Annotated in this window: 115 protein-coding genes and 1 pseudogene (1 of these 116 only partly in view); 58 read left to right on the top strand and 58 right to left on the bottom strand. The window is 70.0% G+C overall.

Translation table 11 applies throughout. From position 1 onward, the window contains the following. The 3 genes from ACTWPP_RS28020 to ACTWPP_RS28010 all read left to right on the top strand — a co-directional run. Positions 1-444, top strand: the 3' portion of a protein-coding gene (locus tag ACTWPP_RS28020; RefSeq protein WP_443107375.1) for a hypothetical protein. It extends 60 nt beyond the left edge of the window; the window shows 444 of its 504 coding nt (coding positions 61-504); the start codon falls outside the window, past its left edge; its stop codon occupies positions 442-444. Between the two features lie 672 nt (positions 445-1,116). Continuing rightward, positions 1,117-1,323, top strand: coding sequence for a hypothetical protein (locus tag ACTWPP_RS28015; RefSeq protein ID WP_443107374.1), 207 nt, complete (start codon positions 1,117-1,119; stop codon positions 1,321-1,323). Next, the gene (locus ACTWPP_RS28010; RefSeq protein WP_443107373.1) at positions 1,320-2,459 is read left to right on the top strand and encodes a C40 family peptidase; all 1,140 of its coding nucleotides are present in this window, start codon (positions 1,320-1,322) and stop codon (positions 2,457-2,459) included. The genes ACTWPP_RS28015 and ACTWPP_RS28010 overlap by 4 nt, the downstream gene beginning before the upstream one ends. 172 nt (positions 2,460-2,631) lie before the next feature. On the opposite strand, the gene ACTWPP_RS28005 is transcribed toward ACTWPP_RS28010, so the two are convergent. From ACTWPP_RS28005 to ACTWPP_RS27980, 6 genes are all read right to left on the bottom strand, one after another. Continuing rightward, on the bottom strand, positions 2,632-3,027 hold the full coding sequence (locus ACTWPP_RS28005; RefSeq protein WP_443107372.1) for a hypothetical protein: 396 nt from the start codon (positions 3,025-3,027) through the stop codon (positions 2,632-2,634). Between the two features lie 438 nt (positions 3,028-3,465). Beyond that, on the bottom strand, positions 3,466-4,365 hold the full coding sequence (locus ACTWPP_RS28000) for a metal-dependent hydrolase (RefSeq protein WP_443107371.1): 900 nt from the start codon (positions 4,363-4,365) through the stop codon (positions 3,466-3,468). Further along, positions 4,365-4,865, bottom strand: a complete 501-nt coding sequence (locus ACTWPP_RS27995) for a hypothetical protein (protein ID WP_443107370.1) — start codon at positions 4,863-4,865, stop codon at positions 4,365-4,367. Before ACTWPP_RS27995 ends, ACTWPP_RS28000 begins: the two co-directional genes overlap by 1 nt. A gap of 78 nt (positions 4,866-4,943) precedes the next feature. Continuing rightward, positions 4,944-5,168 (bottom strand): DUF1707 SHOCT-like domain-containing protein, encoded by a 225-nt coding sequence (locus ACTWPP_RS27990; protein ID WP_443107553.1) that lies wholly within the window; start codon positions 5,166-5,168, stop codon positions 4,944-4,946. Positions 5,169-5,290: 122 nt separating this feature from the next. After that, the gene (locus ACTWPP_RS27985; protein ID WP_443107369.1) at positions 5,291-6,679 is read right to left on the bottom strand and encodes an Eco57I restriction-modification methylase domain-containing protein; all 1,389 of its coding nucleotides are present in this window, start codon (positions 6,677-6,679) and stop codon (positions 5,291-5,293) included. A gap of 324 nt (positions 6,680-7,003) precedes the next feature. Beyond that, complete coding sequence (locus tag ACTWPP_RS27980; protein WP_443107368.1) at positions 7,004-7,468, bottom strand: hypothetical protein; 465 nt, start codon at positions 7,466-7,468, stop codon at positions 7,004-7,006. Positions 7,469-8,033: 565 nt separating this feature from the next. Here ACTWPP_RS27980 and ACTWPP_RS27975 point away from each other — a divergent pair. The 15 genes from ACTWPP_RS27975 to ACTWPP_RS27905 all read left to right on the top strand — a co-directional run bounded on the left by ACTWPP_RS27975 (position 8,034) and on the right by ACTWPP_RS27905 (position 17,363). After that, the gene (locus tag ACTWPP_RS27975) at positions 8,034-10,184 is read left to right on the top strand and encodes a hypothetical protein (protein ID WP_443107367.1); all 2,151 of its coding nucleotides are present in this window, start codon (positions 8,034-8,036) and stop codon (positions 10,182-10,184) included. A gap of 18 nt (positions 10,185-10,202) precedes the next feature. Next, complete coding sequence (locus ACTWPP_RS27970; protein ID WP_443107366.1) at positions 10,203-10,409, top strand: hypothetical protein; 207 nt, start codon at positions 10,203-10,205, stop codon at positions 10,407-10,409. After that, positions 10,406-11,047 (top strand): hypothetical protein, encoded by a 642-nt coding sequence (locus ACTWPP_RS27965; protein WP_443107365.1) that lies wholly within the window; start codon positions 10,406-10,408, stop codon positions 11,045-11,047. Before ACTWPP_RS27970 ends, ACTWPP_RS27965 begins: the two co-directional genes overlap by 4 nt. Next, positions 11,044-11,649, top strand: a complete 606-nt coding sequence (locus ACTWPP_RS27960; RefSeq protein ID WP_443107364.1) for a hypothetical protein — start codon at positions 11,044-11,046, stop codon at positions 11,647-11,649. Before ACTWPP_RS27965 ends, ACTWPP_RS27960 begins: the two co-directional genes overlap by 4 nt. Before the next feature lie 264 nt (positions 11,650-11,913). Further along, complete coding sequence (locus ACTWPP_RS27955) at positions 11,914-12,279, top strand: hypothetical protein (RefSeq protein WP_443107363.1); 366 nt, start codon at positions 11,914-11,916, stop codon at positions 12,277-12,279. Positions 12,280-12,316: 37 nt separating this feature from the next. Further along, on the top strand, positions 12,317-12,826 hold the full coding sequence (locus ACTWPP_RS27950; RefSeq protein WP_443107362.1) for a hypothetical protein: 510 nt from the start codon (positions 12,317-12,319) through the stop codon (positions 12,824-12,826). 222 nt (positions 12,827-13,048) lie between these two features. Then, positions 13,049-13,237, top strand: coding sequence for a hypothetical protein (locus ACTWPP_RS27945; RefSeq protein ID WP_443107361.1), 189 nt, complete (start codon positions 13,049-13,051; stop codon positions 13,235-13,237). Between the two features lie 205 nt (positions 13,238-13,442). Further along, the gene (locus ACTWPP_RS27940) at positions 13,443-14,096 is read left to right on the top strand and encodes a hypothetical protein (RefSeq protein ID WP_443107360.1); all 654 of its coding nucleotides are present in this window, start codon (positions 13,443-13,445) and stop codon (positions 14,094-14,096) included. Between the two features lie 42 nt (positions 14,097-14,138). Continuing rightward, complete coding sequence (locus tag ACTWPP_RS27935; RefSeq protein ID WP_443107359.1) at positions 14,139-14,696, top strand: hypothetical protein; 558 nt, start codon at positions 14,139-14,141, stop codon at positions 14,694-14,696. A 12-nt stretch (positions 14,697-14,708) separates the two neighbouring features. Continuing rightward, complete coding sequence (locus ACTWPP_RS27930) at positions 14,709-15,050, top strand: hypothetical protein (protein ID WP_443107358.1); 342 nt, start codon at positions 14,709-14,711, stop codon at positions 15,048-15,050. 100 nt (positions 15,051-15,150) lie between these two features. After that, entirely contained in the window at positions 15,151-15,822 is a 672-nt protein-coding gene (locus ACTWPP_RS27925) for an HNH endonuclease family protein (RefSeq protein ID WP_443107357.1), read from the top strand. Positions 15,823-15,824: 2 nt separating this feature from the next. After that, positions 15,825-16,130: a hypothetical protein gene (locus ACTWPP_RS27920; protein ID WP_443107356.1), complete on the top strand. Its 306-nt coding sequence runs from the start codon at positions 15,825-15,827 to the stop codon at positions 16,128-16,130. Further along, positions 16,127-16,582 carry a transcriptional regulator gene (locus ACTWPP_RS27915; RefSeq protein WP_443107355.1) on the top strand — a complete coding sequence of 152 codons (456 nt, stop codon included), beginning with the start codon at positions 16,127-16,129 and terminating at the stop codon, positions 16,580-16,582. The genes ACTWPP_RS27920 and ACTWPP_RS27915 overlap by 4 nt, the downstream gene beginning before the upstream one ends. Before the next feature lie 6 nt (positions 16,583-16,588). Further along, entirely contained in the window at positions 16,589-16,849 is a 261-nt protein-coding gene (locus ACTWPP_RS27910) for a hypothetical protein (protein ID WP_443107354.1), read from the top strand. A 154-nt stretch (positions 16,850-17,003) separates the two neighbouring features. Then, entirely contained in the window at positions 17,004-17,363 is a 360-nt protein-coding gene (locus tag ACTWPP_RS27905; RefSeq protein ID WP_443107353.1) for a hypothetical protein, read from the top strand. A gap of 880 nt (positions 17,364-18,243) precedes the next feature. Here ACTWPP_RS27905 and ACTWPP_RS27900 read toward each other — a convergent pair. The 14 genes from ACTWPP_RS27900 to ACTWPP_RS27835 form a co-directional block, all read right to left on the bottom strand. Beyond that, a complete protein-coding gene (locus tag ACTWPP_RS27900) occupies positions 18,244-20,253 on the bottom strand; it encodes a hypothetical protein (protein ID WP_443107352.1) in 2,010 nt (669 codons plus the stop codon). Between the two features lie 360 nt (positions 20,254-20,613). After that, positions 20,614-22,374 (bottom strand): RapZ C-terminal domain-containing protein, encoded by a 1,761-nt coding sequence (locus tag ACTWPP_RS27895; RefSeq protein WP_443107351.1) that lies wholly within the window; start codon positions 22,372-22,374, stop codon positions 20,614-20,616. 57 nt (positions 22,375-22,431) lie between these two features. Continuing rightward, positions 22,432-23,187: a hypothetical protein gene (locus tag ACTWPP_RS27890; protein WP_443107350.1), complete on the bottom strand. Its 756-nt coding sequence runs from the start codon at positions 23,185-23,187 to the stop codon at positions 22,432-22,434. Then, positions 23,184-23,786, bottom strand: coding sequence for a hypothetical protein (locus tag ACTWPP_RS27885; RefSeq protein WP_443107349.1), 603 nt, complete (start codon positions 23,784-23,786; stop codon positions 23,184-23,186). Before ACTWPP_RS27885 ends, ACTWPP_RS27890 begins: the two co-directional genes overlap by 4 nt. After that, complete coding sequence (locus ACTWPP_RS27880) at positions 23,783-24,619, bottom strand: hypothetical protein (RefSeq protein ID WP_443107348.1); 837 nt, start codon at positions 24,617-24,619, stop codon at positions 23,783-23,785. Before ACTWPP_RS27880 ends, ACTWPP_RS27885 begins: the two co-directional genes overlap by 4 nt. Before the next feature lie 38 nt (positions 24,620-24,657). Beyond that, positions 24,658-26,316: a DNA cytosine methyltransferase gene (locus ACTWPP_RS27875; protein WP_443107347.1), complete on the bottom strand. Its 1,659-nt coding sequence runs from the start codon at positions 26,314-26,316 to the stop codon at positions 24,658-24,660. Beyond that, positions 26,313-29,093: a hypothetical protein gene (locus ACTWPP_RS27870; protein ID WP_443107346.1), complete on the bottom strand. Its 2,781-nt coding sequence runs from the start codon at positions 29,091-29,093 to the stop codon at positions 26,313-26,315. Before ACTWPP_RS27870 ends, ACTWPP_RS27875 begins: the two co-directional genes overlap by 4 nt. Further along, positions 29,086-30,135, bottom strand: a complete 1,050-nt coding sequence (locus ACTWPP_RS27865; protein WP_443107345.1) for a hypothetical protein — start codon at positions 30,133-30,135, stop codon at positions 29,086-29,088. The genes ACTWPP_RS27870 and ACTWPP_RS27865 overlap by 8 nt, the downstream gene beginning before the upstream one ends. Continuing rightward, positions 30,132-30,899, bottom strand: coding sequence for a hypothetical protein (locus ACTWPP_RS27860; RefSeq protein ID WP_443107344.1), 768 nt, complete (start codon positions 30,897-30,899; stop codon positions 30,132-30,134). Before ACTWPP_RS27860 ends, ACTWPP_RS27865 begins: the two co-directional genes overlap by 4 nt. A 258-nt stretch (positions 30,900-31,157) precedes the next feature. Beyond that, entirely contained in the window at positions 31,158-31,676 is a 519-nt protein-coding gene (locus tag ACTWPP_RS27855) for a hypothetical protein (protein ID WP_443107343.1), read from the bottom strand. Next, positions 31,669-32,292 (bottom strand): hypothetical protein, encoded by a 624-nt coding sequence (locus ACTWPP_RS27850; RefSeq protein ID WP_443107342.1) that lies wholly within the window; start codon positions 32,290-32,292, stop codon positions 31,669-31,671. The genes ACTWPP_RS27855 and ACTWPP_RS27850 overlap by 8 nt, the downstream gene beginning before the upstream one ends. Continuing rightward, the gene (locus ACTWPP_RS27845; RefSeq protein ID WP_443107341.1) at positions 32,289-32,768 is read right to left on the bottom strand and encodes a hypothetical protein; all 480 of its coding nucleotides are present in this window, start codon (positions 32,766-32,768) and stop codon (positions 32,289-32,291) included. Before ACTWPP_RS27845 ends, ACTWPP_RS27850 begins: the two co-directional genes overlap by 4 nt. Before the next feature lie 10 nt (positions 32,769-32,778). After that, a complete protein-coding gene (locus ACTWPP_RS27840; RefSeq protein ID WP_443107340.1) occupies positions 32,779-33,195 on the bottom strand; it encodes a hypothetical protein in 417 nt (138 codons plus the stop codon). A gap of 420 nt (positions 33,196-33,615) precedes the next feature. After that, positions 33,616-34,248: a hypothetical protein gene (locus tag ACTWPP_RS27835; protein WP_443107339.1), complete on the bottom strand. Its 633-nt coding sequence runs from the start codon at positions 34,246-34,248 to the stop codon at positions 33,616-33,618. A gap of 229 nt (positions 34,249-34,477) precedes the next feature. Here ACTWPP_RS27835 and ACTWPP_RS27830 point away from each other — a divergent pair, with 229 nt between their 5' ends. The 3 genes from ACTWPP_RS27830 (at position 34,478) to ACTWPP_RS27820 (ending at position 36,874) form a co-directional block, all read left to right on the top strand. Continuing rightward, positions 34,478-34,678 carry a hypothetical protein gene (locus tag ACTWPP_RS27830; RefSeq protein ID WP_443107338.1) on the top strand — a complete coding sequence of 67 codons (201 nt, stop codon included), beginning with the start codon at positions 34,478-34,480 and terminating at the stop codon, positions 34,676-34,678. A 916-nt stretch (positions 34,679-35,594) separates the two neighbouring features. Next, the gene (locus ACTWPP_RS27825) at positions 35,595-35,915 is read left to right on the top strand and encodes a hypothetical protein (protein WP_443107337.1); all 321 of its coding nucleotides are present in this window, start codon (positions 35,595-35,597) and stop codon (positions 35,913-35,915) included. 71 nt (positions 35,916-35,986) lie between these two features. Further along, complete coding sequence (locus ACTWPP_RS27820; protein WP_443107336.1) at positions 35,987-36,874, top strand: deazapurine DNA modification protein DpdA family protein; 888 nt, start codon at positions 35,987-35,989, stop codon at positions 36,872-36,874. 179 nt (positions 36,875-37,053) lie between these two features. On the opposite strand, the gene ACTWPP_RS27815 is transcribed toward ACTWPP_RS27820, so the two are convergent. Further along, positions 37,054-37,449, bottom strand: a complete 396-nt coding sequence (locus ACTWPP_RS27815; RefSeq protein ID WP_443107335.1) for an ATP-binding protein — start codon at positions 37,447-37,449, stop codon at positions 37,054-37,056. A gap of 17 nt (positions 37,450-37,466) precedes the next feature. Then, positions 37,467-37,904 (bottom strand): hypothetical protein, encoded by a 438-nt coding sequence (locus ACTWPP_RS27810; protein WP_443107334.1) that lies wholly within the window; start codon positions 37,902-37,904, stop codon positions 37,467-37,469. 242 nt (positions 37,905-38,146) lie between these two features. On the opposite strand from ACTWPP_RS27810, the gene ACTWPP_RS27805 reads away from it, so the two are divergent. The 3 genes from ACTWPP_RS27805 to ACTWPP_RS27795 all read left to right on the top strand — a co-directional run bounded on the left by ACTWPP_RS27805 (position 38,147) and on the right by ACTWPP_RS27795 (position 40,479). After that, positions 38,147-38,953, top strand: coding sequence for a GntR family transcriptional regulator (locus ACTWPP_RS27805; protein ID WP_443107333.1), 807 nt, complete (start codon positions 38,147-38,149; stop codon positions 38,951-38,953). 235 nt (positions 38,954-39,188) lie between these two features. Beyond that, positions 39,189-39,632 carry a hypothetical protein gene (locus ACTWPP_RS27800; RefSeq protein ID WP_443107332.1) on the top strand — a complete coding sequence of 148 codons (444 nt, stop codon included), beginning with the start codon at positions 39,189-39,191 and terminating at the stop codon, positions 39,630-39,632. Between the two features lie 82 nt (positions 39,633-39,714). Continuing rightward, positions 39,715-40,479 carry a hypothetical protein gene (locus ACTWPP_RS27795; RefSeq protein ID WP_443107331.1) on the top strand — a complete coding sequence of 255 codons (765 nt, stop codon included), beginning with the start codon at positions 39,715-39,717 and terminating at the stop codon, positions 40,477-40,479. Positions 40,480-40,564: 85 nt separating this feature from the next. Here ACTWPP_RS27795 and ACTWPP_RS27790 read toward each other — a convergent pair whose 3' ends face one another. The 4 genes from ACTWPP_RS27790 to ACTWPP_RS27775 all read right to left on the bottom strand — a co-directional run bounded on the left by ACTWPP_RS27790 (position 40,565) and on the right by ACTWPP_RS27775 (position 45,402). After that, a complete protein-coding gene (locus tag ACTWPP_RS27790; protein WP_443107330.1) occupies positions 40,565-41,179 on the bottom strand; it encodes a hypothetical protein in 615 nt (204 codons plus the stop codon). Between the two features lie 45 nt (positions 41,180-41,224). Further along, positions 41,225-43,258 carry a hypothetical protein gene (locus ACTWPP_RS27785; RefSeq protein WP_443107329.1) on the bottom strand — a complete coding sequence of 678 codons (2,034 nt, stop codon included), beginning with the start codon at positions 43,256-43,258 and terminating at the stop codon, positions 41,225-41,227. Continuing rightward, positions 43,258-43,827, bottom strand: coding sequence for a hypothetical protein (locus tag ACTWPP_RS27780; protein ID WP_443107328.1), 570 nt, complete (start codon positions 43,825-43,827; stop codon positions 43,258-43,260). The genes ACTWPP_RS27785 and ACTWPP_RS27780 overlap by 1 nt, the downstream gene beginning before the upstream one ends. Positions 43,828-44,157: 330 nt before the next feature. Next, a complete protein-coding gene (locus ACTWPP_RS27775; RefSeq protein WP_443107327.1) occupies positions 44,158-45,402 on the bottom strand; it encodes a hypothetical protein in 1,245 nt (414 codons plus the stop codon). A gap of 491 nt (positions 45,403-45,893) precedes the next feature. Between ACTWPP_RS27775 and ACTWPP_RS27770 the strand changes: the two genes are divergently transcribed. The 3 genes from ACTWPP_RS27770 (at position 45,894) to ACTWPP_RS27760 (ending at position 49,269) form a co-directional block, all read left to right on the top strand. Further along, the gene (locus ACTWPP_RS27770; protein ID WP_443107326.1) at positions 45,894-46,499 is read left to right on the top strand and encodes a hypothetical protein; all 606 of its coding nucleotides are present in this window, start codon (positions 45,894-45,896) and stop codon (positions 46,497-46,499) included. Between the two features lie 152 nt (positions 46,500-46,651). Further along, positions 46,652-46,909: a hypothetical protein gene (locus tag ACTWPP_RS27765; protein WP_443107325.1), complete on the top strand. Its 258-nt coding sequence runs from the start codon at positions 46,652-46,654 to the stop codon at positions 46,907-46,909. A 740-nt stretch (positions 46,910-47,649) separates the two neighbouring features. Beyond that, complete coding sequence (locus ACTWPP_RS27760; protein ID WP_443107324.1) at positions 47,650-49,269, top strand: DUF3560 domain-containing protein; 1,620 nt, start codon at positions 47,650-47,652, stop codon at positions 49,267-49,269. Positions 49,270-50,094: 825 nt separating this feature from the next. On the opposite strand, the gene ACTWPP_RS27755 is transcribed toward ACTWPP_RS27760, so the two are convergent. Continuing rightward, a complete protein-coding gene (locus ACTWPP_RS27755) occupies positions 50,095-50,514 on the bottom strand; it encodes a hypothetical protein (protein ID WP_443107323.1) in 420 nt (139 codons plus the stop codon). A gap of 373 nt (positions 50,515-50,887) precedes the next feature. On the opposite strand from ACTWPP_RS27755, the gene ACTWPP_RS27750 reads away from it, so the two are divergent. From ACTWPP_RS27750 to ACTWPP_RS27735, 4 genes are read left to right on the top strand one after another with little or no spacing between them, the layout of a single operon-like run. Next, complete coding sequence (locus ACTWPP_RS27750) at positions 50,888-51,313, top strand: hypothetical protein (RefSeq protein WP_443107322.1); 426 nt, start codon at positions 50,888-50,890, stop codon at positions 51,311-51,313. After that, the gene (locus ACTWPP_RS27745) at positions 51,310-51,717 is read left to right on the top strand and encodes a hypothetical protein (RefSeq protein ID WP_443107321.1); all 408 of its coding nucleotides are present in this window, start codon (positions 51,310-51,312) and stop codon (positions 51,715-51,717) included. Before ACTWPP_RS27750 ends, ACTWPP_RS27745 begins: the two co-directional genes overlap by 4 nt. Beyond that, the gene (locus ACTWPP_RS27740; RefSeq protein WP_443107320.1) at positions 51,714-52,508 is read left to right on the top strand and encodes a hypothetical protein; all 795 of its coding nucleotides are present in this window, start codon (positions 51,714-51,716) and stop codon (positions 52,506-52,508) included. The genes ACTWPP_RS27745 and ACTWPP_RS27740 overlap by 4 nt, the downstream gene beginning before the upstream one ends. Continuing rightward, positions 52,489-52,893 carry a hypothetical protein gene (locus ACTWPP_RS27735; protein ID WP_443107319.1) on the top strand — a complete coding sequence of 135 codons (405 nt, stop codon included), beginning with the start codon at positions 52,489-52,491 and terminating at the stop codon, positions 52,891-52,893. The genes ACTWPP_RS27740 and ACTWPP_RS27735 overlap by 20 nt, the downstream gene beginning before the upstream one ends. A gap of 471 nt (positions 52,894-53,364) precedes the next feature. Here the strand turns inward: ACTWPP_RS27735 and ACTWPP_RS27730 are convergent, their stop codons facing one another. After that, positions 53,365-54,090 (bottom strand): hypothetical protein, encoded by a 726-nt coding sequence (locus ACTWPP_RS27730; protein ID WP_443107318.1) that lies wholly within the window; start codon positions 54,088-54,090, stop codon positions 53,365-53,367. A gap of 73 nt (positions 54,091-54,163) precedes the next feature. Next, positions 54,164-54,862: a DUF6003 family protein gene (locus tag ACTWPP_RS27725; protein WP_443107317.1), complete on the bottom strand. Its 699-nt coding sequence runs from the start codon at positions 54,860-54,862 to the stop codon at positions 54,164-54,166. A gap of 347 nt (positions 54,863-55,209) precedes the next feature. On the opposite strand from ACTWPP_RS27725, the gene ACTWPP_RS27720 reads away from it, so the two are divergent. Genes ACTWPP_RS27720 through ACTWPP_RS27710 form a run of 3 tightly spaced genes read left to right on the top strand, consistent with a single transcriptional unit; the run spans position 55,210 to position 56,785 of the window. Next, a complete protein-coding gene (locus ACTWPP_RS27720) occupies positions 55,210-55,557 on the top strand; it encodes a DUF6197 family protein (protein ID WP_443107316.1) in 348 nt (115 codons plus the stop codon). Then, positions 55,554-56,570, top strand: coding sequence for a phosphoadenosine phosphosulfate reductase domain-containing protein (locus tag ACTWPP_RS27715; protein WP_443107315.1), 1,017 nt, complete (start codon positions 55,554-55,556; stop codon positions 56,568-56,570). Before ACTWPP_RS27720 ends, ACTWPP_RS27715 begins: the two co-directional genes overlap by 4 nt. Next, a complete protein-coding gene (locus ACTWPP_RS27710) occupies positions 56,567-56,785 on the top strand; it encodes a hypothetical protein (RefSeq protein ID WP_443107314.1) in 219 nt (72 codons plus the stop codon). Before ACTWPP_RS27715 ends, ACTWPP_RS27710 begins: the two co-directional genes overlap by 4 nt. 7 nt (positions 56,786-56,792) lie before the next feature. Here ACTWPP_RS27710 and ACTWPP_RS27705 read toward each other — a convergent pair whose 3' ends face one another. From ACTWPP_RS27705 to ACTWPP_RS27670, 8 genes are read right to left on the bottom strand one after another with little or no spacing between them, the layout of a single operon-like run. Beyond that, on the bottom strand, positions 56,793-57,968 hold the full coding sequence (locus ACTWPP_RS27705; RefSeq protein WP_443107313.1) for a tyrosine-type recombinase/integrase: 1,176 nt from the start codon (positions 57,966-57,968) through the stop codon (positions 56,793-56,795). A 38-nt stretch (positions 57,969-58,006) separates the two neighbouring features. After that, the gene (locus ACTWPP_RS27700; RefSeq protein ID WP_443107312.1) at positions 58,007-59,851 is read right to left on the bottom strand and encodes a 3'-5' exonuclease; all 1,845 of its coding nucleotides are present in this window, start codon (positions 59,849-59,851) and stop codon (positions 58,007-58,009) included. 34 nt (positions 59,852-59,885) lie between these two features. Next, positions 59,886-60,308 carry a hypothetical protein gene (locus ACTWPP_RS27695; protein ID WP_443107311.1) on the bottom strand — a complete coding sequence of 141 codons (423 nt, stop codon included), beginning with the start codon at positions 60,306-60,308 and terminating at the stop codon, positions 59,886-59,888. Next, the gene (locus ACTWPP_RS27690) at positions 60,305-60,934 is read right to left on the bottom strand and encodes a hypothetical protein (protein WP_443107310.1); all 630 of its coding nucleotides are present in this window, start codon (positions 60,932-60,934) and stop codon (positions 60,305-60,307) included. Before ACTWPP_RS27690 ends, ACTWPP_RS27695 begins: the two co-directional genes overlap by 4 nt. Next, positions 60,931-61,260 (bottom strand): DUF6225 family protein, encoded by a 330-nt coding sequence (locus tag ACTWPP_RS27685; protein WP_443107309.1) that lies wholly within the window; start codon positions 61,258-61,260, stop codon positions 60,931-60,933. The genes ACTWPP_RS27690 and ACTWPP_RS27685 overlap by 4 nt, the downstream gene beginning before the upstream one ends. Next, a complete protein-coding gene (locus ACTWPP_RS27680; protein WP_443107308.1) occupies positions 61,257-61,694 on the bottom strand; it encodes a hypothetical protein in 438 nt (145 codons plus the stop codon). The genes ACTWPP_RS27685 and ACTWPP_RS27680 overlap by 4 nt, the downstream gene beginning before the upstream one ends. Continuing rightward, positions 61,691-61,933 carry a hypothetical protein gene (locus ACTWPP_RS27675; RefSeq protein ID WP_443107307.1) on the bottom strand — a complete coding sequence of 81 codons (243 nt, stop codon included), beginning with the start codon at positions 61,931-61,933 and terminating at the stop codon, positions 61,691-61,693. Before ACTWPP_RS27675 ends, ACTWPP_RS27680 begins: the two co-directional genes overlap by 4 nt. 2 nt (positions 61,934-61,935) lie before the next feature. Next, positions 61,936-62,349 carry a hypothetical protein gene (locus ACTWPP_RS27670; RefSeq protein WP_443107306.1) on the bottom strand — a complete coding sequence of 138 codons (414 nt, stop codon included), beginning with the start codon at positions 62,347-62,349 and terminating at the stop codon, positions 61,936-61,938. Between the two features lie 268 nt (positions 62,350-62,617). On the opposite strand from ACTWPP_RS27670, the gene ACTWPP_RS27665 reads away from it, so the two are divergent. Continuing rightward, positions 62,618-63,844, top strand: coding sequence for an IS110 family transposase (locus ACTWPP_RS27665; RefSeq protein ID WP_443107305.1), 1,227 nt, complete (start codon positions 62,618-62,620; stop codon positions 63,842-63,844). Here ACTWPP_RS27665 and ACTWPP_RS27660 read toward each other — a convergent pair. The 3 genes from ACTWPP_RS27660 to ACTWPP_RS27650 form a co-directional block, all read right to left on the bottom strand. Beyond that, complete coding sequence (locus ACTWPP_RS27660) at positions 63,780-65,081, bottom strand: hypothetical protein (RefSeq protein ID WP_443107304.1); 1,302 nt, start codon at positions 65,079-65,081, stop codon at positions 63,780-63,782. The genes ACTWPP_RS27665 and ACTWPP_RS27660 overlap by 65 nt on opposite strands. A gap of 63 nt (positions 65,082-65,144) precedes the next feature. After that, positions 65,145-65,267 carry a hypothetical protein gene (locus ACTWPP_RS27655; protein WP_443107303.1) on the bottom strand — a complete coding sequence of 41 codons (123 nt, stop codon included), beginning with the start codon at positions 65,265-65,267 and terminating at the stop codon, positions 65,145-65,147. Between the two features lie 192 nt (positions 65,268-65,459). Next, positions 65,460-69,122 (bottom strand): nSTAND1 domain-containing NTPase, encoded by a 3,663-nt coding sequence (locus ACTWPP_RS27650; RefSeq protein ID WP_443107302.1) that lies wholly within the window; start codon positions 69,120-69,122, stop codon positions 65,460-65,462. 158 nt (positions 69,123-69,280) lie between these two features. On the opposite strand from ACTWPP_RS27650, the gene ACTWPP_RS27645 reads away from it, so the two are divergent. From ACTWPP_RS27645 to ACTWPP_RS27635, 3 genes are all read left to right on the top strand, one after another. Next, positions 69,281-70,090 (top strand): AfsR/SARP family transcriptional regulator, encoded by an 810-nt coding sequence (locus tag ACTWPP_RS27645; RefSeq protein ID WP_443107301.1) that lies wholly within the window; start codon positions 69,281-69,283, stop codon positions 70,088-70,090. Between the two features lie 168 nt (positions 70,091-70,258). Next, a complete protein-coding gene (locus ACTWPP_RS27640; RefSeq protein WP_443107300.1) occupies positions 70,259-70,771 on the top strand; it encodes a hypothetical protein in 513 nt (170 codons plus the stop codon). 56 nt (positions 70,772-70,827) lie between these two features. Beyond that, positions 70,828-71,295, top strand: a complete 468-nt coding sequence (locus tag ACTWPP_RS27635) for a hypothetical protein (RefSeq protein WP_443107299.1) — start codon at positions 70,828-70,830, stop codon at positions 71,293-71,295. 116 nt (positions 71,296-71,411) lie between these two features. On the opposite strand, the gene ACTWPP_RS27630 is transcribed toward ACTWPP_RS27635, so the two are convergent. Then, positions 71,412-72,488: an MFS transporter gene (locus tag ACTWPP_RS27630; RefSeq protein ID WP_443107298.1), complete on the bottom strand. Its 1,077-nt coding sequence runs from the start codon at positions 72,486-72,488 to the stop codon at positions 71,412-71,414. 254 nt (positions 72,489-72,742) lie between these two features. Between ACTWPP_RS27630 and ACTWPP_RS27625 the strand changes: the two genes are divergently transcribed. Beyond that, positions 72,743-73,162 carry a MerR family transcriptional regulator gene (locus tag ACTWPP_RS27625; protein WP_443107297.1) on the top strand — a complete coding sequence of 140 codons (420 nt, stop codon included), beginning with the start codon at positions 72,743-72,745 and terminating at the stop codon, positions 73,160-73,162. A 711-nt stretch (positions 73,163-73,873) separates the two neighbouring features. Next, on the top strand, positions 73,874-75,058 hold the full coding sequence (locus tag ACTWPP_RS27620; RefSeq protein WP_443107296.1) for a serine hydrolase domain-containing protein: 1,185 nt from the start codon (positions 73,874-73,876) through the stop codon (positions 75,056-75,058). A 286-nt stretch (positions 75,059-75,344) separates the two neighbouring features. On the opposite strand, the gene ACTWPP_RS27615 is transcribed toward ACTWPP_RS27620, so the two are convergent. Next, positions 75,345-75,716 carry a VOC family protein gene (locus ACTWPP_RS27615; RefSeq protein ID WP_443107295.1) on the bottom strand — a complete coding sequence of 124 codons (372 nt, stop codon included), beginning with the start codon at positions 75,714-75,716 and terminating at the stop codon, positions 75,345-75,347. Positions 75,717-76,391: 675 nt separating this feature from the next. Here ACTWPP_RS27615 and ACTWPP_RS27610 point away from each other — a divergent pair. The 7 genes from ACTWPP_RS27610 (at position 76,392) to ACTWPP_RS27580 (ending at position 81,772) form a co-directional block, all read left to right on the top strand. Next, the gene (locus ACTWPP_RS27610) at positions 76,392-76,952 is read left to right on the top strand and encodes an RNA polymerase sigma factor (RefSeq protein ID WP_443107294.1); all 561 of its coding nucleotides are present in this window, start codon (positions 76,392-76,394) and stop codon (positions 76,950-76,952) included. Then, positions 76,949-77,875 (top strand): zf-HC2 domain-containing protein, encoded by a 927-nt coding sequence (locus tag ACTWPP_RS27605; RefSeq protein WP_443107293.1) that lies wholly within the window; start codon positions 76,949-76,951, stop codon positions 77,873-77,875. Before ACTWPP_RS27610 ends, ACTWPP_RS27605 begins: the two co-directional genes overlap by 4 nt. Further along, a complete protein-coding gene (locus ACTWPP_RS27600; RefSeq protein ID WP_443107292.1) occupies positions 77,872-78,567 on the top strand; it encodes a hypothetical protein in 696 nt (231 codons plus the stop codon). Before ACTWPP_RS27605 ends, ACTWPP_RS27600 begins: the two co-directional genes overlap by 4 nt. After that, positions 78,564-79,391, top strand: coding sequence for an ABC transporter permease (locus tag ACTWPP_RS27595; RefSeq protein ID WP_443107291.1), 828 nt, complete (start codon positions 78,564-78,566; stop codon positions 79,389-79,391). The genes ACTWPP_RS27600 and ACTWPP_RS27595 overlap by 4 nt, the downstream gene beginning before the upstream one ends. A gap of 31 nt (positions 79,392-79,422) precedes the next feature. Continuing rightward, positions 79,423-80,283 (top strand): ABC transporter ATP-binding protein, encoded by an 861-nt coding sequence (locus tag ACTWPP_RS27590; protein WP_443107290.1) that lies wholly within the window; start codon positions 79,423-79,425, stop codon positions 80,281-80,283. 206 nt (positions 80,284-80,489) lie between these two features. Further along, positions 80,490-80,693 carry a DUF5999 family protein gene (locus ACTWPP_RS27585; protein ID WP_443107289.1) on the top strand — a complete coding sequence of 68 codons (204 nt, stop codon included), beginning with the start codon at positions 80,490-80,492 and terminating at the stop codon, positions 80,691-80,693. Positions 80,694-80,851: 158 nt separating this feature from the next. After that, positions 80,852-81,772 carry an FAD:protein FMN transferase gene (locus ACTWPP_RS27580; RefSeq protein ID WP_443107288.1) on the top strand — a complete coding sequence of 307 codons (921 nt, stop codon included), beginning with the start codon at positions 80,852-80,854 and terminating at the stop codon, positions 81,770-81,772. A gap of 31 nt (positions 81,773-81,803) precedes the next feature. Here ACTWPP_RS27580 and ACTWPP_RS27575 read toward each other — a convergent pair whose 3' ends face one another. From ACTWPP_RS27575 to ACTWPP_RS27565, 3 genes are all read right to left on the bottom strand, one after another. Then, on the bottom strand, positions 81,804-83,816 hold the full coding sequence (locus ACTWPP_RS27575; RefSeq protein ID WP_443107287.1) for an ATP-binding protein: 2,013 nt from the start codon (positions 83,814-83,816) through the stop codon (positions 81,804-81,806). 81 nt (positions 83,817-83,897) lie between these two features. Further along, a complete protein-coding gene (locus ACTWPP_RS27570; protein ID WP_443107286.1) occupies positions 83,898-86,129 on the bottom strand; it encodes a LuxR C-terminal-related transcriptional regulator in 2,232 nt (743 codons plus the stop codon). Positions 86,130-86,753: 624 nt separating this feature from the next. Continuing rightward, positions 86,754-87,983 carry a hypothetical protein gene (locus ACTWPP_RS27565; RefSeq protein WP_443107285.1) on the bottom strand — a complete coding sequence of 410 codons (1,230 nt, stop codon included), beginning with the start codon at positions 87,981-87,983 and terminating at the stop codon, positions 86,754-86,756. Between the two features lie 160 nt (positions 87,984-88,143). Here ACTWPP_RS27565 and ACTWPP_RS27560 point away from each other — a divergent pair, with 160 nt between their 5' ends. The 4 genes from ACTWPP_RS27560 to ACTWPP_RS27545 are packed head-to-tail and all read left to right on the top strand — an operon-like array spanning position 88,144 to position 91,697. Continuing rightward, on the top strand, positions 88,144-89,328 hold the full coding sequence (locus ACTWPP_RS27560) for a DegT/DnrJ/EryC1/StrS family aminotransferase (protein ID WP_443107284.1): 1,185 nt from the start codon (positions 88,144-88,146) through the stop codon (positions 89,326-89,328). Continuing rightward, positions 89,318-90,061, top strand: coding sequence for a hypothetical protein (locus ACTWPP_RS27555; RefSeq protein WP_443107283.1), 744 nt, complete (start codon positions 89,318-89,320; stop codon positions 90,059-90,061). Before ACTWPP_RS27560 ends, ACTWPP_RS27555 begins: the two co-directional genes overlap by 11 nt. After that, positions 90,061-90,807 carry an amidohydrolase family protein gene (locus tag ACTWPP_RS27550; protein WP_443107282.1) on the top strand — a complete coding sequence of 249 codons (747 nt, stop codon included), beginning with the start codon at positions 90,061-90,063 and terminating at the stop codon, positions 90,805-90,807. Before ACTWPP_RS27555 ends, ACTWPP_RS27550 begins: the two co-directional genes overlap by 1 nt. Then, positions 90,804-91,697: a Gfo/Idh/MocA family protein gene (locus ACTWPP_RS27545; protein ID WP_443107281.1), complete on the top strand. Its 894-nt coding sequence runs from the start codon at positions 90,804-90,806 to the stop codon at positions 91,695-91,697. The genes ACTWPP_RS27550 and ACTWPP_RS27545 overlap by 4 nt, the downstream gene beginning before the upstream one ends. Here ACTWPP_RS27545 and ACTWPP_RS27540 read toward each other — a convergent pair. Together ACTWPP_RS27540 and ACTWPP_RS27535 are read right to left on the bottom strand one after the other, a co-directional pair. Then, positions 91,663-92,637, bottom strand: a complete 975-nt coding sequence (locus ACTWPP_RS27540; RefSeq protein ID WP_443107280.1) for a dihydrodipicolinate synthase family protein — start codon at positions 92,635-92,637, stop codon at positions 91,663-91,665. The genes ACTWPP_RS27545 and ACTWPP_RS27540 overlap by 35 nt on opposite strands. Before the next feature lie 15 nt (positions 92,638-92,652). Beyond that, positions 92,653-93,771, bottom strand: coding sequence for a mandelate racemase/muconate lactonizing enzyme family protein (locus ACTWPP_RS27535; RefSeq protein ID WP_443107279.1), 1,119 nt, complete (start codon positions 93,769-93,771; stop codon positions 92,653-92,655). Between the two features lie 95 nt (positions 93,772-93,866). On the opposite strand from ACTWPP_RS27535, the gene ACTWPP_RS27530 reads away from it, so the two are divergent. Beyond that, the gene (locus ACTWPP_RS27530) at positions 93,867-94,841 is read left to right on the top strand and encodes an LLM class flavin-dependent oxidoreductase (protein WP_443107278.1); all 975 of its coding nucleotides are present in this window, start codon (positions 93,867-93,869) and stop codon (positions 94,839-94,841) included. Between the two features lie 14 nt (positions 94,842-94,855). Here ACTWPP_RS27530 and ACTWPP_RS27525 read toward each other — a convergent pair whose 3' ends face one another. From ACTWPP_RS27525 to ACTWPP_RS27495, 7 genes are all read right to left on the bottom strand, one after another. Next, entirely contained in the window at positions 94,856-96,031 is a 1,176-nt protein-coding gene (locus tag ACTWPP_RS27525; protein WP_443107277.1) for a DegT/DnrJ/EryC1/StrS family aminotransferase, read from the bottom strand. Beyond that, the gene (locus ACTWPP_RS27520; protein WP_443107276.1) at positions 96,028-96,798 is read right to left on the bottom strand and encodes an amidohydrolase family protein; all 771 of its coding nucleotides are present in this window, start codon (positions 96,796-96,798) and stop codon (positions 96,028-96,030) included. Before ACTWPP_RS27520 ends, ACTWPP_RS27525 begins: the two co-directional genes overlap by 4 nt. Position 96,799: 1 nt before the next feature. Next, positions 96,800-97,510 (bottom strand): amidohydrolase family protein, encoded by a 711-nt coding sequence (locus ACTWPP_RS27515; RefSeq protein WP_443107275.1) that lies wholly within the window; start codon positions 97,508-97,510, stop codon positions 96,800-96,802. Continuing rightward, entirely contained in the window at positions 97,507-98,370 is an 864-nt protein-coding gene (locus ACTWPP_RS27510; RefSeq protein WP_443107274.1) for a carbohydrate ABC transporter permease, read from the bottom strand. The genes ACTWPP_RS27515 and ACTWPP_RS27510 overlap by 4 nt, the downstream gene beginning before the upstream one ends. Next, a complete protein-coding gene (locus ACTWPP_RS27505; RefSeq protein ID WP_443107273.1) occupies positions 98,370-99,305 on the bottom strand; it encodes a carbohydrate ABC transporter permease in 936 nt (311 codons plus the stop codon). Before ACTWPP_RS27505 ends, ACTWPP_RS27510 begins: the two co-directional genes overlap by 1 nt. Positions 99,306-99,384: 79 nt before the next feature. Beyond that, positions 99,385-100,635 carry an extracellular solute-binding protein gene (locus ACTWPP_RS27500; protein ID WP_443107272.1) on the bottom strand — a complete coding sequence of 417 codons (1,251 nt, stop codon included), beginning with the start codon at positions 100,633-100,635 and terminating at the stop codon, positions 99,385-99,387. Between the two features lie 88 nt (positions 100,636-100,723). Beyond that, complete coding sequence (locus ACTWPP_RS27495; protein ID WP_443107271.1) at positions 100,724-102,754, bottom strand: hypothetical protein; 2,031 nt, start codon at positions 102,752-102,754, stop codon at positions 100,724-100,726. A gap of 189 nt (positions 102,755-102,943) precedes the next feature. On the opposite strand from ACTWPP_RS27495, the gene ACTWPP_RS27490 reads away from it, so the two are divergent. Next, entirely contained in the window at positions 102,944-104,905 is a 1,962-nt protein-coding gene (locus ACTWPP_RS27490) for a hypothetical protein (protein ID WP_443107270.1), read from the top strand. A gap of 363 nt (positions 104,906-105,268) precedes the next feature. Here the strand turns inward: ACTWPP_RS27490 and ACTWPP_RS27485 are convergent, their stop codons facing one another. Together ACTWPP_RS27485 and ACTWPP_RS27480 are read right to left on the bottom strand one after the other, a co-directional pair. Beyond that, entirely contained in the window at positions 105,269-105,484 is a 216-nt protein-coding gene (locus tag ACTWPP_RS27485) for a hypothetical protein (RefSeq protein ID WP_443107269.1), read from the bottom strand. Positions 105,485-105,527: 43 nt separating this feature from the next. Then, positions 105,528-105,695 (bottom strand): hypothetical protein, encoded by a 168-nt coding sequence (locus tag ACTWPP_RS27480; RefSeq protein ID WP_443107268.1) that lies wholly within the window; start codon positions 105,693-105,695, stop codon positions 105,528-105,530. A 26-nt stretch (positions 105,696-105,721) separates the two neighbouring features. On the opposite strand from ACTWPP_RS27480, the pseudogene ACTWPP_RS27475 reads away from it, so the two are divergent. Beyond that, a pseudogene (locus tag ACTWPP_RS27475) lies at positions 105,722-106,191 on the top strand (SAM-dependent methyltransferase). 188 nt (positions 106,192-106,379) lie between these two features. Here ACTWPP_RS27475 and ACTWPP_RS27470 read toward each other — a convergent pair. Then, positions 106,380-106,727 (bottom strand): hypothetical protein, encoded by a 348-nt coding sequence (locus ACTWPP_RS27470; RefSeq protein ID WP_443107267.1) that lies wholly within the window; start codon positions 106,725-106,727, stop codon positions 106,380-106,382. A gap of 143 nt (positions 106,728-106,870) precedes the next feature. Between ACTWPP_RS27470 and ACTWPP_RS27465 the strand changes: the two genes are divergently transcribed. Next, a complete protein-coding gene (locus ACTWPP_RS27465; protein ID WP_443107266.1) occupies positions 106,871-108,550 on the top strand; it encodes an alkaline phosphatase D family protein in 1,680 nt (559 codons plus the stop codon). Next, positions 108,547-109,416: a galactose-binding domain-containing protein gene (locus ACTWPP_RS27460; protein WP_443107265.1), complete on the top strand. Its 870-nt coding sequence runs from the start codon at positions 108,547-108,549 to the stop codon at positions 109,414-109,416. The genes ACTWPP_RS27465 and ACTWPP_RS27460 overlap by 4 nt, the downstream gene beginning before the upstream one ends. A gap of 134 nt (positions 109,417-109,550) precedes the next feature. Here ACTWPP_RS27460 and ACTWPP_RS27455 read toward each other — a convergent pair whose 3' ends face one another. After that, positions 109,551-110,135: a dihydrofolate reductase family protein gene (locus tag ACTWPP_RS27455; protein ID WP_443107264.1), complete on the bottom strand. Its 585-nt coding sequence runs from the start codon at positions 110,133-110,135 to the stop codon at positions 109,551-109,553. A gap of 415 nt (positions 110,136-110,550) precedes the next feature. Here ACTWPP_RS27455 and ACTWPP_RS27450 point away from each other — a divergent pair, with 415 nt between their 5' ends. Both ACTWPP_RS27450 and ACTWPP_RS27445 read left to right on the top strand, forming a co-directional pair. Then, on the top strand, positions 110,551-111,078 hold the full coding sequence (locus ACTWPP_RS27450; RefSeq protein ID WP_443107263.1) for a hypothetical protein: 528 nt from the start codon (positions 110,551-110,553) through the stop codon (positions 111,076-111,078). Between the two features lie 151 nt (positions 111,079-111,229). Beyond that, a complete protein-coding gene (locus tag ACTWPP_RS27445) occupies positions 111,230-111,667 on the top strand; it encodes a DUF6196 family protein (protein ID WP_443107262.1) in 438 nt (145 codons plus the stop codon). The last annotated feature ends 173 nt before the right edge of the window (positions 111,668-111,840 follow it).

Raw genomic sequence — 111,840 nt, 5'->3', positions numbered from 1 at the left:
TTCGCTCGCGATCTCTTCACCGTTTCCGACCCTGGCAGGCGCACCGAACTCCTCGAGCTGGCGGCGATGCTGCTGGATGAGATGGCCGATCTGCATCCGACCCTGTTCGGGCCGCTCGCAGTGCCCGACGAGCACGGGCGCCCGGTCGTCTCCGTGCTCCTGGCGCGTGCCGATCTCCTCTGGCTTCTCGCGGCAACCGAACTCACCGCGGTCAACGGCCTGTCTCCGCTCTGGACGGTGGCGACCCCTTCCCCCGAAATGCGCGGATGGACAGCGTTGGCAGCCACGCCCGACCGATTGAAGCGCGCCCTCACGTTGACGGTCCTGCGCCCGATCGTTGAACACAGGGTCGGCCGGTCCGCTGCAACGATCTTGTCCATCGTCGCCGGCAGCGAGCTCACCCTCGCTGGCGAACCCGATGGCAAGGTCGATCAAGGTAAATGATCACCGTAGTCGTGGCTGGTCACCAGCAGAAGTTGAGGGCGGCGGACCAACCACGACCTGAGCGCTGATGTCCGCTCAGGTCGTGGCTGCTGTCCCCAGTCGCCACCGGGGCTTGACCCTCAGATCGATCCAGCCCGTTTCACGTCGTCACCTTGCCCGGGGTTTCCCGCACCTCTGTCAAGTGAACCGGGCAGACCCGCCCCTCGGCCCTGCAGGAACCCAATGGGTGTAGAGGTGACAACGAAGGTGACCCTTCAGCGCAGTATCGTGATCGTTTGCATCGCGGTGTGCATCGCCGGAAGTACGGTCTGGCTTCTGCACCCTGCCGAATCCACCGAAACCCCGCGGCGGCCCGGAGCGCCGTCGCCCCCCGCCTCGGTGCCGGCCACCTCAGTACCGTCACCGCCACCCACGTCACGAGCGGCGTCACCGCATCCCCGGTCCAGTGACCCATACCGCCTGCTGCCCAACTCAGCACAGCAATTTCGGGATGCCATCAACACGGTCCAAAGATTCGCCAGCGCCTACGGGACGTACCGGTGGAATGAGGATCCGCGTGACCATGTGGCTCGGCTTCGGCAGTGGGCCAGCCCGGAACTCCTGCGTGATCTGAGTGGGCTCCTCACGGCCCCCGGGCTCATCGACGACCGCCGACGGGCGCGACGAGACGCGGTGGCCGACGCCTCGGCCACCAGCATTCGTGCCCTCACTCCTTCATCGATCGTCTTCGTTGTCACGGTTCGGCAACGCACCACCATGCAGCGGGCCCGAGCGGCGACCGACACCCAGTTTCTCGCCGTCGAGGTCCAGAAGGCCTCTGACCGCTGGCAAGTCCAAAGCGTGGAGCCGGCGACATTGACCGACAGGGATTTCCAATGAGACTGCCCCGCTGGCATCCGCCGCGTTCCATCCTCCAACAGGACGCGGGCGCCGTCGGCGCCATTGGCTGCGTAGTGGTCGCTACGCTCGCGCTCCTGGCGGTACTCGTCGCCGTGCTCATCCCGATGACGTTCATGTCGTTGTCCCCGCCATCGAGTTGCGACAACCCCGGACTGGTCGGAGGGCAGCCATCCCCGGGCGGAGACGCGCAAGCGATCCCCGCCACCTACCTTCAGCTCTATCAGAAGGCCGGTGAAGAGTACGGGTTGCCCTGGACTCTGCTCGCCGGCGTCGGCAAAGTGGAAAGCGGCCACGGAACCAGCAACGAGCCCGGCGTCCACAGCGGAGAAAACTACGCTGGTGCGGGCGGCCCAATGCAGTTCCTGGCCTCCACCTGGAACAGTTTCGGTGTCGATGGCAACCAGGACGGCCGCGCCGACCGCTACGACCCAGCCGACGCCATCCCCGGCGCCGCGCGCTACCTCCAGCACAGTGGCGCACCGGAACGAACTCGCACCGCGTTGTACGCCTACAACCACTCTTGGGGCTACGTCAACCTGGTCCTCGCCTGGGCCAAACGATACGGCGGCGCCCGTGCCCTCCCCACCGTCGATCCTGCCGGTGTTCCACAGGACAACTGCGGAGCGCCCGGCCTGGGCTCCATCCCCGCATCGGGATTGGTCGGACGGATCATCGCCTTCGCCATGGCGCAACGAGGAAAGCCGTACGTCTTCGGCGCCGCCGGGCCGGACGCCTGGGACTGCTCCAGCCTCATCCAAGCCGCCTATCGCAGCGTCGGAATCAGGATCCCCCGCACCACCTTCGAACAATGGCCCTTCGGGATTCGCATCCCCAAAGGTGCCGAACAAGCGGGAGACCTCGTCTTCTTCAACTCCGGACCGGGGACATCGACCGGCAACCCTGGCCACGTCGGCCTCGTGATCGACCCTCAGGCAGGCACGATGATCGTCGCACGGTGTTCGTCATGCATTCCAGCGATTGGCGTGCAGAACTACAAGACACGAAGCGACTGGATTGGCGCTACACGCCCCCTCGCCCGCCCGGACATTCGACAGAAGATCAACTCTGTCGACCGCGCCCCCGCGGCGCTTGCCGGCAGCCCCTCGGCCCGATGATCGCGCCCCGGCGAGGCAGGTCCGCAGATCGCCGACCCCACCCGCATGGTGCCGTCAACGCCTCCCCAAGGCCAACAGGTACGGTGCCCTGGCGAACACCACCGGCGAGACCACGGGCACCCGCGGGGACACGGCGCTGCCGGCGCCAGCCGCGTGGACGCGCATCCCGCGCTCACGCGGCGATCACCAGCTCCATCCGGGCCGCGTCGAGCGCGGCCCGGACCGTGGGACATCTATCGACGATCGCGTTCGCCGCATCGCTGAGCTCACAGAACTGGCCGATCCTCACCATCTGGGCCCCGGCCAGGCCCCCCAGTCCGCCGGCGCACAACAGCCGCGCACAGAATGCACCACCCCCGTCGCGGACCACCGACCCCAGAGCCGGCGGAACACCATCGAAGTCCGCCACCGCCTGCACGACGTCGTAGCGATCCGGCTGGCTGCCGAGCCTGAGCTCGACCGCGATCACGTGCGCCGAGACCACCCGCGTCCACAGGGCTGGCAGCACTCCTGTTGCATGCTCGCCGCAAACGGAGAACGCGCCGGTGAGGCCAGGGGCGAACTCCACGACCGCCTGATGGGTCGACGGCCGATCACACGAGATGCTATGGGCCGCAGTAATAGCGGCACACGCGAGTACGGTCACGGTTCTCCCCTCATCTCATCTCCTTGACTTCTGGATTGAGTTCGTTCGAGGCGGCGCTCTCACCTCGGCAGGCGTGGCGGTGCGGTACAACCGCGGAGTGCTTGGAGTACGAGTCCCACAGGGCAGCTGCGGAGGTCGTCGCCGACGTCGGTGACGTCCAGCGCCGATGGATGCGAAGTCGCGCTGCTCCTATTCCACCCAGAGGACAAAGGGCGCCGCCGGCGCCACCCCCAAGCGGGCGGCGTGGGCCTAACGATCAAGCCGGACCAGCGACGCCCGAGGCGGTGGAAGGCCAAATCAGGGAATACTGTACACCAGTATAGCATGGTGGCTTGATCTGGAATCGGGGTCGTCGCGAGGTCACCTCGTCAGAACGGCGACCAAACCCGAGTTCCAAGCGGCGGTGGCAGCAAAGACCAGCACACACCCCACCCAGACGGGGCCGTGCTCAGTCGACGAGTTGGTCCCGAACCACTGCGGGCCTCGCAACGCTCGAGACCATGGCCAGCCGAGCGGGCACCCACCATAGGTGATCATGTCGCCTGCGATGTGGGTGAGCACACCAAGGAGCAGGGCAGGCGCGACAACCCGCAGGTCGAGGTGCCAGTAGATCAGCGCGGCGGTGAGCGGAATCGGCAGGAGGTCGTCGAAGTTGCCCACGGCATACAGGGGCGACCGCCTCGCGAATCGAGTCAGGCGGGCCACCGCTGAGAGGGCGAGAACGATCACCACGGCGAGTGTGGCAGTGCCGAGCACCCGCCCCCAGCGAACGACCACCAGCCCTAGAACCGTGACCCCGACCAAACACACAGCAGTCACGGCGAGACGCCGGCCTCGGCGGTCGCCAGCGACAGGGCGCCTGCTACGGCGCCTCGGTTCAGTCGTGGCCACAGCCGCGCCGATCGCCATGAGCAGGGCGGCCGCGCCGAGGCCGGCTAGCAACCAGACACCGTTGCCGGCGTACAAGGCGGTACTGCCGAACACGAGCACCGCGAACGCGGCCGCGCCCAGGAGCGAATGGGTACCCCGGCGGTGGCCACCCGACAGTCGGCCGATCACGACAGCGAACCCGCGGGTGAGCGGACCGAACGTCCGACTCACCCCGGATCCGGGATGGTCGATGTCTGGAAGCACAGCCCCACCAGCGCACACGGCGGTGCCGAGCGCGAGTTCGGCGAGGGAAAGGGGTGTCACATAGGAGGCGACGGGAGCGGCAAGCCCGAACATCATCGCACCGCTCAGCGCGTGAGTCCTGCCCATCATCGCACCCCACCGCCCCGCCTATTGGTGGTGGAGACGGGCCGAGCGAGGTGCGCGCACTCCGGAGCGCAGCCGTTGCGGCACCAGCGGCAGCCGGCGTGGGATGGACACCGGCCATCCTCGCCGCGGGCGATCGGGCAGAGCAGAAACTCGCAGACGCAGCAGTCGGGGGCAGGACGGCCGCGCCGCTGCGGGCATCCCGGGTGGGGATAGACGCACCAGTGAGCGCGAGAGCTGCGGCCGAAGGTCACTCCGCCCGGCTGGAAGGCGGCCACCGCCATGCCGCGCGCCAGCGCGTTGAAGGCTTGCGCGGACTCACCGCGCTTCTTGGAACGAAACTGCAGGACGTCGCCTTGAGATGCCACGATGTCGACTACACGACGCGCTTCACCGATTCGCCGGTCCACGGACCAGTCCTTCATGCCCTCGATATGGAGGGGGACGGCAGCTTCCAACGCGATGATCAGGTGCGCCTCGGTGTCGTCGGTGCCTTTCAACATGAGTAGGTCCTCCTTTATCTGCTGAGGATGTGCTCCCGGGGCGAATGCATGGCCTCCGGCGGCTGTCTTCGGTTCCGGTTATCCGGTTCTGGATTCCGGTACTGGCAAGTCGGCTGTCACTGCAGCCAATTCGCTGCACGTAGAGGCGCGCAATGCTTGGCCGCTGCGCTCGGCGTGTTCGGCGATGGTGATGCGGCCGTCGACGCTGTGCTGAACGAGGTCCGCCAGGACTTGCTCCCGGTCGAGGCTGGTCACAGGGGTGCTGGAGTACGGTGCTGTACTCCTGCTGGGCCGAACCCACATCAGTGGCCTCGACCTCCGCCGCCGGATCCCCCACACGGCAGTTCCAAGGATGACGGGCACTCCGAGCGGGACCCGTGCACGCAGAATCCGGCCGGCGATTTTGGTGGCCCGTGCAATGGTCGTCACGATGGAGTCCTTGAATTCACCGACGATGTCGAGGTGCTGTGTGAGCCGTCGAGCAGCGCGTCCACCCGCGCGGCGACGTCGCGTTCACGAACCAGGTTCCGGATCTGCGAGATGACGATCCCCCGGGCGACATGCTCCGGCACCCTGGGTTCTCCCGCGATTCCTTGGATGGAGAACACTGGCTCGTCTTCGCGGGACGGCCGGTTGCGGGTGACGAGGATCACCGTGGGGGTGCCGTGGCCGGGGATATAAGCGCCCGAGGTGTCGATCACCCAGCGCAGGTCAAGGCCATGAAGGAACTTCTCGATATACGGCTTACCGAATTCGCGTTTCATGAAGGAGTTGGCGGTGAGCTGCGCGCACCATCCACCTGGGCGGAGCAGTTCGACCATCAGCTCGTGAAACGGGAGAGCCAGCGGGAACTTCTGATAGCACGTGTTCGGGTACTTGGAGCGGATCGCAGCCCGTGTCGTCGCGTCCTTGCAGGTGATGTAGGGGGGATTGGCGATCGCGACGTCGTAGGAGCTGCGTTTGAGCAGCGGTGATGAGTCGTCGAGCAGCGCGTCAGCCGCAACGACCTGGACCGGCAGGTCGTGAGGCAGATCGCAGAACCGGCCTCCGGTCATGGCGGCCGCCAAGGCGCACAGCCGATACCGGGCGATCAGCGCGGCGTAGGGATCGAGATCGACGCCGTGTACTTGGGTGAGTGCTGCGACAACCCGATCAAGGGAGTCCTGGCGACGTGGAGCCTTCGGGTGCAGCGAACGCCATGCCTCAATTCTGAGGAAGGCTTCGACCAGAATATGACCGGTCCCGCATGCCGGATCGATCATATTCAGAGTCGGCAGTTGGTCCCAGCCGGCCTCGTCAACCGCATGATCCAAGGACAACTGAAGGAGTAGATCCGTCACGCACTGCGGCGTCTGGCACAGGGCCCGGTTCTTGCGTGCGTCCACGGACAGCTGCTGGTAGAGGTTCCCGATCCGGTATCCATCCGGCACGGCGGGAAGATCAGCGACGGTGTGCGCGTCGAAGAGACGACCAATCATGGCGGCGTCGGCATCGTCCAGGCCAGCGGTCCACATGGAGTTGACGTCCGGGTCAGCGAAGCCGGCCAGCGCCGGATGGGTCGAGGAGAGAAGCTCGCACTGCTTGCGGATCGCAGCGGCATCGTCCAATGGGACGGACGGGATCAACCCGTACAGCCCCGCGTGGCTCAGGACCGCGCCAGTGTGGACCCATCCGACTGCGGCTTGCTCCCCCAGCTTGCGGGCCAGCTGCTTAACCAGCTGCTGGCCGGCCGCCCACAGCTCGCTCTCTCCGGGACGAGACTGGGCCACCGCGTCGCGCCAGGTGAGGCCAGAGAACCCGGTTATGCCGATCATTGGATTCCCCGGCCGCGGACGAAGCCGTGCGTGGCCGCGTTGCGGCCGCCGAGCAGGCCGATCCACATTCGGGGCGGCGCAGGAGCGCCACGTCCGGAGAGATCCCCGATTTCGGAGTAACAGGGCACACAGAGTCCTTCCCAAGGAGCCAGGCCGCTTACCTGACCTACTAAGTGTACATCGGTTTAGCTCCGACAGCGACAGTGATGTCGCGTACGTCGGCCCCGTACAGGTGTGCAGAGTCACGGAAGAGGCTGGTCCCTGGTGTCACTCAGCCAAGCACCAAGCCGCCTTTGGAATATAAACCGGTGTACAGTATTTGGGTTAAGGGCGTCTCTCCGTGCCGAGGTGAGGGCACGACAGCAGCGCCCGGCACCCGTCCACCGCACCGCCCCCGCACCTGCGGCATTCAGCTGCGGCACGCACTGCGGCGGCGGGCGCCGGCACCCATGCGAACGACGCCAACCACCGTTCCACGATCGGATCCGGCTCCCCATCCACCTTCATGCACGGCTCATCGGCCTCCAGCGTCGCCTCCCGCCGCAGCGCGGCCCGTACCCTCGCTGGGTCCGCGGCGATGATCCTGCGGCAACTCAGCAACTCCTCCAGGTGCGGGCGGAGCTCCGTCCACCGCACCCCGACCCGCGGCGCCGGCCCTGGTGTGTCGAGCAGTTCGTCCAGCAGGACGGTCCCGGTCATATCGAGCGCGGCGATCTCCTGGACGCGGCCCTCCCCGGTCGTGCGGACGTCCAGCACCACCCTGTCGTCGGCGGGTTCCAGGTGTCCCATCATCGGCTCCTCTCGGCCAAGCCGCCTGAGTTCACAGATGCGTGGAAAGCGCACACACTCCGAACGGTACGGGCATGCACCGACACCCCACGTCTCGTGGGCCATAGCAGTCCGGCAGAGAAGGCCCAGGTGGCAGGGATCAGCGACACTAAACTGGTCTACATCCTGCACCGCCTGTCCGGTGGGTGGGGGCCGGCGGCCCCAAGCAGTGAACGGGATCAGACGCGAGTCGGCCTGCCGCGCTGGAGTGCACGGCCCCCATCCATTGACCCACCGGCAGCCTCGCGGGCTTTCGGCTACGGTCCGGCGCCCCGCATCCTCGGCGAACATGCAATCCTACGCGGCCGTGCGGAGGTGCCGTATTCGGGAGTGGCCTCGCCTAAGTCCTCGGGGTGCGTGCCGCCTGAGGAGGGCATTCGCAGGCGTAGCCTGCGACGGCGCTTCAGCCGGGGGCGGCTGGTTGTGACGGTTGTGGTTCAGGAAACATCGGCGAACTCCCCAAGCATGGGTATACCGGTGTACAGTAGAGGGGTGGGTAAGCGACCCATTTCCTGGGAGGTAATCCATGATCGACTCTGCCGCGCCGGGCCGAGGGAAGACACCGGGCAGCCGCGCCGCTGCGCACATCGCCGACCTCCGCAGCCGAGCGCACCTCGTCTCCAACAGCGTCCTGGCCGAGCTGGCCGGAGTGAGCCCGGAGACCATTGGGACCATCGCGCGAGGGCAGCGCGACACCATCCCCACCACGACGCACAACCAGATCCTCGCGATCACGGTGGACCAGGCCGCGCGGGCCGCAGGGTACGTCCCCGCCGCCGCTGCCGCAGCGCACGTCCGCCGCCTCCTCCTAGCGGGGCCGCCCATCACCAGGCAGCGGATCGGGAAATCCGCAAAGGTCGGCACCGCCTTCGTGGATGCGCTGCTGGACACCTCACCCGCGTTCATCCCCGCCAAGCACGCGCGGCGGCTGGAGACCTTGCTGTTGCGCGGGGAAGGGGCCGACACGCGCCTCACCCTCCCCAACCCGTCCACACCGCGCCGCCGCGTCCCGGTGAAACCGTCACGCGACCACCTCACCCGGCTGCTCACCCAGGTATTTCAGACGTCCCGCCCGATGCTGGCCCGGCAACTGCAATCCCACGAGGCCACCATCACCGGGATCCTGCACTCCTGGGAGGCGGTATCGGCCGACCTGGAACAGCGCGTCCTGGCCATCACCCCCGAACATCTGGCCGCCGCCATGAACTACGTCGACGCCGACGCGGCCCTGACCAACCTCACCGAGCTCCTCGACAACGGCTCCGAGGACGCGGTCACCACCGCCACGATCGCAGCCGCAGCAGGCGTCAAAGAGAACCTCGTCATCAAGCTGCTGCACACCCGGCCCGACTACATCCCCATACCCCTGGCCGCCGCCCTCGCCGCCGTCACCATAGAACGGGCCCGCGGACGCCAAGCGCGAGTGCCTGCCGACACCACCATCGCTCACCTGCGAATGCTGTTGGACACCGTCCCCGGCGCATCCAAGATGATCATCGACCGTGCTGCCGGACTGGCGCCGTCCACCACCTGCAGCATCCTCACCCGCCAGCAGGCGGTAACCGCCCGCACCCGCGGTCGAGTCCTAGCGTTGACCGCCGACGACCTGGTCGCCTACATCGCCGGGCTCGCACCTGCCGAACCCGCGCTCAACGCAGTGAACCGGCTCCACCGGCGAGGCTGGTCCACCCACGACATCGCCCGCGCCGCCGACCTCAACCCCCGCACGCTACGCAGCGCCCTCACCAGCCACGACACCCCGACCTGGCTGCCGAAGACACTCGTCGATGCGGTCACCGACGCCGCAGCCCGCATCGGAGACCAACCCGGCCCCAGCACCCCCATCTCCGCCGCCGAACCCCGCCGCCTCGCCCGCAGCCTGGCCGCACAGCAGTGGAGCCCCGAACGGATCGGACGGCTCATCGACTACCCCGAAAGGGCCGTCAGGATCCTCATGACCTCCGACACCGACACCGTCGAACTCGGCCTCGCGGCTGGCATCGCCCGGCTCGCGCGATGCCTGGAAGGCGCCCACCTCACCCCAGACCAGTGCGCGACCAAGCACGGCTGGACACGCCTCGCCGAACGGTTCCGCCGCCACGCCCCCGGCGCCGGGCCCATCCAAGGCCCCGACCCCCAGGCAGCAGTGTGGGCACGCGGCAACGGCTGGCACGCCCTCGCCGCCTTCGACGACGACCAACTCGCCGCCGAAGCGGTTCACGCCGGGGCCGGTGAGCACAGCCCGGACGTGGAACAACGCGCCGCGCAGATCCTCACCGTGTTGCGGGCATCCCTGCCTCGCGCATCCGCGCTGGGCCTGCATCCCCCCACCTCCCACCAGGTCACCGACGACACCGGCGTCCCCGCCCATAGCGTGGGCCGGATCTGGCGTGACGCCCGCTACCACACCCGGCAGACCGGCGGACAGTACCTCGACGAGGGCATGCCCGCCCGCATCACCCAGATCAAGGAAGCGCTGGCCTGGTACGACTCCAGTCCCGCACCGACCGCCGCCGAAGTCGTGGCGTCCCTCGGCATCCCACAACAGGGCTACCCACCGGCCGCCAACAGCGACCGACCCGCCCGCCGCGAACACCAACACACGGTTGAACCCGACCCGACAGCCCGGTACGCGACCATGCCGGTCAGGGGCCCCGGCGTCCGCCCAGCGGCCTGAACCCCCGGACGTGGCCCGGTGGGCGGTGTCCAGCGGGTCGGCGACGCCGACCCGCTGAAGGCGGCGCGGGACCTGCTACCCGACCCCAACCGGCCGATCGAGTCGATCGCCCGGCTCCTGCACGTGCCGCCCGGCATCCTCTACAACCACATTCCCGACCTGAAGGAACTGCGCGCCGCCGGCCGCGCCCGGGCGGCCGACGAGACCACGGGAGGATCTCGATGAGCGTCCGACTCTCGGACCGGCAGCGGGAGGTGCTGCGCGCCATCGCTGACGGGAACGTCCGGGACCGCCGTCACCTGGCGTGCGGCTGGGCAACGCGGCGCGTCGACCAACGTTCCTCTGGCCGCGGCGGGGGCCTCGGCATGGACGTCGGCCGGACAGTGGAGGCATTGCGCCGACGTGGCCTGGCCGAACGTGGCGAAAGGATCGCCGAGGGCCCTGACATCGGCGAGTATCCATGGAAGGTCACCGACGCCGGCCGGGAAGCACTGAAGAACTCGCAGGGATCCGAAGCGATGACCGACGTTCCACCCCTGCCCATCCGGCCTGCGATGGGCAGCCCGGAATATCGCATCTGGAAAGGGTTTCGTGTCGCCACCATCCACCTCGACCGAGACCGAAAGGTGTCATCGATCGTGGCGGTCGCAGGCCGCGGTGCCTACGAAACCGCCGCCCGCATTCTCGACACAGTCCAGGTGGACGAGATCGCGATGGACCCGGCCGATGAGTATGCAACCGAGCTGACCATCACCCTGCCCTCCTCCGACGTGCACCGCCTGGCCTCGGACCTCTTTGCAACCGGCGCGGAGATTCACGAAGCCCTCACACAAACCATCGACCTCTTGGAAGGGGCCCAATGAAGATCCACACCGACGCTGACGCAGCGATCGCGCAGGCCGCGAAGCTCGATAGCGCCTACATCCTGCCCTCGCTGCTGGCCAAGGCGGCAGCCGCGCTGGCCGACGTCCGCGCCGTACTCGCCGACCGGCACGATGTCACCGGCGCCGACACCGCCCCCTACGGCGAAGACGCCCTCGCCGGGCGCATCCTGGAGGCGGTCGTCAGGTCCGCGCGGCGCGCATCGACCACCCGGCCCGTCGACCCCATCGAGCTGCTGGGCGCCGTGGCACGGGCCGCCGCCGAGCGGCTGGGCGTGCCGGTCGCGCCGGTCGAAGGACCGACCGGGGACAACCCCGCGCACGGGTACGTGATCCTGCCCCGTCAGTCGGAGACGCCGCCGTGGGGGCCGTCCGGCGAGGCGCCGCTGCTGGTCAAACTTTGCCGATACGACCACGGCAGGGGGCCGGAGCCCTGGGAGTGGACCATCGCGCCGGACGTGCCCGGTGGAACCATCGATGGGCTGGAAGTCGCCGGACCTCCGCCCTGCCTCGACGTCGCGGCCGAGGTCGGGGCGCTCGCCGCCGAGGCCCTCACCGGCACTGTGACGCTGAGGCGCCGTTAGTCCGTCAAGTCTTCGGTGCGAACAGAACGCGGTGTTCGAGGTCGAGCCGGGTGCCTGGGCCTGGTCGGGCGGTGTGGGTGATGTAGGGCGAGACGGTGGCCAGGTCGTCCAACGGGACGCTCTGGCCCTCGGCTGCGCCGTTGGCACCAACCATTACCAAGGCCGCACCCGATGGGAGGCCACAATCTCGACAAGGATGCTATACCGGTATACACTATGAGGGTTGGGTAAGCGGCCCAACCTGCCAGGAAGGTGAACCACGGCATGTCCTTGGTCGAGATCTACCCCGCCGCCCACGACGTTGTGGTGGTGAACATCCCGGCCGGAACCGCCCTGCGCATCCACCACCCCGCCGGAGCTCGCGACTACATCGCGGCCCCCAGCGACACACGTCTCGTTGCCGCAATACCCGGCGACAGGGACCACCTCGGATGGGGAGCCGGCATCGTCCGGTACGGCAGCGCCCACATGATCCGCAACGGGCATCACAAGCGCGACCGTCCCCTCTGGCACGAAGCCCACCGCGCCGTCCGTGAAGGCGGAACCGCCCTCATCCAGCATGTCCGCCGCGATGTTCACGGCCGTCCCCGGTGGGACGCCGTGAAGGTCCACAGTCAGGTCCGCCACTGAAGACCATCCGCACGACCCGCGAAGGAGCGCCCCCGGAATGGCTCTAACCGCCAAACAGGCCCGCGCCCACAACCACGGCGCACGGTTCCTGCCCGCCGACCCCGACAACCCCGAAACCCTGCCCTGCATTCAGCTGCCCGACGGTCGACAGTGCTACTTCTACTACGACGACAGCGGCATCCTGAACATCTCCGTCCATCTCGACGGTGACCTGGACGAGGACGTCTCCGTCCAGGTCACCGTCGGCCCCACGGTCGTCTTCCAGGACATCACCGACCTGCCCGCCTGGGGCGAGATGAGCGACCGGGACAAGGGCGCCGCGCTCATGCACGTCGCCAAGCGCAACGACGAAGGCGACACCTACGCCATCGAGAACTACCCGTGCGTCTACTTTGACGACTCGCGCCTCACTCGGCTGACCGCCGAGACCGCGAGCGGCCACGCCGCCAGAACCGTTGGCGACACCGACGAGATCGTCGAGACGATTGGGCAGGACGAATACGAACGGCTGTACGACATCGCCTACGACGCCGACAGGGCACGGTGACGCACATGACCGCCGCGCCGGGCAGACCCGCGACCGCGGGTCTGCCCCCGCAGGCCGTGTTCGACCGAGACCTCGAGCGGTCCAACGCCCAGTTCGGAGACGCCGGCGCCGTCGTCACTCACGACGATGGGACCCGCAATCGATCCGCCGGGTCCGGTATCCCCACCCCCGAGCGGCCGGTTCAGCCTCCGCGATTGTCGTCGCACGCCGCGAGCACGCCGAATGTTCACCGTCGGCTCCGACGGACTGACCGGCTTGGAGCGGCCGGCGCGGGCGCTCGAGCTGACCACGGAGGCCAACCGTGGCGACGGCACCCGCGAGCGGGAGATCACCGCCTGGTCCCCCATGACGGTGGCCACGGCACCCCAGGGTCGCCGGCAGCCCGGCGGCATGGTTGGGCTGCTCTACTAGTGCCCGCCGCCCCGGCTGCCTGTGCCCCCCGCCATGCAGAACGGGTCCCACATCAGGACCGAGCTCATCAGGGAGGGGCGCAGCCTCGTGCGCGTCATCGCCCAGTGGAAGGTGCCGGGACACGCATTGTCCTGGTCCAGTTCGTTGACGGCTCGACGGCCGTCACCCCCTCACGCCCGCTCCGCCGGGCAGACAAGGAGATGTCATGACCACCTACATCACTCTGGTCGAGGACGGCCCCAACGTCGGGATCGGCTCGGTCATCGAAGAAGATCCGATCGCCGTAACCGACCCGCGCATGTTGCCCTTCAGCGAGCTGCTCTTGGACGTGGAACCGCCCATGCTGGAGGAGACCATCACCGGCAAGACCGTGGTCAAGCTGGTCACGGTTGAGCCCCTCACCGGCCCCACCGAATGCGGAAACGGTGAGGCCGTATGGTTCGAGGCGCCGTCGTGGCGGGTGACCGGTGACGCGTCCTGGCAGGGTGTGTTCGGCCCGCAAGGCGAGCAGGTGATCGAGGCGACCACGCTGTGCGCCGAGAAGCTGCACGGCGAGTTCGATGCCGATGGCGACGACCCCGAGGACCGCTACTACAACCTCGTCGAAGACACCCTCGACGAGATGAACGACGCGCAGGAGCGCGCGTTCGACGCGCTGGCCAAGGAAGGCGCCGACCGGTTCTGGTGGTCGACGTACGCGTTCGCGTGCACCTTCGGCCACGAGATCGTGGCCATCGCCGCCCGCGACCTGATCGACACCGTCGACGGCTGGACCGCCGAGGCCCACGACCTCCTCACCGCCCCCTACCGGGCCGCGTTCGGCGACGCCGCGCCCGGCGCCAAGAAGATCTGCGCCTGACGCCCGGTCAGGCGGGGACCCAACACCACCGGAAAAGGACACATGGACACTTCCACCATGGACGACCTGGCCGACGACGCATCCCAGGTCGTCGAGCTGCTGGACCGCATCGACAAGCGCTGCGACGCCTCCGAACCGGTACTGCAGTGCCGGAGTGCCGCCGCAAGGCTGCTGCTGAAACTGATCGCCGATCACGACCAGGGCCAAGGCGTGGTGTTCGATGACGCGCCGCGCGGCCGGTGGGCGCACAAGCCCACCGGCAAGGTGTTCAACGCGGCCACGTTCCAGGAACTCGACCGGCACAAGCTGGTCGACACCGGGAACGGCTTCGCCGATCCGGTGAAGATGAAGTGGGCCGGGGCGAAGGTCCTCGGGCTGATGCCGTGGACCACCCTGGTCTGCGTGTCGACCGAATCCGCAGCGGCCGTCGTCGCCGAGATCGGTGACGCGGGCAGCGAGTCCAACACCGTCGATCACGACGACACCCGTGTGATCATCTACTACACCGACAAGCGGTACCCGCTGGACCTGGCGTCCTGGGCCGTAGAGAACGGGCACGCCACCGACGCCCACGCCGGCGCCGTCATCGCCGATCTGTAAAGGGGTGCGGTCATGAGGACGATCAATCTCGTGGAAGAGTCCACCGGCGTGAAGGTGGACGACCCGGCCGTGGTGCGGGCGATGGAGGTGTACAACCACCTCGACGACATCGAGCGCCGCGACTTCTACACCTGCACGATTCAGGCGATGGCCGCGTACCAGCGGACCGGTGAGGCGTCACACCTCACGGCCCTGACCAGAATGTATGAGGAGATGGTCCGCGTCGACGCGATCCCGGGTCTGCGGGAGAAGTTCCGCGCTACCCGGAACGGCCCGCCACCGAAGCCCGCCGAGGAGGCGGACATCGAGGCGCTGATCACACGGCTGGGCGGTGAGGACACGAGTGGGACGTGAACCCGGACCTGAGAAGACGCCGGCCAGCGCACCTAGCCATACGTCACACGTTGGCTGGTGTGCCATCGCCGCCGTGATGACTGCTGGACAAGGAGAGCCGATGAAGCAGGCCAAACGACTCGGCATCACAACGTGCCTGTTGACGATGGCGGTCGGCGCTGCGTCCTGCACCATGGATGTCGGACTGTCAGAGACCGGCGCCAACTCCGGGAACCCCGGCGATGCCTCGGCGGCCTCCAAGACCCTGTCCAGCCTGCAGGTTCAGGCAGAGGGCGCCGGCGACGACTACGAGCGGGCCGCGTTCGGGACGCGCTGGAAGGACACCGACCGCAACGGCTGCGACCAGCGCAACGACGTCCTCGCCCGGGACCTGGAGAACGTCGGCAAGGACGGCAGCTGCATCGTCATGACCGGCCGCCTCCACGACCCCTACAGCGGCAAGGACATCACCTTCGCCAAGAAGGACGCCGCCGAGGTGCAGATCGACCACCTCTACCCGCTCGCGCTCGCCTGGCGGATGGGCGCCTCACGCTGGAGCGAGGACAAGCGGGAGACGTTCGCCAACGACCACCGCAACCTCCTCGCCGTCTGGGGCGTGCCCAACCAGCAGAAGAGCGACTCCGGCCCCGGCGAATGGAAACCGCGGAAGAGCTTCCAGTGCACCTACGCGATCAAGTACATCGCCGTCGCCCACAAGTACACGCTGCCCGTAACTCACGCTGACCGCGAAGCTCTCCGCGGCTTTCTCACTCGCTGCCGAGGGAGCGAGTGATCATGCCCACAGCCCCACCCACGCCGGGTCAGCCCACATTCCCGCACCACCACGGCGTCCACGCCAGCGAGATCGGCGAGGATGCAGACTTCGCTATCACGCTCTTCACCGACGACCGCACCCTGATCACCTCAGCCACCGGGTCCGGCAAGCACTCCGCCGCAGACCTGATGCATTTCGAGATCGACGCCGTCGTTGGCTCCGCGATGAGCGGCATCCTCACCAAACTCCAGACCCGGTTCACCCCCCGGACCGCGCTCGCCGACCTGCATCGCCGCATCCAGCGCAACCAGGGCGGGAAAACATGAGCCTCGGCCGAATCGGCGGCGTGTACGCCGCTCTCAACTCCGCCAGCATCTGGGCCGACCACGTTGTCCAGTCCGGCGACGACGCCCAAGCCAAGGCTGGGCACGGCTGGCCCGCGCGGGCGGCGTGCGCCCGGCACGTCGCCGAACTCACTGCCGTACAGATTGTTGCGCTCGCCGGCGTGTCCGCTGTGGCGGGCGAGCGTCTCAAGGCGCGTCGCGTCGTGGCCGGGCTGGCGTTCAACGCGGCTACGCATTACCTGCTGGACCGCCGTCCGTTCGCGCAGCGGCTCGCTTACGCGCTCGGGAAGGGAGCCTTCTACGACGAGTTCCCGGTGCAGCGGGAGACCTGGCTCGACCGGCACGGCCCCGGGTCGGGGCCGAACGCTTTGGATCAGAGTTGGCACGTGGGCCTCCTCGCCATCACCGCTGCCATCATCGCCGGAAAGGACTGAACGACCATGACCCTCAACGAGCTCCGCAAGCAGCTCGACGCCCTCAACGTCCCCGGCCACACCCCGGTCATACTCGCCAAGGACACCGAGGGGAACGGGTTCTCGCCCGCTTCGAACACCGAGGTCGCCATGTACGCCGCCGAGACCACCTGGTACGGGGAGCGATACATGACCGAGGAGGATCGGCAAGCAACACGCAGGCCAGACGAGCACGCCGAGGCTCCAGAGGCCGCGGTCCGTGCCGTGTTCCTCTGGCCCACCAACTGATCAGGGAGTCACCGTGACTGGCTCCATAACCCAGCGGACCCTCGATCTGTTGGGCATGCCAGGACAGCACATCACCGTGAAGTTCAGGGGAGAGCCGGTGACGGTACTCGCGGAACTGGACCCGTCAGGGAGAGCGCGCCGGGACGAGCCACCGGTGACCGACCTGCTGCACCTCGAACTCCTCACCGGAATCGGGCCAGCGCCCTGGTGGCCCCGTCCCGTGCGGATGTACGCAACGATCACCTACCGCAAGGACCCCCTTCGCGCAGTGCAGCGTGCGTCCCGATGGGCCTCCTATAGCGCCCGCGTCGCCGTCACCCCACGGGCGCGCATCGGCGACCGCGCGCTCGTAGAGGCACACGCACGCGGCGTGTGGCTGATCGGACGCGAGGAAGACACCGAGATTCTGCGAGTGGTCTCGCCTGGGGAGCGCGGCGCAGCGCCCGGTTCGAAACACGGGCTCGCTCACCGCCTGCTCGACGAACTGATCTGGGAAGCGCTCAACACGACGTAGGGATTGGGAAATCTCAGGACGATCGGACTCAAGATCACCTAGGAAGGGCAACATACGTATGGCCTGCCACGCTTATCAGCCCGAGCGCGAGGACCATTGGGACACCCAGAAAGCCCTTGGTGAGCAGGAGATGCTGCAGATCCGCTGCCATGCAGGGCCCACGCCCAGATCTCACCGCTGATGGCGGCCGGCGCGCTCACCCGCGCCGACCACGCGAGGTATCGGCGTGGGCTGTACCGGCTGATCGAGAACGGTTGGCAGACGCATCGCTGGTACCCGCCGAAGACCGCCTAAGAAGCGCGTACATGGGGCTCAAACCATTGCCGGACATTGGCATCACTAGAAAACCGGTGTACTGTCTACGTCAGGCACCCCGGTTCCGTCCTCTCTGGGGCCTGGCGGTCCACTGACCTCGTGCTCCGGCGAGAACCCCCCGAGCCTCGCCGGAGCACGACTATGCCGCCACCGAAACGGTTCTGGCCCCGTTCACTGCATCGTCGTCGAATCCTCTTGTTCGGAGGGGGCAGACCTCAAGCGGCTGCTGGCCCCTTTCGGGATGATCGTGCAGCTTGACAAGAGCGCGGAACAGGACTACCAGGCGATGCAGATGGCGCACGGCTGGTCAGCTGCGTCCAGGCGCACGCGTCCCGGGCGGAGGACGCCTACCGGATCAGCTCGGCGGCCAACGGGGAGACCGACAAGGAGACGTGGGAGAACGTCACCCAGGCATCGTTGACGGCGGCCGCCAGGGACATCGAGCTGCACACCGCGACCGGCGAACTGATGTCCGAAAGCGACTGACCGGATCCTGGCCGGAAAGTGTTTCGGCCGAAACGCTATCCGGCACGCGCCTGACTTGGCTGACGGAACTCCAAGCCGCTCACAGCAAGAGACCTGCGGCGGCGCAGGGCGAAGTCAGGATCTCGACTGTGGCCGCCGACATCTGCTCGCCATACAACACCACCGCGCCGGCGGCCCATAGGGCGTCGGCCAGCAGCGGGTCAGTGGGGCGCTGCCAGGCGGCGAGTTCGGCCGCGGTCACGGCGTCCCAGAAAAGAAAGTGCGCGGCGTATACCTGGTCGTGCGGGCCGGCGACCGCGTCGACCGCCTCGCGGCGAGCGGATCTCCAGCGTTGGTCGTCAATGCTGATGCGCGTGGTGAGCACAGAGTCCAGGCGGGCGCGGGGCAACCGCGCCGCTGTGGTCAGCAGTCGTCGTGCGGCGGGAGTGCGCGGTCCGTACACGGTGTCCACAGTGACCGGTGTGGGGAGCAAGACCTGTTCCCACGGCCCGGTCAGCAGCGCCAGGTCGGCGGCCTCCTGCTCGTTCTGTTCCTTGGCGCTGGCGTGCAGGGCGTCGGAGCGGTGTTCGGGACGATGGTCTGGCACCGCGAAACCAGGTGCGGCGGCCAGGCCGAGGACGGCGTCGAACAGTGCGAGCGCGCTGGTGACGCGATCATCAGCGGTCGCCGCCCCGACGAACGGCGCGGCGAGCCTGCGCTCCAACCCGATCATGGAGTGTGCCGGCGCGGGGACCGCGAACACATCGCACCAACGTTCCCAGCGGTCGGCCACCCAGCGCGCTGCCCTGGAGGTTCCCAGGCGGGCGATCACGCGGGCGCGTGCTTCGGCGCGGGCCTCGGTAGTGGTGCGCGCCGCGATCGCCAGGTGGTGCTGCTGGGTAAGGTTGAGAGTGACGGCGGTGAAGTCGAGCCGACGAAGCTGCTGGTCGTGGGTGAAGCTGACCGGCAGCATGACTTCCCCGTCCGCAGGCAGGCTCGGGCGTACCCCCACCGGCCGGGAGAGCGGATCGCGAGCTTCGGCGGCCGTTGCCACCTTCGGGTCTACGTCGGACAAGAGCCGGCGTTGTAGCTCCGCAGGCGCCCAGCGGGAATGGGCGACCGCCGCACGTACGGCCGGATCTGGGTCCTTCGCCAGGGCGGCCCACACGAAGGAGGGCGTGAAGTATCCGCGTGTGGCGGCGGCTTTTCGGACCTGCGGGCTCGGGTCGGCCAGTACACGGGCCCAGCGGGCGCCGTCCTGCTCAGAGATGCCGTTCGTGATCGCGGTCATGCGCACGCTAGGCGCCGGATCATCCAGCGGGTCGGCCATCTCCATCCCGGACGCAGCAGCATCGACGGGGACGGGCTGGCCGTCGGCTGCCGAGAGCGCGGCAAAGATGTGGCTGTCGAGCACGTGTAGGCCCGCGCGGCGGGCCGCGGCGCGCACACGCGGCGAGGCGTTATCCAGGAGCGCTCGGCGCACAGCCAAGCCCTGCTCCGACTCCGGCAGGCTGCGCATGTGGTAGTTGCGGGCCAACGCGACCAGCACCGCGACCTCCGGATCAGCGATGAGTATGGTCGCCGACACCTCGCCCTTGGAGTAGCGGTGGCGCGGCCCCACGATCAGGGGGAACGCCTGAGCTGCAAGAGCCCGGCACCGGACGTTCGACGACGTGGTGAACGCACGCAGCAGTTTCGCCAACGTGGTCTGTGCCGCGCTGGGGTCTTGCCGATGCTCCCATCCGTTCAGCAGGCCGTCGACAGCCTTTCCCAGTTCGGCGGCGGTGATCGCCGGAGCCGCCGCGATCAACTGCGGCACGTTGGCCCGGGACCGCAGCACGTGTCGGGAGATCGTGGCACGGGAGTGTCCCTTGGCCCGTGTCGCCAGTGTGGCGAGCACGCTCATCGGTAGCGCCGGGTTGCGTACTACGGCCGAGAGGCTGCCTTGCCAGGCTCCGTCGCCGAGCAGGAACTCCACCACGGCCGCCGGGGGGTCACGCAGTACTGATGCAGGCGCCGAGGGGTCGGTCCATACCTCCGCCGCCACAGCCGGGTCAAGGTCTGCGGCGCGCGACTTCCAGTTCGCCAGGTCCGTCACGACGTCCATCATCCCAACTAACGAAGAGCACTGGGCGACGCTGGGCTTCCCGCCGGATGGGTTGGACCTTGGCCCACGCAGTCGGACACATGGCCCGGCGCCCTGGAACGGTGACGGCCCGGTCACTGTCCTCTCGCGCCGAGATCATCCGCCAGCAGGACGGCCAGGTGATCGCCCTGAGCCCACGTTCCCACACCCTCAAGCGCCTACTTGAAGGGCTTAACGAGCTCGGCCTCCCAACCCCGTAGCCACCGAGTTGGCCAGGGCACAGGCGCCATGATCGCCTACGGCGCCACGCATTCCGGGCGTTCCTACAGGCGCGGCTGCCCCGGCCAGCTCACAGCGCCGACGTGTGACAGCAGAACGCGGATGCTACAACCGGGCGGGTGAGTCGCCTTGCAGGTGGTCCAGCGCCCGGGTGAGCAGCGGCCGGTGCGTCTCGTACAGGACACCGCCGGCGCGCTGCAGCGCCTCCTCCAGCACGCCGAGGTCTGTGAAGGGGAACCATCCGGTATCGGTGGCGTCGTCGGCGGCGGCCGCAGCCACCGGTGCGGGCAGGCGGAACAGCGCCGCGGTGGTGGCGACCCATGCGTGGTCGCTTTCGCGGGGGTCGGCCACCAGGGTGCTGCCCAGGATGTGCGGGGTGAGCGCGGCCAGGTCGACGCCGGTCTCCTCCCGCAGCTCCCGCACGAGCGCGGCCGGGGTGCTCTCGCCGGGGTCGCGCATGCCGCCGGGGATGGCCCAGGCTCCGCAGTCGGCGCGGCGGATCAGCAGCACCCGCCGGTCGGCGGAGCCGGTGCCGGCGACCACGATCGCGTCGGCCGCGGCGTTCTCGCCCCACTTGCCGAGGTTGCGGCCGGTCCGCCCGGTCCGCCCCGCCGGGTGCAGCGGCCGCCCGCGGCCGTCGACCTCGAAGGCGATGAGCGCGTCGGCGCGGCGGTCGGCGAGGTCGAACAGCTCCGTCGGGCCGGTCGCGGGCTCGGCCCACCCGGCCGCGACGCTGGCGTCCAGGCCCTCGCCGGGCTGCAGCTCGGCCGGGGTGATGTCCACCGGGGCGTACCCGGGGAACGGCACCGACCATGACCGCAGGGACGCTGGCACCCCACCCAAGGCGCCGCAGCCGAACCCAGCGGCCAGCCAGGGCGCCATCAGCGTGTCGTAGGCGGCCGGCGTCCACTCGGGGACGGTGCCGATCAGGTCGCCGGCGGCGATCGCCACCAGTTCGTGGCCGTAGGCGCACGACACGGCCGTTGACCACCACCAGGGGTCGGCGCCGGTGGCGGCCAGGGCGGCCAGAGCCGCGTCCAGGCAAGTGCCCATGGCCTCGCTGGTTGCGTCGGCCACGGCGTAGTAGCGGGCGGCCGCGGGGGAGGCGTCGGTGTCGCCGCGCAGGTATTCGCGGGCAATCCGGGCGGTGGCGAGGATCTCGTCTGCCTGCGGTCCCAGCAGCCCGGCCAGGGGCGCGTCCCCGACGACTTCCCAGCCGTCGTCGCCCCGGTCGCGGACGGCCAGGAGCCGGGCGGTGGCAGTGCCTGCCAGGAAGGCTCGGGCCTCGATCCGGTTGCCGTAATGGTGCTCGAACACCAGCTCGCCGACGGGCAGCCGCCGCGGGTCGGTCACCGCGGTCAGGTGGCTACCCAGCATCGTGCCGGGACCGACCGGGCCGGGCAGGCCGGCCAGGGTGTGCCGGTCGGCGAGCGTGACGTACATCGGCGCGGCCTCGTCGACCACCCGCACCCGCCCGGCGGCAGGCCGGTCGACGACGGGCTTGTCCAGGTCGCGGTGGCCGAGACGTACGGCCAGGCCGTGGGTCTCGGACAGGCCGGTGGCCAGCAGGTCGCCGACGGTGGCGGCGCGGTGGCGGCCGCCGGCGCATCCCACGGCGATGGTGACGGGCCCGGCGGACGGGCCGTCCAGGTAGGCCAGCACCGCGTGCTCGGCGGCGTCCACCAGGCCCAGGATGCCGGGCGTGGTCCGCACCGCCTCGTGCACGGCGATGTCGCGGGCGGTCAGGCACCGCATCGCCGGGTCGACGTGCGGGTCCCGGAAGTGCTCGCGCAGGTCGACGGTCAGGTGCGCGGCCGGGGCGGGGCCATGCAGGTAGCCGAACGTGGTGATGCTGATCTCGTGCATGATCGTCCTCCGGTCGGATAGCGGGGCCGCTTACCCCGGTGCAAACTGTACAGCGGTTTACTGTGTTTTGGAAGGTGAGGCGGCATCGGGCGCCTCGTCGTCGTCGCCCACCAATTGCAGGATCGGCGTGGCCCCGGTCGGCATGGCGTCATCCGCGCCGTCGACGTCGTGTGCTTGGCCACCTAGGATGATGCGGAGCGCCGGCGGCTTGGCCGCGACGGCCGTCTCCATGACTGGCCAGTCGTCGGCGCGGATCCCCACTGCGGGCGGTTTCCATGCCGGGGATGCCCACGCGTACGCGTCAGGCCATGAGGCGTTGATGTAGCAGGGCAGCAACCCGCCGACGTTGGGGACCGGGTCGGGGACGATACCGGCCCGCACCGCTCGTTCAGCCCGATCCACCTGGTCGGCGTAGTCGCGGTGCCGGGAGCAGAACCCGGCGAGCCGCCACCGCCCGGTCTCGGCGTCGGTGACACGGAACTGGGTCTGCGGAGACCGGCCGCACACCCCAGCAGAGCGGGCCTTGGGCGCCAGGCACCCGGTGCGGATGTGCCAGTCCGGGGGCTCGTAGCGGGGCGCGTCCGCCGCGATCAGCATTCTGAACGCCGTCCCGGTCAACCCCATGATCTCCCGCGCCCGCGGCCAGATCGCCTCGGACGAAGGCCGCTCCACGTACACCGTCCAGACGGTGGTGACGGCGAGCGTCCGCACCTTCAGCATCTCCCGGTTGACGGCGAACCGGGTGTCGGCGTGGATCCGGTTGATCAGATCCCGCGCCTTCAGCAGCCGCTCAAGCTCCTTGTCTCCGATCATCCCCCCGCCTCCCTGCGAGCCTCCCGCCGCGCCGCGAGCGCCGGCACTGCAGCGGTGACCAGCGCGGCGAACTCCTCGGGGTGGGCGGCGGCAAGCCCCGCCAAGGCGTGCAACTCGGCGGTGAGCTGGTCGCTCGCCGCACTGCTGAACGGGTCGATGTCGCGGACGATGAGCGCGCCGGGATCGCCCTGCCAGGAAGCGTGGGCATGCAGGTCCGATCTGGACCGGCACACCTTGCACACCTCCTCCAGCACACCGCGGCCCTCCGCGCGGATCGTCTCGATGAGCTCGGCGCGGGTCCCGATCACCACGACTTTGCCGTCGCCGGTGGTCTTCCCGCATTCGGTGCGCAGCCGCGCACCCGGGGCCAACTGTCGCCACGGCGGCGACTCCCGCAAGATGTGGGATCGGCGGCCGCGCGGCCGAGGCCGCGGCGCCCCGTTGTCGTGGGGGCACGGCCACGCCTCATCGTGGATGCGGCACCGCAGCACCACCGGGGCCGGTTCGCGGTCATTTGGCTCCCCGACAACGGCCAAGCCGGGCGGGCCCGCGACGGTGTTGCGGTACTCGCAGGGGAGCGCGGCAGCGTCGCGGGTCATCGGGGCGTCTTCTCCTCGTCGCTGAGGGCGGCGAGGGTCTCGTTCACGGCGCGGATGGTCGGGCACTCCCATTCCACGGTCCACACGTCGGCGAGCCGGCAGCAGCCCTCGCAGTACCGCGTTCCGCCCATGCTGACGGGGTAGTGCACTTGCCGGACGGCCTGGTCGACGATCAACGCCCCGGCAGGGCCGTCGGCGGCGGTCGGCCGCATCGCGGCCCGCAGCAGCAGCCGGACGGTGTCGAGGTTGTCCAGCACGTGGGCATGGACCGAGCACCGGGCGGACTCGGTGCACACACACGAGTTCATGACGAGCGCATCCAGCAGCAAACCCAGGTCGAGCTGCGCGAGCCGGTCACCCGTCCGGAACGTGTACCGGGCCTCCCGGTCGGCGGCCGTGCTCCACAGCAGCCGCACGAGCGCGCGCTCTCGGTCCTGGCCGGGCTCGACGGGCACCGTGGCGGCTCCGAGCTTCAGGCTGTGGACACCGTCGCCGCGGTGCGTCGTCATCTGCAGTTCGACGTCCTCCAGCACCTCCTCGGCGGCGGTGGCGGCGGTGGCGAGCGCGGCGAGGACGCCGGCGGTGGCGTCCTTGTCGAACCGCACCGTGTAGACGCTCCGGGCGCCGAGTTCGACGATTCCGGCGTCGTCCAACAGGTTCAGCAGCCGACCCGCTTTGGCGAACCCGACCCGGATGCCGCGCTGGATGTCGCTCGCCCTCACGGTCTTGGAGCGGCGGTTCAGCAGCCACCTGACAGTATCGACCAGCAGGTCCTTGTCGTGGCCAGCGTCCACCCGCCGCACCTTCGGGGCCGGAGTGGTGTTGTTGCTCATGACGATCCCCAGTTCTCTTCCTTGTTGGTTCAGCTGGTTCAGGCGGCGAGTGCCCAGGCGGTGTGGAACTGGCCGCGCAGGCCTCGATCGACGTCGCCGCGGTCCAGGTCGATGCCGGTGAGGCACTCCACCAGCGCGCACATCAGCACCTCGGCGACGTTGGGGGTGACGGCGTTGCCGTACTGGCGCATCTGGTCGTCGTGGTCGCCGAACACGACGTAGTTGTCCATGAACGCCATCGCGCGCCCGGCCTCGGCCGCGAGCAGCATCCGGTACAGCACGTCCTCAACTACGACCTCGATGTCGGGCCCGACGTTGGCGGTGGCGAGCGCGTACCGGTCCTTGGTGGACAGCGTCCCGACCGGCACGTTCACAGGGGAGGCGTTCCCGTTGGAGTAGTAGGGGACCAGCAGGTGCGTCTGCTCCCAGGGGACCGGCGACTGGCGGCCCTGGCGGGTCAACGTCCGCAGATGCTCCGATGGCGGCGTGCACAGCTCGCTGCCGTCGTCACGGGCGGTGAAGTTCCGCGTGATGACTGACTGCGGCATCGCCGGCAGCGGGGCGAGGTCTGCGGCCGAGGTGACGTCGTTGAACTGCAACTGCTGCGGCCATCCGGCGGGGATGGCGAGCCCATCGGTGTCGCGGGTCATGCGGGTCGGCATCGGCGCAGACAGGGGGCTCGCCTCGGTTCGCCACGACCCGCCGCACGGTGTCACCAGCGGTTGCGCGTGCTTACGGATCCCGGCGATGATCCGCTCGATCGTGGACGGCGCCAGGCCCTGCGGCTTCTTCTTCGTGCGGGGCCGCTCCCCGATCGGGGTACCTGGCACCGTCCAGTCGACCGCCAGGACGGCGGCCGGGACGGACGGCTCCACGATCCGGTTCCGGCACAACCCCTTCGGGCACCGGTACCAGTATTGGCCGTCCCGCCCGTACACGCCCATGTCGACGCCAGGCCGCTTCCACACCTGCATCGCGTCGACGATCTGGTCGCAGGACGGGCAGTGCGCCCGCGGCCGTAGCCATTTGTCCCAGTCGGGGTTCCGGCCGAGCGAAACATGCCAGTACGCCAGGTAGAGCCGGTCCCGCGACTGCGGAGGGTCCGGGGACTCGGGGGCCCGCACATGCATGGAGTTCAGGGCGATCAGTCGGGTGCAGTACCCGAGCTTCTCGATCTCGCGGCGCCACCGCACGAACTCGTCCCACTTGCGGCACTGCACGACGTTCTCGACCACACCGATCAGGACGGGTTTGCCTGCCTGCGCCCAGTGCCGCAGGTTCCGCGGGATCTCCTCCATCAGCGCCCGCATCCGCATGGTGTGCTGGTCGGGCCCGGCGTTCCCGAACTCCTCGTCGTCGAGGACCTGCTGGTTGGAGCGGTCGAAGTCGCGTTTCTTTCCACGGGAATCCGTCCACGGCGGGCAGGCTGGCGAGTCCCACGCCGACAGCCCGTGCGGAAACCGGGTGATGTCGGCCTCCACGATGTCGCCACAGAAATGATCAGCTTCGGGGAACGCGTTCTGATGGGTCTGCACCGCGACCTCGTTGTGGTTCGCGCCGAACACCACCTTGATGCCGGGGACTCGGGCGGCGCCGACGGCGTCGCCGCCGGCGCCGGCGAACCGGATGGTGTGCGGAATCTCTCCGATCTCATAGCGAGCTGGCGCTGAGCGGGCCGGCCCTGACACGGGACTCACTTACTGCACTCCCCTGGGATGGTGATGACCAGGTCAGCAACGTCGTCGGGCACGGCGTGGGTGTCGCCCGTCCGGCCGGTCAAGGCCGCGGCCGCGGCGCCGACCCTCATGCCGTCGACGTCGATACCGGTCTCCACCGCCCGGAAGATGAGTGTCTGGACGGCCTCGCCGTGGGTGTTGTGCGGCCACCGCAGGTTCAAGGTCTTGCGGTGCCCTTCCCAGCGGGCCTCGTCGTCGTAGTCGTCCATGAACCGGCGGAACGCGTCGGCCTCAGCGGCGGCCTCCCACGCCGCCCGCACCGACGCGATCGCGTCGAGCGCGGTGCGCCGCATCCGCGCGGCCGCGTCGCGGGAGCGGGAGTAGGCGACCGTGAGACCGTGCAGGTCCGCCAACACGTCGTCGTCGGTGTGGACGAGTTGCTGTGGGTCCCACGGGGGTGCGGGCAGCTTCCCGGGCGTGGTGGGGACGGTCATGTCCCGGGTGCCGGGCCACCGGACGGGGATGAGCGCGGGTGCGCCGGCGGTGGTGCGGGAGCACGTGAACGGCACCTCCGTGATGCTCAGCCGGGGCGACGGGCCGGTGAGGGGCCGGTCGGACGACTCCAACGCGGTCGGCTCGAGCCGCCAAACGATCAGCTGCCGGGCGGCGGCGTTGAACGCGGCGGCCAAGACGTCACCAGGGTCCCGGGGACGGCCTTGGTATCCGGACTCGCGGACACGGTCGCCGCTGACGGCGATGGCCTGCCTGGTGAACTCGGCCAGTTCAGGGTCAGTGAAGTGGTCACGTGACAGGGCGTCGAGGTCCCAGCGCTCCCATGCCGGTGCGTGCCACAGGATCCGCCAGGTGTGGCGACTGCGGGGCATCACCCAGTCGCGGGCGCGGATCGTGACGCCGGTCGCGCCCGTGGAGTGTTCCCGCACCCACACATTCGCGGGTGCGGCCCCCGGAGGCAGGGTGCGCGGCTGCGGCTCCAAGGCCACGTACCCGCCCTGACGGGTCCGGGCGACCATCATCGCGCCGGGGATCTGACTGCGGAGCCGGGCGACCATCACGGCCTCGGCCTCGGGGTCGGTAAGGGCGCGGCGCCGGTCGGCGAGTCGGGCCTGCTGCTCGGCGACGATCGCAGTGATCGCGGCGGCCTCCACCTTCGGGTCGTCCGGGTTGACCAGCGGCCGGTGGATCCGGTTCTTCAGCTTCCACCACCGCACCAGGTCGGGCACATCGCGGCGGGCCTGCGCGAGGTCGAGCTCGGGGAAGGTGTTGGTGAGCTCACCGGCGAGCAACTCGCAGAACGGGGCCTCGGCTTCGGCCTCAGCGTGCTTGGTGTCAATGACGGTCTGCAGCAGCGGCATCATGTCCACGTAGGCGTGCCGTTCGGTGCGGGCGCCCATGTAGACGGCGCATTCTTCGGCGGTGACCAGGTCGACGGGGATGATCCAGGTGTCGTCGGGGCTGATGCGGCAGGATGCGCGCCGCGCCGCCGGCCGCGGACCTTCGCCGGGAACCCAGATCTGGTCGGGCCTGTCGTACAGGAACCGCAGTTCCCCGTCGCGGTCGCGTTCGATCGTGTACAGGGTGCCGGTGTCGGGCCATCCGGCGCCTTCTGGGGTGATGCGGGAGTGGGCGTTGTAGCGGTGCTTCCAGTCCGGGGCCAGCGCCCGGAACCGTTCGGTGTTGAACGCCCCCACGACCCGCATCCCGGGCCGCAGTCGCCGATTGAGGCGCTGCAGCCAGACCTTGAAGGGCTCGCGGCCCGTCCCGAGCGTCGCCTCGGCGTCGTTGACAGTGCGGACGTGCCCGGCAGTGTAGGACTCCTCGGACAGGACGCTGACCGTCGGAACGGGCAGCGGGTGGAACACCACGGTCCGGTCGATCAGGCCCTGCAGGATCAACGCCGCGCGCATGAAGTGACGCTGCCGCGCGTTCGCGGCCTTCTCCGCCCGCAGCCACTCCCCCGTGCCCGGCTGCAGCTGCCGCGGCTCGGCCCCGGTGAACGACCGGGTCGTGAAGAAGGAGAGGAACTCGTCCCGGGCGGGGACGAGCCGTTCCCCCACGGTGAAGTCGGTGACCATCCGGTACAGGCGGTCCCCGTTGCGGATCAGCCAATACGACTGGTGGTTGGCTTCGTCCATGGCCTTCTGCAGCCATGGGTCGCCGTAGTCGCGTGGGGTGCGGCGCGGCACCAGCACAACCACGCCGCGCGGCTCGGGCAGCACCTGCTCCAGGTGCTCAGGGGCGCTGCTGACCCAGGTGTCGAACTCCTCCAGGTTCCGCACGTCGATCCCGCCGGAGGTGGCGGCGACCAAGCACTCCTGGTCCATCGACAGCACCAGCTGCCGCACCGTGATCGGGGTGTCGGCAGGGGCCGGGTCACCGTCGGTGAGAGTGATGATCTCTTCGTCGCGGCCGAGGTACAGGTTCACTGTCCAGATCGTCTCTTCGAGCCGGGCGACCTGTTCTCGCAGCGGAGCCAGCCGTGCCGTCGCGGCCTGGATCTGCGCCGTCATCTCCTGCCGGAACTTCTCGATGCTGGCGTGCAGGGCGGCCTCCTGGTCCAGTGCGCGGCGACGCATGTCGGCGGCGTGGGCCTTCACCTGCGGCGCGGCGCGGCCCGATACGGCGGCCAGCTCCCCGCTGCCCTCACCGTTGTCGCTGCGACCGTTGTCGGTGAGGGCGGTGTCGGCGGCGGCCGCCGCGGACTGCATCTCATTCAGCGCCGCGACCACCTCCCCGCCAGGTCCGTCGGCCGGGGATGATCCGTGGGCTGATTCAGCCATCGACAGCACCCCCGTCGCCGCCCGCAACGCAGCCCACGGCCTCACCGCGCAGCGACTCGCCGTCGGCCTCGCCATGCAGCGGAAGACCCGCTGCCCGCAGCGCCTCCGTCAGGACGTGCGCGAGTGACATCGCATCCGCCGAGCCGAGCCTGTGGCCCCGCCCCTGGTTCAGGTGCCAGTGCTTAACCAGCGCGTTGGTCAGCGTGGCGCGCGTCACGGCAGGCCGCAGCAGGTCCACGAACCGGCGCTGCGCCTCCCCGTAGGCGGCGTTGCGCGCCGCGACCGCGGCGTCGGCCCGCTGCACCACCCTCGGGTCGGTGTCGTCCAGCAGCTTCAAGGTCCGGCACGGGAACGCCTCCCCACACCCGAGGCAGCGGCCACCGACGCCCTCGTGGAACTCACGCACCTGCTGGATCACAATCTCGTGCCGCAGGTTCGCCGCCTGAAGGAAGTCGGTGAATGCGCGCGCGGTGTTCAGGTCGGCCCGCAGCCGGCCGGTGGCGGCGTCGGCGGCCGCAGCCGTGTCCTCCAGCGCCGCTACCTCGGCGCGGGCCTCGACCCGCGCCTCCGCACGGCCCCGTTTCGCCGACCGCCACGCCGACCACAACCGCGACGTGCGCCAGTTCAGGACGGTCGCGCGGCGGCTGAGGGCCTCGTACTGCTCCCTCCAACCCCGCTCGTCACGCTGCGCCGCCGCCCGGGCGTTGTCCAGCTCGCTGCGGAGCCGAGCCACCTCCGCGGCAGCGTTCTCGTTGTGGTCGGCGACGATCTGGGCGGCGGCCGCGCGGTGCGCGTCGTCGTCGGCGTCCTCGCCGGGGTCCCAGGTGTTCAGGTCCCAATGGGCGATCAGGTCGCCCGCCTCCCAGGAGGCAGGCGTCTGATAGCCGGTGATCTCGCCGTGCTCATCGCGGGTGACGTGCCGCAGCACGTCCTCCCGCCAGATCCGCAGGTTGCCCTCACAGTCGGACAGGAACCACCGCGCCTGCTCGGGGGCTTGGGCAGGTGGCGGGGGGGCTGTGGTGGTGGCGGTCGTTTCCGTCATTGCTGCTGGTCCTCTCGATGCTTCTGCTCGTGTGATGCGGCGTCGCTTTCAGCTGTGGCCGCGGCGGGGATGTCGGAAAGGTGGATTTCCTCGCCGCCTGGGAGCCGGAAGTCGTGACCGCCGCCGGCGAGGTAGGCCAAGTAGGCGGCCCGGTCCTGGCAGTAGCCGCAGCCGGGTTCCGGACTGGTGACCGGATGGAGGTCGCAGTGCGCGTGAGCGGCGAGCCGCTCGGCCAGGAGCCGGGTGATCGCCCGACCGCCGGCCGCGCGGGTGGGCGGCTCGATCGCTGAAGCCATGACTTCCAGGTACCGGGCCGGGTTCCGCATCACGGTGAGCAGCGCGTTCCCGTAGCTGGACTGGAAGTCGGGGCCCTGCCACCGCGCAGCGAGAAGCTGTAGCGCGTCCAGCAGTTGCCGCAGGCACCGCTGGGCGGTGTCGCGTTCATTGTGCAAGTCCTCGGCCCGCCGGACGAGACTGGACAGGGCGCGGGCGTCGGCGGCGCGGTGCGATGCCACCAGCCGGATTGCGGCGCCGCGCTCGTCGACCAGCTCCAACAGGCCGGGGATGTCGTGGGCAACAAGTGCACCGAGCGCCTTGAGGTCGGTGTCGTTGAGGGTGACGTCCGAAAGTCGCCCGTTGCTGCCAGGGGCGGGGGCGGCCAACGCCAGGAACTGCACCTGGCCGAGCCGCTCTCGGATCTTGGTGGTGTCGTGGGTGGTCGCGGTGTCGATCGCGGTGTCTGGGGTGGTGGGCTGGTCAGGCATGTCCGGGCCCTTCTGGGGTGAGGGGACCCCATTCGTCATTCGTCTCTGGTCTTGCGGTGGACTTGGGCGAACGCGCCAGGAACGCGTCCCGGCCCCCTGGGCGCGGGCTGGTGGTGGTCGGCGAAGGTGTCGTCGCACCACCCGATGTCGATGCCGTGGCCGCGCTAATTGCGCGTCGCGCGGATGTACTCGACGCCGACGTCGCTGGCGGCGGCGTGGCCTGGCCGGGGTCGGCGCCGCCCTCCAGCAGTCCCCCGGTCACTGTCGGCCCGTCGCGTCTTCAGCGAGGGCCTCTTCCAGCTGGCGTGCGATGTCGCCGGTCAGCGCGGCGGAGGAGAGCAGGGCGGTGGCCTCCTCGTCCCGAGCTGCGGCGTCGTGGCGCCGCAGAAGATCCGCCTCGTGGGCGCGGAGCGACGCCGCCAGGTTGCGGGCGCGCCTCACCTGTTCGGCCAGGCGGCCGGCGTTGGCCTCGGCCGTCCGGTACCGCCTGACCGCGCGCCACCGTGCCGACCGGTCGGCACGTGCGGCACGCTGGAAGTGCCGGGCGTGAGTCTGTTCTCGCTTCAGCTTGGAGGCGAGGCCACCGACAGGGTTAGTGATGGCGTCGCGGGCATTGGCCAATTCGGAGCTGAGCCACTCCACTGCCGCCAGGAGCGTGGGGATGTCCTCGGTGTTGATCTGCGTCAGCAGGCGGACATCACCCGTGAAGGCCGCCCTAGCGTTGCGGCTCCGCATCTCGGCCAGCTGGTCTGGGGTGGGGATCAGCGGGTCAGTCACCGTTGGGCCCTTCGGCGAGGGCGGCGTCCAGCTGCGCGGACTCGGTGACCATGTCGGTGATCTGACGGCGTGCTTTGGGGGACATGTCGGCCTGTGCGGCCATCACCTTCAGTGCCGACAGCAGACCCGTCCGGTCCTGCAGTAGCTGCTCGACCCAGCGATGCTCAGCGCCGCGCCGCGCGCTCTCCGCCTCGTTCCCGCCAAGCGCGCTGACGAGGTCGTGCGCGTCCACGGCCGTGGCCCCGGTTGACCTGCCGCCCTCCTGAATGTCCGCGCCGGAATTGGTGAACGCCTCTGCGGCCAGCGCGAGAGCTACTTCGCGCTGCTGGGTGAGGCGCGCCAGCTGCTCGCCAGCGCCGTCCTCGGTCAGTAGTTCAAGGCGCCGTTCGGCGATTCGGCGGGCGTTGCGCAGGTGCCGCATCGCCTCGGTCAGTTCCGCGAGCGCGTCGTGGCCGTCCTGTCCGTCGAACAGATCGATGTCGTTGAGGTGGGCCAGGTCAGTCAGCGCCATGTGAGCGTTCAGCGTGGCGGAAGACGCCGCTTCGATGTGTTCGGGCAACCCGGTGACCAGGCCGCTGATCTGCACATCGGTGTCGTGGGGGTCGAGAGTGGTCACCGGGCCGCCCCCGCCGTGTTCGGGACAGGGGTGGCGGCCAGGGCGGCGAGCTGGGCGATGCCGTCTTCGGAGGAGTTAACGAGGTCGATCGCGGCGACATATTCCCCGAACACCAGCGCGAGGCGCTGCTTGCTGAGGCTGTCCGCCGAAACGATCGCCATGATCAGGTTGGTGGTGAACGCGTCGGTTGCCAGGCCGCCCGCGTTGTAGTAGTGCAGGACGTGCGCGGCGACGTCCGGCGGGATGGGCGCCGGTGCCGGGCCGGTGCTGCTGGCGGTCTTGGCGGCGCGGAGGTTGGCCCGGCTGTACTGGCGGGCCGTGCCGACCAGCGTGCAGCCCAGGTCCTGCAGGAGCCGCCCAGTCGAGATGACCGAGCTGTCGTTCATCACCGGGCCGCCGGCGATGAACTCGGCGCCAGACAGCCCAGGCGCGGTGGCCAAGACGAGTCGTTTGGTGGAGACACCCAGATCGGGCATGATCACATCCCTAGAAGTTGATCAGCGTGTGGTGGTGGTCGGCCCGCTCACACAGGCCGGGGGTGGTGGCGCGCAGATGGCGCCACACCCGGTTCTTCAGCGGCATCGCGTTCGCGACGGGGCACCCCTGAACGAGGGAGTGGCCCGGAGGAACGCGGTAGGGGAACGCCAGCGGTGTCGCGTGCCCGCAGTGCTCACACGTGTCCGGGAGAGTGGGGCGGGCACCGGGGTAGTGCCGCTCGTACCAGCGGACGGTCTTACCGGAGACGCTGACGCGCAACCCCATCGCGATACGGCCGCCGTCGGTGAACAGGTGCAGCGTCGTCCGGCACCTGTAGCACGGGTGGGTGTGTTCGAACCGCACCCCGGTGATCGCGGCGGCAGTGTCGTCGATGGCCAGTTCAGGGACTGGCGCCGACACAATCATTGGGTGCACTGTCACCGGGTCCTCCCGCAGGCGGCGGGCCGCTTACCCACCTTCCGATAGTGTATACCGGTTTACCTCAGGTGTGAAGATTGGTGCGGGTGTTGCCGCATCTTGTGAGATGGGCTGGGTGAACCGGACCAGAGGCCCGCGCTTCGGCGCCTGAGCGGACTTCAAGGCCGATTGCACTGCCCAGTCGCTCCCTAGAAGTCGAGGCGAGCATGGTGAACCGCCTGGGCCGTGTCCGGTTCTTCGGACCGGACACGGGTTACGGTCGTGGCTGTGAGGGTTGTCGAACGCCTTCGAGCGCGACACGCAGAGAACTCCTGCGTGTTGCTTGGGCCTGGTCAACGTGTGGCCCGTGCGGCACCGGGGCGTGCCGCAGTTAGGGCGGCCGCGATGCGGCGAGGGCGTCCCACCCGGTCATGACCTTGCCGTGGTGGGGCGGATCTTCGGCATCCACGCCAGGCACCGCACGCATGTCGCTGGCTCGTCGCAGGGGTCGCCGAGGTGCAGCGGCTTAGCGCGGCGGGGGCTCTCGCACAGCGCTCGCCCGGCCGGGTGCTGGCGCCCTCTCGCCGACACGGCGTCATGGATCGGGACTGCATGCCGCAACGGCCCCTCGGCCATGCCGGTGCCGTAGCGGCGTCCTTGTGTATTGGGGAGCACCTGGACGGGTACCCGGCATTCACCGCGGGCTTGCACCCACCGTTCCAGGTCCTTGAGGTGCTGGCGTTCGCGGGCGGCGGTGGCCTGCTGCTCGCGCTTTCGTGCGGCTTGGCGGTCTGCGGCGATCTGGGCGGGCAGTGGCGGCTCCAGGTCGAGGCGGTCGGCGACGGCGAGCATCTCGCAGTCGTGGGGGGTGGACCGGCTCACTCCCGCCCAGCCCTTCCCGAGCACCGCGGTGCACCAGTCGTGGCCGCGGCGCTGCGCGATCTCCTGCCAGCGGGCCAGATCGCCGCGGCCGACGAACCGCGGCATGCTGCGCCGAGCCTCGGCGTGGATCTGTTCATACTGCTCGTACGTGGGCGTCGGTGCGGATGCGGGCGGGTTCATGAGAGCTCCAGGGTGGTGGTCGTGCAGGCGCCGATCACGCTGAGCAGACGGGACGCCCGGCGGGTGGTCGCAAGCTCGATTCTGTTCTGACCGTACACCGGTTTAGTATCGGGATCCATCGATGCCCTTGGATCCTGGAATGACCTCGCTGACAATCCGCGCTGGGCCTGGTGCAGGCCCCCGGTGCGATTCGACCTGCCGGGCAAGCGACCCGGCTCCGGGAGGAAACATGGCCACCACCGGACCCGCCGCGGACGTCATCGTCTTCGGTCCTACCTCGGGCCAGCACCTACGGCGCCGTGCCGAGGACCGCGCCGCCGAACTCACATCCGCGACAGGCACCCGCCATGACGTCGGCTGGGAGTGGGTCGACGGCGTTCAGATGTTCGTCATCGTCGCCGACACAGACGCCGCCGCTACCTCGAGTTGACCCTTGCCGCGCCGGCACGGCCCGCACATCAGTTCCCCGCCGATGCCCCAGCCGCGGCGCTGTAGAGCTCGCAGCGCCAAGCCCGGGGCGGTGGGGAGTTGCGGCATCCCGGGCAGCATGCGTGTCGGTGCCAGCACGACGATCGGACCGTCCCCGCACACACGGCACTCCGGAGCCCACAGGTCACCGGCCGGGGCGCACCGTGTGCAGAACCGCGCTTCGGTGAACCCGCTGCCGGACCGCACCAGCCACACCGTTTCCAGGTCGCCCCTCGCCGTCGCGAGCGCCACCCGCCACGCCAGGCTGCGGCGTTGCCACGGCACCGACGACGCGACGGCTGATGCGATGGTCCGGGCGGTGTTGCGGCACACTGAGCACCGCAGCGGGAGCGTCTGCGGCCGACACCGGCGCGGAGCGCGGGGGTGTGGCAGGTCATGCGGATATCCGCCATCCATCAGGGCCTCCGAGGGGGAAGGCACGGGGCCTGTCAGTCCTAATGTGCGGCATGCCGGCGGCCACACCAACGATTTGGCATCGCCCGGCGTCCGCGTGTCGCTTGGCAAGCGGTTTCGGGCGGCCCGGGACCGAGCCCCAGATCCGCCCGCAATGCGAACCTGACGGCGACGCCGGAGGCGGTACCCCAGGTGAGCACCGGTCCTTCCTCCCAGGTCATCCCACCTCGTCCTGCGCCGGCTACAGCTACCTCACTTCCGCGACAGGCAAACCGGTGTACGGTCGGTTCGGAGCAGGCGGGTAAGCGACCCGCCACCGTCGAAGGGGCAGCCCTCTTGATCACTTCTGTATCCGCGCTCGCCGACCGCAACTGCCGGCTTGCACACCTGATCGCCCGCGCCGCCGCCCGCCCGCAACGCGCCGCACCGTCGCAGGCGGCCCGGCGCCCGAACCGGGACACCACATGCCCGCCCGCCACCCGCGGTTGATCGCCGTCCCCGGCACCCTCGACGGCCGCGCCGCACGGCTGTACGTCACGGCGGCGGTCGCCGACCCATTCGCGGGCCGCGCCGAGCTGAAGGACTGGGCGAAGGCGATGGCGCAGGCGGACGACCTGACCGAGTGCGTGCTGCTCGGCTGCGACTGGCCCACCGACTGGGACACTCACCCAGACGGCCGACAGACCCGTTTGTGCAGACGCGGTGGCTGCGGCTGGGCACAGACCTGCCGCAATCAAAACGACCCGGCGCCCCGCCTGGCCCTCGCGGCGCTTATCACAGACTGAATCACCCTACTGCTAAACTGGTGTACAGTTTTGGGGCGGGGAAGCGGCCCGCCATCCCACTGGAGGGCCAGATGAGCCTCGCGCAGTCGCCACCCCACCCGCCGGACACACCAGCAGCTCGGCCGATGACATTCTTCCTGGGGACCCACCGCCCATCATGGTTGACATTCATGGACGTGCCGCTGTTCATCTCCGCGTCGACCATCCATCGGATCGTGCGGGAACTTCGACGCCACGACACCCACGGCTGCGGAATCTGGGCGTTCGACTCTGGCGCCTACACCGCCAACAACCCCCGCACCGGCGGAAACCCTGACCACCCATGGCACCTGCCGGCGGACATTTTCGGCGGGATGGTGACCCGCGTCGTGGAGCAAGTCGGGATCGCGCCGCAGTTCGCGGCGCCGCAGGACTGGCCGTGCGAACCGCCCGTCCGCGCCGTGACCGGCATGAGCACCCGCATCCACCAGGAGTTGACGACCGACTCCTACGAATACCTGTCCACCGAGTTCGCGTTCATCGACTGGTCACCGGTTATCCAAGGGTGGGAGACCGCCGACTACATCCGGCACCTGCGCATGTACGCCGACCGCGGCATCGACCTCACACAGGCCACGACGGTCGGGCTCGGCTCGGTATGCCGCCGCGGCTCGGCGAAACCGGTCGCTGAGATCGTGGAGACCGTCCAGGCATATGCGCTGCAGCAGTACGGGCGGATGCTGCCGCTGCACGGCTTCGGATTGAACATCCGCGCGCTGCGCCTGATCGGGCACCTGCTCGCGAGCTCCGACAGCCTCGCCTGGTCCGACGGCGCCCGCCACGACCACATCCGGCTGTCTGGCTGCACCCACCAGTCGCGGTACTGCAACAACTGCGCGGACTACGCCAAGTCCTGGTATCGGAAGGTGGTCAGGGCTATCGAGGAGCCCAAGCAGCTCGCGTTCGGCCTCACAGCTTGACCGGCGTGGCAGGGCACTAAGTACTGCAACCACTGTTACCTCATTGGCCTGTGAGCGCGCCGAACCCTTTGGTCTCTTACCAGCCTATACAGGCGAACCGGGCCGCGCCCGCGTGCGACATCAGCGCGCGGCACTGCAGGTGTGTGGGGTCGAGCGCGAACCGGTAGGCCTGACGGCCTTCACTGCGGCGTTCTCCCGCGAGCGGGGGCGGTGGGGAGGTCGGCCCAGACGGTGTGGCCGTTCGGGCCGCCAGCGAGGCCGCAGTCTCGAGCGAGCGCGTGGATGAGGTGGATACCGCGACCGCCGTCCCGGTCAGGTTCTGGTGCGGGTGCGCCGGTGCTTCCTTCGTCGGTGACGGCGATGCGGACGCCGCCGTCGTCGAGTGGACGGACGGAGACGGTGATGATCCCACCGGGCAGGCCCGAGCGGGAATGCCGCAATGCGTTCGTTGCAGCCTCGGTCACCACCAGCGCGGCAGCGTCCTGAACCTCAGCAGGAACGTGTTCGACCGTCCAAGCGCGGATCTGCGGGACCTGGTCACGGGTGCCGGGGTACCGGCGGATGAGCGTGGTCATCGCCTGCTCCAGGGAAATCAGGCCGCGCAGCGAGGCCGGAGCGCCAGAAGGCCGGACGCGGCGACGGCCGCGTCGTAGGCGCCAGCAGTGTTATCGGCGAGCTGCTCCCAGGAATCGGACGCGGCGGGGTCGGCAGCGTGCTCGATCACGAGATCGGCGGTCACGCCGATGCTCTCGGCGAGCGCCTCAGTGGCGCGGCTGAGGGCGGGCAGCAGGCGGGTAGGGTCGCCGTCCCATCCGCCGATGGCGGAGTGCAGCCGACGGGTGTCGCGCGTCAGCAGGGCGACCAACTTCACCGGGTTCGTGGGGCGCCGCCCGAGGCGAAGTTGGCGGGCGAGGTAGCTGTACACCGCGATCGGTGCGCAGTCGGCCGGGAGCGTCGCAATCAACTCCTCGATGTCGGCGATGACGGCGCAAGGGTCGAAGTCGGGCTGACCGTGGGAGATACTCGACATTGGTGTCCTTGCAGCAGAGGGGACCAGTTCCGGGTCTCGGCGGGGGACCATCCCGCCGAGACCCGAGTCACAAGCGGCGCCTTCGGCAGCACCGCCTCCGGCCGGAACGGCCGGGCCCGGCATGAGCCGGGGGGTGACACCTCCTCCCCTTTAGGGGGGCTAAAGTGCTCTGCGAACAGGATTGCACGTCCTTCCCCACGGCACAATAGGGGGGGTAAAGATCGCTGAGCAGGGAGAATCTAATGGACCTCCGCACACTCCATGAGGCCGCGGCCGTGCCCGACCCGATCGAGCGGGCCCGCGCGCTCACGCGGCTCATGACCGAAGACCAAGGCCTGGTGACCCAGGCCGCCGCCTACCGCCGCCACGCCATCGCCCAAGCCCGCGAAGCCGGCGCGACCCTGGAACAGATCGCCGCATCTCTCGGTGTCTCTCCCGGCCGCGTCTCCCAGATGGGCAAAGGCCCGGCCGCCAAGGCCCCCGAGCCGACCGCCGGGCCCGCTCCCCGCGTCCTGGTCCAGCGCGCCTTGCCGACCGAACCCGTCGTCCGAGGCAGCGAGAGCCTGTTCCTCGTCGAGGCCCAGCGCCAAGGAATCGAGGCCAGCCGGGAGATGCTGTTCATCGGCCCTGAACCCGCCTCCGAGCATGTCGCCGCTTGCCTCCGAATCGGCCCTGGCGAGGAGGTCATCGCCCGCCGCAAGCTCATGCGCGCCAACGGTGTCCCCGTGCGGATCGCAACCAGCTTCTTCCGAGCCGCCCCCTTTGCCGACACCCGAATCGCCGAACCAGAGTTCGTTCGCCCGTCCCTGCAGAGCGCCCTGGAGAGTCTCGGCTACAGCTTCGGGCACGCCGAGGAGACACTGACCGCCCGCCGCGCGACGCCGTTCGAGGCCGAGACCCTGGAGCTCACCGGCGACCAGATCGTCGTCCAGGTGCTACGGGCGAGCTTCAGCACAGAGGAAACCCCCGTCCACACCCTGGAAACTATCTGCGCGGCCGACCGGCACGTCTTCCCCATCGGCCAGGTAGCGGGCAGTGACGAGTTCTGACCAGGATCCTCGCGTCCCGACAACGTGCTTGAAGTGGCACGGGAAGGCACTCGACGCGGCTCGAGGCCAGGCAGTTCGCGTTCGACGTCAGCGCCTGACCGGCCGTCTGCGCGCTGCCATGGTGTGGCTCTATGCGCTTTGACCTCGATTGACATTTGCCAGATCTTGCTATACCGATGTACACTCTAAAGTGACGGGTAAGCGGCCCGTTTCCTGTTCGGCCACGGAGGCCACCTTGCGCACTATCCACTCCACCCCAGTCGGCGAGTACACCGTCAACGAGTTGCCGGGTGAGTGCGGCGCGACCGTCCTTGTCGCCGCCGACCGGGTCCGTGCCATCACCGACGCCGGAGTCACCAACAGGTCCCGCGCCGACGGCCGCGGCGGGCGCCGCACCGTGTTCGTTATCGTGCGGCCGTACCGCACCACCGCCCTACTCGACGGCGCCGAGTTCGAGCAGTCGCTCCGCCGGCACCGGGGAGTTGAGCCCGGTACGTCCATCTACACCGTCCGGCACTTCTCCGCCGGGAAGGTGTTTCCGGTCGATATCACCACCCTGTACGGGGCCGGGGCACCCACCCTGATGCCGTACGTCCCGGACTACCGCGACCCGCAGGAACAGCACGCCATCCTCTCCGGTCCCAGCGGCCTCCCAGTCGGCGTCGTCCTCGCCGACTAAACGACTCCCCGGGGCTCGTGTGAAGGGGTCCGCGAGTCCCGGGGCCCATCTCCAAATCTCCCGCCGGAAGGAGCAGCAAGCAATGGCCAGGCAGTCCGTCGCCCGCCAGAAGTTCCTGTTCAACCGGTTGGACCTGCGCGGCGCTGACCTGTCCGGCGCCTACATCGGCCGGTCCCGCGCCGAGGCGCTCGACGAGGCCCGCGCACGCCAGCTCCCGCAGTCCGCAATCATCCCAGTAACGATGCGGTTCAGCCGCGGGTACATGCTGCTGGTGGGTGGTGATGCTCCTGGGCGCAACACGGCGCAGGTCGCGCACCGCAACCGGGCCGGCGGCACCGTCGTACTGGAGCTGAACGGCGCGAGCACCCAGTACCGCATCATCGCGCCGCTCGACGACCTGGCCCTCGTGTTGGACCGGGTCGCCGACGACTACCCGCCACAGTCCCGCATGGGCCTATTCACCGAGGCACTCACCACTGGGATCCGCGCCTGGGTCACCGGCGCCGCCGCCGACCGATACAGATTCGGGCACCTGAGCGTGAACCGATTGCAGGAGGCAGTCCTCGCGCCGCTACAGCCCCTGTTCGACCCACCCCACAATCCAGGCACCATCGCCGAGCTCGACGCCGCGAACCTGCTGCTGGACGAGCCGTCTCGTGCAACCGCGCCCGCCGACACCGTCGCCGTTGCGTCTGGGCTGATGACCGTCGTGCATCAGCTCCTCGAGGCGCGTCACGCCGCCCGCCCGACCGTGTACATCCGGGACTTGGACGAGGACCTCGCCGCCAACTACGGCGGCGAACTGTGGAAAGTCGCACGGCCGGACATCGCCGTTATCGGCGACTGACGGCGCAGTGATTCACCACTTGAGCGCCTTCCTGGCCTGGCCAGGCCTTGCCACGCTCTACCCGACGAGTACGCCCACCGGGGCGTCAGCCAGGGAATGGCGGAAGCGGCCCGGCGAGATGCTGACGGTTCCCGTCGACGTCGATGATCGCGACCCAGTCGTGCCGGATCCACCCCTCCAGGGCGTCAGCGGCAGCAGTGAGATCGGCCGCCGCGACGCGTCGCACCCCGGGATCAACGAGGAGGTCGTCAGACCGGCTGCCTTGCCGATCACCACGTAGCGCCTTCGCATGCGTGCGAAGTGCTTCGATGTGGAGGGTGATCCCACTGCGGGACGCCCGCCCCACCGGCACCAGGTTGTCGGTGTGCGCGGCGGCTTCGGCATCGGCCTCGATGCCGGCCCGCCACGCCTCCCGTCTCTCCTCCGCGCCCGGGCACAGATCGTCGGCAGCCTGACGCTCCATAAGCAGCCAGGTCTCCGGACGGTCGTCATCGGCTCTGCGCCAGGCGGCGAAGTCGCCTTCGGTGATGAGGTATCCGGCCGCCTCATATGCGCCCATATCCGCTACGCACACCAGCGCTTTGCCGGTAGGGATCTCATCGAGCCCTGACGGCGGGCCGGGCAGGACCTCGGTGCCCGGCAGCCCGATCAGGTGCTCCAGTTTGCCGGTGTCGGACGGCAAGTTCAGATACAACGTCATGTCGCTCCAGTCTGCGGTCCGCTGGCGATCAAGCCCGGCGGGGTCTCATTCGATCGTAGAGGCGGCCGCTCCGAACGGATGGCCTGGCGTTACCGAAGAGCCCTGTCCCTCAGTCAGTGGAAGTCGGTAGACCCTGGGCGCCAATCCGCTTCGGGAGGCGTTCACCAGTACGGGGGCGATGCGGACCCGTTTGACCTGGGTCTTGGCCGGCCCGTGGCGTTGCCGGCGCCAGTGTCCCCGGCGGACGTGAGGTGAGACTGCTCTTCCGGTTGGCTGATGTGTTGGGGCGCCGCCTCCGGTTGTGCGTTTCACGTTCAGCACGCGAACGCCCGCGGGGCCGCCGCGGCCGTAGAGCCTGCGGAATGCGGCCTGGTTGGTGACCTGCCGGGCTCGGCGTGCTGTTTCGATCTCCGCAAGTTCCTGGTCTGCTTCGTGCCAGTCCGCCCACGCGCAAGCCGCGGCGAGGTTCTCCACCACAGTGGCCCAACTGCACCTTGAGCGGTGGGCGGGAACGACGACCCGGCAGGTCATCCCTCCGCTTTCGGAGGGAACGGCGAGGCACCAGGCGAACTCGTCGGCGAGATTGCCGAGGACGTCGCCAAGAAGCAGGACGCCTTCGACGTGGGCGCCTCGGATCGCCAAGGTCCGGGACAGCGGCGGGAGGCGATCCCAGAGGGTCGAATCCGGTGGCCAGTCGATGAACTCCAGCATCGGGAACTCGTCCGGGCCGACCTTCAGTCCCTGGAGGATCACTGCGTCCTGCTCGGCGAGGAGCAGCCGCTCTTCCTCGGTGGCTTCGCCGGTGGGAGGCAGGCGCAGGGGATCCGCCAATGCCACGAAGACCTGGGGGAACGGGAGGCGGATGTCGTTGCGGTCTTCGTCGCGCAGCGGTTCAGAGTCTGCGTACCCGTAGGCCTGTCCGGACGGCAACCAGAACGGGACCGAGGAGGCCAGGCCCACCGCTGTCTGAGCCACGCCGTCACGCATGCCGGTGACGGATGCTTCGACGTCGGTCTCGGCGGCGATGCCCTCGTCGTAGCGTGACCACGCCCCAACGGCGGCCATCGTGTACCACAGCCGCATCCCGACGGCGTCGCCTGGGAGCGGGAAGGGCGGCATCGCTTCCCATGGCGCGCGCAGCCGCGCCGAGGCCTGCGCCAGGGTCATGTCCCGATCAAGGGCGTCGCAGCTGGCGGCGTGGAAGTCCTCCACCGAACGCCCGGCGACACCGGCCCTGCCGGCGGCCGACAGTACCGGGCTGGGGTGCGGGACGGTGACCGGCAGTGGCGCATCCTGGTCACGGTGAAGGCCATGGCAGCCCAGCCGGTCGAGGATCTCGTCCCGGTCTTCTTCGTCAAGGTCCATCCCGGCGCCCGGGAGCGGATGCCAGAAGGTGACCGAATCCAGGTCGGTGTCGGTCACCTTGCTCTTCAGGAGGCTGGCCGCGATCCGGTCGGCCCGGGCCACCTCGCGTTGCTGATCCGCGGGCAGGCCGGCGATGTGGTCCTCGCGTTCCTGTCCCTGCTTGCCCTCCACCCCTGCGTGTTCGTAAACGCCGCGCCACCGCCTGCGCAGCGGCGCAGCATCGGCTGCGGTCCAGTCGGGCCGGTGAGAGCGGAACTCGCGTCGTTGTCCGCGCGCCATTTGCAGCCGCTGGACCTGGTCGATCGTCAGATGCCCCTGATGGTCGTCCTTGATCACCGGGTGGATGCCCAGCAGAATAAAGGCGAGGAGTTCCTGGCCTTCGTGGCCGCCGCCCAGCCGCTCGGTCAGATCATCCGACACCAACGCCCAGGCGTCATCGATCGGCTTCACCAGCCGCGCGGTCTCCAGGGCAAGATCCTCAAGGACTTTCGCATGGGCCTTCAGACGGCCCATCTGGTCGGCGACAGCGGCATCCCGTTCAGCGGCAATCGCCACGAGCTCGGCGCGCAAATCCTCGACCTCACCGGCGCGCGCCTCGGCGTCTTCGAGTTTGTCCCGTTCCTCGGCCAGTGCCCGCTCGGTGGCCCGTGTCTCCTCGGCGAGCGCCCGTGCGTCACGATTGACCTTGGCGCGTTTGTGTTTTCCCCGGGCCATCAGCCCTCCCGCGGCAGGAAATCGGCGCGCCGCCGGCCCGGCCGGCGGGCCCGGGCCTCCCGCTGCCGCCATTCCTCGAGGGCCTGGTCCATCAGTTGCCTGACCTGGTCACGGTGAGGGTGCTGTTCCCTGAGCAAGCTGGCCGGCTTCGGAACCTCGAACCAGGTGATGCCCGCCTCCGCCAGCCGTGCTTCAACGTCTGCCCGTCGCTGTTCCTCCTCCGCCAGTGCCGACATCAACTGTCGCGCCCCAGAAATGCTGGTATCGGTCTCCAGTTCCACCCCGGTGGCGATCAGCCGCCCGGCACGAACCCGGGTCCGGTCGATGGACTGCCAGGAACTGCGCAGCCGCACGGCAAGAGCCGTTGCCCGCTCTCGTGCCGCCTCCAGCTCCGGCGAGGTCACCACATCGCGATCACGCGCGGCGGCGGCCACAGCCAACCGCGTGGTCTCCACCCCCTGCGCCCGCTTCTCAGCGGCCAACCGAGCCTGCCGCGTCGTCCGCAACTCCCGGCGAAGTTCCTCAAGACGCTCCATGTCATCGCCGGACGGCTGTGAAGGTTCGGACATCACATCCTCCTCCAGGTGCGGGGCGGGGGAGATCCATTGTGCGCAGGCCATCCATCAAACCGGGCCAAAGCCGGGACCTGTGGCCACAGTCGGCATCGGGGACCAACCACACTGCCTGCTGTTCCCCATGGTCTGGGGCCGGGACGGCCGTGTCAGTGGCGATGCGGAGGTGGAGCCCAGTTCGTCGTCTCGTGGGCTGTTCGTCCCAGCGAATGACATGCCTACGAGGGTCCATGTTCGTTCTTAGGACCACCCCCGTCCAGGCGAGCGTGGGAGACCCCGCACGCCTCCGACATGCGCGTCAGGCCCTACCGACATTTATGCGAACGATCATCGGGTGAGACCGCGGACCGTTTCGCCGCCCAGCAGCGGCTTGTCCGCGGGCCCTTTGACGTAGGGGCCCCGGTAGATCACTTTGTGCTGCTGAAGGCTGGGGTACCACTGGCGGACCTTATGCATGCGGACCACCCAGCGGTGGCGCCAATCGCGGCCGGAGGAAACCTGGTCGGGATGCCGGTCGTCGGCGCGGCGCAGGTGCACGACGCGGACCTCATCGGGTGTTGCCGAGCGGTGCGCCTCACGGCGCGCGGTCTGGTCGGAGGCGAGGGCGGCGACGGTGCCGATGCGCTGTTCGCACAGGCGCCAGAACGCGTACAGGAACCGGACGGCGAAAGAGTCGTCCCCATCGGTGATCGTGCTGCCGACGGTGTACTCCCCGCTGACTCCCTCTTCGTCGCGGCCGGCGGCGGCATGCATCCGCCGGAAGTCCTCGCCCGCCTTCTGCACCAGGGCCAGGTACTCCTGCCGGGCCTGCTTCTGGTCGCCGGTGGCGTGGTAGCGGAACGGCGTGCACTTGATCGCGTCCAGCATCAGCGGCGGCAATGGCGCGCCCATCCGGCGTGCCGCAGCGATGAGCTGCGCAAAGGTGTCAGGCTGCACCGGGCCGTAGGTGTCGTTGTACAGGGCCGTCCGGACGGCGGCGCGATCCTGCAGCAGTGTGCCGTCGGGTGCGGGCTCCTGGATCTGCGAGGGAGTACGCCAGTGCAGCGCACGCACATCACCCAGGTCGCCCCCGACCGCCTGGACCAGCACCGGGTGCGGCAGGACCACCAGCCCGGACGGGCTGGGCAGGTCCTCGGCGTCGAGTAGCTCCAGATCGTCCTCGGTCAGCGACTGCGCGGCCGCCACCACCACGTCGCACATCTGCGGGGTGAGCACGTACAGGTCGGCGCCGGTCAGGAAGCGGGCCTCGTCCTCCAGCACCATCAGCGCGGCCAGGTGCGCGTCGGGGGGAAAGGGCGCCCGGTATCCCATCCCGCCCAGCAGCAGCGCCCACGCCTCGGCGGGATAACCGCCCAGGTGGGCGACCTTCACATCGAACGCGTGCTGAAGCACCGCAGCCTGATAGGAGCGGGCGATCGGCGCCGACCGCAGATGCTCGGCGGTGGCGATCCTGGCCCGCCTCGCCCAGCGCGCCGATCCGGCAAGGCTCCACCGGTCCTCACCCGCCCCCCCAGCCTGCCGAACCTGCCCCGACTGCGCCTTGCGCGCTGCGCGTGCCCGCCGCCCACTCATAGACCCCAGAATGCCCCGCTTTCGGAGCAGCGTCTGCCCCGAGACGCCCGGCACCTCTCACATCCGATCGGTGGACGGCGCTGACGCGGCGCGGCCGCGTCGGCCACGGCCACGGTTCTTGTTCTGACGCGCGTGGCTTACCGATATCCAGGGGTTCTTCAGTCATGTAAGCCACGCCAGGCATGGTCTGACGTCCGCAAGCCCGTTCGGGGTCGCTGGGCACAGCCCGCTCAAGTCGGTGGCCACGCTCACCGCGGCCGCGAAGGACGCCGACCTGCACGCAGCGGCCGGTGAGCTGATGGCCATGGGCGACTGACAGGTTCGCCCTGCCAGAGTGTTGGACCGAAACGCCTCAGCGGCCCCGATCGAGACCGTACGGACCGTCCTAGGTTCGAAAGCGAGCAGGGCTGAGTGGGAGTACCGCCGTCCACCGCTCCGGAGCAGGTGAGAATTCGTTGACGTCGCGCGGCCCGCCTGCGCACGCTGAGCAGGTGAGCGGTGACAGGGATCGGCGGCCGATCGGTGATCTGCTGGACGAGGCCGAGCAGGACCTCCAGGAATTGGATCCGGCCGACACCGTGGTGGCGTTGCGGGCGGTCTGGCAGGCGTTCTGCGTCGTTGGAGCGGCGGGAGAGTTGCTGTCGGTCTGCGCCAACCCCGACACCTACCCAGCGCTGTGGGTCAACGCCGAACCGGTACTGTCGACCGCGGTGCGCACGGTGGAGAGCGCCCCGTCGTTGAAGGCGACGTTCAGCACCGAGACCAACGCCGCCGGCGGCCCGGACGACCGGCTCAACGACAAGGCCGCGCACGAGCTCCACCGACGCATCCTGAACGTTGCCGTGGCCATCCATGAATACCTGCCTAAGGTGAACGAGCACGCCCGTCGTGAGGGCGATCGCCGGGTCTGCCGGCAGGCGACGGTCCTGGCCGGTGAACTGATCGACGTCTACGAGGGGCGGCTGCGATCGTTCCTCAATCCGTGGCGCACATCCTTCGGGCCGGGCACCATCCGGATCAGCGGTCAGGGCCGCAGCCGCCAGCCATCCGCGACCAAGAACACCAGCAAGAGGCGGAAGAAGAAGCGCAAGCGGTAGGGCGGCGGTGCGCTGGGTGGCGGCTGTATCGCGCGCCTCGCCGAGTCGGAACGTGCCGATGTCGGCCAGCACGCCAATCAGCAGGTGATGGACACGCCTGCCTGAGGACAGGCCGCCATGGTCCACAAACAGCCGAGCCTTCTGGGAGAAGCATGGGTGACCGCGACGATCCCCAACGTCCGAGCCTGTGTGCGCTGCCGTCGCAGCCTGGGAGCCGCGACAGCGAACCACAGGTCAAGCTGACCATCCACCGCAACAACGTCACACTGCTGACCTTCCGCCGCCTGGAAGAGCCCGGCCTGTTCCAGGCCGCCGCCACCTGGCTGGCCGACTACATGACCCCGAACGACCTGGACCCACCCGAGGGGCCGCTTCACCGCCTGGACCTCACCGTCGACCTGACCGATTGATCGCGGCTGAGCGGGACGCCGGCGCGCCCGACTCATCCCGCCGTCCGACCGCCACGCGCATCCGGAACCGCTTGCTCAAGCCCCGCCCGGGGAGTTTGGCTGGTAGTGGCGGGTCAGGGGCGCTCATCCGGGGGTGCAGACAAGCCAGCGGCTGCCGGTGGTGGGCTGGACCTCCACCCTGATGGGGGTCAGCAGCGAGTCCCGCTCGCTGAGGCCGCCAGCTTCACCGCCAGGACCGGTTCGACCTCCACACACCCCCAACCCCCCAGCACGGCGACCTCGGCGACCCGATCGAACCCCCGCACCAGCACCCCGGCCCGACGCCTTCACCAGCGAAGTCCAGCCAGGACGGGCGGGCCGAGGGCAGAAGACGCTCCAGCTCCGATACCCGCCGGGAACCTGCAGCAAGCCCCGCAACGCCGCGGCGGTCTCGGCCGGTGTCCGCTAGGCCAGCAGACCGTACATCCGCACGTTCTTCGCCCGCCGCACCTCGCCCACCAGGGGCGCCAGCACCGTGATGCCCTGGCAGCAGCACCCGTCCTTGGACGTACAAGTTGCGCCAACCGTGCCTGGCGGAGGGCGCGACGTCAAGGAGCGTGGTCTCGTCGGCGAACCGGCTTTGGCCAGACGGCCGACCACACGCTGGAGCACTGGTGTCGGCGGTGATTGGCGCTCGACGCACCCAACTCGACGCACTCAAAAGGCCCTAACGGTACTATACCGATGTACACTATGAGTGGATGGGTAAGCGTCCCACCGCCGTCAGGAAGGGCTCCATGGGCACCGAAAACACCCCGCCGATTACCCCGGCCGAAACCGCAGCGCACAGCCCCGTGAACGGCACGGAGAGCATCGTCATCAAGCACACTCGGCAGAACGGCACCCTGGTGTTCGGGACTTCCCGTGCCACCGGCGCTGGGCTCGTCCTGCACGGCAACGGGTTCCGGACCTCCCGCAACCTCGACTACGACGAGGAGATGGACGAGGCCCCGTTCTGGTACATGCCGCACTCGCGGCGACGCTCCGCCCCCTGGAAGGTCTACAAGGCGGTCGAGCAACTCCGCGAGGACGGGTTCACCGTCGACGTCCGCGTTGACGACACCACCCCGGCAACCGGGTTCGACGACCTGGAGACCGAACGCAACGACCGCGCCGAGGCCCGCGCCGAGCGATATGCCGACCGCGCTCACGCCCGCGCCGAGGAGTCCGAGACGATTTTCGCCGCCAACCGGCGCACCTATGGGCAGCTGAACGGGACCCCGATCCTCATCGGCCACTACTCCGAGGGCGCGCACCGCCGCCTGATGGAGCGGCTGTGGAACCGGGAGAGCAAGGCGTGGGAGCTGTACCACCAGGCGAAGGACTGGCGATCCAAGGCCACGTCCGCCGCCCGGTATCGACACGGCCGGGAGAACGTCACCACCACACTGCGGCGTATAAAGGGCCTGGAGAAGCGGCTCCGTGATATCGCCACTGCAATGGAAGGCCGCATCGAGGTGCTGTGGGACAACCCCTTCGAGTGGCCCGGGCCGCTTGACGAGCAGCTCGCCACCTACCGCGACAAAGGCATCCCCGTCACCGTCCTGAAGACCGCACCCGGCAGCGACGGCACCAGCACCGTCCGCGTCCACATCGGCGTATCCGAGCACAGAAAAGGCGTCTACGCCGCCGAGACGTACGAGATCACCGACGAGATCGCCTACTGGGAGGCGGTGGTGGAGGCATCGGGCGTGAAGGTCTGGACCCGCGCCGACTTCAACCGCGGCGACTTTGTCGCCGTCGGAGGCGACACCTGGTACGAGGTCGTCCGCGTCAACAACGCAACGCTGTCGGTGGCCGCGCTGTTCGACCGCGACGCCGGCCCCGTCCGGACCCTCGCCTCGCTAAAAGAGCGACACCGCGGATCCCCGTCTACTCAGAAGGTCCCATACGACAAGGTCACGGGGAAGATGACAGGTGAGGAGGCCCGGACCCGATTTCCCGCTGCGTTCGCCGCCGCCCTCGACGACGGGGCTGCCGTACCGAAGCGGCCCGCGAAGAAGCGCGGGAAGGCCAAGATCACCCACCAGCCCACCGTGCAGGGCGAGAGCTGGTGCTACAAGATCGGCGGCACCGCGTACCGGGCGTATTGGCCGCACCCGGACGGCTGGCACACCAGCACCGCCGCTTCCAAACCCATTACCGGAGACATTCCGCCCGTGGAGATCTTCGAGGAGGTGGTGCTCATCGGAAAGCCCGACGTCGACACCGGCCAGCGGATCACCGTCCCTGGTCCGCTGCACTATGTCGAGCAGGTCCACAACCTCGTCCGCGCCTTCGTGGAGGACGAGACCAAAGCCCACACACCGGCCGACGCCTGACCAGGAGGGGCAAAGAAATGGGGCCCGGCCCGGCGGTTCTGCCGGGCCGGGCCCCATTCTTTCTTCTCGTCATGAGTCAAAAGGGTCAGGGCCCCGCGAATGGAGACGGGAACTACGCCGTCCGGGGCATCCGGCTCACCCCGGCGGCTTACACCATCTTGCGCCGTACCAACCGGCGCCTGGCTGGCGCCGTCGGCTCGTCTCAAGGACGACGCGGCATTCCTCACTCGACATGCCGGAACAAGATCACCGGAACACCGCGGCCCCACTTCCGACCGGCGCACGGAGGCAGGGCATCAAGGTAAGACTCCAGCCTAAAGCCCTGACTGTGGGCCTGGCGATTAACTCGTCCGCCACATCCTCCTGACGCTGCGGCCCCACAGCCGCTTTTAGGCTCAGCGAGACGCCCAGGGCCGACAACGAGTCGCGGAAGTGTCCGCCGAGGGTGTGCCACGACAGGCCCGGATGCTCGGCCCGCAACGCCGCCAGTCCGGCGGCCGCCAGCCCGCGCCGCTGGACCGGCAGCGCGGTATGAGGCTGCTCCACCTAACCCAGTCGGCAGTGCAGGCACACCCGGTAGTCGACCGCGAAGACCTGTTCGCCGTCCAGATGCGCGGCCCTTAGCCGCCACCTGGCACGTTCGGGCGACACGGTGTCCTGCCACGGACTGTCCAGTTGTGGAAGCACTGGCCACCCGCGGCGCCAGCCCAACCGCCCGCCCATGAGGAACTGAAGAGGCTCACGCAGCGGCTCTCGTCCCACCTCGTGCGCTCGCCCGGCCAGCCGCCGCGCCGCACGACGATCGTCCTCGCTCACCAAGGGACTTCAAGGTTTCTGCAGTTCGGGCACGTCGAACCACTCAGTCAACGGGGGGAACTCCATGCTGGGGAATTCACTCTCATCGTCCTCGCCGGCGTTGCTCTGGGCGTCCTGAGCGGAACCGTGCAGACTGGCGCCCATGTCACGCAGCGCGGCGATCGCGTTGTAGACCCCGGCCTTGTTCGCCGGCTCCAGGTCTGCGGTTTTGGCCGCAGCCCACAACGCATCGGCGTACCGCCACAGCGCGGCGCGCGCCGTCACCTGCAACTGCCGCTGTTCCGGCGTCAGCAGGGCCAGTGCCGCCTCGTCCAGCTCGTAGAAGTCGTTCGACCACTCAATAAACGCGTTCTGGTGCGGGATGTCGGCTGCATTCTCATCAGGGTCGGGACCAGCAGCCGCAGCGGGCTTTGAACGACGGAACACCATGCACGCTCCTGAAGGTGTCGGGGGACGGGTGCTCTCACGGCCACCGTACGCTCGCTCACCGACACACACCCAAGATCATCCCAAGGTGGGTTCGGGGCTTACGTGGGGAACGGTCCCTGAGCACGGTGGCCACAATCCCCTTGCCGCCTCCGCAGCCCACCTGGCGGCTAGGGACCCCCGCACCACCCGGTTTCCCCCCACCTGCGCGGCTATCAGGCGCGTGCCGAAGCTGCCGCCTTGCAGTGGATCGCGCACCGCACAGGCTGGGAGTGACCGGCGAGTGCGGCCCGCACCTGCCCTGTCCAGCACGAGACCGGTGTACACTTTTGATGGCTGGGTAAGCGACCCAGTTCCGCCTGAAGAAGGACTCTTCATGTCCGTGAAGCCTGAGGCGTTGCACTGCCCCGACTGCGGCACGGCCACCGGTCAACCGCACGCGTCCAGCTGCGACGTAGCCCGCTGCCTGTGGACCGGCCTGCAACGGCTGAGTTGCAAATGGTTCGGCCTGGACCCGCTGCTCACCGAACACGACTGCGGCCAAGATGCCTGGTCGGGCCGCTGGCCCGGTGAGGAAGACGCCGAACGGCTCGACTGGTGGATCTATTGGGACGGCCCCAGCCCCAAACACGGATGGGACTACCAGGGACGCGGCTGGGTGCGCGTAACCGCCGACCACCCCGACGCCATGCCCGATCTCAACCGCCTCGTCATCGAGGGGCGGTGGGACCGCAAGAACCAGCGATGGGTGGCGCGCGGCAGGTTCGGCAGCACCTACCCGGTGCGCGGGAGCAGGCCGTGACCGCGCCCCCGAGGACTACCACCAGCGAGCGGGCCCGGGTACTGATCGACGCGTGGGACGAGCACGGCGAGGAACTCCAGTTCGTTGAGAACGCGAAGGGAACGACGGTGCACGTCGTGGCCCGCGACCGAGGGCCCACCACGGACTCAGGCCCGACGGCTTTCGGACTGAGCTTTGAGCACATCTTGGACCTGGAGATGGGCGCCGTGTACACGGTGTGCGGGACCAGGGTCCGCTGCAATCGAGGTGGCCATGAGGAAGGCGGCCGCCTGACCGGGCGGTTCGCCGACGACCTGCTGTGCGTCCGCTGCCACTCCGCCTTTGGAGAGCGCGCGGACCTGATCTTCGAGTGCAACCCAGAAACCGAACCCACCCGGACCCTTGAAGAAATGGACGGGATATGAGTAACCCCCAGCATCCGCCACCTGCGCCGAGAGGCAGCCACGCCGAGGTCGTCCAGGCGATGCTCGCTGACCTCGATCTCACCCACGGGCGCCTCCTGCTAGGCCTGGCCGCAGTCCTCCTACACGCCGAGCACGGCGTCGTGTCCTGGAAGCAGGCAGCACGCGCCGCCGCCTACCGGGACTCCAGATTCACCGAAACGTGGTGCCCCGGACTCGACGGCGAGCCCGCCACACTGGTCGAACACGGCGGGCATCTCGGCTGGCTCCAAAAGATGATCAAACTGGACCGGCCGCGGTACGAGCAACCCACCAGGCACGCCCACCACACGACGTGTGATGCCCTCACATCACGCAAGGCTCGCTGCGGACGCCCGATGGGCTCGGGGTTGACCTTCGACGAACCCGACCAACAAACCGGGGAGAAGTACCCCAGGACGTTCTGCCACAAGCACCGCCACGTCGGCGACGCCCTGTACGCAGAGATCCAGCGACGTCCCACGCCACCGAAACCGGCCGCCAACCGTGGCGGGATCCTGGCCCGGCACATCGACACCGACTGGCCCCGGCTGTATCAATGGGCCGACCCAAGCTGGACCCAACCGCCAGCCGACCCGCTTCCGCAGGCCCGCCCGCGACTGACGGTCCTCGTCACCCACGAAACCACAGATGCGCCCGCCAGCGACTCACCTCGACCGGGCCTGTCCGTTGTGCAACTCAGCGTGTTAGCGGCTGGGAATTCCGGGAGGGGCGACAGGAGACGAGGAGAGAACCGTGGGGAACTACCTCCGTGAGGGGGACCCCGACTGGGGTTGGGAGTTCCGCTGTGAGGACTTCATCTTCGCGCGGCTCGACGCGGCGCGGGCGGCTGCCGAGACCCTCGACGGCGACGCCCGCCAGGCTGAGCATGGCCGGATCAGCTCGCTGCGCAGGATCGCGGCCTGGCACAGCACCTATGTGGACCGTGAGGGGCACAGCCATGCGCGCTGCTTCACCTGCGAACCAGGCCACGGTTTCCCCTGTACGACGATGCGGAACCTCGCCGGCCTCTGGCGTAGCCACCCGGACTACGTGCCCGAGTGGACCGACGAGGGGTGCTTCCTCGCGGACGTGATCGAGCTGGGCGGGTTCCGCCGCGCGTTCCTCGCCACGGCCGATCCGAGGCTCAGCTCACCATAAGGCCAGCGACCACATCGGCTACACCGCCGATCGTACGGCGGCGACACGAGGACGGGCGCAGGCGGTGACCGCCAGCAACGTCATCAGGCTGGGCGGCAATGTCACCCTCTGGCGGAGCCACCGACGCGTTACCTGGATGCCCGCCGTGCCCAACGCCTGCGGCCAGACGCTGCTGCATGGAACTCGGAGGCGGCTGACGGCACGTTCTGCTTGAGCAGCAACCGAACGGCCAGTCACGTTAAAGGAGCCCGCCGGGCGCGTCTTGCCGTGACTGGCCGTTCCGATGCGGGTGGGCTTCGAGGGGGGTGGGGTTCTTGTAGCGGTTAGATCGCTGTGGGGGAGCTACTGGTGGGTCAGCCCTACTTTGCGGCGTATGCCGGTGGTGGACTTTCTGACTGATGATGAGGCGCGATCCACTGTCCGCCGAAGCGGCCTGTCCGTAGCGTCCTGCGGTTTTAGGCAACTGCTCTGTCATAGTTCCCGGAGGAATTCCTCCGACGCGATCGGCGCCATGTCCGGGGCGGGCTGGTGGGCGATGATCCCGCGCACCCCGGCGCGGGCCAGCCACGCCCGGTACGCGGCGGCGATCTGGCTGCCTAGGACGCTCGATCGGGGGTGCCGGTCGAGGAACCGAGTGACGTTCCCGAACGGGTTTTCGCCGCGCGGGAACATGTTGTCGCCCGAGACGACCACCAGTTCCGCCTCCGGTGCGAGCATCGCCACTTCCCCGTACTCGTCGAAATGGACGAACGCGCGGGTGGTGGCCCACCATGCGCGGTCCGTCCAGTGGCCTTCGGTGGACCACATGGTGATGGTGATCGCGCCGTCGGCCTCGGTTCCGATGCCCTCCTGGACGACCGGCCCCTCCGGGACCTCGGCGACGTGGACGTTGCTGTCCCGCCGGTTGGTGAGGGACGTCACGCCGGCGCGCAGACGCAGCGCCAGGCCGCCGGCCTCTTCCGCGAGCATGTCCACGGTCGGGTCGTCTGGCGCGACGTAGATTCCGCCGTGCTCGCGCTCCCGCTGCTCACGGACGCGCTCGTGTCGGATTCCCGATGCGCGCTGCCACAGCGGGGAAAGGTCCACGGTGTCTCCGGCGGTCCCGCCCTGGGCGGGGATGTACAGCTCGGGCCACGCGGCGGCCTTGTCGGCCGCGCGGCGGCGGGTTTCTTCCCAGTCCACGGTGATCTCTGACATGAAGGGGTCCTCTCTGCGTGGTGCCCACCGTGTACCGATGGACGAACCCCTCTGAGGGGCGATGAAGGAGCCGTCAGATGCTGGGGATGCGGTCGATCGTCGCCCGCGAGATCCCCGTGATCTCGTGGATGCGGGTCTTGGTCACCCCGGCCGCTAGGGCCCGGCGAACGATCTCGTCGCGACTGGCGCGCATCGCGCCCCATGCAGCCAGTTCCCGCTCGGCATCGGCTGCCGAGCCCTCACCCTCTTGGGTGAAGTCGGCGGGCAGGTAGCGGGCGGCGAGCTGGCGGCGGGTGCGGAGCTGGTATTTGCGCAGGTGCGGTGCGGTTTCTGGCTCGTGGTCGTAGGCGACCTGAAGTTCGTCAGCCGCGGCGTGCATGGCGTCGTTGGTGCGCGGGGTGCCGTCGGGGGCGTCCGGCCAGAACTCGCGCGGGATGTGGTCGAGCTGCTCGTCCTCGCGGAGTGCCGCGATCTCCTCGGCGGTGAGCCCTTCCTCGTGCCGGTAGACAGGGTGAGTCTGAGTGAGGGGGCGGGCTGAGTCCTGCGCGTACAGGGCGAGGCGGGTGATGGTGTGCTCAATGTCGCCGGGGCCCGCGAAGGGGTTCAGGGTGGGGAGCGCCTTGGTGTAGGCCAGGAAGAGCGGCCCATCGCCGTTGGCGATGTCCTGCTCGATCTGCTCGGCAGTGATGGCCGGAACGTGGGTGCCGGTGATCTCGCTGATGTGAGCGCCGACCTTGGCAGAGATCGCGGTGACTGCATCTGCGTTCCTCATGTATCGAACGATACATGTATCGAACGATACACGGAAGGGCTTGGGTTGGACCCTGTTTCATCGGCCTTTCCGGCCCTCCTCACGGGCCCACACTGGTACAGGTCCGCGCACACCACGCCTGCCCTGGACCCTCACCGGTCCAGGGGCCGTCGTTCGTCGTCCGGGGGGAGGGTCGCGGCCATGGCCCCCTTGCCCACCTCCCCCGGCGTGGCTGCTCGCGTGTGGCTCCTTAACGTGACTGGCCGTTCGGTTGTTGCTCAAGCCTTAATCCTGCGGCAATAATGCTATACCGGTGTACACTAATTTGATCGGGTAAGCGGCCCGATCCACCAGTGGAGGGAGTGCCGGTGAAGACCAGCGTGATTCTCGAACTGGCCGCCGACATCATGGCCCGCAACGGCCGCGCCCGACGCGGCTGGGTCACCAGGATCCCCGGCCGAGCAGCGTACGACTGCCCCGTCGACCCATGGGGCGCGATCAACATCGCCTGCGGCTACGCGCCAGACTGCCCCGACGTCCGCTCGGTGGCGCCCGCCCGCGCCCTCGCCTTGCACGTGGGCTTGGAAGACACCGGTTGCCGGCTATGGCCAGCCAAGGAGTTGGGTGACTGGGCCGACCACCCCGACCGCACCGACGACCATCTCATCGGCGCGCTGCGCAGCGCCGCCCACGCTGCCCGGAAGGACAACCAGTGACCACCCAACTCACCATCCCCGGCAGTAGTAACGAGCCCAGCCCGACTAACCCGATGGAACTCCTGCGCGGTGCTGATATCGCCAACGTCAACCACTCCGGTGGGAAGGACTCCTCGGACGCGCTGCGGCAGGCCTACACATGGGCGAGGCAGGCCGACGTCACCGACCGGCTAGTCGTGCTTCACAACGACCTCGGTCGGGTCGAGTGGCCCGGCACTACCGCGCTCGACGCTCGGCACGCCGATCACTACCGGAAGACCTTCGGCGGCACGCTCACAGAACTGCTGGGGGATCGACCGTCTGCACGAGACGTGGCCGAACGGCAGGCCGCCGCATACGGCCTCCCCTTCCTGGTGTACTCCCGTACCCGCGGCGACCTGCTGCAGCAAATCGAGCAGTACGGCAAATGGCCTGACGCCAACAACCGGCACTGCACTTCCGACCAGAAGCGGGGCCCCAAGCACCGCTGGTTCACCGAGGCGGTCCGCCGTGCCGGTGACCTGGACCGCAAGGTCATCATCCTGGATATCAACGGTGAACGCGCCGATGAGTCTCCCGCCCGCGCCCGCAAACCCGCCTACGAACACAACCGGGCCGCGTCCAACAAGACACTCCGGGACGTGTGGACCTGGCGGATCATCCACAACCGCACTGAGGCCCAGGTGTGGGCCAGTCACACCGAGCACGACCTCCCGTGGCATTGGGCCTACGACGCCGGGATGTCCCGCCTCAGCTGCAGCCTGTGCGTCCTCGGGTCGGTCCACGACATCACCCTGGCGTGTTTGCTGCGGCCCGACCTCGCCGCCGAGTACCACTCTCTAGAGCAGCGCATCAACCACCTGTTCAAGAACAAGCGTTCCATCGGCTGGTACATCGACCGCGCCGCCGAACTGCTGCGGAACCGGATCGCGGCCGGGGAGCCGATCCTGGCGTCTCGCCCCCACCAGTTTCTCGCCTCTGGCGCGAACCCGACGCCGGCCCGCTCATGCGGCCAGAACACGGAACAGCCGTGATGCAACTCCACGAATGCGTCGTCGGGGACGTGGTAGATCTGCCGCATCACCACCCCACCCGTGTGGTAATCGACGACATCCCCGACCAGGGCGAGGGCGAGTGGTTCGAACTGCTGGCGTTCGCGTGGTCGTCCGACGGTGACGCCGCCGAGGGCATCACGTCAATGAGTCCGAACGCGGCCGTCACCCTCGTGTGGCGCCGCCACTGGCGGTAAGGGGCGGTTAGTCGCCGGCCAGGATGCCTGCGGCCTTGTAGGCGGCGTGGCCGTCCAGGTTGGTGTCGGAGTGGTCGTAGCGTTTGGTGGTCCGCGGGTCGGAGTGCCCCACCAGTTCCTGCACCTTGTGCGGGGGGACACCGGCGGCGAGCAGCAGCGTGATCGCGGTGGCGCGCAGCACATGCGGTGTCAGCTGGTCGGGTCGGATGTTGGCGGCGCGGGCGGCGCGGCGCAGCGCCGTGGTAACCCGTCCCCGGTTCCACGGCCGCCCGTCGGGGTGCTGCAGCAGGAACTCGTCCCTGCCGCGCCCGTCCAGGAGGGGTTCGAGCAGGACCCGTACCCGGGGCACGACCGGCACTGGGATGGTCTTGCCGCCTTTTACCCGGAAGCGCGCCACGAAATGCCCGCGGTCCCAGGTGAACGCGCGAACCGGCATCGCTTCCAGTTCCCCGGTGCGCAGCCCGATGTTCAGCAGCAACGCGACCGCCGCCGCGTCGAGCGGGTGCCGGTCGGCGATCGCCTCGACTCCGTCCATCAGCGCGACCGCGTCCTGCTCCGCCAGCGCCGGCGTCATCCCCACCTTCGGGGTCTCCGGCGGGTCCACGAACACGGCCGGGTCGTACCGGATGGTGTGGCGGCGGTAGGCGTAGGCGTACAGGGACCGCAGCGCCGAGATCCGCTGCGCGACGGTGGAGGCGCCGAGCGGCCGCCCGCCCTTCAGCAGGTGCACGGCCGGGCCGGTGCGGGCGCTGATCTGGTCCTTGTAGGCGACCAGGACGTCCTCGGTGACATCCCACAGCCCCATGCCGGGCTCGGCGGCCTCCAGCCACCGCAGGAACGCGGTCAGGCAGTGCAGGTAGCCGCGGCGGGTCACGAGGGACTTTTGGGCCTGCAGCCACGCCGCGACGGTCGGCCACACCTGCGGCCGCGGCAGCCGGTCGACCAGGTCGACGTTCGCGGCGGGCACCTCCCCAATCCCGCGGCGCCGCCGCGGCGACAGGCCCGGGATGTCCCCGATGGTGAGGACGCGCGGCGTCGGTGCAGACGGCTTCTCCCGGCCTGCCGGGTCGGCGCCAGGCGCCGGGCGGTCCGGTGTTGCGGGCTCGGATGTCTCTGCAGGGCGTGGTTCGCTGTGGCCCGGTGGGGTGACGCCGCGCGGCAGGATCGCGGTCGGTTCCAGCACCCGCCCCCCATCATCGGCGCCGGCGGGCGGTAGAGGGTTCATCGGGTGTCGTCCCGGTCAGGCGCGTGCGCGAGCTGCTGCAGCACCGTACGCGCGTCGCGCGCATCGCCGAGCGCGCGGTGCCCGCCGCCGAGCGGGATCCGGTGCCCGACGCGCGCCCAGGTGGAGCGCGCGTCCATCAGGCACCGCCACGCGTCCCGTGGCGGCAGCGTTTCGGTGTTGAGGCCCGCGTGCGTGTGGGAGACGTCGACGGCGGCCCGGTCGAACGGCGCGTTGTAGGCCAGGATCTGCCGGCCGCGCACAACGTCGGTGAACCGGGGAACGACCTGTTCCCAGGTCGGCGCGTCGGCAAGCTCGGCGTCGCTGATGCCGTGTGTCGCACGCGCCTCCACTTCCATGACCGCCCCGGCGGGGTTGACCAGGGTGTCCAGCAGCGTTTCCCCGGTCGCGGCGTCGATCACCGCGATCTCCACGATCACCGGGTCTATCAGCCCTGTCGTCTCGGTGTCGACCACGACGGCTGTGCTGGGCTCCAGGCAGGCACGGGCCCATCGGATCACGTCCCCCACCTCGGTCGACAGGCGTATCTGACGCGCGTACACGCGCGCGCCGTGGTGCGCGCGCAGTGACGCGGCGACCTCGTCTACGGTGGGGTGCCCGTCGCGGGTCTGCTCCCAGTCGATCTCCCACCGGTCCGCGGCGTTGAACCACCGCGGCCACACCTCCACCTCCCAGTCCAGCGACACCTGTCCGCACCAGGCGCGGACGATCTGCGCGCGGGACGCGGGCAGCCGCGTGTGCTCCCGCAGCGGCGACGGCTCTCCCGGCTTCGCCGACCGGACGGCCTCCCAGTCGACACCGGGAATGGCCAGCGCGTCCTCCACGTCACCGACCCGGTACAGCTGCACCGTGACCGTCTTGGACCGGCCGACCTGCTTGGCCACCGGCCGAGCCGCACACACCCACCCGGCGGCCAAGACGTGGTCGAAGTCGATCCGGCGGATCTCCATGTGCTCGGCGGCCTGGTCGGGGCCGAGTAGCCGGGACCGGCGGATCTCCTCCATGGCGTCCTCGTCGCCGGCGATCGCCTCCACCCGGCTGCGGGGATATCGGCCGAATCGGCCCGCGACGATCTCACGTTCGGCCAGGACCTCCGCGACGTCCCGGACCGGGCAGTCCAGCAGCATCGCGGCCTGCCCGTCGGTCACCGACGCTGCGATCCACTCCCGCCGCTCGGTCACGATGTCGACCAGTGGCGCCGCAGCGGCGCCGTCGTCGCCGACGAGGTCATGCAACGCCGCCACGTCGTACAGCGGCCAGCCCTTGTAGGAGTCGACCACGGACGTATGACCGCGCTGGGCGAGCACTCGCACGTCCACGTCGGTGACGTCCAGCCCGGTCGCGTCCTGGAGCATCTCCGCGCACCGGGCTGCGCCGAGCGGACGCGGCGGGATCCGCGCGCGGATCTCCTCCGCGCGCGCCGCGATCTCGCGCGCGTGCGCGCGCGTCCAGTAGGGGGCGCGGTCCGGGGCAGGGATCAGGTCGGCGTCCAGGGCCTGCATCCAGTCCCCGTACGTCAGGCCGAGCAGCTCCCGCAGCTGCTCGGGATCCAGGTCATCGGGGATCGCCTCGGCCAGGTCGCGACGACGCCCCCAAAGCTGATTCACCAGCTGCCCCGACCATCGTGGCGACTGCATGTCCGGTTCCGGGATGACGGCGGCGGCGCGCGCACGTCCGAACTGCCCAGCCGTCCACCCGAGCGCGTGCTGCAGCTGAGCGGCGGTGTGCGCCCGGGTACCACGCGCGCCGCGGAGCGGGCCGGGGGCGCGCGCGTCCGGAGCGCTGATGAGTGGGGTGTCGATGGGGGCCGGTTCTGCGGTCATCGCGGTGGTGCTCCTTTCCGGGGGGCCGGTGCGTTCAGTTCCCGGCGGCGTCGCCGCGAGCGGGCGGCTGCGGATGGAGTCCGCCGGCGGCCACCCGGGCGTGGGCGAGGTAGGTGCTCAACAGGGACGCGTTGCTGCGGGCGTTCTGCAGGTAGATCACCGCGTCGTCCAGGGCCTGGTCGCTCTCTTGGGACGGGCCGCCGTCGGGAACGGTGCTGGCCTGGCCTGCGGCGGCCTCCTCCTGGAGGAACTGTCCGCACTGCTCCAGCACCTGCTTGAGGTCGGTGGCGGCGTCGGCGAGCGACCCGAGGATGGCGGATACGTCGGCGGCGGAGGCCAAACCGGGACGGTCACCCGTGGCGTGGTTCAGTGCCCGGGCCGCTTCACCGATCGCCGCCGCGGCGGCCCGGGTGTCGTCTGGGGTGTGCGGCCCGCCGGGCCGGAATTGCTTGGTCACGGGGCACCTCCGCTGAGGGTGCCTGTGCGAGCGCGGGCATACCAGATCTGTCCGGTCCCGCCGTTCTCGTCGAGTACGACCTCGGTGACGTCCCCGGACTCGACCAGGGCGCGGATCGCCGCCGTGATGTGCGCGTCGACGACGTCGAGGAGCTCATGGACCACACCCCCGTCGGCGCTCGGGTAGATGGCCAGGATCAGTTCACTGGTGGAGCGGGGCTTGCCGTCGGCCAGCGCCGCCAGCACCAGGGTGCGCTCGAACGGCCCGGCGGCCGGGCGGAACATCCGGTTGAGATGAACGGCCAGCAGCGCGAGGGCACCGCCCAGGCTGGGCTGCGGACGCGACCCGGTGACTTCCTGCCCAGCGGGGATCGGTCCGGTGAGGGGGTGCGGCACCGGCAGCACGAACAGGCGGAAGCCACGACCGTGCGGGATGCACCACCCCAGCAGCCGGTCCCTGTTCACCGCGGCCCACACCTGGCCGACCATGTTGTCCCGGGTGGGTTCGGTCGCCACCCGCAGGATCGTCACCCCGCCGGCGAACCCGAACGGCTCACCGGGCAGCGCCGCCGCGGCCGCGAACCCGCCCGGCACCAGCAGCTCCACGACGTCGTCCGGGAGCGTCATTGGGCATCCTTGCGGGGCCGGTCCGGTCGGACGATCAGGGGCGACACGCTCGGCCAGTGCGAATCCAGCGCGAACAGCGGGTTCGTCTCGGTGCCATACCCGTCGCCCCAGCGGACCTTGCCGTATCCGGCGCCGGTGATGATCTGCTCCTCGACACTGCCGTGGTCGTCGGTAGCAACGTTGACCACGATCGGGGCATCATCGTCGAGGCCAGCGATCGCGTCGCGGAGCTGTCCGGCGGTGAAGGCGGGGCGACCGTCCTCGTCGGAGACAGAGCGCCAGGGCACCACTGTCGCGCGCGGAACGTGCTGATCGTTGCTCGTCATGGGGTTTCCTGCCTTGTCGGGGCGGCTGAGTCAGGGACTGTGTCGAACAGGTGCCCTTGCCCAGGATGCTGGCTCTGGGTGACGTTTCTCCGGGCTCTGCTGGAGACGGTGGCGGCGGGCGCCGCTGCCGGGGCGCGGAGCTCGTCGACCGCGTGCGGCAGCCACACCTGGATACGGGTGCGCCGCGCCCGGTCGTTGGTGGGGCTCTCCAGCGCTTTGAGTGGCCGGGTGCAGAAGCACACCCAGGTCGGCATGGGCTCGTCCGGCCACCAGATCCACTCCCACCTGGTGGTGCGGAGCACCTCGTCGCGGATCCGGACGGCGACGTCTTTCGGCAGGATCCAGTAGGCGTTGGAGGGGCTGCCGATGCACAGGATCGGGGGCTTGAACGGCGGCTCGGGCCGCTGTGCGCCCTGGCGGGCCACGACTGTCACCCCTGGCCCTCGAGCGCGCCAATGGCCAACTCGATCAGTTCGGCGCGGGTGAATGCCTCAGGCAGGACGGTCTCAGTGAGCGAAGGGACGAACTCTGCGACCATCTCCCCATCCCGGTACACCGCGTAGGTGCCAGCCTGCTCGGGGAATCTGATCCCCAGGTGGTCGATCTCGTACAGGGCGCCGTCGGGACCGGTGTAGGCGGCGATGGTCTCTGTGTGATCGTAGTTGGCCGCCATGCTCAGGTCCCAGGGGTGTAGCGGGGGCGGGTGCTCTGCGGCCACATCTCCCCGTCGGGGCGGTCACCGGGCAGCGGGACCCGGCGGCAGTTGTCGGCGTGCGTGTTGGCGTCTACGGCAGCGGTGACGGCCGGTTTGGGCGCGGCCGAGGAACCACAGCCCCGGCACTGGAACACGAACTCCGGCTGGCGGGGGCACTTCCCGGCGAGGCCCTGCGGCGTGGAGAAGTGTGTGCTGCTGCGATTCCAGCAGTTCTTGCAGACATCCGGGTTGGTCGACGACGAGTGGAAGGTGGTGTCGACGTTCTGGTCTGGCCGGACGAGGAGGGGGTGCCCGGCGGCCGTCACGTACAAAGCGACGGCGTCGTCGGGAACCTCGAACTGGTCCGACGTCACGCTGGTGGGGTGGATGAGCATTAGGGTGCCCTTCCTAATCAGTCTCACGGAGTCGGCCGTCGCGGCAGACTCCTGGGTTGGTAGCCGTCGGTAGGTGAGCACTTGCTTTTCCTGGACCTGGAGTCCTGATGAAAGATCGTGCCCCTGCCGGTCGGCCGGGAGGATTGATCGCTGCTGGGATGTCGTGCCCGGCCCTTGCGGGCTGTGAGCACTGCTTGATTAGGTCGCCGATGGTTCTCCCGCAGGCTGCTGACCAGTGGTTTCGACGACATCGACGACGGGAGTGAGAGTGCGGCTGTTCGTGGGCGACGACTGGTCCGAAACCCACCACGACATCGAGCTGATGGATACCTCGGGTCGCCGGCTGGCCAGGGCCCGGCTGCCAGAGGGCGTGGCCGGGATGTCCCGGCTGCACGCGCTCATCGCCGAGCAGATCGGCGAGGTCGCCGAGGAGGATGTGGAGGTGGTGGTCGGGATCGAGACCGATCGGGGTCCGTGGGTGCTGGCGCTGGTGGCGGCCGGGTACACGGTGCTGGCGGTCAACCCGCTGCAGGCCGCCCGCTACCGGGAGCGCCTGGGCGTGTCGGGGGCCAAGAGCGACCGGGGCGATGCGCACATGCTGGCCGACATGGTCCGCACCGACGCCCACCAGCTGCGCCCGGTCGCCGGCAACAGCGCCCTGGCCGAGGCGATCAAGGTCGTGTCGCGGGCGCACAAGACGCTGATCTGGGACCGCACCCGCCATCTCCAAAGGCTGCGGCACGCGCTGCGCGACTACTTCCCCGCCGCCCTGGAGGTGTTCACCGACCTGGCCGCCCCCGAGACGCTGGAGCTTTTGGCCAAGGCCCCTGCTCCGGCCGCGGCGGCCCGGCTGACCACAGCGCAGATCAACGCCGCGCTCAAGCGGGCCGGGCGGCGCGGGGACCTGGCAGCCAGGGCCGCCGAGATCCGCACGGCGCTGCGGGGCGAGTATCTGGGGCAGCCGGAGGTGGTGACCGCCGCCTACGCCGCCTCGGTACGCGCCCTGGTCGCGATGCTCACCACGGTCAACGAGCAGATCGGCGTGCTCCAGAGGCAGGTGGAGGCACATTTTGGCCGACACCCGGCCGCTGAGATCGTCCGCTCCCAGCCGGGGCTGGGAGCGGTCCTGGGCGCCCGGGTGCTGGCTGAGTTCGGAGACGACCCCACCCGCTACGCCACCGCCAAGGCACGCCGCAACTACGCCGGGACCTCCCCGATCACCCGCGCCTCGGGCAAGAAGAAGGTGGTTGTGGCCCGGTTCGTGCACAACGACCGGCTGATCGACGCGCTGCTCACCCAAGCGGCCACAGCAGTCCGGTTCTCCCCGGGCGCCCGCGCCTACTACGACCGGCTCCGGGCCCGCGACCTCGGCTACAACGCCGCCCTGCGCCAGGTCGCCAACCGGCTGGTCGGCATCCTGCACGGCTGCCTCAAAACCGGCACGCTCTATGACGAGGCGACCGCCTGGTCGCATCATCACGAGCTTGCTGCTTGACATCGTTCACTCCTGGGATGTCTTTCACGAGGACAGGGCCGATGTCGCGGCGGCGGTCCCGCCATGCGACGGTCGCGGCGACGGCCAGTTGCGCGATGATGAGCGTGAGGAAGAGGGCGGAGTCGAGGAGGTGTCCGCCGGACGTCACGCCGCCCCCTGCCACGCGTTCCAGGACGCCCTCGGCGACCCGGTAGCAGAGGGGCAGAGCGGTGAGCGCCAGAGTGAGGATGCTGAAGGGGTATCCGGCGACCAGCAGCCACGAGTACCAGCGGGCCACCCGCAGGTCGGTCTCGGACCAGGACCGCTCCGGTTCGCGCCGGTCGGAACGTCCGAGCAGGCGGCGCACCCGGTCCCGGACCAGGCTCTTGGCGGCCTGGTGCAGGTTCTCGCAGCCCAGGACCGTGGCCACCAGGAAATACACGTCGGTCTGGAGGTAGAGAAAGAACTGCCAGAGCAGGCGCATCAGGGTGCCGAAGGCCAGGGCCAGGCAGAAGCGGCCGATCCAGGAGAGAGTTCCGTCGGGCCCGCGGAACAGGTCCGCGGCGAGCGTGAGGCCGGCCAGCATGAGGACGTCGGCCAGCATTCCGGCGAGCATCGGCAGGTACCGCTCGCGGCGCGGCCGCATGACCAGCCCGTCGAGGGACGTCTCGAAGACGATGAAGTAGAGCCGGCGGCCCACGGACAGGCGTGACCGCAGGCCCAGCCGGCGTCCGGCGAGGGCGTGGAAGCCCTCGTGGATGAGCAACGCGGGAATCTGGCCGACGAACAGGGTCAGCACGACGAGCGTGTAGTAATCGGTGAACAGGATGTTGCCGTACCGGGGTACGAGATCCGGGGAGCGCGCCATCGCACCGATCCAGAGCAGCAACAGCAGCGCGTAGCACAGCCATGCGAAAGGTGAGAACACGGCCCGGCCCAGCCGCTGCCAGCGGACCTGCCGCCGCACCGGCGCCGGGTCCTCAGGGGAGACCAGGAAGCGCAGGGCGGCGAGGCGGTCGAGGAAGTCGGCGAGATCAACGTCCGCGCCGTACGTCTCCGCGTACCACTCCGCCGCCTGGAGCGGTGTCGAGCCCGCGGCCAGCTCGCGGATGAGTTCCGCACCGTCCGCTGGGAAGACCGCGTACGAGTCGATGTCGGTCCGGCCGACCGTCACCTCCCCGCGGTCGGCGCGGTAGGCGAGGGGATGGACGGCGACTGGCCGCTCCAGATCCCACGGCCGCGTGTCGAACTTGGTCATCGTTCCTCCGGAAGGGGTCCATGGCCGGGCCGGGCGCCGGGGTACGGCGCCCGGCCCGGGGGCTCATGTCGCGATCAAGCAGGCCACTCCCAGGGCGCTGGTGAGGCGGATCGTGCCCGGCTTCCGTACGGCGATCTTCTTCATCGCGGCCGTCTTCGCCGCGGGCTTCGTCTCGGGTTTGGTCATTGCGGTCCTCCTTGAAGGTGCGCGCCGAGAGGCGCATTCGCCGGACGGACCACCCTTCGACCGGCCGTCAGCCGGTCGAAGGGCTCCGATCAGCGGGTGGCCCGTCCTGTCTCATTTGCGGACGCAGCCAAGCCTGGGGGAAGGCGGTTCGGATCCGGTTGGGGAACGGAAGGGGAACGGAAGGGACGCCGGTCAGGCCCTCGGTTCGAGGTGAATACGGCGTTCCTCGCCGGTGAGCTCGCGGGTGCGGCGCGATCTGGCCAGATCGAGCACCCGTCCGCCGGAGCCGCATACCTCACAGTTCCGGATCCGGACGAGGTCGTCGCGCAGTCCAGTACTCAGCTCGCGTCCGAGGAACACTTGCGGGCTGAGTCCCCTAATGATCCGCATGCCGTCGGGAGTGAACACCGCGAGCCCTCCGCTCGCCCCCCAGCCGGTCAGCTCCAGCGGTTCACCGGTGCCCGTGGCTCGCCAGAGCCGCAGGTGGCCCGCCGGCTCGTTGGTGACCAGCCAGACTCCGTCGGGGCTGAATCGCACTCGGCGTACGGTGCTTCTGGCGCCGCGCAGCACGGCCGCCGATTCACCTTGACCGTCGACGTCCCACAGCCGGATGGTGCCGTCCTCCGCCGCCGCGGCCACTCGCCGCCCGTCCGGGCCGAAGGCCAGACCCGTGATGTCGGCCTCATGACCGCGCAGGATCCTCGGCCCCGATTTTCCGGTCAGATCCCATACGACCACGGTGTGGTCGTCCCGAGCGTCGGCCAACAGGATGCCGTCCGGGCTGAGCGCCACATCGCCGTCGGCCCGGCCGGTGGGCGGGGCCTCCCAGCCGGTGAGCCGCGCCATCCCACCCGTCGAGGAGATCTGCCACACCTGCGGCTCCACGCCGTGGGCGCCCGCCGCGATCCGGCTTCCGTCAGTGCTGAACTCCAGGCTCGCCGGGAGGGTGCGCGAATCGACGGGCACGGTGACCGGCGGCCCACCGGTGGTCAGATCCCACAGGCTCAGTGTCCCCGCCCGGCCGAGACCTGCCATCCTCCGGCCGTCCGGGCTCAACGTGACGAGGAAGCCGGCGTCCCGCACGCTCCGCATTTCGATCGGTGCCGCGCCGCGTGCGGTATCCCATACCTGGATCTGGATGTCACTCGGGTTGATGAGCGAGTCAGCGCCCGTACTGACCGCCAGAGTTCGGGTGTCCGCGCTGATCGCGAGCAGCCTGCCGTTACTCGGTGCCGGCTCGCCCGCCGAGACGTCCCACCACTGTAGGGAGCCGTCCGCGTCGACGCTAACCAACGACCGGCCGCCCGGAGCGAACGCGACTCCGCGCGGACTCCCCCCGGATGTGCGCAGCACCAGCGGGTCAAGGTCGCTGCCCGACGTCCAGACGCGGATCACACCGTCCGCGCCGTAGGTCGCCAACCTGGCCCCATCCGGGCTGAACGCCAGGCCGTGCACCCTCGTTGCGTGCCCGGCCAACTCGACCTGCGGGCTCCATTCCCCCTCGAGTGTCTCCAGCGCGTTCCAGACGCGTGGCATGTCATCTTCGGTCGTCGCAACCCACGGCCCGTGCGGACTGAAAGCCACCTGCTGCGGATCGCCTCGCGGGGCCGCGCGAACCAACCGGGGCGAGTGCCGGGTCATGTCCCACAGGTGCAAGGGAAAGCCGCCTCCACCGGTGGCAAGGAGGCGTCCGCTACGGCTGAACGCGACACTGCGGACAGGACCGGCAGGTGCGCGGAGCGCGGTCGCTTCTCCTGGGCTCTCTCCGCGGCCCCCTGGTTCCCAGATCCGCACGCCGTCGTCGTGCGCGCTCGCCACCCTTCCATCCGGGCTGACACTGACGCTGTGGACACCACCGTCGGCGGTTCCCAGCACCGTGGGCGGACCGCCTGCCGTCAAGTCCCACAGCGCTACGTCCCCGCCGAAGCCTCCCGTGACGAGCAGCCGTCCGTCCTCGCTCAATGCGGCGCTCTGTACGTCACGGGCGTGCTCCCCCTGAAGAATCTGCTCGTCACGGCGCAGCCCGGTGCCGTCCAGGCTCCAGATTCTCAGGCCCTTCGCGGCAAAGCCGGAGTCCCAAACCGCGATCTTCCTGCCGTCCGGGGTGGCGGCCATCCCGCCGACCCTTCGCAGGCCGGAAGGCCGGGAGCCGCGCAACCGAAAGTCGGCGACGGCTTGGCGGAGCACGAGGTCCGCCTCTGGTGTCGGTTGTGCCTCGTACGCCTCGATCGCCAGCAGCAGTGCCAGCTCCGGATCCCGCTGGAGCTGGCGGCGTGCATCCGCGGCCAGACTTATCGACGTGGCCCGGCCGCGTTCGACGTCGGTGTTGCCGACCTGGATCAGGGCCAGTACGGTCAGCGCGCTGGCCAGAGCCGCGACGAGCGACAGCCCGCCGTAGCCGAAGCGGGTACGGCGGGCGGCTCGGGGGCGCTCGGCGGACGCGCTCGTGCGGCTCGCCGCCAGAAAGGCACGCTCCAGCTCGCTCAGCGGGGCGAAGTCCTCGTTGTTCCAAACGGCGAGGCGGTCGCCTCGATACAGGTAGTCTTCGCCACGCCCGTTGCGATCCCATTCGGTCGCGTCGGAGGTGAGCCGCTGGTGACGCGAGAGGGCTTCGCGGTCGTCGGCCAACCATTCTCGGAGCCTGGGCCAGCAGCGGAAGAGCACGTCATGCGCGACGGCGACCGTGTCGTGGTCCAAGACGACGAGCCTGGTGGCGGCGATCCGGTTGAGCACGGCGCCCACCTCGTCCGCGGGCCCGATGCCGGTCAGCTCGTCCCGTTCGATCCTGCGGCCGGTGGCGGCCGCGCCCGGCGCGGTCAGGCGCAGCAGTATGGCGCGGAGCAGGTGCCGCCGCCCGGTGTCCAGATCCTCGTACAGTTCCTCCGCGATCCGCGCCATCACGCCGGTCAGGCCGCCCATCGCCTGGTAGTCCGCCACTCGCAGGACATCTTCCTGCTGCCGGTCCCAGGTCTCCCGCAGCGCGTGCGCCACGAGTGGGAGCGCCCCCACTTGATCGGAGGACTCGGCCAGGACGGTGGCGACCAGATCCGCGTCAACGCTCAGCCCGACCCGGAGCGCGGGCTCGGTGATGATGGCGCGCAGCTCCTGCCCGACCATGGGCTTGAGCGGCAGGCAAACAGCCCTGCGGAGTGCTGCGGCCAGGCCCGCATGTGCCATGCAGCGCTTGTAGAAGTCGGAGCGAACGCCGATCACCAACGCCGGGCCGTTCTCGGCGGTGACCAGGGCACTCAGCCCGTCGAGGAACTCGTCTCGTTCTCGCTCGTCGGCGCAGAACGTGAAAACCTCTTCGCACTGGTCGACGATCACGACGGCCGACGCGTCCGTATCAACGGCCTCCAGCAGGGACAGCGGGTGCGCGCCGGGGTTGATCAGGTCCGCGGACGTGCCGTCGGTGGTCAGCCGCGCGAGCAGCCCGGCCCCGAGCAAGGATGACTTGCCGCTGCCCGAGGCCCCCAGTACCACCGTGAGCCGTGACCGCCGCACAGCCTTGGACAGATCTTCCAGTACCCTGTCTCGGCCGAAGAACAGGTCCGCGTCCTCGGCACCCAGCGGGAGCGGTCCCGGGTACGGGCAGCAGCGCCGCGACCGTTCGAGTTCACGCGCCGCCAGGTGCCAGCGTTGCTCCCATTCGGCGCGGTCGCCACCACAGGCAACCGCGTACGCCAGGGTCACCTCGAGCGTGGGCAGCCGCATCCCGGTAGCCGCTTCGGCAAGGGTGGTCCTGGAGAAGTGCGCACGCAGGGCGAGTTCGCGGTAGCTCGGCCGCCCTGCCCACTCCCGGAGCAGGCGCAACTCCCAGGCAAGCCGCTCGATCGGCCCGGCGAGCGGGTCCACAGGTTGTTCTGGGCGCCCCAATCCTTCGCTCCCGTTGTCCGGACTCGTCGGGGAGTTGTCAGGAGTCCTCGGCGACTCATTTCGGACATTGTCCGCGCTCTAGATCTTAGAGAGCCGGTCGTCGTCCGTACAGAACGGATAACTCGAGGAGGCGAGTCATGAAGTTCCACGTACTGGGACCGTTGGAGCTCCAGACAGGGCAAGGAACCGTTCCGCTGCCACCCAAACTGAGGGATCTGCTGGCGATACTTCTCTGCCAGCCCAACCTGAAGATATCGTCCGACCGGCTGATCGACGCGCTATGGCCGTGCACCCCGCCGCGTACAGCGGCCAAGACGATACAAGGTTACGTCCACTACTTGCGCAAGGCCGTGGGAACCGACCGGCTGAAGTCCCGCTCACACGGTTACGTCCTTGTCGTGCGCCCCGGCGAACTCGACGCCGAATCCTTCGCCGCCCGGATCGAGTCGGGTCGTGCGGCCATCGCCGCCGGCCTGACCGACGATGGGACGGCGGCGATCCGGGAGGCCCTGACTCTGTGGCGGGGCGTTCCATACGAAGGTCAGGAGCATCTCCCGCCGGTACAGGCGGAAACCTTCCGCCTAACCGAACTCCGGCTCGCGGCAACGGAAGAACAGGCCGAAGCCGAACTGTCCCAAGGTCGGCCTGCGGGGCTCGTCGGCGAGTTGTACGGGGTCGTCACCGACTATCCGTTCCGTGAGCGACCTCGCGCCCAACTCATGCGGGCCCTCCATGCGATGGGCCGCACGGCGGAGGCTCTCAAGGTCGCCCGCGAGGGCCGCAAGGTGCTCGCGGGCGAGCTGGGTCTCGACCCCAGCCCCGCCCTCCAACGCTTGGAACACGCCATCCTGACCCACGACCCTTCCCTCGGTGGCCTGGCGTTGCAAACGCAAGAGAATCCGTCGCGCATGCACGGGCCCCAGCCGGAAACGCGCCCGAGACGTTAGCCTCGATCCTTCGTGCGGTCGGTCGGGTCGCGACCTTCGTTTCTGTTAGTTCGAACCCGACCGTCGCATCGGGTGGCAGCCCCGCCAGTATGCGCGCGTCATCGCATCCCCACCCAACTGCTGTGCGAATCCGACCAGTTCACGTCCACGGGAGGTGCCGGCCGTAGCGTGGATCCGGTCGATGACCGGGAGGGTGGAATGAGCCATCGGACGGCCTATGTCCTGCGGCTGGTGGACGGATCATGCTGGACGATGGGCAAGAAGTGGGGGGATTGGTACCTCGCCCGGGAAGGCGATCGTGATCGGATCGTCGAGTCGATCCTGCGCGATGGGATGGTGGTCAGCGACGACCGCGCACGTGACTTCGTGGACACCGGGTTCTGCCGGGGCCTCGTGCTCGATTTCGTCACGCGACGATATCGCTATTTCAACCGCGACGATGCGCTGCAGCACGGCGTCGGGTACGTCGAAAGCGCTGCGCTGCGGCTGGCTTCGGCTCCCGAATGGGAGGGCTGGGAGGTCGGCTATGCCTGGGGCGGGCGTGAGGGTCTGGTAGAGGCCGTGCCGGAGGCCGGACCGGTGGTCGCCCGGGAGGCCGTCGAGGAGGGGAACCCCTGGACGCCGTACTGCCCTCCAGGGACGGCTGGTTCGTGGACTGGGATCCATTCCAACGGGAGATGACCGTTCTGTACAACGCGCAGAGCCTCATATATTTCGGCCATGAGTGCAATGCGGTCGTGAGCATCATCAAGCCTGACAGCACCGTTATGGATTATCAGCTTGAGTTGGGGAAGATCGTGCCCTTTCTGGCGCACCATGGACAATCTCTGGTGGCGGCGTTGTCGGCCCATCCGCCTTATCCCCTGGTGCACGAGACGCTCGTCGCCTCGGGTGCGGTGATCGATCTGCCCGCACGCCGACTGCGCTACTGGACCCCGCACAGCGTTCCGCCCCGGCTCCTGGCGGACCTGACCGCCGCATGGCCGGGCTGGTCCGTCGAGCGACTGCCTCTCGGGTATACCGGGCATGTGGCCGTCACGGGCCGCCCCGGCGACGAGGAGCTGATCGTGACGGATGCCGACCTGCGTACCCGCATCGGATGGACCGAGGATCTCATCGAAATCTGGAACGATCAGCGCACCGCGTTCCCTGAGGAGCCAAGGCCTTTGAGACCGCCTCGGGTACGCGTGATCAAGGATTCGTGAAACGACGCCGGCAGCGGGCGGGCACCGGCATGCCGGTCACCAGGCGCGTCTCCGCGCGCCGGGCGCTCTTCAAGCCGAGAGAATCCGGGGCCCAGCCGATCCCAGGAAGATCGTGGCTAGTGGACGGACTCGGCTTGGGGCGGGGCGTCGGCGGCTGTGGTGTCGGCTTCGGTGGAAGGCGGGCGCCGGAGGGCGGTCACGGCGAGTACGGCGAGGGCGAGGGTCACGGCGGCGCTGATTCCGGCGATGGCGTTCAGGCCGTCGGTGAACGCCTGCTGGGCCGTTTCGAGCAGTTCGGCGGCCTGCTGGGGCGGTAGCTGAGCGGCGGCGGTGGTGGCGCCCTCGATGGTGCCGCGGGCGGCCTCGGCCATGTCCGGCGGAACGCCCGCCGAGGCCGGGACGGGGTCGGCCCGGCGGTAGACCAGCGTTCCGACGCTGCCCAGGGTGGCCACGCCGAACGCCAGGCCCAGTTCGGTGCTCGTCTCGGAGATGGCCGACGCGGAACCGGCCTTCTCCGGTGGGGCGGAACCGACGGCGAGGGCGAGGAACAGGACGACCAGGGCCGCGCCGAAGATCCGGTGCCGGAAGAGCCGGAGCTCGATCAGCGGGTCGTCGAGCCCGCGCTGCCGCCGGCAGAAGACCGTCCCGGCGGCGACGCCGGCCAGGACGATGACCAGGCCGGTGAGCACCCCGCTTCCGTGCGCGATCCGCTTGACGCCGTAGACGATCGCCAGCATGGCCGCGATCGACAGCACCACGCTGGTCACGTCCACGCGGCCGGGCGCTGCGGCGCGGTACTCGGGGAGCAGGACGGGCGCGGTCACCAGCAGGACGCCCATCACCGGCACGGCGATCAGGAACACCGAGCCCCACCAGAACGATTCCAGCAGCGTTCCACCGGCCGCCGGGCCGAGCGCGACACCGCCGGACAGGCACGCCGCCCACACACCGATGGCCGTCCCCCGCTGCCCGGGATCGCGGAACATGTTGCTGATCAGCGCCAGGGTGGACGGCATCAGCGTCGCTCCGGCGATCCCCAGCAGCGCCCGCGCGACGATCAGCGTTCCGGCGCTCGGCGCGTACGCGGCGGCCACCGACGCGACGGCGAACGCCCCGGCGCCGAGCACCAGCAGCCTGCGGCGGCCGATCCGGTCGCCCAGCGTCCCCATCGCCACCAGGAATCCGGCGATCATGAATCCATAGACATCGGTGATCCACAGCAGTTCTGTCCCGCTCGGCCGCCAGCCGCGGAACCGCCAGGTAGAGGACGGTGACGTCCATGGCCAGCAGCAGTGTCGGCAGCGCGAGCACCGCCAGCCCGATCCACTCCCGTGGACCTGCGGAAAGGGTTTCCTGCGCCGGTGTCCCCCGGCTTGCCGAACGGGTCATGCGGCCACGCTAAAGTCTCACATGGATGTGAGAGTCAACCCCTGGACGGTGATCGCGCATGCGCATCGGCGAACTGGAGCGGCGCACCGGAGTCAGCCAGCGGCTCCTGCGTTACTACGAGGAGCAGAACCTGATCCGGCCCGAGCGGCGGCCCAGTGGCTACCGCGAATACAACGAGGCGGACGTGACGACCGTCGGGCACGTCCGTACCCTGCTCGCCGCCGGGCTGTCCACGGCCACCATCGCCGACGTACTGCCCTGCCTGGCCGGCGATGGCGCCGATCTCATCGCGGACTGCCCGGAACTCCTGCTCGACCTCCTACGGGAACGAGAGCGCATCAGAACCGCCATCCGCGAACTGGAGGCCGCATGCGGCACTCTGGACACCGTCATCGCGACCGCGCCGCCCGAGATCGAACGAGAGGTCGACGCCCTGCTGAACGAGAACGCCGGCACCACCGAACAGACCTTTCCCTGATCTGGGGATCACGCAGTTCGGTGACCGTCACGGGCGGTGTTCGAGGCGGGTGCCCCAGCGGTGCGCGGCCCCTGACCCGCAGCCGAACGCTGAGCGGCGGTGAACTCCGCTCGCCGCATGGTCTCGGCCGGCCGCACCGCACCTAGGTGGGCGCCCGGTTCCGCCGCATACCCCGCCGGTCGGCAGCAAAGGCGGCGGCAAGGCCGCGGTCACGATCGCCCACACGCTCATCGTGATCATCTGGCACGTCTGCAGGATGAGGTCGCCTACCCGTGACCTGGGCGCGGACTACTTCACCCGCGACGACAACGCCGAAGCCGGGAACGCGGGCTGATCGGCCAGTGGCAAGCCCTCGGCTTGTGAGGTCACCATCCAGGCCGCCGCCTGAGCACAGCACCCATCCCAGCACCAGGCACCCAGATCACGGGCCGGGTCCGCTGCCGCGTGCGCGGCTTGGGACCGGTTTCGTGTCAGAGGCGTCTCGTCGGCGTACAGGTAAATGTGCGGATTGGTCGGCGGGATGGCTGTTCTGGTGCGGCCGGACATCACGATCGATCGTCTGTGCCAGGGGTGAGGAGTGGCTGGGCCGTGGCCACCTCATGACTGCGGAAGGGTAACTCACCAAGGGCTGAGCGCCCCCAGCCGGAGGGACCCGCCTTTCACTCGGCTGGGGGACGACGTCGGTCGATGATCTCCGTAGCGTCCTCGGGCATGAGAGCAAACCGTTGTTCCCGCGGTGTGGGAACGGTCGCGATCGCGGTCGCCGCGATGGGCACCATCAGTGCATGCGGCGACGGCCGGGGCCGGGGCGGCGTCGATGCCGCCCTCCAACACGCTGATCGCCCGGCCGCGGCGACGGTGCACGAGCGCACCGATCCGTCCGTCCAGAGCTTCCTGGAGACGACATTGCCGCAGGGGCCCGGAGGCACGGTCGTCGCAGCCCGTGACGGCAGGCTTTTGCACTGCAGAGGCTTCGGCATGGCCGACCAGGAGAAGAAGATCCCAGCGCGCTGCGACACCGCCTACGACATCATGTCCATGACCAAGCAGTTCACCGCTGCCGCGATCATGAAGCTGGAGATGATGGGCAAGCTGCGGGTGACCGACCCGATCAGCACATTCCTCGGCCCGGTGCCCGCGGACAAGCAAGGGATCACGTTGCATCACCTGCTGGCGCATACGGCGGGGTTGAACGACGATGAGAGCGGCGACGACTACGATCCGGTCTCGCGCGACGGCATGCTGGACGTCGCGCTGAAGTCCCGGCTTCAGTCCGCTCCGGGCGCCGCGTTCCACTACTCCAACCTGGGATACAGCGTCCTGGCGGCGATCATCGAGAAGGTCTCGGGTGTCGGCTATGAACGCTTCCTGGCCAGGCACCTGTTCGCGCCGTCAGGGATGGCGCGGACCGGGTACGTCCTGCCGCGGTGGGACCGTGACCAGGTCGCCGTGGAGTACGACGAGCACGGCAGGCCGCAGGGCAGACCGCATGAGCACCCGTGGGCCGCTGACGGGCCGTACTGGTTCCTACGCGGCAACGGGGGCCTGCTGTCCACACCGCGCGACATGTTCCGTTGGCATCGCGCACTGGAGGGCAACAAGGTTCTGTCCGGACGCGCCAAGCGCAAGATGTTCAAGCCGCACGTGTCCGTCGGCGTTCGGCATGGCCACAAGGTCCACTACGGATACGGCTGGGTCGTCATCCGTGCCGGCGGCCGCCACATCGTCGAGCACGACGGCGGGAACGACTGGTCGTTCGGCGAATTCGCCCGCTTCACCGACCCTCGCGTGATGGTGTTCTGGATCACCAACCACGCCTACCGGCAGGGAAAGTGGAACCTCCACGAGCAGAACACGGAGCTGACGTTCGGAATCGAGGAACGCGCCCGTGACTGAGCCACACGGCGAGCGAGACCGGCGGATCGCCATTCTCCACATCGCCGGTGAGCATGCGCGTCAGCCGCTCGGCCGACCGGCGCGCCAGCTCGCGCACCGCAGGGTCGTCCGCGGCGGGCGGGACCAGGCACCCGGAAACGCCGGACCCGTCACCGCCCCAGGCCCAACCATCGCTCCGCCTGGTTCAGTCAGGAGGAATGGTTGCGCTCCCCTTCGACGATTTCGAGCAGGGACGTGGCCCGTTCTCAGCCGGGCGCCGATTTTGACCGCTTCGTCGCGGCCGGCTTCAAGTGTTTCCCTGCTGGGAAATCTGAACTTCGTGGCCGTCCGGATCCGTGGCCTTGATGTAGGTTCCCCATGGCTCGCGGACCGGATCGGTCACGGTTACACCCGCATCCCGCAGTTGTCTCACCGTCGCATCGACATCGTCGCAGGTAAAGGTGAGATACGCGCCTTCCCCCGGCTGTTTTCCAAACTCGGCCGCGCTGGACAGGACAATCGATGTCTGGCCACCCGGAGGCAACACCTCGATCCATCGGGCCCCGGGCCACATCTCCGCATCGACGGTCTTGGTGAAGCCGAGCTTGTCGACGTAGAACTCCAGCGAACGTTGCTGATCGCCCACATACATCACCGCATGGTTAACGTGCGTGATCATCCGTCCCCCTCCGAGTCATGATTGCCCGCCCATAGGGCGTTCTTGTGATCGTACCTTCGGCGTCCTGGCCGCACCCGGCGGCCAGCAGCATCAGCCAGCCGATGACTCGTACCACCGCGACGCGCACAAGACGTAGCGCCATAGCCGCCGACGGTGCCCCATGCTTATGAAGCTCGCAGCCGGACCACGGGACGATCCGCAGGCCCGCGACGCGTTGGTGTCGGCGCTGGTGGCCTTCGTCGGCATCACCGCCTCCCTCATGTGCCACCGCCAACTCACCAAATGAGACGACGTCTTAGGGCTCGCCGAGAAATGACACGCAGACCTCGGCTCTGGGCCTGCGACATGTGCTACACCCTGATGACCTGCCGAACAGGCACCTCACCAACCGATGGACCAGCGACGACAACACCTGGAAATGGTCCCCGCCACGGTGCTGATCCGGTAGCGGAACCCCAGGTGACGGCATGAAAACCGAGTTTCGAGCGGGACACCGTGCTCAGCGTCGAAGGAGACCTGGCCTGCCTGGTCGCCGATCGTTCGCAGCTTCGATGTGCCGAAGGGCCGGGAGCTCCACGTCGACCATCGCCCCAGGCGCGGACGCGGCGATCGGAGGCTCGGTGAACCGTTCGCCCCTCTGCTCGCTACCCATTCTCAGACGGAGGAGGTGAGCGGATGGCGCGGCCCGAGCCGGGCGGCGACGAGGCGCTGTTGCGCGCGGTCGCCGCCGGAGACGCGTGCGCGCTGACCCGGCTCTATGAGCGGCACGCCGGGGCGCTCTACGGCTACCTGTACCAGCTGGCCGGCGACCGGATGACCGCCGAGGAGATCCTCCAGGACACGATGCTGGCGGTCTGGCGGTCGGCCGCCGCCTTCGAGGGCCGCTCGAAGGCGACCACGTGGCTGTTCGGGGTCGCCCGCCGCCAGGCGCACAACCGGTTGCGCGGCCGGTACGGCCCGGAGACCATCGGCGTACCCCTGACCGATCGGCCCGACCACGGCGCCGGCCCCGACGAGTTGGCGATCGCGGCGGCGGGCGGCACACCGGTGGCCGCGGCCGTCGGGCGGCTGCCCGACCACCACCGCGACGTGATCGCCCTGGTGTTCGTGGCCGGCCTGCCGCTCGCCGACGTCGCCGAGGTGCTCGCGATCCCCGTCGGCACGGTCAAGAGCCGGTTGCATCACGCTCGGGCCGCCGTCGCCGCCGCGCTCACCGCCCAGGAGGTGCCTGAATGAAGGAGATGCTACCCGCGTACGCCGCCGGCTCACTGTGCGGTGCGGACCGCGACCGGGTCCGCGCACACCTGGCGGACTGCGCGCGCTGCCGCGCGGACCTGGCCGCCTGGCGGGCGATCGCGGATGCCGCTGCGCCGGGCGAGGCGGCTCCGGAGGTCACGGGGATGGTGCGGGCCGTGCTGATCCGGAGCGCGATCGAGGGGCCCGCCGACCCGCCGGGCGGCGGTCCCCGGAGGAGACGCCCGCGTTACGCCGCCGCGCTGGTCGTAGCCGAGGCCCGGCTGATCCGGCCGGCCGTGCCCGTCGCCTCCGCACTGGTGATGGCGCTCGGCGTGATCATCGTCCTGGTTCAGGCGGCGGCCGTTGCGCGGCCCGCAACCGGCGCAGAGGTGGTGCTCGCGCTGGTCGCCCCGATCGTGGCCGCAGCGGGTGTCGCCGGCACGTACCGGTCACGACGCGACCCGGCCACCGAACTGGTCGCCGCCACCCCGACGGCCGGCCCGCTGTTGCTGCTGGTACGCCTGGCGCTGGTGTTCGGGTACGACCTGGTGCTGGCGGTGGCGGCCTCCGCCGTGCTGACCGCCGCCGCGGCCGGCGGGGCGGCGAGCCTGCACGCGCTGATCGCCGCCTGGCTCGGGCCGATGGCGCTGCTGTCTTCTGTCAGTCTGCTGGTCGCCGTCCGGTTCGGGCCGGACGTGGCGCTCGGCGCGGCCATCGGGCTGTGGGCGGTGCGGGTGCTAGCGGGCGGCGTGTTCGCCCGCGACGACTGGCCGGCGAGGTTCATCGTGGACGCCTGGTCCACGAACGCGGCGGTCCTCGCCGTGAGCGCCGTGTTCGGGATCGCCGCGGTGATGATGGCCGGGCGCATTGGTCCTTACGACGGTGAACCGCCCGGCGGCCGGCGCGCTACCCATCAGACATGAGACCGATGACGCTGTGGCGGTACGAGGCGCGCCGGGCGGGATGGGCGGCCCTGCTCGGTCCGCCGATCGCCGTCACGCTAGGCGTCTCGGCCGCGCTCGCCAACCCGCAGCCGGGCGACACCACGACGGCCCGCATCCTGCTCGGCACCCTGGAGATGGCGGTGCCGCTCGCCGCCGGTGTCGGCTGCGCCTCGCTGGTCGGACGGGATCCGGCCGTGGAGCTGCAGCTGGCTGCGCCCACGCCGTACCGCGTCACGCTGCTGCGGCGCATGGCGGTGACGCTGGGCTGGGCCGCGGTGGTCGCCGGGCTGGCCGCGGCCGTGCTGATCGCGACCGGCTGGTGGGCGCGCTGGCCGGCCAACCACGGGCCGTTCGCCGGACAGCTCGTCTGGGCAGCGCCGACCGTCGGCCTGGGGGCCGTGGGCTTCGCGGCCGGCGCGGTGTTCCGCAGCCCGGCGGCGGGCGCCGCGCTGGTCAGCACGCTCTGGACGGTCCAGCAGTTCTTCGCCGACCTGGCGCAGCAGCACCCGCCGGGGCGGCTGCTCTACCTGTTCGCCACGACCCGCGGCACGGTGCCCGGTGACTGGACCGAGAACCGGCTGGCGCTGCTCGGCGCGGCGGCCACGCTCGTCGCGCTGGCCCTGATCGTGCTGGCCCGCTCGGAACGGCTCATCGGCGAGGAGGCAGAATGACCAGCCAGACCGCGCACACGCTCGGCGCGAGCTTCAGGTACGAGTTCCGCATGCAGTTCCGCAAACGGTCGGTGTGGATCGTGCCCGCGCTGACCGTCGTACTGTTCCTGCTGATCGGCGGGAGCCTGCTGCGTGACCTGTTCGCCCCCGCCGAGCGACCGGCCGAGGCCAGGACCGCCGTCGTCGGCCTGGCGGTCCAGGTGCACGCGCTGCTGTCGATCGGGTACGGCTGCCTGCTCGCCGACCGGCTCGTTCGCGACGACCGGCTGCGGGTGGCGCCGCTCCTGGACGCCACGCCCGCCCGGCCAGGTGCCCGGCTCGTCGGCAAGTTCCTCGGTGCGGGCGCCGCGACGGCCGTACCGATCCTGGCGGTGTACCTCGGCCTCGCCGCGGCGTACGCGGTGCACACCGGCGCCCCGCACGCGCTCGGCTGGGCCCTGGCCGCATGCGCCGTGGTGATCATGCCGGGCCTGCTGTTCGTGGCGGCCTTCGCGCTGGCGGTACCCCTGATCATGCCGGCGCCGCTGTTCCGCGTGATCTTCGTCGGCTACTGGCTCTGGGGCAACGTGGTCGCGCCGGACATGATGCCGACACTCGCGCGGACCCTCATCCACCCGCTCGGCGGCTACCCGCTCGACGCGCTGCTCGACTTCCACGGCATCGACGGCGGCGAGACCTGGGCCGGCCCCGTCTCCGGCGCCACGCTGAACTTCCTGCGGCCGGACCCGACGCCGACGACCGCCTGGCTGTCCATCGCGGTGCTGCTGGTGCTCGCGGCCGCCGCGCTCACCGGGGGCCACGCGGTACGCGCCCGCCGAGCTTGACCTCACCCCAACGACGACCGAAGGAACCCCGATGCGGATCGAGATCTCCGGGCTGACAAAGACCTACCATGGCGGGACGGCCGCCCTCGACGGCCTGGACCTGGTCGTGCCCACCGGCATGTTCGGGCTGCTCGGCGCGAACGGCGCGGGCAAGACCACACTGATGCGCATCCTCGCCGGCCTGGTACGGCCGACATCCGGCCGGGCCACCGTGGGCGGGCACGACATGAGCACGGGCGCGGGGCGCACCGCCGTGCAGCGCGGCCTCGGCTACCTGCCGCAGGACCTCGGCGTCTATCCCGACCTGACGGCACGCCAGTTCCTGGACTACCTCGCGCTGCTCAAGGGCATGGACGGCCGTACGGCCCGCCGCCGGCGGGTCGCGGAGCTGCTCGAGGTGGTCTCTTTGACCGGGGACGCCGACCGCCGGCTGCGCGCCTTCTCCGGCGGGATGCGGCAACGGGTCGGCATCGCTCAGGCATTGCTCGCCGACCCGCAACTGCTGATCGTGGACGAGCCGACCGCGGGACTCGACCCGGAAGAGCGGATCCGCTTCCGCACCCTGCTCGCCCAGTTCGCCGACCGGCGCACCGTGCTGCTGAGCACGCACATCGTCGACGACATCGCGCAGACCTGCCGCGAGGTGGCGGTGCTCTCCAGGGGCCGGCTCGTCTTCCGCGGCACGGTAGACGAGCTGACCCACCGCGCGCGGGGCCGGGTGTGGTCGGTCATCACCGAGGGGCCGCCGCCGGCCGAGGGTACGGTCGTGTCCGCGCTGCCACACGAGGGCGGCATGCGGTACCGGATCGTTGCGTCCGCGGCGCCGGGGCCGCAGGCACGGCCGGTGGAGCCCGCCCTCGAGGACGGGTACCTGGCGCTGACCGCACGGTGAACCGCGCCCGGCCGTCGGGATCGGCCCGCCCGGCCGGCCCGACGGCCCCCCACCTGCCGCGGAACCGAACAGCATCCAGGATGAAACGCTTGAAACGCTCTTTTGGGTGGCCATATGGGTATTTTCCCCCTCCCCCCTCGGTAGGTCCGCCGCGCATGCTGGTTGCAATGCACCCCGCAGCACCCTGCACCAACGAGAGTCAGACCATGTGCCAGCACCAGCCGACCTGCCCACGCGCCAGCGCAGCCGATCATGACGCCGCCCGCCTCCTCGCCTACCACCCGGAACAGGGATGGGGCCTGCTCTGCAACGGGATCGTCATCTTCGACGACCAGGGCGAGCTGCTGCCCGACGGGCAAACCCTTCCCGCTCAGCGGTCGAGCGCACTCGTCGCCGCGGTTGTGAGTTGATCGCGATCCGGGAAGGAATGCACGGCGACCATGGCCCACGCACCACCGGAGACGGAAAGGCGGAGGGCGGAGCGCCACCGGCCCGCCGTGAAGGAACCGGACGCCGAGGCGGCGTGCCCGTCCGATGTTCGCCACCCGACCACCTCTGGAGCAAAGTGATGACCTTCGGCCAGGAACGCTTCCCGCTCTGGGGCGGAGTGGCCACGGTGATGGTGGAGGATCTCGACCGGCTCAGCGTGGCCCGTCGGGCCGTCGACCACGTGATCGCCGACATCGACGCCGCCTGCGGCGCCTTCCGAGGCGACTCGGACCTGGCACGGGTCAACGCCGGCTCCGGCCGCCCCGTGCCGGTCGGCGCCACCTTCCACGCGGTGCTGTGGACGGCCCTGCACGCCGCGGAGCTGACCGGAGGCCTGGTCGACCCGGTCGTGGGCGCCCCCCGGGGAGACAGCCGGTCGGTCGTGATCGACGAGCCGCCGGGCACGGTGACGGCGCCCGCCGGGACGACCCTCGACCTCTGGCCCATGGGCACCGCGTTCGCCGCCGACCGTGCCGCGGAATCGGCCGCGGGCCAGGCCGGATGCGGCGTGTTCGTTTCGCTTCCCGGTGCCATCGCGGTGGCCGGGCCGGTCCCCGCCGCGGGCTGGTCGGCGCAGGTGCCCTATGGTCACGGCGGAGGATCGTACGGCGCGCCTCGCCACGGCGAGGACATCGTGCTGCGAGCGCCCGGCGGGCTCGCCACCTCCAGCCTGGTATCGCCGGTCCACACGACGGACGACGGGCGGGCCGTTCGCCACCCCCTGGATCCGCGGTCGGCCGTGCGCGCGCACCGGCCCTGGCGTACGGTCTCGGTCATCGGCTTGGGCTGCGTGGCCGCCAAGACGGCGAGCATCGCCGCCCTCGTCTCGGGACATGACGCCGCGGCCTGGCTGAGCTCCCGGGAGTTGCGAGCCCGGATGGTGCACGCCGACGGCCGGGTGGCCACGGTCGGATGCTGGCCCGCCGAGCCCTGCCCGGCCACGGCGCCCGATGGCGACGGGCGGCTGGCCCCGGCCTGCCACAGCGCCGATCCCTCGTGAGCCGATTCCAAGTGAGGGAAGCGCGCGCGGATCATCCGCTTACGTCATCGAGCGCGTAGGCGATCGCGCCGTCCAGGTCGAGCCTCGATCCGGACCGGTAGGCGGTGGTGAACGCCCGCTCCCCCAGTTCCCGGCGGGCCTGGGCGTCGCAGTCCCGATGCGAGTGCGCGAGGGCCCGCAATCCCAGAGGCGGGATGTCGAGGGCACGCCAGAGCCTGCCGGCGGCGCCCAGCAACCGGGCGGCCCGCTTGTGGCGGCCATCGGCGCCGGCGGTCCAGGCCAGCGTCTCCAGGCACTGGATCAGCCCCCACCGGTCGCCGATGCCGGCCAGCAACGTGGCCGCCCGCCTCATCCTGGCCTCGGTCAGGCGCGGGTCGCCCTGCCGCCAGGCCGCGTATCCCAGGGTGATCTGGGCGTATGCCTGGACGATCGGGGCGCCACGAGCCTCGGCCATGGCCAGGAGGTCCTCTCCCAGAGCGGCGGCTTGGTCCGGGCTCCGGGCCGCCACGCCGAACGAGGCGGCGTAGTACAGGTTGACGGCGGTGGCATGGGAGTCGCCTCTGGCCTGGTGGTGGGCGCGCGCGTCCTGCAACAGCGAGAACCCGCGCCCGGTGTCGCCGATCGACAGCGCACTGATGCCGGCGGCCTGGTGGGCGAACGCGAGGGCCGTCCGGTCCCCTGTGCGTTCGGCCACGAGCCGGCACTCGTCCGCCAGCAGCCTCGCCGCACCGAGGTCGTCCTGGTAGGCGGCGAACAGGGCGTTGACCCAGAGGGCCATCGCGCGGGTGACGTTGGGCTGTGGTACCAGGTCCAAGCCGCGTTCCAGCCAGTTCCGGCCCTCGTTGAGAGCACCGGCAAGGAGCCAGGCCGCCCACAGCGCAAGCGCGATCTCCAGCCCCGCCGCGGGGTCGCCCTGCCGCCGGAAGCACAGATCCAGGGCCAGACGCATGTTGGGGATCTCCGCCAGCGTCGCCCGATAGCGGGCGAATTGGTCGGGGACCAGCAGGTCGATCCGGTTCCGCTCGGCCAGGCGCCGGTAGTGGTCGCGGTACCGCCGGTACAGCGCCCGCTCGTCGCCATGGGCCAGCCGCTCGCGGCCGTAGGCGCGGATGCTCTCCAGCATGCGGTAGCGGGCTCCGGTATCGCCCCGAATGCTGATCAGGATGGATTTGTCGACCAGGCCGGCGATCACGTCGAGCACCCCCTCGGGCGCGACCCCGTCACCCGAGCAGACCGCCTCGGCGGTCTCCAGGTCCACCCCGCCGGGGAACACCGACAGCCTCGACCACAGCCGCCGCTCGCCGGGCGTGCACAGCCCGAAGCTCCAGTCCATGGTCGCGTACAACGTCCGGTGCCGTGGCAGGGCCGCGGTACGGAGACCGGCCAGCACGTCGAAGCGCCGTTCGAGCTCGCTCACCAGTTCGTCCAGCGGCATCGTGCGCAGGCGTGCGGCGGCCAGTTCGATGGCCAGCGGGAGCCCGTCCAGACGCCGGGACAACTGGGCGACGGCGGGCGCGGTCGCCGCGTCCACCGCGAACCCCGGCCGCACCTCGGCCGCCCGCTCGGCGAACAGGCGCACCGCCTCGCTCCGCGCGATGCCCCGGACATCGGTGCCGGCGGGCGGGACCTCCAGCGCGGGCACCACCAGTACCTGCTCGCCGGCCACCCCCAGCGCCTGCCGGCTGGTGGCGAGGATCCGCAGCCGGGGAGCACCGCTCAGCAGCCTGGCCGCCAGCTCGGCGCATTCCTCCAGCAGATGCTCGCAGTTGTCCAGGACGAGCAGAAACCGTTTGTCGGCCAGGTGATCCACCAGGATCGGCATGACCCGCCGCCCCGTATCGCGCAGTCCCAGCGCGGCCGCCACCGTCGGTTCGAGGAGACGAACGTCCTCCACCGTGGCCAGATCCACGATCTCCACCCCGGCCGGGAACCGCGCCCGCAGCGACCGTGCCGCCCGGCGCGCCAGCCGGGTCTTACCGACCCCGCCCGCGCCGGTCAAGGTCAGGAGCCGTGTCCTGGGCAGCAGGCGCCTCACCTCGGACATCTCCCGAAGGCGTCCGACGAAGCTGGAGCCCTCGACCGTGGGGTGCTCTGCGGTAACGTCTTGACCAGGCATTTCGCCTCTTCACCCGGAGGGCCCTGCGCCGTCTCCGTGCTCCTTGTCTCTGACCCAGGCGGCGATCTGGGCGCGGGAGTTGAATCCGAGCTTGTTCATGATGTGCTCGATGTGCCCTTCGACGGTGCGCTGGGAGATCACCAGCGCCGCCGCGATCTTCTTGTTGCTCGCCCCCTGGGCCACCAGCAGGGCGATCTCCGTCTCCCGGGGGGTCAGCGGAGACGAGCTGTCGGCGTCCTGGGACGCGGCGGCAGCGGGCACCGCCTCCCCGAGGCCGTAGGCGAGCCCTTCCTCGTACGGCATGCCGGCGCCGCGCCCGAATTCCGTGAGGAACGCCGCCGGGCCGAGGGCCCGGCGGGTGTCGTCCACGCACGCGTCGTGATAGTGAGCAAGGTGTCCGTAGCCCGACAGGGGAGCGCCGACCGCCTTCCAGACGCTCTCGGCGATCCCCAGCAGCCGGGCCGCCCTCGAATGCTGCCCTTCGGTGGCCGCGATCCAGGCCAGCACCTCAAGGTTCACCCCGATCCCGAGGGGATCGTCGAGCGAGTGGTTGAACCGTAGGCTTTCCCGCTCCATCGCGGTCGCGCGGGCGGCGTCTCCCTGCCGCCACACCTCGACCCCCAGCGCCATCATCGTGTAGGCCCTGTGCCAGCCCTCCCCGTAGGCGTCGCACACGGCGATGCCCTCCTCGCCGATGGAGATGGCGAGCGCCGAGTCGCCCAGGAAGGAGCGGGCCAGGGACAGCCTGATCAACGCCAGAGCGCGGCCCACCGGGTCCCCGGTGGCGGTGTGGCGGGCCACGGCCTCCTTGTAGAGGGTGATCGCGGTCGAGGTGTCCTGCCGGTACATGGCGATCATCCCTGAGAAGAGAGCCACATAGCCGAGAACCGGCTCCAGCCCCAACTCCTCCCCGATGGCCTTGCTCTCCTCCAGCATCGCGGCGGCGGCCTCGGGCTCGGCCTGAATGATGGCGAGCCAGCTGTTGGACCACAGCGCCCGGGCCCGGACGTCGCTCGTTCCGGTGTCGGAGGCCAGCGCCCGGTCCAGCCAGCGGCGCCCCTCGGCCAGGTAGTAGCTGGTGATCCAGTGGTACAGCAGGTCCGCGGACATGCCCAGCCCGATCCTGGCCTCGGACGGGTCGGCCAGGCAGTACTCCAGCGCGGAGCGCAGATTGGCGTGCTCCAGCTGGAGCCGGCCGAGCCAGGCGACCTGGTCGGGTCCGAACAGCCGGACGCGCGCCTCGGCCGCCAGTCCCCGGTAGTAGTCGCGGTGGCGGCGCTGGAGCACGGCCGTCCGGCCGGATTCGGCGAGGTGCTCGCGGCCGTACTGCCGGATCGTCTCCAGCGGCCGGTACCGGACCGCGGTGGGGTGCTCCTCGCGGGTCAGGATCGACTTCTCCACCAGGGCGGTGATCAGCTCGACGACCTCCGTGCGGGCGATTCCGTCGCCGGAGCACACCTCCTCGGCCGCCTCCAGATCCAGGCCGCCGCTGAAGACCGAAGTCCTCTCCCACAGCGCGCGTTCCTTCTCGGTGCACAGGGCGTAGCTCCAGTCGATCAGTGCTCGGAGCGTCTGGTGCCGGGGCAGGGCTGCCCGCGATCCCCCGGTGAGCAGCCGGAAGCGATCGTCCAGCCGGTCCAGCAGCTGCTGGACCGAGAGGACCCGGAGCCGCACCGCCGCCAGCTCGATGGCGAGCGGGAGGCCGTCCAGCCGCCGGCAGATCAGTTCCACCGCCTCCCGGTTGGCCTCGGTGACCGCGAACCCCGGCAGCACGGCTCGGGCCCGCTCGGTGAACAGCTGCACCGCGTCCGAGGTCGCCGGCGTCCTGGCCGCCGCGCGCGGGCCGAGGCCGTGCAGCGACAGCGTCGGCACCGAGAGCGTCTGCTCGCCGACGATCCCCAGAACGTGGCGGCTGGTGGCCAGGATCCGCAGCTCCGGGGCCGAGCGCAGCAGCGTCTCGGCCAGGATGGCGCACTCGTCCAGCAGATGCTCGCAGTTGTCCAGGATCACCAGCGCCCGCCTGTCCCGCAGGCGCTCGACCAGTACCTCCATCGGCGGCCGGTTGGAGTGATCACGGATCTCCAGCGCCTCCATGACCGTCGTGATCAGCAGCTCGGGCTTCTCCAGATGGGCCAGCTCGACCAGCCACACGCCGTCGGGGAAAGCCCGCCGCAGGACCGCCGCCGCCCGCGTGGCCAGCCGGGTCTTGCCGACCCCGCCCACGCCCGTCAAGGTCACCATCCGCGACGCCGCCAGCAGGCGCCGGATCTCGGCCAGCTCCCGCCGACGCCCTACGAAACTGGTCGCCTCGGCAGGCAATCTCGACTGCCGGCTGCTCGTGGCGCTCGATGCCGCTGTTATCGTCACCACCTCGCCCCGCATGACCGTGCGTTGCACCTCGCCGATCAATTTCCACCCTATTCCCCCGCGCTTCCGCTTGAACGTTCACCGGGCGGCCAGAATGTGTTGATCGAGTACGAGGGCCAGGCACATGAGCCATGTCGCTGAAAATGGACCTCCTCGACCGCGTCTTCATCAGCCACCAACGTTCGCGGGGGACCCATCACCCATCGGCGGCCCCGCCTGCACGCGGTGATCGGCATTGACGCAGGGACGACCTCGTGCGCGACGCCGACCATCTCGTCCACGTCCTGGCCGGCGAACTCGACCTCCCCGACGACGTGTTCGCCTGCACGCATCCGATCCGCTCCGGGCGCCCCCGTCTGGCCCTGTCGTCGGCCTTCCCCGACGAGGCGACGGCCGCGGCCGGGTTGCGGCGGCTGACCCGGGCGCCGGACACCGGCGCGCCCGAGACCGGCAGGGCCCTCTCATGGACCGCCAGTGGGGAGCGGACCGCGCGTACTCCTACAGGCGCAGCCGGTAGATGGTGGGTGGGCGGCCGGTGCGGCCCTGCTGCTGGCTGCCGATGGGGACGGCCAGGCCCGCGCGTTCGAGGCGCTTGAGGATGCGGCGAGCGGTGCGCTGCTGGACCAGAAGATGGCCGGCGACGTCGTGAGCGGTCATGCCGTCCGGCAGCGCGGCGACCAGTTCCCTCAGCCGCAGCAGTGTCCCGGGTTGGAGGCCTACGCGGCGGGCGAGCAGCGGCAGGCTCTCCTGGCCGCGCTCGGCGGACTGCTGCCCGTCGCCATCGGGCTCGATCACGATGTCAACGTCGTCGGCTATGGAAACCACACCGGCCGAGGCACCGATGGACACGGCGCGATTGAGGGCGCGGCGGGCCAGTGACTCCGCCTCGGCGGCCGTGCGGCCCAGCCCGAAGCCGACGTGCGCGGTGGGGTGGCGGGCGGCGAGCCGGTCCAGCAGCGGCATGCGGGTGAACTGTTCGGTGGCCTGTTCGAGGAGCCCTCGGGTGGTGACCACCAGATGGCGCCCGTCGGGCAGCGGGGCCAGGCTGCCGCCGAGGGCGGCCAGGTCACCGGCGAGCCCGTCATCGGGCTCCGGCAGCTCGATCAGCCCCAGCACGACCTGAGCGTCGCCGGCGTGCCGGCCGCTGGTGGTCAGCACCAGCGCCTGCAGGGTGGAGCTGATCGAGTAGCGCGACGGCGCCAGCCGGACCGCCTGCATCTCGGTCTCGAGCGTGTGGAACGCCGAGCCCAGGCAGGTGATCGCCACCCGGGTGTCGTGCCGCTTGCGGGCCGAGCGGTGGAAGGCCACGATGTCGTCGGAGGTCAGCCCCGGGCGGTAGGGCAGCACCTGCACGTGGTCGGTGGGCAACTTGGCCTCGGTGAGGGTCTCCAGCACCTCGGTGCGCCGCAGCGTGTCGATCGAGATGCGGGTGACGTCGTGGCCCAGCCGCAGCAACTCGACCAGGGCTCGCAGCAAGGTGGCCCCGTCGTAGGAGACGTACATGGCGGGCCGGGCCAGCACCCCGGCCGTGTTGGCCGCCGTGTAGGGGACTACGCCGGTGAACAGGAAGGCGTCGATGCGTTCTTGGGCCTCCTCGACGACCGCGACCGCCTCGCTCTCGTGCCGGTAGGGCAGGCCGAGGAGCATCGCGGACGTACTCTCGTTCCCAACCGCGGCGACGCGCTGGACCAGGTCCTCCGGTCCCACGATCCCGATCGTGAGGGTCATCGACGCCTCGCTCCTCCAGGTTTAGGTCAGGGCCTCAATCAACGATCCTATCTATTGTCCACTTGGTGTGTGACAGGCTCGGTGCGCCCTCTTGACGCAACCGCACCCAAGATTCTAAATTTCGGTCAGGACCTTAATTGTCGACCGTCAGGGGTGGCCCGTGTCTCGACCGCCGGTCCGCCGGGATCCGCTGCCCGGAGTGCTCGACCCCCGTGGCCGGACGATCGGTGCCGAGGAGCGCGCGGCGGTGCTGCGCGTGCTCGACTCGGCCGTCCTGTGCGGCACTTTCGGCACGGAGACGCGTGCGCTGGAGGACGAGGCGGGCGCGCTGTACCGCCGCGAGGCCGTGGCGTGCGCCTCCGGCACCGCCGCGCTGCACCTGGCCGTCGCCGCCGTCCGGCCCGATCCCGGTACCGAGATCATCACCACCCCCATATCCGACTTCGGAACCGTCGCGCCGATCCTCGCGCAAAACGCCATCCCCGTCTTCGCGGACGTCGATCCCGCCACCGGAAATCTGGACCCGGCCGCGGTGGAGGCGGCGATCACCCGGCGGACCAGGGCGATCATCGTGGTGCATCTCTTCGGTGCCCCGGCCGACGTGGCGGCGCTGCGCGCGATCGCCGACCGGCACGGTCTGGCACTGATCGAGGACTGCGCGCAGGCGTGGCTGGCCACCACACCGGACGGCGAGCCGCTGGGGCGGCACGGCGACATCGCCTGCCTCAGCCTCCAGCAGTACAAGCACATCACCGCCGGGGACGGTGGGCTGGCGATCACCGCCGACCCCCGGCTGGCCCGGCGGATGCGGCTGTTCATGGACAAGGGCTGGGACCGCTCCCTGGGACGCGTCCATCTCACCTTCGGCCTGAACTACCGGATGACCGAGCTGGCGGCGGCGGTGGCACGCGCCCAGCTCGGGAAGGTCGCCGGGGTGGTGGGGCGCAGGAGGGAGCAGGCCGTGCGGTTGGTCGCGGCGCTCTCCGGCCTGCCGGGCCTGGGCCTGCCCGATCCTCGCGGGCACGCGTGGTGGATGTTCCCCTTCACGGTTCCGGAGCTGCCCGGCAACCGGGCCTGGGCGGACGGGCTGGCCGCCGAGGGGATCCCAGCGCTGGCCGGATACCTGGAGCGGCCCCTCTACGCCAACCCGGCCATTGCGGAGGCCCCCGTCTACGGCGGCTCCCGGTTCCCGCTCGACCGTGAGTATCCGGCAGGGCTGTGCCCGAACGCCGAGCGGCTCATCGGGCGAACCCTCGTCACCCTGCCCTGGAACGAGGCGTACACCGATGGCGACGTCGACGACATCGTCCACGCCATGCACAGGGTGCACGCCGATGTCGCGTGACTGGCTGACCCGCACTCCGGCCGAGGAGATCGAGTACGACGTCGACGTCCTGTTCGGCCCCTGGCCTTCGGCGCCGGCCGACACCGGGCTGCCCGCCGTCCGGGAACGGCTGCGCCGCGCCGGGGTCAAACGCGCTCTGGCCGCCTCGACCAGGGGCGCATTGTTCGACGCCGCCTCCGGCAACGCCGAGACCTTCCGGGCCGCGGCCCGCGACATCGTCCCGGTGGGTACCGCCGATCTGCGGGACGCGCTCGCGGCCGGGGACCTTCTGGACGAGATGACCGCCCGCGGCGTCCGCTTCCTGCGCCTGTTCACCGTCGAGCAGGGGGCCGAGCCCGGCTTCCCCGGTCACGCCCATGTGGTGGAGCAGGCGGCGGCCCGGGGCATGGTGCTCCTGCACGACGGCGACCCCCGCCGGTTCGGCCCGGCGCTGGCCGGGCGGGGCGCCGAGGTGATCTTCCTCGATCTGCACGTCTACCTGCTCGCCGACTTCCTGCTGATGGCGCGGGACGAGCCGGGCTTCCGGGCCACGACGCGCCTGCTGTCCTCGCCGGACGCGATCGAGCGGGTCGCCGGCACCGTCGGCGCCGACAGGCTGGTCTTCGGCTCGCGCACCCCGTTCACCGACCTGTCCCCGCAGACACTGCGACTGCGGTACGCGGGGATCGGCGCGGACGAGCGGCGGCTGATCGCGGGCGGCACCGTGGCGAGGCTCCTGGGCGGAGGGGCCTGATGCCGATCATCGATGTGCACGGCCACTTGGGGCCCTGGCCGTTCCACATGGACACCGGCCGCGCCGCGCTCAACCTGGAGCTGATGGACCGCTACGGGATCGATCTGCAGATCGTCTCGGCGTCCGAGGCGGTCGTGTACGACGCCGTGGCGGGCAACGCCGCCCTCGCCGGGGTGCTGGCCGAGTGCCCGCGCCTGTACGGCTACGCGGTCGTCAATCCGAACCGGCCGGAGCGCAGCGCCCAGGACCTGCGGGACTGCCTGGCCACCGGCCGGTTCCTCGGAGCCAAGATCCACACCACCTATCCCGGCGTGCCGATCGGGTCGCCGCGAATGGCCGAGGCGTTCGACATGCTCGACGAGGCCGGCGTGCCGCTGCTGCTCCACACCTGGGGACCCGACGTGGCGCTGCTGCCGGGACTGCTGGCGGACCGGCCCCGGTTGCGCGTGATCGTCGGGCATGCCGGCGGCGACGCCTGGCGGGAGGCCGCGCACGCCGCGGCCTCGTGCGACCGCCTCTACCTGGAACACTGCCGCACCGTCCCCGACGCCGGACGGGTCGCCTACGCGCGGGCCGCCGGGGTGCCGGTCGAGCGCTTCCTCTTCGGGACGGACTCGACGTTGATCGATCCCTGCGTGGCGCTGGGCGTGGTGCGTGACGCGGGGTTCACCGAGGACGAGCGGGAGCGCGTGCTGTGGCACAACGCCGCCGACCTGTTCGGGCTGGGCCCGCTGCAGGCGTCATGAGGGTGGGGTTCGCCGGGCTGGCGACGACGTTCCATCCGGGCGCCGACGCCCGGCTGCTGCGCGAACGCGGCATCACCGACCTTGTGGTCTGGGGCGACGACGGGCGCTTCGCCGCCGAGCACGGCGCCCGTCCCGTCACCACCCTGGACGACCTGGTCGCCGCGCGGCCGGACGCCGCCGTGGTGACCTGCCGTCCCTCCGCGGTGCCCGAGGTGGTGCGACGGCTCACCGGCGCCGCGATCCCGGTGTTCGTGACGAAGCCGGCCATCGGCACGCGGACCGATCTGGACCGGTTGGACGAGGTCGTCGCGGCGACTCCCACCCCGGTCACGACCTGCTCGGTGCTGCGGTTCGCACCCGCGGTGGGGCGGCTCAGGCAGCGGCTCCGGGGCGCGACGGTGCTCGGCGTCCGGGCGACGGTGCGGCATTCCGTCGCCGCCTACCTGGCGCCGGAACGCCGCTGGCTCGACGACCCGGCCGAGGGCGGCGGCACGCTGCTCACGATGGGCCTGCACGGAGTCGAGCTGATCTCGGCGCTGCTGGGACCCGGCCTCACCGCCCGCTGGGCGACCGGGGCCGTCCACGTCCACCACGGCACGCTCTCGGAGGACACAGGGGTGATCGCGTTGAGCGGACCCGGTGGACGGTACGCCGTCGTGGAGGTCCTCGGAGCCACCCGGATGGAGGGCTATGACGTCACAGCGCAGACGCCGGAGGGCGCGCACACCGTGTCGATTGCCGAGGGTGACGCGGATCCGATGGAGGCCTTCGGTTACGCGGGGACGGTGGACGCCTTCCTCAACGGAATCGCCGCGGGGCGGGCCGCCGTTCCCTGGGCGACGGCCCGCGAGGTGCTCAGCGCCGTGCTGGAGGCCAGGTCTCCGCGGTGAGCGCTTCGAGGCAGGCGGCGACCGCCGCGCGCTCGCCCTCCGGCAGAGGCGGCCCGTACGGGTCGTGGGCCGCGCCCTCGGGCAGCAGCCCCTCCCACACCGCGGCCCACATCATCCGCTGCACATAGCCCTCGATCGGGTCGAAGAACGTGACGGCGGCGAAGCGGTCCAGCCGGTCGGAGGCCACCACGAATTCGGTGTGGTCGCCCGCCGCCCAGGCCCGCATGACATCGGCCGTCAGGCCGGCTCGGGCGGCGGCGATGCCGACCAGGGCGGTGTCGGCGCCCCACATCAGCGACGGCCCGAACATCCGGTCCTCACCGGTGATGGTCAGCTTCCCGGTCCCGCGGCCTGCCCAGATCGCGTCCTGGCAGCCGATCGCCCGGTCCAGCGTGGCCGTCTTGACCCCGAGCATCGGCGGCAGAGCGAGCAACTCGCGGATCAGCACCGGCGGATAGGGGTAGCCGCCCGCCTCGCCGTGGAGGTAGAAGCCCAGCAGCGGCAGCCCGCTCTCGGCCGCGACCCGCTCGTGCAGCCGCACGGCCCGGGAGTGCCCGTCCGGCAGCGCGCCCAGGGCCGCCAGCGGATACACCATGACGGCGTCGGCGCCCAGCTCAGCGGCGCGTACCGCCATCGCGACGGTCGCGTCCGCGGCCTCCTCCAGGTTCGGGGCGGTCACGGCGCGCGGCACGCCGACTCCCGCCACGATGGGCGCGGAAGTCGCCTGCCGCCAGGTGGACAGCACCCGGGACCGGTCGTCCTCGCTCAGGTGGAGGCCGCGCCCGGTGTGCGCCCAGACGGCGACACCGCCGACCGGTCCCTCGGCGACGCGGGCCGCGTAGGCGGCCAGTGCGTCGTGGTCGACGGAACCATGCCGGTCCATGGGCGTGAGGACGGCGGGCAGCAGCGCGCCCCGCAGCCGTTCGACGAGAGGATGCATGGTGTGACCTTCCTATCAGACGTCGTGGCCGAGGCCGGGCACCGTGGGGACCGCCACCGAGCCGTCAGCGGTGGCGAACGCGCGCGGGGCCAGCGGTTCCTCCTCGACCAGCAGCGGGCCGACCAGATCCGCCGGCACGGTGGCGCCCGGCAGCGCGGCGGCCAGGTGGAGCGCGGCGAGCGTGGCCACGCCAAGCTCGGGCATCGAGCCGATCTTCACCGCCAGCCCGGCGGCCTCGGCGATGGCCGCGATCTGCATCGCCCGGTGCAGCCCGCCGACCTTGAGGATCTTGATGTTGAGGACGTCGGCGGCGCCGCGCCGGACGACCTCCAGGGCGTCCTGGGGCGACTGCATGCTCTCGTCCACCATCACCCGCACGTCCAGGCGCTCGCGCAGCCGGGCCAGCCCGGCGATGTCCCAGTGCGGCAGCGGCTGCTCCAGCAGGGACAGCCCGGCGTCGGCCATCCTGGCCAGCGTCGGCAGCGCGGTGGTGGTGTCGTAGCCCTCGTTGGCGTCCAGGCACAGCTCCGCGTCGGCGGGCAGGGCGGCGCGCACGGCGCGCACCAGCTCCAGGTCGCGCCCGGGGTCGTGGCCGCCCTTGACCTTGATGTGCCGGAAGCCGCGGGCGGCGTAATCGGCCGCCTCGGCCGCCATCTCGTCCAGCGTGCCCAGACCCACCACCCAGGCGATGGGCACCCGGTCGCGGACCCGGCCGCCGAGCAGGGCGTGCACCGGCCAGCCGGCGAGCCGCCCGGCCAGGTCGTGCAGGGCGATGTCGATGCCCGCCTTGGCGACGTGCTGCCCGCGCAGGGCGGCGTCCATCGCCAGGTGCGCGCCGGCGCGGTCGAGCGGATCGTGGCCGATCAGAGCGGGAGCCAGGTGCTCCCCGATCGCCGCGCTGACCCCGGCGAGCGTCTCGCCGGTGTAGGCGGTCATCGGCGTGGTCTCGCCGACCCCGAGGGCGCCGCCGGCCGTCTCGACCTCCACCACCAGGCTGATCAGCTCGGTGCTGGTCCCGCTGCTGATCTGGAACGGCCGCCGGTAGGGCGCCCGCACCACGCGGGTCCCGATGGCGGCGATGCGGTCGCCGCCCTGGGCGGGACGGGTGACGGCCTGGTTGAGGGCGACGCTCAAGTCCGGGCTCCTCTGGGGTCGCAATTCGAAGACAAACCATTTACGGTCTAGACCGTAAATAGCACGGTCGGTCGATGTCAATGGAAGGCGGCCCCATGCGCCTCGGTTTGTACCTCAATCTCTACGGCGACCGGGCGGACGCGCCCTCTCTGCGGGACGCGGTCGAGCAGGCCCGCCTCGCCGAGCAGGCCGGCTTCAGCTGGATCGTCCTGGGCGAACGGCACCTGCACCGGCCCGGCTACCACGAGATCCTCACATCGCTGACCTGGCTGGCCGCGCACACCGAGCGGATCGGCCTGGCCACCGCCGGGATCGTCGCCCCCCTCTACCATCCCGTCGTGCTGGCCGAGACGCTCGCGCACCTGGACGTGCTGTCCGGCGGTCGGCTGACCGCCGGGTTCGTGCTCGGGTACCGGCCCGAAGAGTTCGCGCTGTACGGCGTGACGCCGTCCGAGCGGGTGGCCAGGTTCGAGGAGTGCCTGGCCCTCCTCACCCGGCTGTGGACCGAGGACGAGGTCACTTACCAGGGGCGCTTCACGACGGTGAACGACGCGTTCCTGTCGCCGCGGCCGCTGCAGAGTCCCCGGCCGCGCCTGTGGAACGGCGGGCGGGTCCCGGCGGTCCTGGAGCGCACCGCGCGGATGTGCGACGGCTGGACGACCTCGTTCAACGAACTCGACACCGATCTGCCCGGCAAGATCACCGAGTACCGGTCGTACCGGCGTGGGGAGGGCACGCTCGGCAGCGAGGTCATCGTCTGCCGCGAGGGGTACGCCGCGCCCACCTCCCAAGCCGCCCGGCAGGCGCTGGAGGCCCCGCTGAGCGGCCTCTACCAGGCCTACACCGGCTGGAAGCGCACCTCACCGGACGCCGCCCGCTACGCCCAGGGCTGGGAGGACATCACCGCGCGCGGCGTGATCGGCTCGCCGCGGCAGTGCGCCGAGCGGCTCGCGCGTTACGAGGCGATGGGCGCCGACGGGGTCGTGCTGCGCGTCCAGCCGCCCGGCATGCCGCAGGCCGCCGCGCTGCGGGCGATCGAGACGTTCGGCTCCAGCGTGCTTTCCGGCTGAGGCCGTAACCGTGCTCAGCCGGCGCGGAAGGCACGCCGCACCTTGGCGGCGGCGGTGACGATGTCAGCCAGGGCTCCGTCATCGGCCATCAGCAGGTTCTGCCGAAGCCAGACGACGGAGTCCTCCGCCGCCTCGGCCACCGGGCAGGAGGCCGCGCCCGTGTGGGGACGCAGCGCCCGCTCCCGCGACAGGGAACGGTACCCCGCGTCGATCGGGACGCCCTCGGCCGCCATCGCAGCGATGAGGTCGGCCTTGGGCCGTCCGCCGAACGCCCCCGCGTCGTACCGCAGGAGCCCGAGGTGGCGGCTGTGCCGGGTGGTGCCCTCCTGACCGGGCAGCAGGTCCAGACCCTCGACGGCGGCCAGCTCCGCGGCGAGGAACGCCGCGGCCCGCTCGCGGACGGTGATCTGACCGTCCAGCGTGCCGAGCTGGGGCAGCAGCACGGCGGCCTGGAACTCGGTCATCCGCAGGTTCCAGCCCACTTCGGGATGCTCGTACCAGCCGCCCTCCCGCCGGCGGCCGACGTTGTGCAGCGACCACGTCCGCTCGTACACGGCGCGGTCGTCGGTCACGACGATCCCGCCCTCGCCCGCCGTCATCGCCTTGCTCGACTGGAAGCTGAAACAGGCGGCGGTGCCGAGCGTCCCGGCCGGGCGGTCGCGCCAGGCGGCACCGTGAGCCTGGGCGGCGTCCTCGACGACCGCGAGCCCGTGCGCCCGGGCCACCTCGCCCAGCGCGTCCGCGTCGGCGGGCGCCCCGGCCAGGTGCACCGGCATGACGGCCCTGGTGCGGGGTCCGGCGAGCCGGTCGACGGCCGCCGGATCCAGGTGCAGGGTGTCGGGGGTGACATCGGCGATCACCGGCCGGGCGCCCGTGAGGACCACGGCCGTCGCACTCCCCACGAAGGTGTACGCGGGGACAATGACCTCGTCGCCACGGCCCACCCCCAGCGCTCGCAACGCCAGGAACAGCGCGACCGTCCCGTTGACCACGCACACCCCGTGCCGGGCGCCGACAGAGGCGGCGAACGCGTCCGCGAAGGCGTCCACCTTCGTTCCGGCGGTCGCTCCCCACCGGCCGTCGTCCAGTACCTCCAGCAGCAGCCTGCGCTGCTCGGCGGTCGCGGGCGGGGGCCAGGCCGGCCACCCCTCGGTGCGTACGGGCGTGCCGCCGTCCAGCGCCAGCGTCATCGGATTCCTTCCAGGAGCCGGGTCATGGTGCCGAAGAGGAGCAGGTCGCGATCGGCCCGGGCCAGCGGGGCCAGCACGACCCGCCCGAGGCCGACGCGCAGGTCCAGGAACAGTGTGTCGGAGCCGAACACCATGCGGTCGGCGCCCACGCCCGCGACCAGCCGTGCCAGGTGCCGGGCGGTCATCCGGGAACCGCAGATCTCCAGCGTGAGGTTCGGGCAGCGCTGGGCCGCCCGTGCCGCGGCGGCGAATCCGGTCGGCCACAGCCCGGCGTGGCCCAGCAGAAGCCGCAGGGACGGATGCCGATCGGCGACCACCTCGAAGCGCGCCGGATCCGACCACGGGGAGCCGTGCTGGCCGTGGGAGAGCACCAGGGCGCCACGCTCGGCGGCCATGGCGAGGGCGGGCTCGTAGCCGGGCCCGTCGAGAGGATGCTCATGGGTGTCCGGATGAAGCTTGACACCGATCACCCCCGGCGCGTCCAGCAGCCCGGCCAGCCGTCTCGGGCCCTGCGGGTCGTGCGGGTCGTGGACGGCGTAGCCGAGGAGCCGCCCCGGGTACCGTGCCAACTCCGACAGCAACAGGGCGTTGCCGGAACGCGCGTCCGGCCCCACACCGAGCAGGTGCGAGACGCACATCGTGGCGACCCCGCAGCGGTCCATCACCTGGATCAGGCCGTCGGCCGACGCGTCCGGGATCGCGAAGTTGAACCAGGAGCCGAGATGGCCGTGGGCGTCGATGACGCGCCCCTGCCAGCCGCCGTCCATGTCAGCCGCCCTCCCCGAGTCCGAGCAGCGCCCGCGCGCCGCCCCCGGCGATCAGCGCGACGTCGGCGGCGGGCAGGTCCAGCAGGTCGAGCTGGAACCTCGGCCCCGCGTCGTCGGTGATCGGTGACCCGGTCCCGAACAGCACCCGGTGCGCGCCGTACCTCCGGGCGACCCACTCGACGGCCAGGTGCCCGCTGAGGGTCGCGGTGTCGACCCGGATCCCCGGATGCGCGTCCATCAGGTCGGCCAGCTCGCGCAGGCTCCGGTAGCCGGTGTTGATGAGCACGATGGTCAGGCCGGGAACCTGGGCGGCCAGCCGGTCGATCTCCGTGAAGGACGCCGACTCCCAGCCGAGCAGCACGGCGGTGCTCCGATCGGCCAGCTCCCGTGCCAGGGTCAGGCCGTGCGGGCCGGTCAGCGCGAAGCGGTGCTCGGCCGGGCACAGCCGCACCAGCCCGCCGTGCGGCACCGCCGTGGGCGCCGTTCCCAGCGGACCGGGTACCAGCACCGGGACGGGGACCAGCCGGTCCTCGGCCTCGGGCAGGGCCGCGTTGCCGGCGTCCGGGTCGTAGAACAGCGCGTGCGAGTGGACGACGCAGGCCGCGTCGATGCCCAGCCGGTCCAGCTCGGCGAGCATCCCCGCCGCGTCCCGGCCGGGAACGTACTCGGTGGGCAGCGGGCCCAGGATCCGGTTGACGTCGACGACGTTCACGCCTTGAGCCCGGTCATCGCGATGCTGTCGGTGAGGTACCGCTGGAGCAGCCCGAACACCAGCAGGCTCGGCAGTACCGTGATGGTCGCGCCGGCCATGATCTGGTTGATCGGGACGTTCTCGCTCTGCAGCGTGGCCAGCCCCACCGTCAGCGTCTGCATCTCACCGGACTGACCCAGCACCAGCGGCCACAGGAAGTCGTTCCAGTGCCACAGGAACACGAACACCCCGAGCGTGGCCAGCGCGGGGCGAACCAGCGGCAGCACGATCGTGGTGAAGATCCGCCATTCGGAGGCGCCGTCGATCTCGGCGGCCTCGAACAGATCGCCCGGCAGCTGCACGATGAACTGGCGCATGAGGAAGACCGCCTGCGAGTTGGCGAGCGTCGGCACCACCAGGCCCCAGTAGGAGTCCACTCCCCCGAGCTCCGACACCAGAATGTAGGTGGGGATCAGGGTCGCCTGGAACGGCACCATCAGCGTCGCCAGGAACGACCAGAACATCACCTCGCGCCCGGGGAAGCGCTTCTTGGCGAACGCGTATCCGGCCATTGCCGCGAACAGGAGGATCAGCACCACTGAGAGCAGCGAGTACACCAGCGAGTTGACCGTCCAGCGGAGGATGTCCGAGCTGGCCAGCACACTCGCGAAGTTGTCCCAGGTGATCCGGGTCGCCAGGAACGCGTCGGGGAACGTGCGGCCGCTGGGCGGGGCGAAGGCCACCAGCACCATCCCCGCGAACGGCGTGATCGTGACCAGGGCGGTGAGGAGCAGCAGCGTCGGCAGCGTGAGCCGGGCCACCGGCCCGCGCCGCCGTCCCCGCCGAGACGCCGCGGGCCGCGTGCGGGTCATCGCCCCCATCAGTCCTCCCGCCCCATGAAACGGCGCTGCACGAGCGAGATGAGCAGCACGATCGCGAACAGGACCAGGCCGACCGCGCTCGCGTAGCCGAAGTCGAAGAACTTGAAGCCCGAGTCGTACAGCAGATAGACCAGCGAGTAGCTGGCACGCACCGGCCCGCCGCCGGTCATCACGTACATCGCGTCGAAGACCTGGAACGCCGTGATGGTCTCGATCACCAGCACGAAGAACAGCACCGGCCGCAGCAGCGGCAGCGTGACGTACCGGAACCGCTGCCACGCCGAAGCGCCGTCGATCTCGGCTGCCTCGGTGTAGGAGCGCGGGATGGACTGCAGCCCGGCCAGCAGAATCAGCATCGAGTAGCCGAACCCCTTCCACGCCGATGTCACCGCGATGGACGGCAGGACCAGCCCGGCGCGGCCGAGGAAGTCCACCGGACCGAGGGAGACCGCCTCCAGCAGCCCGTTCAGCAGGCCGTCCTCGGCGTCGTAGATCCACTTCCAGATCACCGCGGCCAGCACGATGCTGGTCACGTACGGCAGGAAGAACACCCCGCGGAAGAAACCGCGCGCCCACACCACCTGGTGCAGCAGCAGCGCCGTTCCCAGCGAGAGCAGCACCGTCAGCGGCACGAAGATCGCCACGTAGGTGAGCGTGACGACCAGGCTCTGACGGAACACCTCGTCCCCGGCGAGCCGGGTGTAGTTGTCGGCGCCGATGAACGACCACTCGCCGTTCAGCCGGTAGTCGGTCAGCGACAGCAGGAACGCGCCTGTGGTCGGGACGAACCGGAAGACGACGAAAAGCAGCAGCATCGGGGCGACGAACAGCAGCCCGGCGCGCGCCTGCCGGGCCCTCCTGCCCCGTGACCGCCGCGCGGGCGGCCGCACCGCTCGCTGCGCCGGCGTCTTCCGCACGTGTGTGGACAGCGTCACCGGCACCTCCAACGGGCAGGGTGAACGGGCAGGGTGCGGGCCACCGGCGGGACGGCCCGCACCCGGGGCCGGGAGGGGGTCAGCTCTGCCTCGACAGCAGGTCGTCGGCCTGCTTCGCGGCGTCGTCGAGGGCTCGCTTGGGTTCCTTCTCACCGGTCAGCGCGGCCTGGATCTCCGCTGCCAGCAGCGACATGACCTGCCGCGCCGCGGCGTTGGGCTCGCCGGGGTGGGCGTACCGCAGGGCCTCGGTGAACTTCGCCATGTGCGCGTCGCCGGCCGCGGCGTCGACATCACTGCGCGGGGACAGGAAGCCCGACGCCTTGGCCAGGCTGGTGATCTGCTCGGGCCGGATCATGAACCGGATGAACTTCTCGGCGTCGGCCTTGCTCTCGGACCTGGCGTTGAGGCCGAGCCCGCCGGGCAGGCCGAAGCCGACCTGCCGCTCGCCCTTCAGCGGCAGACCAACGATGACGTTCTCCTCGCCCCAGGCCTCGGCGGCGGTCTCGGCGTCGGCGGGGACGTTGGTGAAGCCCATCGCCACCTGCTCCTTGCCGAGGGCCTGGTCGGTCACCACGTTCTTGTTGCTCAGCGCGCTCTTGGGCACGGCACCGCTCTTGTACAGGTCGGTCAGGAAGGTCAGGGCCTCGACGCCCGCCGGGCCGTTGAAGGCGGCCTTCTTCCCGTCGGCCGAGAAGACCGTGCCTCCGGCCTGCCACAGCAGCGGGTAGAAGTTCAGGTTCAGGGTGGCCTCGGGGGAGGCCGAGTAGTCCAGGGTCGCCGCACCGACCTCTTTGAGCTTGGGCGCGGCCGCCTTGATCTCCTCCCAGGTCTGCGGCGGGGTCTTGATGCCCGCCTTGTCGAGCAGCTTCTTGTTGTAGAGGGTGCTGGTGACCGTGTGGTAGATCGGGGCGGCGTAGAGCTCGCCCTCGACGCTGAGCGCCTTGATCGCGCCCGGCAGGTAGGCGGAGGTCGCACCGACCGCCGAGTCGACCGGGGTGAGGGAGCCGTTGCGGACGTACTGGGGCACCTGGTCGGGACCGAGCAGCACCAGGTCGGGGCCCTTGCCGCCGGCCAGCGCCGTGGCGACCTTCTGGTCCCGGTTGTCCCACGGCTGAATCTCGATCTTGATATCGACGCCGGAGTTGGCGGCCTCGAAGCCCTTCTCGATCTGCTTCCAGTAGGCGTCGCCGGCCTGCTGGTCGGCGATCACCGGGTACATCCAGACGGTGACGCTTCCGGACGACCCCCCGGAGTCGCCACAGGCGGCGGTGAGCGCGGCGGCCGCCGTGAGTACGGTCAGCGGCGCCGCGATGCGGTGGATGAGCTTCATTGGACCCCTTAGTCCAGGAGGTACGGGCGAGCGAGCGGCGGGGTCAATAACGGTCTAGGCCGAAACTAGCCGCCAGGGTTTTTGGCTGTCAATGCTTGATATCGACCCGGTACAGATCCGCGCCGTCGGAGAAGAACAGCCGACCGTCGTCCCCCACCGCCAGCCGCCGGTGCCGGTGTTCCACCAGCGGCGCGGGCGACCGCGGCGACCTGGGATCGATCCGGAAGATCTTGTCACCGTCGAGCCCGGCGTAGAGTACCCGGCCGGCCCTTACCAGGTCGCCGCCGGCCGTGCCGGAGCCGAGGGCCAGCCGCCGCACGACCGTGCCCCGCCGGGGATCCACGGCGAAAACGGTCCCCCCGGCGATGCCCCACAGCTTTCGGTCAGGGCCGATGATGACGGAGCTGACGGTGCCCGCACCGGGCACCGGCACGGTCTCCCAGAGCTTACGGCCGCGAGCGACGTCCCACGCGAAGACCGTCCCCTCCTTCCGGGTCGGCGGCGTGGTGGACAGCCCGCCGGTGATCGAGGTCCCGCCGTAGACGACGCCCCGGTGCGCGGCCAGCCCGAACACGCTCTGGTCCTGGACCACGTTCCGCACCACCTGGGACTCCTCCGAGCGCGGATCGTGCAGGACCAGCGCGCCGCCGAGCCGGTCGCCCTCCGGGACCGTACCCACGGCGATCTTGCCGCCGACCTCGGCCAGCGCCCGGGCGCGCATCTGCACATGGGGCTTGAGGTTGACCTCGAGCCGAGGGTTGTCGGCGGCGGCGGGCGGGCCCGGCGAGTATTCGGGGCTGCTCCAGGGCAGCGCGGGATCGTACGAGTAGAGCCGGGCATCGGGGTAGGCGCCGATCCAGACCTTCCCCGCGGAGGTCTCCATGATCGACTCCACCTGCGAGAAGCGATGGAAGGCCGCCTCGCCCGAGTCCGGGTCGACCACCGACAGGCCGCCGTTGAGGAAGCCGCCCGCGTAGACGCTCGTCCTACCGCCGGCGAGCGACAGGATTTCGATCGGCTCCCTTCGCACGTCCGTCGGCAGGATCGCGGACTTGCCGGTCTGCGGGTTGTAGCGGAACATCTCGCCGCGCCACAGCGTCCCCACGACGCTGCGGCCGGGGTAGTCCGGCAGCCCGAGTTCGGCCCAGCCGATCGAGCGGGCGTTCTGTACCCGCCCGGTGAAGGTCAGGCCGGTGTCGGCGAGCTGCCGCGTCCGAGGGTCGTAGCGCTTCAGCTCGCTCTTCTGGATCAGGTAGACCTCACCCTCGTCCCCGGCGGGCGCCACGTCCAGGCCGTGCGCGTCGGGGATCTGATCCACCCACTGGCCCGCGGTGAGGTCGTAGACGAACATCGGGCTGGGAAACGCGCTGCCGATCCGGACGTACAGGCGCCCGCCGCGCTCGTTGATGTCGTAGACCTGCTTGTTGTCGATGTCGCCGAGGCCGGGCGGGGCGGGCAGTTCCCTGGCCGCACCGGTCTCCACGTCCAGCTCGGCGATGTGGGCTTGGGCGTAGGAACCCGTGTAGACCTTGCCGTTCGCGTAGGCGATGCTCTTGACGTAGCCCTGGCCTGGAACCGGCCGGCCGTAGTCGCGGACGTCGCCTGTACGGGGGTCGTAGCGGAAGACCCGGCCGCCCGGTGACGTGCCGCCGTAGACGTTCCCGTCGGGATCCGCGGTGAGCCGCCAGATGAACGGCTGGTCGGCCAGCGGCCGGCCGAGGTCCTCGACCGTGTCGCCCGAGCCGGGGCGCCAGCGGTAGAGGCGGCCGTCGTGGTAGGTGCCGACATAGACCGAGCCGTCAGGCGCAGCCGTCACGGCCCAGCCTCCCTCGGCCCCCGGCAGCGGCGCGGTGACCAGGCGGGCACCGGTGACGGGGTCGACGGCGTTCAGGTGGGCGGGCTTGCCGGTCGAGACGTTCCAGAGCGCGGGACGCCCGTTCGGACCGGGTGCGACCGTCCCGCCGATCAGCAGGACGTCGCTGAGCGGGGTGCCGAGCGGCACCACGGCGGGCCGGTGACCGGACGGCGTCGGACCGGCCGCCACGGGACCGGCTCCGGCCACGAGGATGAGGACGACGACGCCGAGCGCGGCCGCCACGCGGATGCGGACTGAGGGCACAGGACCTCCTGAGAGTGGTGATTCCGGCCGTGACCGAAATTGATACGCCTCAACCCCAGGCCCGTCAACCCTCTGCACGGAAATGAACTTCCGGACACCCCACTGTCCACTGGACTATGTTTCGGCCTTGACCGTTAATCTTCAGCTTGCTATCAACGAGGCACCCCCTGAGAGGCGAGGAGCCGATCGATGAGACGAGTCAAAGCCCTGCTGGCGGTGGCGGTACTGCTGTTCGCCCCGGTCATGGCCATCGCGCCGCCGGCGGCCGCGGCGACCTTCCGGCAACTCCCGTCCCTGCCCCTCAGCAGCGTCACAACCCCGGGCGGCGTCGTGGCGCACCACGGCGGCGTCGCCTACCTGTACACGGTGTCGACGGTCTCGGCGGGCAGCGCGCTGTTCTCGGTCATCGACACCCGCGACGGATCCCGCAGGTACGAGCTGCCGCTTCCCGGGGCCCTCGGCACCTGGGCCGTGACCGCCGGGCCCGACGGCACCGCCTTCATCGGCAGCTACTCGTCGGGCAAGGCGTTCCGCTGGACCTGGGGGGCAACCTCCGTCACCGACCTCGGCGTACCGCTACCGGGACAGACGTTCATCTGGGCGGTCGCCGCCGACGGCGCCGGCCGCTTCTACGGCGGCACCTCCCCCGGCGGCCGGCTCTTCCGCCACGACCCCGCCACCGGCACGGTCCGCGACTACGGGCAGCTCGTGGAGGGCGAGCAGTACGTCCGATCCCTGGACGTCGGCCCGGACGGCACCGTCTACGCCGGCATCGGCGCGCACGCCCACGTCGTCACCGTCGCCCCGGAGACCGGCACCAAGCGGGAGCTGCCCCTGCCCGCGGGCCTGGACACCGACCAGTACGCCTACGACGTGCGCGTGGTCGGTCGGTACCTCGCCGTCCGCTTCGCCGCCTCCGCCGGAGCCGGCGAGCTGTGGCTCTACGACCTGGCCCGGCGCCGGTGGACCCGGCACATCCCCGGTGTGACGGGCATCGGCCTGGTCGCGCACGGCAACCGGCTCCATGTCGTCCGTGGCGGCGACGTGACCGCCGTTGACGTCCGTACCGGGGCCACCCGTGTGCTCGCCCACGTCGAGTCCGCCTCGCTGCTCCACCTGGTCGGCCGGGTCTCCGACGACGAACTGCTGGTGAAGGCCAACACCGGTGGCCGGCTGTGGCGGGTGAACGACCGGACCGGGGACGTCAGCGCGTTCCAGGCCGAGCTCTCCGAGCAGCCGACCGCCGTCCAGTCGCTGGCCGCCGGGCCGGACGGGAAGATCTACGGCAGCGGCTACCTGTCCGGCGGGCTGGCGAGCCACGACCCCGCCACCGGCACCGTCGTCGGCCGCAAGGGCGTCGGCCAGATGGAGGGCATGGTCACCGTCGGGAACAAGCTCTACCTCGGCGAGTACCCCAGAGCGCTGATCTACGAGTACGACCCGACACTCCCCTGGGCGCCGGGCACCAATCCCCGCAAGATCATGGACCTGTCGGCGCGGCAGCAGGACCGCCCGTTCGCGATGATCGACGCCGGGGGCGTCCTCGCCGTCGGCACCGTGCCGTCCTCGGGTGTCCTCGGCGGCGTGCTGGCCCTGTACGACCCCGAGACCGGCACCTCCCGGGTGCTCGACGACGTCGTCCCCACCCACAGCATCGTCGGGTTGACCTACCACGACGGCGTGGTGTACGGAACCACCTCGGTGTGGGGCGGCAACGGCATCGACGCCAAGGAGCGCGACGCCAAGCTCGTCGCCGTGGACGTCGCCACCGGAACGGTGCGGTACACCACCGTTCCGGTTCCGGGCGAGCGGGCCATCAGCGGCCTGACCGTGGATGACAAGGGCCACGTATGGGGCTTCTCCACCTGCACCGTGTTCGAGTTCGACCCGGCGACCCGGCGGACCCTGCGGACCGCCGAATATTGCGACTACCCGTGGGACAGGGTGCATCACGTGTGGCGGGACTCCTACCTCTTCTTCGACCCCCGCGACGGCAACCTCTACGGCAAGGCCCAGGCCAAGGTGTTCAAGATCGACCGCGACACCCTCGCCTACACGCTGCTCGTCCGCCCGATATCCGTCCTGACCCAGGCCCCGTCGGGCGACCTCTACATGTCGCGCGAGTCCAACTTCTACCATTGGCAGAAATGAGCCACCCTCCACGTGGCAGATCTGTGGAACGGCCGGGCCCGTGTTCGGGATCTTCGTGGCGCGACATCCGGTCGGCCCAGCAACGCCCGCGCTATGTCGGCTTCACCCTCGCGTTCGCATTCGCCTTCGCCACGATGTTCGCCTACATCTCCGGCTCCCCCGTTCGTCCTGCAGGACACGCTCGGCCTCTCCAGCGGGACGTACGCGCTCGCGTTCGGCACGAACGCCGCCGACCTGATCGTCGCGAGCATTGTCAACGGGCAGCTCGCCCGCCGCGCCGACCCGAGGCGGGTGCTCGCGATCGCCACCACCGTGCTGGTACTGCTGTCGGTCACGCTGCTCGGCATCGTCCTGACCGGGCCGTCACTCTGGCCCGTGCTCGTGGTCCTCTTCCTCGCCCTCACGAGCCTCCGCTTCATCATGGGCAGCGCCACCGCGCTGGCCTCCCGCGAGGTCCGGGACATCGCCGGGACCGGATCCGCGCTCCTGGGCGCGCTCCGGTTCGGGCTCGGCGTGGGCGCGGCGTGCACTCGCGGTGTTGGTCCAGTCGGCGAGGCGGGAGGTGGTGGCCGAGTTCAACCTGACGATCCCTGCTCTGCGCGCCCGGCGATAGGGCGTGCCGTCAGTCCAGACCCGCGTAGATCCACTGGAAGGTGGAGCGACAGGCCAAGGAGTCGGTGCGCCGCGCGGTGAGCAGGATGAACCGGGCCTCGCGCGGCGGACTGCCGGTGACCTCCTGGTCTTCGCTCCCGGCTGTGATCGTGCCCTGCGCGATGGGTTTGTTGTCCACCAGCAGCGACCAGTGCGCCGATTCCAGTGCGTCACCAGGGAATCCGCCAGTACCTCGACCTGGGCACCGGGCCGCCCACCGTCGACAACACCCACGAAGTCGCCCAACGCGTGCGCCCGAATCCCGGATCGTCTACGTCGACAACAACCCTCTGGTCCTCACCCGCGCCCGCGCACTTCTGGCCAGCAGCCCACAAGGAGTCTGCGACTACGTTCAGGCCGACATCCGCGACACCGATACCGTCCTGACCGGCGCCGCCACCCTGGACTTCGACCGCCCCATCGCGCTGGTCATCTCCCACACCTGCGACGCCACCACCGAGGAACGCGACGGCGAGGCCATGCGCCGTGCCGTCCAGGAAGTCATGGACCGCGGCGGCACCCCCATCCGCGCCGCTCCCTCGAACAGATCCCAGAGCTGTTCAACGGGGCCCGCCTCCTGGACCCGGCGTGGTGTCCTGCTCGCGCTGGGCGGCCAGACGACGCCGTCGGCCTGAGCGTCGTCCATCTGGGCGAGCATGCGGTCGAAGAGGTTGGGAACGCCGTTGGCTTTCCTCGTCTCGGGCTGGGTGGGGCCGGTTCGGGTCAGGTGGCTCATCGTCTGGCTTGATCGCGTGCTCCAATGAGAGCCCACCCCTTGGATTCCTCGGACGGGCCATGGCGATTGTGCACATCGTGGACCGCGTCAAGGCTGGACACGGGCGCGGGATGAGTGCACTGGCACTGGCGCCGGTGTCCACCGAGCAGACCCGGAAGACCTCCCGCTGGATGCACGGACCTTGGCCAGCGCCAGCAGGGACAGCCCCAGCGTGACGGCCAGCGCGCCGACGGGGTCGGCCCCGCCGGTGACGCGCACGGCGGTCCGCGGAACCATGCTCAGCAGCGCCACGAGGATCACCGCCCCGATCGGCAGGTTGATCAGGAAGATCAGTCGCCACGAGGACGCGGTCAGGGCGCCGCCCAGCAGGACCCCGGCCGGTTTCCGGCACCTACACGGTGGGGACCTCCCGCGCGGCGGCGCCGGACCGCTCATGACCTTGCCCCTTCCGCGCCCCGGATTGTGAAGCAGGGGAGACATTTCTCAGCTTTGGCGTTATCTTGGCGTGAATCTATCAGGTGATCCTGATATGGACTCATTCTTGGATGAGGATGACGGACGGGAAGGGAAGCGCGTAGGTGGGCAGAAACGTAGAGGTCGGGCCTGCTCTGAGCGATCCGGGCAGGCGACGTTTCCTGGGGTACTCCGGGATCGGGGCGCTGGCTCTGGCGTTCGGGCCGTTGAAGGCAGAGCCGTCGACCGTGACCCGTGAGGTGTCCCGGTTCAAGGACAATCCGTTCAGCCTCGGCATCGCGTCCGGCGATCCGTTGCCCGACTCGGTCGTCCTGTGGACGCGGCTGGCACCGGAACCGCTGGCCTCGCTCGGCGGCATGGAGCCGCACCGCGTCCCCGTCCGCTGGCAGGTCGCCGAGGACGCGAGGTTCCGCCAGGTCGTCCGGCAGGGGACGGCGACCGCAAGGCCGGAGTACGCGCACTCGGTGCACGTCGACGTGCGCGGCCTGCGGCCGGGACGGGAATACTTCTACCGGTTCCAGGCGGGCAACGAGATCTCACCGACGGGACGGACCAAGACCGCCCCCGCGCCCGGGGCGACGGCGAGCGCGTTCACCTTCGGGATGGTGTCGTGCCAGGCATGGTTCGACGGTTACTACACCGCGTACGGCCACCTGGCCGAGGAAGACCTCGACCTGGTCGTTCATCTCGGCGACTACCTGTACGAATACGGCGTGCAGACCAACGGCGGCAGGCCGGACACACCGGTGCCGGACAAGTTCCACACCCCTACCGTCCACCTGTCCGACTATCGCGACCGGTACGCGCTCTACAAGCTCGACCCGGAGCTGCAGGCCGCGCACGCCATGGCACCGTGGCTCGTCACCTGGGACGACCACGAGGTCGTCGACAACTACGCCGACCTCGCCCACCCGTCGGCGCCGCCGGAGGACTTCCTGGTCCGCCGCGCCAACGCATACCGGGCGTACTGGGAGCACATGCCGCTGCGGGCGCTGGAGCCGGTCGGTCAGGACATGTCGCTGTACCGCCGGTTCACCTTCGGCCGGCTGCTGGAGTTCAGCGTCCTGGACACCCGCCAGTACCGCAGTGACCAGGCGTGCGGCGACGGCCTGGAGACCGACTGCGACCAGCGGCTTGACCCGTCCCGGACGATGCTCGGCGACGCCCAGGAGGCGTGGCTGCTGGACGGCCTCGGACGCTCGCAGGCGAAGTGGAACGTTCTGGCGCAGCAGATCATGGTGTCGCAGGTCGACTTCAACACCGATCCCGGGCAGGCGTTCGGGATGGACCTGTGGGACGGGTACAAGCCCTCCCGGGACCGGCTGCTGAACGGGATCGTCGAGCGGAAGGTGAGCAATCCGATCGTGCTGTCGGGCGACTTCCACCGCAGCATGGCCGCGAACGTCAAGCAGGACTTCGACGACCCCGCGTCCCCCACGATCGCGACGGAGTTCCTCGGTTCCTCCATCTCGTCCGGCAGGGACGGGGCGGACATGGACGAGTTCGGCTCGCAGTTCCTCGCGGCCAACGACCACATCCGCTTCTACAACGGGCAGCGCGGATACATGACGTTCAACGTCACGCCCGACACCTGGAACGCGTCCTACCGTGTCGTGCCGTACGTCCGGGAACGCGGCGCGCCCGTGTTCACCCGCGCGAGCTTCTCCGTCGAGGACGGCAGGCCCGGCCTGCAGGCCGACTCCAAGAGCGCGGCACGCGGCAAGAGCTACCTGTCCGCCTCCGAGGTCGATCCTCCCGAGCCGCTGAAGGGGAACCGCAAGTGAGCGTTCGCAAGATCATCGCACTGCTGGCCGTGTCGCTCACGGCGGTCGCCGGCGTCCCCCTGTACGCCGGGATGGCCTCCGCCGCCGGGCAGGGACGCGGGGCGGTCACGATGACGGTGCAGTCCGGGACGCTGGACGTGCTCGCCGCCCCGTGCGGAGGCAGGCCGCTGGTGGTCGACCTCGCCAACTCCGGCTCCGAGGGCGCGTACGTCGACGTGTTCATCACGCCGGAACGGCCCCTCGTCACCTCGCATGACGTCATCTCGACCTACGTGCCGCCGAACGACAACGTCGTCGTCCGGGCGCAGGTCTCCGCGCCGCTCGGCTCCGCCGGAGGGACGCACGACGTGTCGCTGCGGCTGGGTCCGCGCGGGCAGCGGCAGCAGGCGGCCGTCACGGTCACGCCGAAGCCGTCCGGGCCGGGCGCCAACCTCGCCCTCGGCGGTCCCGTCAATGCCTCGTCCACGCACGGAAACTTCAACGTATGCGGCGGCGTGGACGGCAACACCAACTCCGAGGACTGGTCCACGCGGACCGGCTGGAACGACGGCACGCGCGTGGCGTTCCCCGACACCTACACGGTCGAGTTCGGCGGCCCGCAGCCGGTCGACCGGATCGTCCTGTACACGCTGGACTCCGCGCGCTACTCCGCTGCCCGCTACGGCCTGCGGGACTTCGACGTTCAGGTGCTCGGCAGCGGCGGCGAGTGGACGACGGTGTCGAGCGTCCGCGGCAACACCGCGGGCCGGCGGGAGTTCACGCCCGATCCGGTGGTTTCCACCACGTCCGTACGCATCGTCGCGCTCGCGTCCAACAGCGGCGACTACTCCCGCATCATCGAACTGGAGGTCTACCAGGACTCGTAATCGCCGCCATTCGCCGGCGTGAGGCTGACCGGCGCAGGAGCGCTACGGCGAGGCCCACGGGTAGCGGCAGCTACCCGTGGGGCCCTCGCCTTCGCGCTGCGCCAGCTTGACGAGGTGGGGGCGCGTGGACGAAGTCAGACGTGCGGGGTGGGCCGGTAGATGAGTTCCTGGGTGTGGCCGTCGAGCGTCCGGCTTTCGATCAGTTCGAGGTCGAAGTCGGCCGCGCCCTGGAAGATCGGGTCCGCTCCGGTCTGGCCGGTGATCACTGGGAAGAGCGTCACCTGGACGCGGTCGACCAGACCGGCGGCCATCAGCGCCCGGTTCAGCGACAGGCTGCCGTGCGAGCGCAACGGCACCTCGGACTCCTCCTTGAGCCGGGCGACGACGTCGACGGCGTCGCCGCTCACGACGGTCGCGTCCGGCCAGCCGAGGGGTCCTTCCAGTGTGGACGACACCACCGTCGTCGGCAGGTCCCTCATCCGGGTGTTCACCGGGTCACTCACCTTGGACTCCTCGGTGCTCGGGCCCAGCGCCTGCACGAATTGCCGAAAGGTGTGGGCTCCGAGGACCATCCTCTGCTCCTGGTCGTACAAGGCGAGGCGGCGGTCGAGGAACTCGGGGCCTTGCTTGCCCCAGTAGCCGCCCCAGTCGCCGCTGCTGTCGTAGGAGCCGTAGCCGTCGAGGGTGGAAAAGATGTCGAAGGTGTAGGTAGCGGCCATGATGCTCTCCTAGCGAGTGGCGACCGGCCCGTTGCCGGCCTCTCACCTTGACTACGAACAGGCTCGACGCCGTTCGACACCACCACGCGCCCTATTTGAGGTGAGGGCGGGGAGCCTGAGCTGCACTCCTTAATCACCGGGCTTTGCCTGAGACCAGGAAGCCGTGACCGCTGGGCTCACGTTTCCCTCTGCGGGGGGAGGCGGGCCACCGTTCAGGGGGAGGTCGGCGGGCGCGGGAAGTTGTTGACTTTCCTGCGATACCGCTACCGACCTTTGGAGCTTTGATGCCGGGCACATTCCTGGTCGCTGGTACTCGTTGTGCGGGCCGGTCGTGACGGCGGCTGATTCGGGCACCGAGGCCCCAACCGCGGTGGGGAGGGCGGCGGCGGCGGTGCGTCGCTCGCATGGGCGGCGGGTGGACGGGGTTCCCCGCTGGGTGGTGCTGGCCGCCTACGCCGCCTCCCTGACTCCGCTGCCGTCGGCGGTGTGGCGGATCGCGCTCGGACTGGGCGCCCCGCTCGGCCCGCCCTGGCATGGAGAGGTCGATGACACCGGGCCGTTGGGGATGCCCGCTCTGCTCTACATGGTCATATTGAGCGTGGTCAGTGAAGGGTTGGCCTTCTTGACCGTCGGCCTGGTCAGCCAATGGGGGGAGGTGGTCCCGCGTTGGGTTCCCCTCCTGGGCCGCCGCCGGGTGCCGACATTGGCGGCTGTGATCCCCGCCTGCCTGGGCGCGATCGTTCTCACCGTGGGACTGATGATGGGGTTGTCCTCGTTCAACGACTTCCGGCTGCCCGACGGGACCATCGCGCATCTGGACGGCTGGAGATTCGTCGTCTTCAACCTGGCCTACAGGCCGTTGCTGGCTTGGGGGCCGCTACTGGGAATCGTCGCCGTGGCCTACTACCTGCGCCGCACCCGGCCGCACAGCACCGCAGACTGACCTCGCGCCCTGGACGTTGGGCCCGTTCACCGGCGGTGTTGATCGCCACCGCACGTGGGTCCTCGGCCGTGCCGATCTTTTGGATGCGGGTGATGGGCTGCCATAGCCTCGTGGTCTGATCATCCGGCATGAAGCGATTGGAGCATTTCTCATGGTCAGCGTCAGCATCGAGACGTCAGAGCAGGTCGAAGAACGTCTGCGACGGGTGATCGCCGCGGCCGACTTCGTCCGGCACGAGGGGGTCTGGTGCTTCCGGGAGTCGCCGGCCGACCATCCGCCGACGCTCACGGCGGACACGCTGGCCGTGGTGGGCGACCAGGACAGCTGGAGTTGTCTCGTCCCGGCGACCGCCCAAGACGGCGGCGACGTCGAGCGGTTCGGGATCTTCTCCTTCCATTTTCCCGACCAGGCGGACAACAGCGGCTTCGTCGGCTGGCTGGCCACCCACCTCAAGTCGCGGCTGGGCACGGGCGTCTTCGTCATATGCGGCAGCAACCGCTCCCGTGGCGGCATCTACGACTACTGGGGCTGCCCCATCGGTTTGATCGACGATGTGATCGAGGTCGTCGAAGGACTCCGCGCCCGCTGACCAGATTCAGCGATACGCCGACATTGATTCGGGCATCTCCATGCGTCAGGTCATCCCTGAAGGAGTGGGGCCGGTCAAGTGGTGGCCTGGGTGGTTGTTGTTGTGTTGAGTCCGTTTTCCTGTCGGTCCCGGGCGGGTTTGCGGGCGTGCCGGGGTGGCGTCCGGGGTCAAGA

Origin of the sequence: Actinomadura sp. 3N407 (genome assembly GCF_052245875.1) — a bacterium.
Lineage (GTDB): Bacteria > Actinomycetota > Actinomycetes > Streptosporangiales > Streptosporangiaceae > Spirillospora.
The sequence above is the reverse complement of the archived record's forward strand: the minus strand, read 5'-3'. Positions and strand labels throughout refer to the sequence as shown.

Coding starts and splice junctions, on each gene's coding strand:
- ACTWPP_RS27990 (WP_443107553.1), bottom strand. CDS start 5,168: ATGTGGGTTCGGCCCAGCAGGAGTACAGCACCGTACTCCAGCACCCCT.
- ACTWPP_RS27550 (WP_443107282.1), top strand. CDS start 90,061: ATGCCGATCATCGATGTGCACGGCCACTTGGGGCCCTGGCCGTTCCAC.
- ACTWPP_RS27590 (WP_443107290.1), top strand. CDS start 79,423: ATGCGGATCGAGATCTCCGGGCTGACAAAGACCTACCATGGCGGGACG.
- ACTWPP_RS27825 (WP_443107337.1), top strand. CDS start 35,595: ATGCCCGCCCGCCACCCGCGGTTGATCGCCGTCCCCGGCACCCTCGAC.
- ACTWPP_RS27805 (WP_443107333.1), top strand. CDS start 38,147: ATGGACCTCCGCACACTCCATGAGGCCGCGGCCGTGCCCGACCCGATC.
- ACTWPP_RS27880 (WP_443107348.1), bottom strand. CDS start 24,619: ATGAGCAACAACACCACTCCGGCCCCGAAGGTGCGGCGGGTGGACGCT.
- ACTWPP_RS27655 (WP_443107303.1), bottom strand. CDS start 65,267: ATGACCAAACCCGAGACGAAGCCCGCGGCGAAGACGGCCGCGATGAAG.
- ACTWPP_RS27455 (WP_443107264.1), bottom strand. CDS start 110,135: ATGGCCGCTACCTACACCTTCGACATCTTTTCCACCCTCGACGGCTAC.
- ACTWPP_RS27625 (WP_443107297.1), top strand. CDS start 72,743: ATGCGCATCGGCGAACTGGAGCGGCGCACCGGAGTCAGCCAGCGGCTC.
- ACTWPP_RS27555 (WP_443107283.1), top strand. CDS start 89,318: ATGTCGCGTGACTGGCTGACCCGCACTCCGGCCGAGGAGATCGAGTAC.
- ACTWPP_RS27755 (WP_443107323.1), bottom strand. CDS start 50,514: ATGGTGTTCCGTCGTTCAAAGCCCGCTGCGGCTGCTGGTCCCGACCCT.
- ACTWPP_RS27870 (WP_443107346.1), bottom strand. CDS start 29,093: ATGGCTGAATCAGCCCACGGATCATCCCCGGCCGACGGACCTGGCGGG.
- ACTWPP_RS27935 (WP_443107359.1), top strand. CDS start 14,139: ATGGACACTTCCACCATGGACGACCTGGCCGACGACGCATCCCAGGTC.
- ACTWPP_RS27605 (WP_443107293.1), top strand. CDS start 76,949: ATGAAGGAGATGCTACCCGCGTACGCCGCCGGCTCACTGTGCGGTGCG.
- ACTWPP_RS27690 (WP_443107310.1), bottom strand. CDS start 60,934: ATGACGCTCCCGGACGACGTCGTGGAGCTGCTGGTGCCGGGCGGGTTC.
- ACTWPP_RS27920 (WP_443107356.1), top strand. CDS start 15,825: ATGCCCACAGCCCCACCCACGCCGGGTCAGCCCACATTCCCGCACCAC.
- ACTWPP_RS27660 (WP_443107304.1), bottom strand. CDS start 65,081: ATGACCAAGTTCGACACGCGGCCGTGGGATCTGGAGCGGCCAGTCGCC.
- ACTWPP_RS27545 (WP_443107281.1), top strand. CDS start 90,804: ATGAGGGTGGGGTTCGCCGGGCTGGCGACGACGTTCCATCCGGGCGCC.
- ACTWPP_RS27960 (WP_443107364.1), top strand. CDS start 11,044: ATGAAGATCCACACCGACGCTGACGCAGCGATCGCGCAGGCCGCGAAG.
- ACTWPP_RS27995 (WP_443107370.1), bottom strand. CDS start 4,865: ATGTTGAAAGGCACCGACGACACCGAGGCGCACCTGATCATCGCGTTG.
- ACTWPP_RS27470 (WP_443107267.1), bottom strand. CDS start 106,727: ATGAGCGGTCCGGCGCCGCCGCGCGGGAGGTCCCCACCGTGTAGGTGC.
- ACTWPP_RS27845 (WP_443107341.1), bottom strand. CDS start 32,768: ATGCCCGATCTGGGTGTCTCCACCAAACGACTCGTCTTGGCCACCGCG.
- ACTWPP_RS27810 (WP_443107334.1), bottom strand. CDS start 37,904: ATGTCGAGTATCTCCCACGGTCAGCCCGACTTCGACCCTTGCGCCGTC.
- ACTWPP_RS27525 (WP_443107277.1), bottom strand. CDS start 96,031: ATGACGCTGGCGCTGGACGGCGGCACGCCCGTACGCACCGAGGGGTGG.
- ACTWPP_RS27765 (WP_443107325.1), top strand. CDS start 46,652: ATGGGTGACCGCGACGATCCCCAACGTCCGAGCCTGTGTGCGCTGCCG.
- ACTWPP_RS27910 (WP_443107354.1), top strand. CDS start 16,589: ATGACCCTCAACGAGCTCCGCAAGCAGCTCGACGCCCTCAACGTCCCC.
- ACTWPP_RS27830 (WP_443107338.1), top strand. CDS start 34,478: ATGGCCACCACCGGACCCGCCGCGGACGTCATCGTCTTCGGTCCTACC.
- ACTWPP_RS27885 (WP_443107349.1), bottom strand. CDS start 23,786: ATGACCCGCGACGCTGCCGCGCTCCCCTGCGAGTACCGCAACACCGTC.
- ACTWPP_RS27975 (WP_443107367.1), top strand. CDS start 8,034: ATGATCGACTCTGCCGCGCCGGGCCGAGGGAAGACACCGGGCAGCCGC.
- ACTWPP_RS27750 (WP_443107322.1), top strand. CDS start 50,888: ATGTCCGTGAAGCCTGAGGCGTTGCACTGCCCCGACTGCGGCACGGCC.
- ACTWPP_RS27950 (WP_443107362.1), top strand. CDS start 12,317: ATGGCTCTAACCGCCAAACAGGCCCGCGCCCACAACCACGGCGCACGG.
- ACTWPP_RS27565 (WP_443107285.1), bottom strand. CDS start 87,983: ATGACCCTCACGATCGGGATCGTGGGACCGGAGGACCTGGTCCAGCGC.
- ACTWPP_RS27490 (WP_443107270.1), top strand. CDS start 102,944: ATGAGACGAGTCAAAGCCCTGCTGGCGGTGGCGGTACTGCTGTTCGCC.
- ACTWPP_RS27600 (WP_443107292.1), top strand. CDS start 77,872: ATGAGACCGATGACGCTGTGGCGGTACGAGGCGCGCCGGGCGGGATGG.
- ACTWPP_RS27940 (WP_443107360.1), top strand. CDS start 13,443: ATGACCACCTACATCACTCTGGTCGAGGACGGCCCCAACGTCGGGATC.
- ACTWPP_RS27615 (WP_443107295.1), bottom strand. CDS start 75,716: ATGATCACGCACGTTAACCATGCGGTGATGTATGTGGGCGATCAGCAA.
- ACTWPP_RS27520 (WP_443107276.1), bottom strand. CDS start 96,798: ATGGACGGCGGCTGGCAGGGGCGCGTCATCGACGCCCACGGCCATCTC.
- ACTWPP_RS27570 (WP_443107286.1), bottom strand. CDS start 86,129: ATGGTGACCTTGACGGGCGTGGGCGGGGTCGGCAAGACCCGGCTGGCC.
- ACTWPP_RS27780 (WP_443107328.1), bottom strand. CDS start 43,827: ATGTCCGAACCTTCACAGCCGTCCGGCGATGACATGGAGCGTCTTGAG.
- ACTWPP_RS27930 (WP_443107358.1), top strand. CDS start 14,709: ATGAGGACGATCAATCTCGTGGAAGAGTCCACCGGCGTGAAGGTGGAC.
- ACTWPP_RS27890 (WP_443107350.1), bottom strand. CDS start 23,187: ATGATCGGAGACAAGGAGCTTGAGCGGCTGCTGAAGGCGCGGGATCTG.
- ACTWPP_RS27865 (WP_443107345.1), bottom strand. CDS start 30,135: ATGACGGAAACGACCGCCACCACCACAGCCCCCCCGCCACCTGCCCAA.
- ACTWPP_RS27585 (WP_443107289.1), top strand. CDS start 80,490: ATGTGCCAGCACCAGCCGACCTGCCCACGCGCCAGCGCAGCCGATCAT.
- ACTWPP_RS27575 (WP_443107287.1), bottom strand. CDS start 83,816: ATGTCCGAGGTGAGGCGCCTGCTGCCCAGGACACGGCTCCTGACCTTG.
- ACTWPP_RS27945 (WP_443107361.1), top strand. CDS start 13,049: ATGTTCACCGTCGGCTCCGACGGACTGACCGGCTTGGAGCGGCCGGCG.
- ACTWPP_RS27500 (WP_443107272.1), bottom strand. CDS start 100,635: ATGAAGCTCATCCACCGCATCGCGGCGCCGCTGACCGTACTCACGGCG.
- ACTWPP_RS27815 (WP_443107335.1), bottom strand. CDS start 37,449: ATGACCACGCTCATCCGCCGGTACCCCGGCACCCGTGACCAGGTCCCG.
- ACTWPP_RS27835 (WP_443107339.1), bottom strand. CDS start 34,248: ATGAACCCGCCCGCATCCGCACCGACGCCCACGTACGAGCAGTATGAA.
- ACTWPP_RS27915 (WP_443107355.1), top strand. CDS start 16,127: ATGAGCCTCGGCCGAATCGGCGGCGTGTACGCCGCTCTCAACTCCGCC.
- ACTWPP_RS28010 (WP_443107373.1), top strand. CDS start 1,320: ATGAGACTGCCCCGCTGGCATCCGCCGCGTTCCATCCTCCAACAGGAC.
- ACTWPP_RS27540 (WP_443107280.1), bottom strand. CDS start 92,637: ATGCATCCTCTCGTCGAACGGCTGCGGGGCGCGCTGCTGCCCGCCGTC.
- ACTWPP_RS27645 (WP_443107301.1), top strand. CDS start 69,281: ATGAAGTTCCACGTACTGGGACCGTTGGAGCTCCAGACAGGGCAAGGA.
- ACTWPP_RS27620 (WP_443107296.1), top strand. CDS start 73,874: ATGAGAGCAAACCGTTGTTCCCGCGGTGTGGGAACGGTCGCGATCGCG.
- ACTWPP_RS27730 (WP_443107318.1), bottom strand. CDS start 54,090: ATGTCAGAGATCACCGTGGACTGGGAAGAAACCCGCCGCCGCGCGGCC.
- ACTWPP_RS27685 (WP_443107309.1), bottom strand. CDS start 61,260: ATGACGAGCAACGATCAGCACGTTCCGCGCGCGACAGTGGTGCCCTGG.
- ACTWPP_RS27760 (WP_443107324.1), top strand. CDS start 47,650: ATGGGTAAGCGTCCCACCGCCGTCAGGAAGGGCTCCATGGGCACCGAA.
- ACTWPP_RS27610 (WP_443107294.1), top strand. CDS start 76,392: ATGGCGCGGCCCGAGCCGGGCGGCGACGAGGCGCTGTTGCGCGCGGTC.
- ACTWPP_RS27670 (WP_443107306.1), bottom strand. CDS start 62,349: ATGCTCATCCACCCCACCAGCGTGACGTCGGACCAGTTCGAGGTTCCC.
- ACTWPP_RS27445 (WP_443107262.1), top strand. CDS start 111,230: ATGGTCAGCGTCAGCATCGAGACGTCAGAGCAGGTCGAAGAACGTCTG.
- ACTWPP_RS27725 (WP_443107317.1), bottom strand. CDS start 54,862: ATGAGGAACGCAGATGCAGTCACCGCGATCTCTGCCAAGGTCGGCGCT.
- ACTWPP_RS27630 (WP_443107298.1), bottom strand. CDS start 72,488: ATGATCGCCGGATTCCTGGTGGCGATGGGGACGCTGGGCGACCGGATC.
- ACTWPP_RS27785 (WP_443107329.1), bottom strand. CDS start 43,258: ATGGCCCGGGGAAAACACAAACGCGCCAAGGTCAATCGTGACGCACGG.
- ACTWPP_RS27860 (WP_443107344.1), bottom strand. CDS start 30,899: ATGCCTGACCAGCCCACCACCCCAGACACCGCGATCGACACCGCGACC.
- ACTWPP_RS27675 (WP_443107307.1), bottom strand. CDS start 61,933: ATGGCGGCCAACTACGATCACACAGAGACCATCGCCGCCTACACCGGT.
- ACTWPP_RS27840 (WP_443107340.1), bottom strand. CDS start 33,195: ATGATTGTGTCGGCGCCAGTCCCTGAACTGGCCATCGACGACACTGCC.
- ACTWPP_RS27580 (WP_443107288.1), top strand. CDS start 80,852: ATGACCTTCGGCCAGGAACGCTTCCCGCTCTGGGGCGGAGTGGCCACG.
- ACTWPP_RS27795 (WP_443107331.1), top strand. CDS start 39,715: ATGGCCAGGCAGTCCGTCGCCCGCCAGAAGTTCCTGTTCAACCGGTTG.
- ACTWPP_RS27980 (WP_443107368.1), bottom strand. CDS start 7,468: ATGGGACACCTGGAACCCGCCGACGACAGGGTGGTGCTGGACGTCCGC.
- ACTWPP_RS27895 (WP_443107351.1), bottom strand. CDS start 22,374: ATGCACGAGATCAGCATCACCACGTTCGGCTACCTGCATGGCCCCGCC.
- ACTWPP_RS27510 (WP_443107274.1), bottom strand. CDS start 98,370: ATGGGGGCGATGACCCGCACGCGGCCCGCGGCGTCTCGGCGGGGACGG.
- ACTWPP_RS28000 (WP_443107371.1), bottom strand. CDS start 4,365: ATGGGCAGGACTCACGCGCTGAGCGGTGCGATGATGTTCGGGCTTGCC.
- ACTWPP_RS27700 (WP_443107312.1), bottom strand. CDS start 59,851: ATGACCGCAGAACCGGCCCCCATCGACACCCCACTCATCAGCGCTCCG.
- ACTWPP_RS27900 (WP_443107352.1), bottom strand. CDS start 20,253: ATGATGGACGTCGTGACGGACCTGGCGAACTGGAAGTCGCGCGCCGCA.
- ACTWPP_RS27955 (WP_443107363.1), top strand. CDS start 11,914: ATGTCCTTGGTCGAGATCTACCCCGCCGCCCACGACGTTGTGGTGGTG.
- ACTWPP_RS27925 (WP_443107357.1), top strand. CDS start 15,151: ATGAAGCAGGCCAAACGACTCGGCATCACAACGTGCCTGTTGACGATG.
- ACTWPP_RS27820 (WP_443107336.1), top strand. CDS start 35,987: ATGAGCCTCGCGCAGTCGCCACCCCACCCGCCGGACACACCAGCAGCT.
- ACTWPP_RS27790 (WP_443107330.1), bottom strand. CDS start 41,179: ATGACGTTGTATCTGAACTTGCCGTCCGACACCGGCAAACTGGAGCAC.
- ACTWPP_RS27985 (WP_443107369.1), bottom strand. CDS start 6,679: ATGATCGGCATAACCGGGTTCTCTGGCCTCACCTGGCGCGACGCGGTG.
- ACTWPP_RS27965 (WP_443107365.1), top strand. CDS start 10,406: ATGAGCGTCCGACTCTCGGACCGGCAGCGGGAGGTGCTGCGCGCCATC.
- ACTWPP_RS27740 (WP_443107320.1), top strand. CDS start 51,714: ATGAGTAACCCCCAGCATCCGCCACCTGCGCCGAGAGGCAGCCACGCC.
- ACTWPP_RS27595 (WP_443107291.1), top strand. CDS start 78,564: ATGACCAGCCAGACCGCGCACACGCTCGGCGCGAGCTTCAGGTACGAG.
- ACTWPP_RS27530 (WP_443107278.1), top strand. CDS start 93,867: ATGCGCCTCGGTTTGTACCTCAATCTCTACGGCGACCGGGCGGACGCG.
- ACTWPP_RS27775 (WP_443107327.1), bottom strand. CDS start 45,402: ATGAGTGGGCGGCGGGCACGCGCAGCGCGCAAGGCGCAGTCGGGGCAG.